A 115,343-nucleotide genomic window follows, 5' to 3' on the forward strand; every position below is an offset into this window, starting at 1 on the left:
AAAGCACGGTCGCTTACCTAAAAGCATTTTTCGTCTTGGTTTTGATTTTCTGCGTCATATCATCTTTGACATCCATCTCAATTCCGAGGCTTTCTTCAACTCCATTAAATTTTTGTCCTGTACTTAGAGCTTTTACCTAAATCGGCGATCGCCTATTCATCCCATAAACAGCGATCGCTTCTCAAATAATCACATCACAGGGCGATCGCTTTAGATGATGTTAAACAATTGCTTGGTTTATGAGGCGATCGCTAAGTTGCTATTTATTTGAAGTAAGATAAGATCTAAAATCATCAAAAATGAAATACGGTATTGAATTTAAGCCTAAAGCAATTAAGGATTTACGGAGTCTCCCCAAACAAATACAGGATAAAATATTAGAAAAGGTTCAGTTAATGGAAAATGATCTAGCTGGCGATGTGAAAAAGCTAACCAATTTTACGCCTGAATATCGATTAAGAGTTGGTAACTATCGCGTACTCTTTGAGATAGAAAATGAAAATATCGTGATTTATCGCGTTAAACCTAGAGATAAAGCCTACCAATAAACTCTATTATGCTTAACTTAAATCCAGAATTGATCACTAAAGATGGTAAACCGATGTTTGCGGTGCTTCCCTATGAGCAGTTTTTGGCAATTAAAGATATGTTAGAAGACTTTCAAGATTTGCAAGACTTGAGATCTGCTAAGCAGGAAGAATACAATCAACCTGCTATCGCTTTAAATGACGTTAAACAAATGCTTGGTTTATGAGATCTTAGCTAAACCGCTATTTGAATAAGTGCAGTAAAGGCGATCGCACCTGAAGTTAGACAACGTATAATTTTAGCAACCAGTTAGGAAATCAAGATGATCGTTGAAACAAGCTATGCACAGACATCTCCAAGTTTGAACGTATTACTTGATCGTGTTGTCAACGATCGCGAGATTATCTATGTCAAAAGTGAGAGTGGTGAAAATGTTGCTCTGATTGCTGCGGATGAATTACAAAGCATTTTAGAAACTATGCATCTCTTGCGATCGCCTAAAAATGCTGAACGATTGCTAAATGCCATTAGCCGTGCCAGAACGCATACAGAAGCTAGTCAAACACCTGATCAGTTACGAAATGAGTTAGGACTATTCAATGAGTAGTTCGCCTGTATCTAGGTCGGCTATTTTCGATCAGGATTTTCGTATAGATTTAACGCATTGGATATCTGTAGATCGCAAAGTTGCTTTAAGAGTAATGGATTTAGTTGATGCAGTCATGCGCGATCCTTTTAGTGGAATTGGGAAGCCCGAACCATTGAAATATCTTGGTTCTGGTATTTGGTCTCGCCGCATTACCCAAGAGCATCGGTTAGTATATCTAGTTGAGAAAGAATGTATTAAGTTTTTACAATGTAGATATCACTATTGAACAGATCGCTTCTCAAATAATCAAATCACAAGGCGCTCGCTATTCGCTAAATGTAAAACCGCGATGATCGCTTTAAATGATGTTAAACAAATGCTTGGTTTATGAGATTTTAGCTAAATCGCTATTTCAATAAATTGCTGTGAAGGCGATCGCTATTATCGCGACAAAAAGGGGCTGTTTCATAAAAATTTGTTTACTTAATGCTGTCAAACAAATTTTTATGACATATGCGACAAACTACTCTTCTTACTCAGTTAATCCTTGCTCTTGCCTTAATTTCTAACCTTAAATTCAGTTTCAATGGCGAATTTTCTGGTAAAAACTTGCCATCAGATAATGGTAATCACCCTAAAAGCTCAGTAAAGCGTTAACTTTTACTTTTCGCAACATTTAACATTTAAGGTTAAATGTTGCGGAGCATTCAGATCAGAATAATATGATTTTTTAATGTAGACAATTTCACTTAGTCTCGCCACTTATATTTATGACTATTTTGCAGGGATAAGATAGTTAAGATAAAACCTAAGTAGTTAACCTAATAGCTGTAAATTTACTCGTTTTTATTTTAGATCCGTGTGTTTATATCGTTCTGAATAGTCTGTTCATCACGAGTTGAAGGTTCTCCCGAAAATTTTAATCTGCCAAAATGCCAACGTCCTATCTTTAAAGCAAATACTTTCGCTTTGATATAACCACTATGAGTAATGATTAAGTCTAAAGCAGTGTTATAAAAAAACTGACTGTCAACATAAACATCCTTTCTATACTCAGCTACCCCTAATTTTTTAAGTATTTCGTTGGCAATATTTTCATCAAACTGAGTCTCTAGTTGTTGAAATAAAGGGGTTAGTTCTTGCTTTAAAATATCACCTTTGACTAATAATTCTTCTCCTGCTTCATTCATCCTCTTGTTGTATTCGTCTATATCTCTTTTTTGTTGGTTTTGTATTGACCTCTCAATTTCTTGACGCTTTTTTTCTTCTTTTTCTTTTTCTTGTTTCCCTGCTGGTGTTTGAGAATACCAAATGAGGAAAACAACCGCCCCCACTAGCGCTAATAGAATTATTTCCATCCACTTTTTTCTATTTTTATAGCCCTAATTCGGGTTGAACATAATCATAAACGTTTTCTCCTAGTGTACTTTTAATGTGATCGCCTGACAGAGACGAATCGCATCTGGATTAATCTCGACCGCCGAAGGCTGCACTAAGAAGCTCGACAAATCCGTAGGCAACAAGTCCTACGCCTATCGCGCCCTTAATCCCGTGACCAGCAGCCTCCAGCTTGCGACCCTTCTTGCTAGCCCTCTCCATCTCGAAGAAGGAGTCAAGGGAAAGCTGAGTGCAGTCACCCATAGAGTCACTGAGTTGACCGCTAAACTCCGTGAGGCTCATGCTTTCGTAGTCGTCTTGTGCGGCGATCGCCTTCTTCTTTTTTCTACCGCGAGTGGAGGACTTCGCCGCCTTCCGTTTCAGATAGCCTTCAAACATCTCATCAATTTCCGCATCAGTCAGCGCCATCTCTATTTCTCCTTGTTTTGTTATGGGAAAGTTTTCAGACCCCTAATCACTAGGAGACTGCGTTGCCATTAGATAAAACTGAATTTCATCTAATTTGTCGGAACTGATGAATGCAATTAAGCTTCGGCGTTAGAAACAATCTAGCCCCCAATTTTTAATTGCTTACAGCTTATATTCAGCAAAATAGCTCAATTATTAAACCTCTTATTTTTTATAAAGTCCAGAGGTATTTTTTTAAGCGATCTGAAATGAGATTTAGGAGGCACTGGTAGTTAAGCGATCGCTTGACTGAAACTCGTACATATTTTGATTCCGATCTGAATCGAGATTGAGGCGATCGCTCTTATTGGCATATAGTATATTTACACTTATTACACTTACTTCAAAAAATCAACCCATCTCAACATCAGCAATCTTTAAAATGTATATGTTGAACGACCTACCAGATTCTGTTTTTGCACCTGAGCCAGACACCCTACCAATACAACGCCTAGAAGCAATGCTAGAAAAAGCATATCCAAAGTTTGTCGGTCTAGACGGTGAAGAAATCATGTTGCCTGACTCTATATATCAAGCCCTTCGGCAAGTTATTCACATGATGGCATCGGGACAAGTTATATCTTTGGTTCCTTATGATTTGCATTTGAGTACCATTCAAGCCTCTGACTTACTCAATATTTCACGCCCTTATTTATATAAATTGTTAGATCAAGGCGATATCCCCTATATCAAGGTAGGTACGCATCGCCGCGTCCAGTTTCAAGACTTAATGCAGTACAAAAAACAAAGAGATGCTCAGCGTCATCAAGCTTTGAGCGAGCTTCCTGAACTTAGTCAAGAGTTAGGATTTTATACACCAGAAGATGACCGCTTAACCGAGGCTATTTCACCAGCGTAATGAGTTTGCAATCATCTCGATTTCCCGTTGTCCTTGACTTCTGTGTGCATTAGTTCAGTTGAAGCCCAAAGCGCCGATCAGTTTTTAATCTATCTAGCATGATTTGTTTCCTCAAGAGATCAGGCAATTTCTCCAGACTCAGGCAAGTTATTTATAACTATAGCCATCTGTATCAGGACAAATCAAAACCCAAATAATGTGGGGCGGCGCTTCGCGCCGCCCCACATTATTTGGGTTTTATGTCCTAACAAGAATGGCTATAGCTATAAAAAAGCCACCCATATCGGTTACAGACTTACTCAATGTTTTACAAACCTCTGAGCCAAACTTTGTGAGTAGGCTTAACTAAAAGCGATCGCCTACAAGGTTATCGAAAAAAATATTTCCTAACACTTTTGCGACAAAGCTTAAATACGCTATAATTACAAACCTATGCCTATAGGTTTTACTAAAAATATTAACGACACAAATAGGCGTAGGATGTAAACCGCACCAAGCTGTAAATAGCTACTGCTCTTACATTTCTGGGAGGAAATCCAGATAAATTCAAAACAGGAACAAGGAAAAATTTAGTTATGATCAATCGGGCCAAAACTGCTACAGCCACCAATGTCGGCTTCACTCATGAAGACTTCGCGAAACTCTTAGATAAGTACGATTATCACTTCAGCCCTGGCGACATTGTTGCGGGTACAGTATTTAGCATTGAGCCTAGGGGCGCACTTATTGACATTGGCGCAAAGACAGCAGCCTATATCCCGATTCAGGAAATGTCGATCAACCGTGTTGATCAACCTGAAGAAGTATTACAAAACAATGAAACCCGTGAGTTTTTCATTCTCGCTGACGAAAACGAAGAAGGTCAGTTAACACTTTCGATTCGTCGCATCGAGTACATGAGGGCATGGGAACGTGTACGCCAGTTGCAAGCAGAAGACGCAACGGTGCGATCACTTATTTTTGCTACCAACCGTGGTGGCGCATTGGTCAGAATTGAAGGACTACGCGGATTTATCCCTGGATCTCATATCAGCACTCGTAAGCCTAAGGAAGAACTAGTTGGCGAAGAGTTGCCACTCAAGTTCTTAGAAGTGGATGAAGATCGCAACCGTCTCGTCCTCAGTCATCGTCGCGCCCTTGTTGAGCGCAAGATGAACAAGCTCGAAGTTGGCGAAGTCGTGATTGGTGTAGTACGTGGTATCAAGCCTTACGGTGCATTTATCGACATCGGTGGTGTCAGTGGCTTGTTGCACATTTCCGAAATCTCCCACGAACATATCGAAACTCCTCACAACGTCTTTAACGTCAATGATGAAGTCAAGGTGATGATCATCGACCTTGATGCAGAGCGCGGTAGAATCTCGCTCTCCACCAAGCAACTTGAAGCAGAACCTGGTGACATGGTCAAAGATCCTCAACTGGTTTACGCTAAGGCTGAAGAGATGGCTGCGAAATATCGTGAACAACTAAATGCACCTCCTGCGGTCATGGAAATTACTGTCGCCGCAGTTGAAGAGGAAGAGTATGAAGTTCCTGATGCAATGGAAGAGCCTGAAATTCCTGAAGAAGAAGTTGTAGCTGAAGCAGTAGAAGAAACTGTAGCTGAAGCTTAGTTTAATATTGTGTGACGCTGCGAAGCAGCGTCACACAATATCTAGTTTCTCCTTTAGATTTGGTAAAAAGTTAATATTTTCTATAAACAAGGTGAGACTATATCCCCTCGTTTTAATTTTTTATATTGACGACTGTAACTTTACAGATTACAGTCATTTCTAGAGAAAAAATAATGATTAAAAACTTCAAAGATAAAACACTACAAAGATTGTTTCGAGAAGATATACCAGCAACTAGCAAACAAGAAGAGAAAATAAAAAATCGACTTGAAACTATAGTAGTTGCATCCAAGATCGAAGATATTAGAATCCCAGGATATGGCTTACATGAACTAAAGGGGGACAGAAAAGGTACTTGGTCAATAAAAATATCAGGCAATTGGCGAATTACATTTAGATTTGAGGATGGCAATGCCTATGACTTAAATTTTGAAGATTATCATTAGGTGTTAATAAACAAGGAAATATTTCATGAATAATCTATTAGAAACAGTAAAAGATCGGAAAAGAAGACCAAATCATCCTGGACAAGTGGTTTTAGATATCTTGGAAGAGCTAGAAATGTCTCAGACTCAATTTGCCAAAATATTGGGAGTGTCTCGCCGAACAGTTAATCAGATCATTCAGGGGCGTAGACCAATTACCGTTGATATGGCAATTAGAATCGGTAAAGCTTTTGGAAATGGGCCTGAGCTTTGGCTGAATCTTCAGCAGAATGTCGATGTTTGGGATGCTTTGCAAAAATATGAAGAGGAATATAACAAAATATTGACATTGCAGAATTATCAAAAAGAATTAACAGTTGCGTAAAAATTTGAAAAAGCGTTTAGATGTCTTATTGGTTGACTTAGAGCTTGCACCATCGCGGGAGCAGGCTCAAAAGTTTATTCGAGCTGGCTGGGTACAGGTTAATCAACAGGTGATTGATAAGGTTGGTACTGAGGTCAAGGATGATGCAGTGATTTTGGTGAAGCAACGATCGCCTTTTGTGTCCCGTGGTGGTGAGAAATTGGCAGGAGCGCTTGCTAAATTTGCGGTGAATTTGGGCGATCGCACTTGTTTTGATGGGGGGATCTCGACGGGTGGATTTACGGACTGTATGCTGAAGCAGGGGGCTGCGAAGGTCTACGGGATTGATGTAGGCTATGGTCAGGTAGCTTGGGAAATTCGCAGTGATCAGCGAGTGGTATTGCGCGAACGGACTAATCTCAGACATCTCACTCCCGAAGATTTGTATGCGCCTGAAGATATTGTTCCTGACTTTGCAGTGTTGGATTTATCGTTTATTTCACTGACCAAAATTTTGCCTTCGTTATGGAATTTATTGCGATCGCCCCGCGAGACATTATTACTAGTCAAGCCCCAATTTGAAGCGGGTAAGGGACAAGTAGGCAAAAATGGGATCGTGCGCGAACCAAAAGTTAGGGCTGAGGCGATCGCTAATGTTTTAACAACTGCTCAAGGTTTAGGTTGGCAATTCCAAGGTTTAATGCCTTCACCAATTCAAGGTCGGACTGGTAATTACGAATATTGGCTATGGCTAAGTGAGCAACCTTCAGAAATCGTTACGCCTAGTTTTGAAGATATTTTGTCAATGGCTCATGGCAATTAAATTTCTTATTATTTCAATCTTATAAATTGCGGCAAAATAACAAAATTAAATCTATATAACCTATAGCTTTCAGCCATGAGAACCTATCAGCCCAGTAATATCGCTCCATCCCAAGGAGTTACGATACTAGCTATTTCTTCTTTAGTTTCAGGTGCAGCGATCGGCGGCGCAACCGCATTTATTAGTAAATTTATTTACTTTATTGTTTTATTTCCAATGGTAATGGGATTTGCATCTGGTGCGGCAATGGGATTTGCCGTCAAAAAAGGTAAAATTCGGAATCCGCTCACTGCTATTAGTTTAGGTGTTTTAGGAGGACTGGTTACCTACGGTTCGCTGATGTACGGACAGTACATTAATTTTCAGCAGGAAACCGAAACAATCATGGAGCGTGAATATAATGTCACCGACAAGAATCAGGCAAAAGAGCAAATCAACAACTTTTTGCAGCAGGAAACTGGTTCTTCAGGATTTGTTGGCTTTTTAAAAATGTCAGCCAAAGAAGGAACAAGTATTAGTCGAGGAAGTAGCAAAGTTAAGCTTAATGATACTTTTACTTATTTACTCTGGTTGATCGAGTTGGGAATTGTTGGTTTCTTAGCGGCTTCTATTCCTTTTAAATCTGCAAATGAACCATTCAACGAAGAAGCTAATGAATGGTATGGAGAGAAACAGTGGGTTGGCAGTGCCACAGCAGAATCTAAGGATGAACTCATGCGTCTCTTAAATATGGATGACATGGCAGGAGCATCTGCTTTGCTATCTAGTCAGACGGATTTACCAACTCCTCGGATAGATGTTTACTCCCAATCCTGTGCTGGTATTCCTTTTAGCGATTCTGTAATTACAGTTAGCTATGTCTCTACCAATGCGAAGAAACAAAATGAATCTAAAGATCTGTTGACAGGATTAGTCTCAGAATCTCAGCGATCGCTTCTTGTTCCTCAAATATCTACAGCAACCTCTGAAACTCCCCCAGAAGCTTAAATTTATTGCTAGACACAAAACGGCTACGCCGTTTTGTGTTCGTCTAGACCGCAGGAATTGGGAAAGTAGCACCTTGCTGATAAGCGTCAAAATGCTGTTTGAAATATTGCCATGATGTCATTTCTTCCCCTTCAGTTTTTTCAGATGGCGCATCTCTAAACAGAGGTAGACGGGTTTCAATTTCTTTTTTGAGAACTTGTGGCAGATCGTTAAAATCTTTAACCTTTTTGCCAGAGGCGCTATAAATCAGGTTTCCCTCACGCTGTCCCATTTTCATCCAAGGTAACCATGGCCCCACACGATTCCATGACATGACTAATTTGGAGACCGTTGTGGTTGTAGGATCTTCGAGATCGGCGATGGGAACAGAAAGTTTAAATAACTCGACGGCATTGTACATCGGGCGATCGCAATATTCGGCAAATTTAGGATCATCGGCAAGAGGATTAGGATACTGAGCAAATAAGTCGAAAATGAAAGTTGCGGTATCGCCCTCTACCTCGGCAGGGATATTATGGCGAAAAGTTCCTTGAATCGGACTATTGGCGACATGTACCACAGATAACATTTCCCCAGTCCAAGGATTTTGCCAATGACGGGTTATCTCCCTAGTTTCAGGATCAAGATATAGAATCACTTCGCGAGAGGTGAAGTCCCATGAGCCATCACCCTTATCTATACATCGCGCCACATTCATGCCAACGAGTTGAAACAACTTACGCTTTGGCTCGTTGGGCATAAAGGAATATAAAAAACCACTCCAAGCCAAAAAAGATGGTGTGCCATCATTGGAACATCTGGTTTTAGCAAACTGCGTAGCCGAAAATTCTTTCGTTTCTGCAAACATTGATTTTCTCGCTATTTTAGGTTTTGATCGCTTATCGCTAGCTTCAGTGTACAAAATTTATGCAAAGTAAAAAATATATAAACAAGCCCAAATTGTTGGGCTGCCCGCGTAGCGGGCAGCCCAACAATTTGGGCTTGTTTTATAACTATGCCGAGCTACTTAGTAAAAGGCAAAATGCTGCTTAATCACATCAAATTTGGTGCATTCCCAGTAGTCGATGTGAGAAACAATTAGTTCACCTGCCGTATCTAAAGTTAGGTCACTCCAGCCCGTTACACTAATTCTTGGTTTCCAAGGTAGTGGTGCATCCCAACTCATTGTCCAACAAGCCTTAACGAGATTATCAGTGCGGGTGATGTCGTGCAGTTCTAGCTTGAGATTTTTAAACCAAAAGGTGATGAAGCCAATCATCTTTTGATATTGCTTGATGCCGCGAAAGTTATAGACAGGATCTTTGAAATAGACATCTTCGCTATAGATGCTATAGGTTTGTGCTTCAGGGAATTTTGCGTAATCTGCCTTAATGATGTCGAGAATATTGGTCATTTTGCGATCGCCTCTGGGGAATCATTGGGGATTCAGGAGAAATCATAGCCCTGACCTTTGATGATAACCTTGAGACTGTTGACTTGTGGAAAATCTTATGTGGGCTAATGCGATCGCCGCTTATTTACATTATTTGAGCTTAGGACTTATTTTTGCGGCTTTATCTACAGAACTATTTACGCTAAAGCAAGACCTAACCAATCGTGATGGATGGCGAATTCTGATTGCCGATACTATTTATGGAATCGCAGGAATTACGGTTTTAGTAACGGGGATTTTAAGATATTTATATTTTGAAAAAGGCGCAGATTACTATTCCCATCAACCAGTTTTCTGGATGAAAATATCTGTATTTATTGCGGTTGGCTTATTGTCGCTATATCCCACAATCTCATTCTTGATGTGGATTAAAAACCTTCGTGCAGAAAAGCCCCCAGAGGTCAGTCCAGAGAAAGTCAAAACCTTAAAAACAATCATTCACGTCGAGCTTGTGGGATTTAGCCTCATTCCTCTCCTCGCTTCCATGATGGCAAGAGGAATTACGTTAGGCTTATAAACAAAGGCGGCGCTTAGCGCCGCCTTTGTTTACGAAAGAGCATTTCTTAACATCGCTAACTTTTCAGGCAAAATGCGATAGTAAATCGAAGTTCCACGTCTTTCTTTGGTAAGTAACCCTGCCCCATAAAGAACCTTGAGATGATGGCTGACGGTTGGCTGCGATATCCCCAAAGTTTCCACCAATTCACAGGCATACACCTCTTTAGTGGGCTGAGCCGCAATTAAACTCAAAATTTGTAGTCGCGCAGGTTCTCCCAATACGCGAAAGATGCTGGCTAATAAAGCTGTGTCCTCTGGTTGCAACCGCCCAGCCATCAGTGGCGGACAACATCTGGTTGCGATCGCAGTGTCCTTGGTTTGAGCCATCATCGGTTGAGAAATTTTCATAGCTTTAATCTTGACATATCCCCATCAAAACCGTCAAAATATCGACAAACACAAATATTGATATAAATCAATACTAATGATTATAGGTTAAATCATGGCAGTGCGAGTTGGTATTAACGGTTTTGGCAGAATTGGCAGATTAGTGCTGCGTGCTGGTTGGGACTTTCCCGAATTAGAATTTGTGCATATTAATGAAATCAAGGGCGGCATTGAAGCTGCCGCGCATTTACTAGAGTTTGACTCGGTGCATGGTCGTTGGTCGCCTGATGTGAGAATAGAAGGCGATCGCATTGCCATCGATGATCAAAAATCAATTCAAAAGCTCAGCTTTAGCGAATATGCCAAACCCGAACTAGTCAACTGGCAAGAACTAGGCGTTGATATCGTATTAGAATGTTCTGGCAAATTTCGCACCCCAGAAACCCTAAATCCCTATTTCACCAAAGACGTAAAGAAAGTCATCGTCGCGGCTCCTGTGAAGGAAGAAGCGCTAAATATCGTGATGGGAATTAACGATCATCTCTACAATTCCACAGAGCATCGGATTCTTACGGCAGCCTCTTGCACCACCAACTGTCTCGCGCCTGTGGTGAAAGTTATCCATGAAGGTTTAGGAATTAAGCATGGTGTGATTACCACGATTCACGATAATACCAACACGCAAACCCTTGTGGATGCACCCCACAAAGATTTGCGCCGCGCTAGAGCTTCGGCTTTGTCCCTAATTCCTACCACTACAGGATCGGCGACTGCCATCACGCTCATCTATCCCGAACTCAAGGGCAAGTTAAATGGATTAGCGGTGCGCGTGCCTTTGCTAAATGCTTCTCTTACGGATTGTGTGTTTGAAGTAGAAAGAGAAACCACAATTGAGGAAGTGAATAGTTTATTGAAAACAGCCGCCGAAGGTGAACTCAAAGGGATTTTAGGCTATGAAGAGCGTCCTTTAGTTTCTATTGATTACAAAGACGATCCGCGATCGTCCATTATTGATGCGCTCTCGACAATGGTTGTGGATGGAACTCAGGTCAAGATTTTGGCTTGGTATGACAACGAGTGGGGCTATTCCTGCCGCATGGCGGAATTGACGAGAAAAGTAGCTGTATCGATTTAAGACCCTCACCCCCCCAGCCCCCTCTCCCGCAGGAGAGGGGGAGCGAAGAATATATATTTCTTTCTTGTTCCCCTCTCCTGCGGGAGAGGGGCTAGGGGTGAGGGCGAAATATCTAAACTTTGAGAAAAATCATGAACTCTTCCACTGCATCCCAAGCAAACTTCAAAAATTATGCGCTTGTCACCCTCACCTATTGGGGGTTCACGATTACCGATGGGGCTTTGCGACTCTTGGTACTTCTCTATTTCAACAATATCGGCTATACACCAATTCAAATTGCTTCCCTATTCCTATTCTATGAAGTCTTTGGAGTTATTACTAACTTTTTAGGCGGCTGGATTGGTTCGCAATTGGGATTGAAAGTTACCCTCTATACAGGAATTGGCTTACAGATTTTCTCGCTGATAATGTTGTCTTTTCTCAATCCAGAATGGGCGCAATGGTTGGCAGTTCTCTATGTAATGATCGCTCAGGCTTTTTCAGGAATTGCTAAAGACTTGACGAAGATGAGTACCAAAAGTGCAATTCGCTTAGTCGTGCCGCAGGATGCTCAATCAGCTTTGTTCAAATGGGTTGCCATTCTTACGGGTTCTAAGAATGCCTTGAAGGGTGTTGGCTTTTTTATTGGCAGTGCTTTATTAGGATTAACAGGCTTTGTCAATTCCCTATGGATTATGGCGGGATGCTTATTTCTGCTCCTGTTCACAGGTTTATTCTTACCCAAAGGCATGGGCAAAATCAAGGCAAAAGTCAAGTTCAAACAACTCTTTTCTAAAAGCCCTGAAATCAATCTTCTATCCGCAGCAAGATTTTTTCTGTTTGGCTCTAGAGATGTTTGGTTTGTGGTGGGATTGCCTGTATTTTTGCGAAGTGTTTTAGGCTGGTCATTCTATCAAGTTGGTGGTTTCTTAGCTTGTTGGGTGATTGGCTATGGACTGATTCAATCCCTTGCACCGACATTGATTAAGCGCTTTGGTTCGGGTCAACCGCCGCGATCGCAAACAGTTCGATTTTGGACAACCGCACTCATTGCCGTTCCTGCACTCATTGCGATCGCCCTACAATTAAATCTCTCGCCTAATCTAGTCATCATCGGCGGCTTACTAATTTTCGGTGTCGTTTTTGCCTTTAACTCATCGGTACATTCCTATCTAGTTCTCGCCTTCACAGACGATGACAAAGTAGCGCTAAATGTTGGCTTCTACTACATGGCAAATTCAGGCGGACGCTTAGCAGGGACGGTGTTATCGGGATTGGTATATCAGTTTGCGGGTTTAGTCGGATGTTTGTGGGTATCGAGTGTTCTTGTTCTTGCCGCTGCCGTGATTACCCGCAAGTTGCCCGATCCTGAACCAAGGAAGGCGATCGCATGGAAATCTGATGGAGAATAGTACAAAAACATAAAATGACTACGCCATTTTGTGTTTTTGTAACGCTTACTGGGTTTGGCTTTTAATCCACAAAAGTGTTGCAACACTTTCGTGAATTGGTATGAGGATGTGCGGCGCTTCGCGCCGCACATCCTTGCCATGATATTTTTAGGACTACCACACGTAACGCCAGTTATGTAACTTCGGCAAACAATTCGGCGATCGGGCGATCGCTTTCTTCTGCTCTAATCACAATCTCCACCAGTTTATTTTTTGCGGTCTCTTCAAATAATGCTTCAACGGTCACTTGAGCAACTTTAGTACGCGGAATACTTCCTTCAAACAGAGTGTCAGCACCAGACATGATTAATCCACCTTGCTTCTCATAATTGAGCAATCCTCCAGGACGAACGATGGTGTAGGTCACGCCGCTATCTTGCAAATATCTCTCTGCTTGCTTCTTCCAAAATAGTACTAGCCAGAATAGATTTAAGGGATGGAACAACTTCGATACACAAAGGGAAGATACGATCGCAAAATGTTTGATGTTTTTTGCCTTTGCTGCATTCACTAAGTTCTTTGTACCGATGTAATCCACTAAATATGGCTCTAATGCATTGAGGCTTGGTTTTGCGCCAGTTGCACAGACCAGCACATCACAATCAGCGATCGCCTCTGCTAAGGTGTCAGCAAAAAGTACATTGCCTTGAACTAATTCCACTTCAGGTGGAAGAATTTTTTTGGCAATTTCTAGGTCACGCACTAAGGCTTTTACGGGAATATTCCGCTTTACTAATTCAGTGACAATATGCCGTCCTGTTTGCCCTGTGGCTCCTGCTACAAATGCTTTCATAGATTATGTTCTCAAAAAAATTTACTAAGCTATAGGCAAGCCCATTTTCCATTGTAATGGCGATCTCTGATCGCTCAACAATACTCACCAATAAAACCAACTATTTTTGGTTTATGGGGATGCCTACTGAAAGTGCAAGCATCTTTGGATGCAGTCTGCGATCGCAATTATTGTCACTTCACTCCTACGGTGAGGAGCGTTACGTTATTATTGGATTATCCAGTGTTAATCGTTTACTGATAGTTGCTCATACAGATCGAGCAGATCGGGTTCGATTAATCAGCGCACGCGAAGCAACTCGATTTGAGCGGAGGTTTTACGAAGATGGATATTAGTAATGAGTTAGAGGATGATTTACGTCCTGAGTATGACTTCAGTAAGATGCAAGGTGGCATTAGGGGAAAGTATGTTGATCGCTATCGAGCAGGAACTAATATGGTGTTGCTTGATCCTGATGTTTTACAAGCTTTCCCTACTAGTGAGTCAGTGAATGAAGCACTTCGACTACTTATGCAAATAGCTCAGAGACAAAAAGCTTAAAAAAGTGATTGCTTATGCAAATTAGGAGTACCAAGCAAATGACACAATCTTTAATTCCCACAAAACTGCCAACATTATATGATTGCGACTTTTTGCTATGGACAGAAGAAACGATCGCGCATTTGCAAACTGGTGACTTTAAGCAATTAGATATTGCCAACTTAATTGAGGAGATCGACTCATTGGGAAAAGCTCAGAAAAATGCATTTAAAGGTCAAATTCGGGCGCTTATCGAACATATTATGAAACGATGCTACGTTAACATGCCGATTGAATATCATGGATGGGAACGGTCAATTCGCAACATTCGCCCCGAAATTGAAGACCTGATGGAAACTTCTCCCAGCTTACAGAATGACTATCAAAAAATTCTCGATCCCGTCTATCAACAATGTCTTAAAAAGCTGCGACCCGAATACAAAAGTACAAATTTCTCTGACACATGGGAATTTACGCGATCGCTTGATGACCTTCTCAATTTAGATTTCTGGGCATAAAAGAGAGAGCGCATAGCGCTCTCTCTTTTATGCTAACTTCTGTAACCAGTGAATTACTAGAGCATTCACAATCTCAGGGCGATCATCGTGGGGGCAATGTCCAGTATTGGGAATGGGAATGACTTGAATATCCTTAGTCTTACTTGCATCTTCATAAACTTTCGCTCCATTAATTGGAGTCCAAGGATCAGCATCACCCCAAAGCACTAGTAGAGGCTTCTCTACCTTAGCCAGTAAATCAGAAGTGCGGGGACCAGCAGGAGCCGTTAAGATCGAGGCAAAAACCTTCTGTGCGCCTTCATCACAGGATGGCTGATAGAGCATATCCACTAACTCATCATCGATCGCTTGATGATTGCGATAAACCTGACGCAGAGAGTTGCGAATATTCCGCTTTTGGCGAACTTGATTGAATACAAATTTGCCTGTGACCTCAGAGCTAACTAACTTCGCAAAAGCACCCATCACTAAGCGCAAGGGTAAATTCAACTCTTCAGGACGATGATTTAAGCCACCTGCGGCATTAAGCAAGACTGCACCGATCGCAATTTCAGGAGCATTAGTTGTGAGCATCAATGCTAGTAATGCACCAATGGAATTACCGATAAATATTGCTGGTTGCTGCACAAATTCTTGATGAAAATCTTTGAGCAGTTCTTCCCAAAGTTCTAGTGAATAATCAAGGGCAGGTTTTGCTGATCCCCCAAATCCTAAGAGGTCGATCGCAAATACTTGATAGCCAGCATCGGCAAAAGCAGGAATATTCTTTTTCCAGTGACCAATCGATGCACCGAAGCCGTGAATTAAGACTAGGGGTGTGCCTGTACCAGTCACAGAATATTGAATTTTATATCCACGCCATGTCCATGTTTGCAAAGGAGATAAAAGGCGATCGCGAGTTTCGGTATTTTCTGTAGTTAGCACTGCGGTGACTCTTGATGAAGAACTATGAGGAGTTTTGGTAATTACGAATTACGAGTTATTAGCGATTTTATGATCATGTATTCTAAATCGTCATCTTGCTTAATGTGGAAATCAACTATTTGGAAGTTGATAAAAGACGAGGGCGGTTTGTCCATATTGGCGGCGATCGCTACAAACTAGATCACCCATCGTATCGGGCAGAGGGCGCAGGCGATCGCATTCGGCAATTACTAGTGCATCATCCGCAAGTAAGGGTGGTAGAGCTTTCAACACAGGTGCGTAGAGATCGCTTTGGTAAGGAGGATCAAAATAAACTAAATCGAAAAATTTTGGTGCTAACTTGGGCAGAATTTTAATTGCATCGCCTTTAATGACTTGAAATTTTTGTTCGGGTTTAGCGAATTTTTGCCAATTTTCACTGACGATGCGACAGGCGATCGCTGACAACTCAATTCCTACAACCTGATTAGCACCTCTCGCTAGTGCCTCTGCTCCCATCGCTCCTGACCCCGCACAGATATCGAGCCAATTTGCATTTTTGATGCGACTTTGCAAAATATTAAAAACGGCAGCTCTGACCTTACTGGGTGTGGGGCGGGTAGATAAACCTGTTGGGGTTTTGATCGGGCGATCGCCCTTAATACGAATAGACATAAAGAAATTCACTCAGTCAAGGCGGCGCATAGCAACACCTTCACTTAAATTAAATGACTCGAAAAAGATAAACCCTCAATTTGGTCAATGGGAACCATCCAAATTTTATTTTGATATGGTCGCCATACGGCACTCATCACATAGTGATTGCGGATAGAGATGATGTGAACGTGAGGAATACCAGAAAATTTTGAACAGGAACGCAAAAAATCTAAAGTTCTAATTAAACGACTATGTAAAAATGTTGCCATTTCATCACTACAGTTTTGGCGTAACATCGGTACAACTTGCGGATCGGTATCTCCCCTGAGTTCGTAAATAATATGCGTTTTGCCCTTGAAATCAATTTTGCGCGATCGCACTTCCCAACCGCACAAAACGCCAAAGCCAATCACAGCCATACCTAGATCGATATGAAAATCACGCATTTGGAATTTCGTGTTGCTACTCATATCTGTGTGGGTGTTATACCCAGTCCAAGCGTGAAATCTCTCCAAATTATCGTCGTTAATATCCACGGCTGAACGATAGGGAGAGCTTACAGCACGGTTAATTTGTGTGGTTTCGGAAGGTGGCTCTGATGTCATACTTGTCCCATGAGTGACAGCATTTATTTGCAAAAACTAGACCGATGCAATTAACAATCTTACTAAAAATGCCTAAAAGCTGAAGCAATATATTAACTAGCAGCTTAACATTCTTTTAAATAAGTTCTTGGTTAAATTAAGGTGCTGCGATTTAATAAAAAACCCTTACAGCTATTACTTCACTTTCATAACTGTACAGACATGTATGCTACCCAAAAGTTCGCTTAGTTACCAACAGTTGCAACCAGATTTTTTGCAGCGCGAATTGTTGCAATATCAGCGTACTTTACTTACCAATATTGGGATCTTAATAGGATTGGTGGTGATTGGGACATTGGGGTATCGCCTGCTCGAAGGATGGAGTTGGTTTGACGCGCTTTACATGACAATCATTACCCTTGCCACGATTGGTTATGGCGAAACCAATCCCCTGCATTTTGAGGGGCGGGTGTTTACGGTTGTGTTAATTATTCTGGGAGTTGCTAGCATTAGCTACATTGCAACTCAGTTTACGGCGGCGATCGCCAATGGTCATATTTACAATATTTTTCAGGCAAGACGACTCCGAAAAATCATGCAAGCCTTAGATAAACATTACATAATCTGCGGATTTGGGCGCACAGGACGACAAGTTACGGTCGAATTTGCGGCAGAGGGAAGTATTTCCTTTGTGGTGATTGATAGCGATCCAGTGATGATTGTACAGGCTGAGCAGGCTGGCTATTTGGCGGTGCAAGGAGATGCAGCCCTCGACCAAACATTGCTTTTTGCGGGAATTGAACGGGCGATTTGCATTGTGGCGGCTTTACCATCGGATGCGGAGAATCTCTATACCGTTTTGTCTGCAAAAACCTTAAACCCTGACATCAGGGCGATCGCTAGAGCGAGTACCGAAGAAGCGATGCAAAAGCTCCGTCGTGGTGGAGCCGATGAAGTCATCTCGCCATATATTACAGGTGGGAAAAGGATGGCGGCTGTGGCTTTGCGACCACAGGTGATGGATTTTGTTGATGGAATTATTGCAGGGGAAAATCGCTCGTTTTATATTGAGGAGTATCGCATTGATGACTCCAGTTATGTGGGAGTTTCTCTTAAAAAAGCAAGTTTGCGATCGCAGACTGGTGTTCTCGTCTTAGCGATTCGTCGCGCTGATGGTCATGTGATTGCGGGGCCCGATGGAAATACTGAAATTTTGCAAGGTGATGTTCTGATTTCTATGGGAACGCCTGAGCAATTGAGAGCGCTCAACCAAATCCTCAGTCCACTGTCCAAAGCTCCCAATGTTTTACGCTTACCACGCATGAAGTGATCTGGTGGCGCGGCGAAGCCGCGCCACCAAAGTTTTTGGTGAGGCTTTGCCGCTCAAAAAATATTAAATCGCGGAACTCTAATAGTGTGAATTTCATTTCTCCATCGCGAATTATTCAAATTAAGATCGCTGATGCGATTAATTTGGTGTTTGGCACTTGGCTTACTCCTAGGGAAATTTCGCTGGAGGTGGGCTATCCCAAATACGAAGCCCACTACACATCAACGATCGCTCTGGCGATCGCCAATCGCTTAAATCTCAGTCCATTACAAATTGCCGAAGCGATCGCGCTAACTTGTTCGCAAAATCCAGAACTCACTTCACAATGGCAAATTCAAGCTTTAGGTAAAGGTTGGCTCAATATTTTTCTAAGTGAGCAATATATCGCTGAAAGTTTATTAGCTTTGGAGCAATGGCAGATTGAGGGAATTACTAATTACGAAGGATTTTGGCAAAAGAGCGATATTTCCATAGATTTTACAAACAAGTCCCTTGATCCAATCGTGCAGTATGCCTATGCTCGTTGTTGTGCGTTAATCAGATTGGCTAAACTTTTTGATGGTGCAGCGAAGCCGCACCATCAAAAATCGGTTCCTTGTTTTACGGTGCAGTCCCTACATTTAGAACCTGCCGAAATTGGTTTGTTGATGCAGAACTTGGCGATCGCCGCTTATTTGGAGAGTGAGAATTCTACAAGCAGTAATAAATCTAGAACTAAATTATCGCGATCGCTTGCTGAGTCTTTTTTGCAGTTTTACGATCATTGTCGAATTTTTGGAGTTAATCGAGAAGTAGCTCTGCGACGATTATTACTAATCAGAATTACGCAAAAATTACTGCTAGCGATCGCCCCACCCGAAATTAATTACGCAATGTACTTGTAACGATAAACGCCGCAGCAAAGCTGCGGCGTTTATCGCAGCATTAACATGGCATCGCCAAAGGAATAAAAACGATATTCCTTTGAGATCGCCTCTTGATAGACCGACATTAACAACTCGCGTCCACCCTCACCCAAAAACGATGACATCATCATTAACAAAGTTGACTTCGGTAAATGAAAATTAGTCACCATCCCATCTAAAACCCGCCACTCATAGCCTGGATAAATCATCAAATTCGTTTTGCCCTTGAAAGCTTGAAAATTTGAGTTCTCTAGCGATCGCGCCACCGTACTACCCACACCAATCACTCTTCCACCCCTTGCTTTGGTTTCCTTAATTTTCGCGACCGTCTCCTCAGACACCTCACACCACTCGTTATGCATCACATGCTGTGTGATGTCTTCGGTCTCTACAGGACGAAATGTACCAATACCCACATGCAAGGTCACAAAGGCTTTATCAACTCCTTGATCCTCTAGTTTTTGAAAAAGTTGCTCTGTAAAATGTAAACCCGCCGTTGGCGCAGCGATCGCCCCAGATATTTCTGCATAGATGGTTTGATAGCGCTCAGGATCGGTGTGGGAATCCGTTACATAGGGCGGTAATGGTAACTTGCCTAACTTTTCAATAATTTTGTCAAGATCAGCCTCTGCAGGAATATGAAACTGCAATTCTCGCGCTCTGGTAGTTGTTTCAATCCCCTCCACAGTCGCTTTGACATTTTCTGCAAATATGATCGTGCTACCAATGGGCAAGCGCTTACCAGGTTTAACCAAAGCTAACCAGCGATTTAGTCCAATCGGCTCCATTAGCAAAATCTCGACAGGAACTCCCGATAGTTTCTGACCATACATTCTTGCAGGAATGACTTTGGTGTTATTAAAAACGAGCAAATCTCCTGCACGTAAGAAATTGGGCAAATCGTAAAAGTGCTGGTGCAGTAAATTGCGATCGCTGTCAATCACCAATAGCCTCGATGAATCCCTTGGTGTGACTGGATCTTGAGCTATGCGATCGCTTGGCAATTCATAGTCGTAGGCGCTTAACGCATAATCAGGCTCAAGTTCAGGCGCAGGCTGTGAAGTCATAGAAAGGTTACATTTTTAGACATAGGTACTACCTAACAATTTGCAGTACTTATGTAAGTGTTTGCCAAAAAGTGACTAAGTTATAAAAAAATATAAGAAATTTTATATACCAATTGCGGAAACAGTGGTATACAGATGGCAGCAGCAACATATGTATCGAACATATGAGGCGATCGCATTTTTAGACTTTAGAAATTGAACGAGGAGCTTATGCAGTACTTAATGACCGATCTTCACCAACGTTTTATTGGTGCATTGCACTATAACAAGCCCCTTGCTGTGGGTGATGTATTTCGTGCGGACAATACTAAGACTTATACCGTTGTCAGTATTAACGATACCCGTAACAAGAGCAAGGATGTCAAATCTGTAACAGTAATTCCTGTGCGCGAAGCTGTGAATGCTCATTAACTTACTAATTAATAAGCAAGTTGATTGGCTTATTAGGTTATTGTCTGGTAATTTTTCGCTTGATAGTCTATTTATATTGCTCACACTATCTAAAAGTATTAGCTAAAAGTACTATTTCAAAACATTGAAAGTAAGAAATAAGTCTAGGGAATTATCAAAAAAAATCTGAGAGAATCATCGAAGCTATTGACAATACATTGATATAACTGAGTATTTCTTTGTTCTCTTCAGATGTCGCCATCATCAATACACAATAAAAAGCAGCACTAAGTGCTGCTTTTTATTGTGATAGTTTTATAACTGCCGTCGATTGTGCCGAAAAGAATGGCGGCGCTAAGCGCCGCCATTCTTTTCGGCACAGTTTTGTAATTAATTTTGCTTAGCTACTTAAGGGTTAAAAAATGACGCTTTGTGCACCGCGTCTAAATCCCAAAGATGAAAAGCAGCGCATTGCGCTGCTTTTCATCTTTGGGGTTTAGATTAAAATCATGCCATGTTTTAAATTATTTAAAGAAGATGCTTCGATGGGGTTACCTCTTAGATCTAAACGTACAAGATTTTTGAGATTAGAGATGGTCGCAGGAAGATTAGTTAATTGGTTGTAAGACAAATCTAATTCTGTAATATCCATAAGATTACCAATCTCAGGTGGCAGATCACTCAGTTGATTATTGCCAAGATATAGCTCGGTTAATCCTGTAAGCTCACCAATTTCTTCGGGCAAAGTTGTAAGATTGTTTTTTCGCAAATCTAACTCAGTCAAGTTTGTAAGATTACTGATTTCTATAGGTAATCTATCGAGCTTATTTTCACTTAAATCAAGCCATGTTAAAAACTTCAGCATTCCAATCTCAGATGGCAAACTTGCTAAAGAATTAGCGTTAACATCAAATCTGGCTAGATTAGATAATTTTCCAATATCTGAAGGCAAAGAGGTAATCCGATTTTCAGCTAAATTTAGCACTGTAAGATTTCTTAGCAGCATCACTGCATCAGGAATTTTGGTCAGTTGATTTGATTCTAGGTGCAGCCAAGTGAGTTTCTGTAAATGTGCGATCGCTTCAGGCAGAGAAGTCAAGTTATTTTCACTGAGATATAACCAAACTAAATGTGTCAATTTACCAATCTCTTCAGGTACTGCTACCATTTGTAGTTCACTTAGATACAGAGATGTCGCTTCTGAAGCTCTGGCAGTCTCAATTTCTTTCAGAATTTCCTGTTCGTTCATAGTCTCGCTTGCATTGTTTGATTATGGGACTCAAGTTGCAAATTGATAATTGTTGTTTGAGCTACTACTCAGAGGGCGATCCCTGCCATCCGACAATTTTGTTTTTGCATGGATTTATGGGTGATTGCTTTGAGTTTAAGCAGGCGATCGCAATTTTGTCTAAACAATTTTACTGTGTTGCGATCGATTTGCTAGGGCATGGTCAGACTAGGATCATAGACTCAAGAATTGATCAAGATAACTACTACACAATACAATCCACCGCCAACTTTGTCATCAAATTTTTGGATTTACTTCATGTGAATCGCTGTTTTTTAGTGGGATACTCTATGGGTGGAAGGTTAGCTTTATATTTAACAATCCACTTTCCGCAATATTTTTGTAGGACAACTCTCGAATCAGCGTCCGCAGGTTTACAAACAGCTCAAGAAAGAGGCGATCGCCTTGATAAGGATCAATTACTCGCCGCCAAGCTAGAAGCTAGTGATTTTCGATTATTTCTTGAAAATTGGTATCAACAGCCTATTTTTGCCACCTTGCGATCGCATCCAAATTTTGCCCAAATGCTAGAGCAACGTTTAAATAATTCGCCTGCCTTATTAGCCAAATCTCTACGCAATCTCAGCACAGGGATGCAACCATCATTATGGGAGAAGCTTCCAAAAAATCAGATTCCGTTGTTGTTACTTGCTGGTGAGTTAGATCCCAAGTTTGTGCAAATAAATCGCCAAATGCAACAGCTATGCAAGTATTCGCAACTAGAGATTATCCCTAGTTGTGGTCACAATATTCACTTTGAGAATTCTGATCTATTTGTTGAGAAGATCAAAGCATTTTGTAGCTATAGCTGTCGCCAGTCTGGTTAGAATACAAACCCAAGAAGCGAGTGGCGGCGGCGCTTTGCGCCGCCGCCACTCGCTTCTTGGGTTGACAACTAATTAAACTAACTTCAGTTCGACGAAAGCGAAAAATGGTAAGAATCGCTTAGCGATTCTTACCATTTTTCGCCATTTGCGGCGTGCTTCGCACGCCGCAAATGGCTATATCGAACTCACGTTAAACTAAAAAGCGGCGCTTCGCGCCGCTTTTTAGTTTAATTACTGATGTTACGTGGAAGGAGTTCTTGCGATCCTCAATATTGAGGGCTGGCACGGGGGCACAGCCCCTACAGGATATGAATTATTCAGGTAGGGGCAATGCCCCCGTGCTTGCCCTATGACGCTAGCAGCAAGAGATTCATCATCTGAGTTCCACGTAACATCAGTTAATTAGAAGCAATATTTCTTAAATCTGGACGAATTGCAGGTGTAAAGAAGAGCGTCTCAAAGGATGCATCTCGATTACCCAAAGTCTCATAAAAGAAAAATGAGAAACCATCAAGATTCATCTCACGCGCAACTCTGACTTGACCTTTAATCTGTCGCATATCGACATTTTGGACTCTTAAGCCTGTCAAAATGCCTACCGCTACAGGAATTTTTTGGCGAATCTCTTGCAGCTCTGGACGAGATAACTCAGTTGTAAAGTTGCCAATGTTATCTCGATATACCTGCACAATTAGTTCATCAATGTAATTTAGATAAACCCAGCTATACCAATCTTGCAAGAATTTCTTATAGGAAAATTCTTTGGGGTTAGGAGATAAAGAAACTAGGCAATTGGGTTTGATCGCCTTAACGGCTCTAGATATTTTCCTCATTAAATTTGTCACATACTTAGCGCGCCATTTCATCCATGAAGGATCGTTAAAATCTTCAGGTGGCAGCCGCCCAAAGTGATCTTTCTTATATAAAGCGATCGTGTAATCGTCGTAGCCAAGCTCTACGGGCATCCCAAAATGATCATCAAGTTGAATGCCATCGACATCATATTTGGTGACGACTTCCACAATTAAATCTGTGAGAAACTTCTGCACTTCAGGACGTGCAGGGTTGAGCCAAGCAAGACGATGTTGATCTTTTTCGCCATGCAAGAAAAGGTGAGAGCCATCTCTGCGCTGGGTGATCCAGTCTGGGTGTTGGCGCATTAGCTCCGAGCTTTCCTCAGTCATTAAGCCATACTCAAACCAAGGAATTACCGCAAAACCCTGTTCATGTCCAAATTTGATGGTTTCCGCAAGCATATCTCGCTCTTGCAAACCTGATATAGGAAAGACATCTACGCCAAACTTATCTTTAGCAACTTTGCTGGGGTAAAGTGTGTATCCACGATTCCAAACTGTGGGATATAAGGTATTAAAGTTTAAACGCTTTAATCTCTTAATTGCTCTTTCAAGACTTTGGGTCGAAAATAAAACCTCACTATCGACATTAGTTAGCCAAATACCGCGCAATTCATTGACATTAGATGGTCTGATCTGCGGTTGAGTAGGTGGGGGAGATTGATCAATCGTGTTGCTAGCAGTAATATTCGCATTACCGTTAGGAGTCTGAGCTACCGCCCAAAAAGGAAAATTGATCATCATTGAGATCGCAAACCCTAGAAAGGTTAAAACTAGGAAACGAAGCCGTGCTTGCCAAGATATAGAATTAATTTTCCCCATAATCACTAATGAGCTAGGTAAGCTCTAACTCCTCACATTTAGGCTGCAAATTTTTTGTCAACTTATTGTATAACAATGTAAAAAACCACAAAAGGGGGAAGATGCTTATTATCCGCCTATTTTTTGTCAGCTTTTTTGCTGAGATCCCAGTAAATCACGATTTATTTCCAGAATGGGGCATAACAAATCGGCAACATTTTTGGGCAGAAGATCTTTGACCACATCTTGCATTACTAGATAGGTGATGTTACAAGCCTCCTGTGCGCCAAAGGCTTGCATGATCGTCTGGAACCAATACAAAAACTGTTGCCGCAAAAGTTCTGGATCGTCTAATAAAACAGTCATGGCAGAATGGCGTAAAACCCTTAAGGTGTCTTGTTTCCACTTGCCTTGCATGTCCTCCCCCTTTGGCAAAAGCAAGTTGGGATAGGACGTTTTTAGTTTGATCAAAACCGTATCGACAATTTCTTTCTCGACAGCTTTAATGCGTCGATAAGCCTCAACCCGTGAGTCAAATGAGGAGATATAGGTATCCATAAATTGCAGCTCTTCGTCGCTAGCATAGCGACCATCTGCATTTGTTCCTAGTTGTTGCAGCTTGCTTAACATAGTTAAACGGCACTCAGTTTAGTATTAATCATTTAAGGGCTTCGTTGTAAAATAAAGAATCGATTTTTGATGGCGTGGCTCCGCCGCGCCATCAAAAATCGGGTTCTTTATTTAATTATTTATAGGTTAGTCACGATTTTCGTGCTAATTCTATAAAATGATTTTATACGGGTCTGAGCCTGAAACTATCCGCCACTTTAAGCATTATCTCTAGCGATCGCCCTTTTTTTGTTACGATCCAGATAAATCGATAAATATATTGATTTATTTATTGCTGCTCACGACACAAATCTATGCGATCGCTCGCCGCCATATCCTGTCATGTTATCTGACAATGACCACATTGAAGGGCTGTTCACCGAAGCTGCCCAAAATTGGGATTTAGATCGGCTTTATGCAGATTTACAAACTGCTAGTGGCAAGGAAATCAAGCCCTTTGAAAAGGCTTGTTTGCGTGGGTTGCTATGTCGTTATCGTCCAGGGCAACTTGCCTTTAAGCTAGCTTGGACTTCGGGGGCGTTGCGGGTGGAGTTAAATAAGGGGCTGTATCGATCGCTTGAGGCGATCGCCGATCAGCCGCTTAATACTTTACGTTGGGAAAAAGTACCCGAATGGTTAGAGGCTAAGGGGTATAAAACTCAACGCCAAAATCTGCATAATCCACATAATCTAGCCGCCGACTCTCAGGTTAACTCAGGGAAAAATTATGCCGATTGGGGCGAGGCTCCGAATATTCAAACTTTTTATGGACGCACGGAAGATCTAGCTAAACTAGAGCAGTGGATTGTGCGCGATCGCTGTCATCTCTTGGCGATTTGTGGAATGGGAGGCATTGGCAAGACGGCTCTAGCCGTGAAACTAGTTGAAAATATGCAATCACAGTTTGATTGCTTTATTTGGCGATCGCTGCGGGGCGCACAGCCGACCTCACAGTTAATTGCCGATCTGTTGCAATTTCTCAATAGTTCACAGCAAACTGGTTGTAGTATTTCTGATTTATTGGAAGTTTTGCGCCAAAAGCGTTGTTTGATTGTGCTAGATGACTTTGAAGCGACACTACAAGATGGGGAATTGGTGGGAGTCTATCGCCAAGGTTGCGAAGCCCATGCAGATTTGTTACAGCGTGTTGGCTCTGAGCGGCATCAAAGCTCGCTGATTTTGATTGGGCGCGAACAACCTAAAGAAGTCTCCATGCATCAAGGGGAAGATCAACCGATTCGCTATTACAAAGTAAATGGATTGCAACGACAAGGAGCCTTTGAATTACTGAGAGCGAGAGGGTTTACAGGTTCCGAAAATGGATTAGAAGCTTTAGTACAGCAATATCGGGGTAATCCGTCGGCTTTGAGAATTGTGGCGGGAACAATTCAGGAATTATTTAACGGCAATGTTTCGGAATTTCTCAAACAGACAGCACTAGCTCTAGGGGATGTGTTACGCACGCTTCTCTATCAACAGTTTGAACGTCTCTCCAAACTAGAAAAGGATGTCCTGTATTGGCTTGCGATTAAGCATCGTCCTGTATCCCTCTCAACCTTGCGTTCAGAGATGAATTTACAAACCTCTGGCTCAGAATTAATTAATGCTTTAGAGTCATTGCGATGGCGATCGCTAATCGAAAAAGTCTCTGAGCAGGGTGAGGTGATGTTCTTGTTAGAGCCTGTAGTCATGAAATATGTGAATCGTCAATTTGTTGATGAAGTAAGCAAAGAAATTACAGCGATCGCATCTCAACAAAATCTCAAATCAATTAATCTATTACAAAGTCATGTACTCGTTGAAGATCATGCTCCTGACTCAATTCGGGCGATGCAGATTCGACTAGTTCTCAAGCCAATTAAAGACAAGTTAAATAAGGCGATCGCCCAAAGCAACATCGAATTGGAATCTCTACGGGAAATTCTCGCGAGTCAGCACCAAGTCCAACCAATTGAAGGCACAAGTTACACCGAAGTTAATCTCGCCCTAATTGGCTTATGGTGGTAAATTAGAAACCATTTAAGAATTACTTTCTGCGGCTAAAGCTCCTAAGAGATCCCCCTCAATCCCCCTTAAAAAGGGGGAAGGATTTAATTCTTCCCCCTTTTTAAGGGGGCTGGGGGGGATCTAGACAATTCTTAAATAGTTTCTTAATCGCAATCCCAAGAACGGCACAACTAATCCTGAACTTAAAATTCTGACATCTAAATTTTATGACTACACCTTCCAACATATTGGCAACTAATCTCAAAGATGCTTATCGCGTTTGCGATGTGGTTCCGCTCCAAGATGTAGAGCTAGAGCGCTATTATGTGGATTTGTCGAAGACGCGCAAAACTGATGCGATCGATAGTATTACGCTGATTTTAGATGATCAAAAGTCTGGAGATTTTGTCACAATTTTATTTACTGGACATAGAGGTAGTGGCAAAAGCACAGAATTAAGACTAATCCAAAAGCGTTGGCAAGATGAATATCAAGTAATTTATGTTGATGCTTCAAACGAAACGGATATTAATGATGCTGAATATACTGATATCTACTTAATTGTGATCAAGTGGGTAGAGTTTGAGCTGCGTAAACAGGGATTGAAGTTTGATGCTGAATTACTATCAAATTTTGAAGAATGGTTTAAAGAAGTAACCAATGAAACAGTGGAATCAGTAGACAAGTCAATTTCTGTAGAAGGAGAAGTAACTTTAAATGCTGAAATTCCTTTTGTGGGAATAGTACCACCATTTTTGGCAAAACTTGTGTTAAAGCTTTTGGGACAAGTTAAGGCTTCACATCAGGGCAAAAAGACAGTTAGGCAAACTCTTTTAAAAGATGTCGAACGCTTAAAAACTGATATCAATTTACTATTGGATGATGGATTAAAAAAATGGCAGAAAAAGTTTCCCAAATGCAAAGACTTTTTGATAATTTTCGATAATTTAGATCGCTGTCCTCCCCCTGTCGCTAATCATTTGTTTTTTGACTATGCCTCACAGCTAAAGGATTTACACTGCTCGATTGTTTACACTGTGCCAATTTCAGCCGTCTATTCACCTAAAGGTGTTAGCGCTGCTTTTCCGAATTACCATATCATTCCCATGATCAATATTTACAATTATGATCCTCTCGATCGCAGTGGGAAAGAGCCTGAGTATAGTGCCAAGGGTTTAGATGCAGTGGCAAGTTTGATTGAGAAGCGGATCGATATTGATGCGATCTTTGAGTCTCGACAATGTTTATTAGAGTTAGCAAAATACAGTGGTGGTCACGTTCGGCAAATGATGCAGATCGTCAGAGGAGCCATCCAAAATGCGAGAACTAGTCGTCGAGATAAGGTAAATGATGAGAATGTGACCTATGCGATTAATCAGCAACAATTCACTATGGAGCGCATGATTCCCAATGAACATTATCCAGTTTTGGTGAAGGTTTATTTGGAGAAAAATGTGCCAAGAGATGAGGTGGGACAGTTGATGTTGTCGAATATTTCAGTTTTGGAATATAACGGATTAGAACGTTGGAATTATCTTAATCCAGTAGTAATTAGAAGTCGTTTGTTTAAAAGAGCGTTGGAAGATTATCTAGCTAAGAATCCATAAATGCCATGACAGAAGCTGATCAACCAGAAGATGAAAACCTATCTAAGTTCCGATCGCTTAATGATGATGCGATTCAGAGTTTGTTGGCGATGTTGGATTTGTCGCAGGGTTTCACGATCGCTTTTGCAGAGTGTAATTTTTGGCAAGATGGGGTGGCGTTGGTGGCGGCGCTAAATGAAGAGATCGCTAGTGATCCTGAGTGGGGGGAGTTACAGCTAGAGTCTTGGGAATTTAATGATCCTGATTTGCGATATTTGTTGGATGAGTTAATCAAGCGTCTAGAAACTTTACCGCGCCAAGAGGAGAAGAAGTTGGTGTTGGTATTGAGTGGTTTAGAAAATGCGATCGGGGTAGTGGGAGACTATCCACCGTTTTTAGTGGATTTAAATTTTGTGCGGGATGCTTATGCACGGTTGGCTCCTCATCCTGTGGTGTTTGTGTTGCCAGACTATGCGATCACCCGTGTAGCCAATTTTGCACCTGACTTTTGGGCTTGGAAATCTGGGGTGTTTAAGTTTAAAACCGCAAAGGAAACTAGGGATTTTGCTGAAGCAAAAACAATTGGCTCAAATCGTATTCTTGGCAATTATCTCAAGCCCGAAAAGAAAGAACGTATTGATCTGTTACATCGATTGCTAATGGAAGCTAATCCTTCTGGCTCTGATTCAGAATCTAACCCCAATGGCTCAAGTCAAATAAATATTTTGAATGAATTAGGTTCTGCTTATTTCAGCTTGAGTGAATATAATCGTGCAATTGAATTTTCTCAGCAAGCATTGACACTCTCCCAAAAGTTAGCAGATCGCAAAGGTGAAGCAGCTTCTCTTTGCAATCTAGGCAATGCATACTATTCACTAGGACAGTACCAGCAAGCAATTCAGTTTCAGCAACAGTTTTTGGAAATCAAAAGAGAAAAAGGCGATCGCAATGGTGAAGCAAATGCTCTTGGCAATCTAGGGCTTGCTTACTATTCACTAGGACAGTACCAGCAAGCAATTCAGTTTCAGCAGCAGTCTTTGGAAATCAAAAGAGAAATAGGCGATCGCAATGGTGAAGCAAATGCTCTTGGCAATCTAGGGCTTGCTTACTATTCACTAGGACAGTACCAGCAAGCAATTCAGTTTCAGCAACAGTCTTTGGAAATCCATAGAGAAATAGGCGATCGCAATGGTGAAGCAAATTCTCTTTGCGGTTTAGGGATTGCTTACTATTCACTAGGACAGTACCAGCAAGCAATTCAGTTTTATCAACAGTCTTTGGAAATCTATAGAGAAATAGGCGATCGCAGTGGTGAAGCAAAGTCTCTTGGCAATCTAGGGATTGCTTACTATTCACTAGGACAGTACCAGCAAGCAATTCAGTTTCAGCAACAGTCTTTGGAAATCACAAAAGAAATTGGCGATCGCAATGGTGAAGCAAATTCTCTCCATAATCTAGGGCTTGCCCTTAAAGAATTAGGTCGCAGAGGTGAGTCCATAGAGGCTTTCAATGCTTCAAGAAAAATATATGAACAATTGGGGCTTTATCATATGATTAAGAACTCAAGTAAATCCTTTGCACCGCTAGAAACTGTCGCCAAAGAACCCAAGCGATTTGAACTGCCAGATCCACCCAAACGCAAGCGCCGCAAAAATCTCTTTCAGACTATTTTTGTTTGGTTGCGACGTATCTGGTCAAAACTGTGGCGATGAAATTAGTAAATAAACGTCAGTTCGACGAAAGCGAAAAATGGTAAGAATCGCTAAGCGATTCTTACCATTTTTCGCCATTTGCGGCGTGCTTTGCACGCCGCAAATGGCTATATCGAACTCACGTTAAATAAAATAGAACTGTAGTGGCAAAGCATTCCCACCACAATCTATAAATTCCCAGATAATCTTCATTTGGGAATGCTTTGCCCAAAACCTTGCTCTTGGTTTAGGTTTGAGCGCAAAGCACTGTAATAACAAAGATACTAGATTCGTGCAAAGTTATACAGAATAAAACTTTGGAGCGTTGTACCGTCAATTTTATAGAACTATACACAAGAGTGACTTTTATGGTAGCAACCAAAGAAGTATCTTTGCCACGCAATTGCACCTTCAGCCCAACTGATTGGCAAGCGCTTGCGCCCTTCTGGTATCCCGTTGCATTCTCCCATGAAATCACAGCCGAGAAACCCTATGGCACACATCTCCTAGACGAGAGATTGGTGATTTACCGAGTTTCCGATGGTTCAATTATCGTTGCCAAAGACCTCTGCCTACATCGTGGAGCTCCGCTAAGTTTGGGTTGGATTGAAAACGATCGCCTTGTTTGCCCCTATCACGGCGTGCAATATGACTGCAATGCCAAATGTGTTTACATTCCCGCCCAGCCTGAAGCCACAATTCCATCAAGACTTAAGTTAAAAACCTATCCAGTGATGGAACGCTATGGGTTAGTTTGGACAAGATTGATCGACAATGGTTCTGTCCCATTTCCTGAATTAGATGAATGGGAAGATCCAGATTACATTCAGGTATTACCTAATTCTGTGGATTTGGATGCAGCCGCAGGGCGGCAGGTAGAAGGCTTCTTAGATGTCAGTCACTTTGCTTTTATCCATGCGAAGTCTTTTGGAGAGATAGATAATCCTGAAGTCCCAGATTATACGATCGAACAAACTCCTCAAGGCTTTCGTGCTGACTATATCAGTACTGTTAGCAACTATGCCCACGGCATGAAGCATCTAGCTCCTCCTGATTTTTTGTGGAGGAGACTATTTGAGTTGTTTATTCCTTTCACCGCCAAGTTGACAGTTTTCTTTCCTCATGGCAAGCTGCATGTTCTCAATGCGGCTTTGCCAATTTCGGCGCGTAAAACGCGATTGTTTGTACCGATTTGTCGTAATTTTGATAAAGATGCTCCCTTACAAGACACCCTCGATTTTAACGATCAGGTATTTTATGAGGATAAGGCGATCGTTGAGGAGCAATGGCCAGAGGATTTACCTATTTGCCTTGCTGACGAGGTACATATTGCAGGCGATAAAAGCTCAATTACTTTTCGTAAGAAGCTAGCCGCAATCGGCTTAGGTAAATCTTTTACTTCATAATTTATAGCAATTGCCGAATAAACGAACCATAAGAAAAAAGATTAAAAGCTTTGCAAAGCAAAGCTTTTAATCTTTTTTCTTGGTTTGGGTTTGAGCGCAAAACTTACGTTGCTATAGTAAGCTAGCGCTTACTATATTTTTCTACCGTTGTGAGTAATTCCTTCTCTCCAAACGGTTTCGTTAAATACTCCGTAGCTCCCACCATCCGAGCCTTGACGCGATCGATAAACCCATCTTTACCCGTTAACATAATAATCGGAACCTTAGCAAACGCGCTTGACTTACGCAGCATTCCACATAGCTCGTATCCATCAATCTCTGGCATTGTGATATCACACAAAATCAGATCGGGATTATGTTGAAAAATCAAGCTTAAAGCCTTAATTGGACTAGATACTGCCATAACTTGAAAGCCATGATTATGCAAAATATACTCAACAGCCCGACAGATAGTCACACTATCATCAATACATAAAATTCTGGGCGATTGTACCTTTACTTGTTGCGGTTCACTCATCGCTAATGGTGTAATCGCAACCTGTCCAATCGCGATCGCATCGTAGATCAACTGTCCAACTTGGCTAATATCCTTTCCTGCATATCGTGACAACTGGCGAATTGTCGTTTTACCATCGATCCAAGCATTTAAAGATGGCAAAGATTCTTGAGTAAGCAATACAGGACATTGATCGATCGACTGTAAAACTGGATAAAATTTCTTCCATGTTTGCAGTTGGCGTAGATATTCAGAACTAAGCTGTGAAAACTTGAATCTAGTTAACTTTGGTGTAAGTGCAGCACTAATTTCAAAAACAAATGTACCTTGATAGAGACCGATAATATCAAAAAGCACCTCTCGAATTGTGCTTTCCAGAATTGTTTTAGCCTGATCAGGACTGAGGATTTTGGATTCTAAAAGCGCCCAAATTTGTCCATACTCTAAAACATTAATCCCCAGTTTCGAGCTAGATAACTGATCGAGCGCATGGTCTAATCCCAACCCATGCAAATAATCGCGTAGACGAGTCAAGTTGCTATCAGTATCGGTAGCATAGATCAACTCTCCATTATCAAAAAATAAAAACCAGAATTTCCCTGTACTGGATTCAATCAACAATTCACCAGTTCGCTGTCCAAACTCGATCAGGTTGATAATGGTATGTACGTCAATTTCTCTGAGCGTGCCTTGCATGGGGTGTTACAAATTTGAGTTTTATCTTGGATGTACAGAGATCTGTTCACATTACCAGAATTTCTTTTAGCCCCTTGATTTTAAGGCTTTTTTACAGCAATTCTCATTATGAAAACGATTTTAGTGTTTCCAGCGCCGAAGGCGCTGGAAACACTAAAATCGTTTTTTTTTGAAAGCCCACCGTCGGGGGGGGGCTTTCAAAAAATCATAAAAAAAGAGCGTTAAACGCTCTTTTTTTCTATAAAGGGGGAATACGGGCAATTACACCACTTTTTAGTGGTTCGGGACGCTCTTTCCAAGCCAACATCCCATCAGGGCGATCGCCATATATTTCGGCACAGGTCAAGATTGCCGATGCAGTGGTCGCCATATTATCCACATCACTGGGTAAATCGCCAAACAAGTAGGAATATTTACCTTCAGATGCGAAGGCTACGGCGCAAGCATGGCTACATGCACTCATACAGGAAACTGCTCGAATTTCAAATTGCGATCGCCTTTCCCAATTTTGGTGCAACTCAGAAAGGGTTTTTAGCAATGTTTCACCACCACTAATACCTACCTTTTTGCCATTTTGCCAAGTACTGGCACAGGTCGTACAAACTAATAGCCTATGGGTCATCCGTACCTCAATGAAAAACAAACCAATGCACAAATATTTTGAAATTCTTACTTGGTAAGAATTTCAAAATATTTGTGCATTGGGGTTTGAGCGCAAAGCAATGTGACCTAACCTTACTATTTGTCGCCACTTGGTGACGAGTTATAGAGAGCATCTAGTCTTGAGCGAGCGTCATCTACATTAATCGATTTGATTACCATTAGTGGCTCATCGATATATTTGCCATCTTTATCCCATAATTCAGGATGAGCATATTGAGGCGATACTCGGCGACTACGATTATCTTGGTAGCTTCGCGAATCATTTTGGGAAAGCGCGATCATGCTGCGAATGAGATTACTAATCGCAAAAATGGAGAGGATCGTAAAAGCGAGTATATAAAGGATCTGTACCATATCTACTTTCCTGAAAAAATATGTAAATTAAGTGAGCTAAGGTTTAAGATGAGAAATCAAGGATCAAAATTAAAGTTTTAAATTACTTGATTACGATAGTAGCGCATCCCCACGGCTTGACACTCCATAAGTAGTTGATGCCAAGGTTTCATTGTTGCCATGTCTACGCCAACTTGATGTCCTGTAACGCGGAATAAAGAGATCGCCACGGCAACTTCTTTGAGAGCATTTTCTACTCGTTCCAGCAAATTTCTTTGTTCCGTCTCCTGCAAAAAATCTATGCGTTCGCTGGAGAGGAGCTTTTGAGAGCGGTCAAACCAATATGTGAAATCTTCTAGTAATGGCTCTAGAAGTTGTCTGAGCATTTCAGGATCAGGACTAGCAGTATTACTCATGGGGCAGATCTCTAGCAGCAAGATTGTTGCTGTATATAGTTTGTTAAAAGCAGTATTTTTATACTGACTATTATAGCATTTTGTTACTTTTCTTAACATTAAACAAATCTTATGACTTTTGAGCCAACCGTTGAAGCTTCGGCGAACTTGATCGCGCTGCAACATTTAATCGAAGTGGTGGCAAAGCTGCGATCGCCTGATGGTGGATGTCCTTGGGATTTGGAGCAAACGCCTAAAAGCTTGATCCCCTATGTGATCGAGGAAGCCTATGAGGTGGTGGATGCAATTCAAAGTGGTGATAGTAAGGCGATCGCCGAAGAGCTAGGTGACCTATTAATGCAAGTGGTTTTACAGTCCCAAATTGCCAGTGAAAATAATCAATTTGCGATCGCTGAAGTTGCCGAAGGCATCGCTCAAAAGTTAATTCGTCGCCATCCCCATGTATTTAGCGATGTCAAAGCTGACAGCATGGATGAAATTCATCAAAACTGGGAAAGGATTAAAGCCGAAGAAAAGGGTGAAGATTTAGCAGAAACTCAAAAACTGAGCTATAAACTCAAACGCTATGCGCGATCGCTACCACCTTTAACGGCTGGCATGAAGATTTCTCAAAAGGCAGCCGCAAATGGTTTTGAATGGGACAATGCCGATGGAGTATGGGCAAAGTTTCATGAAGAGCTAGATGAGCTGCGCCATGCTCTAGAGCATGAGTCTAAGGAAAATCAGCAGGCGGAATTGGGAGATTTATTATTTACGCTGATTAATGTGGCCCGTTGGTATGATCTCGATCCTTCAGAGGCTTTACAGTCTACTAATCGCAAATTTATTCAGCGCCTTGAGATGATTGAAACTTTAAGCGATCGCCCCATTGATAGTTTCACTGCCGAGGAGCTAGACAATCTCTGGAAACTTGCCAAGGAAAAGCTCAAATAAACTAAAGACTCGCAAAGCGAGTCTTTAGTTTATTTATTGATAGGAGCATCTGGAGGCAGAAAACGGGAGTCAGAAATTTCAATCAACTTATCAATTGAGTTTTCAGCTAAAAGTTTACGAGCTTTAGCTAAATATTCTAAATGTGGGCATTTATCCCCAAGGACACAGCCATTGGTGCATTCTTCTTGACAATTAACTTGGCGAGACATGGATTTTAAAGCGGTTTATAAACTAAGCCTCAAGGCTACTACAATCTCAGAACAGTCTCAATGCTGACCGCATAAAAAAAAGGAGAACGCTTAGTTCTCCTTTTTTTTATGCGGTCAGAGAGACTCGAACTCTCACAGCTTTCGCCACCACCACCTCAAGATGGCGTGTCTACCATTCCACCATGACCGCAATTGCTTTTTTAGTGCTTAACTATATTACAGCAGTGGTGCATATTTGCAATACATTTTTGCGCTTTCTAAAGATAAAATCAAAAAACCTGTGGCGCACGCGCAGCGTGCGCCACAGGTTTTGAATCTGGGTTTCATTATGCCTAGCTACTTAACCTGAAATTTTATAAATACCTTCACTGACACTATGGAATCTAAAACTTCAATGACTGAATCATCTCTGCAACATGATCAGAGCGGGAAGCGATCGCCAAAGCGTTGGTTACAGCCAGTAGCGATCGCGGGAATTGCGATCGCGGGTTTTTATGGTTCAGTTTGTGCGGGGTTATGGTTTGGTCAAACACGCATCATCTTTTCGCCAGAAAAAGAAATTACGACCACTCCCGCTAAATTTAATGCCAAGTATGAGGATGTCTTAATTCCAGTCAAAAAGGCTGATGGTACGAGTGAAAATATTCATGGTTGGTGGTTACCCAATGCCAAACAGGAAGAAAAAGCAAATTTAAGCGATCGCCAAGTAATTTTGTATTTGCATGGCAAGGGTAAAAATATTAGTGCTAATGCCAAACATGCCAATCGCTTGATGCGAATGGGGTTCTCAGTATTATTAATTGATTATCGAGGCTATGGCCGCAGTGAAGGCGGATTTCCTAGTGAATCATCGGTTTATACAGATGCTCAGACAGCTTGGGATTATTTAATCCAAAAAGGCTATCAGCCAAGTCAAATAATGATCTATGGACATTCGTTAGGTGGGGCGATCGCGATCGATCTTGGGCTTAAACAACCTAAAGCTATGGGATTGATTATTGATGCTTCGTTTACATCGATGAGTGATATGGCTCAAATCGATCCTAAATATCGAATTTTCCCCATAGATTTATTAATTCATCAGCGCTTTGATTCGATCGCTAAGGTGCGATCGCTTTCTGTACCCGTACTTTATATCCACGGTACTGCGGATGATTTAATTCCTGCGGTCATGTCTCAAAGCTTATATGAGGCAACGCCAACCAGAAAACAAATTGTGCTTATTCCCAATGGTGGACATAACAATAATGCCTCTACCAATGAGCCGCTATATCTGAATTCTATTCGCAGCTTTTTTAAGCTGTAGACGGATTGGTGATGCAAGGCAGCAATTATCATATGAAAACGATTTTGGTGTTTCCAGAGCCTAAGGCTCTGGAAACACCAAAATCGTTTTTTTTGAAAGCCTGCCAACGGCGGACTTTCAAAAAACCGATTTTTATAATGACAATTGATGGGTGCATGGCTTCGCCCTGCACCCATCAATTATTAAGTATTGCTTCAAAAGATTACGCTTCGTATCTAGACACATCTATCGAGATCGCCTGTATGATAAGTTCTATATCGAAAGTTATAGAGAAGACTTGTCTTAATCTAAACAAAACGAAAGATTTGTCTTAAAAAAATTTACATTTAGTTTACATTCACATAATCAAATGAGAGGTAATGCGGTGACTAATAAATCTGTAGCGTTCAAGCAAATTGATGTGCAAGGCGATCTGAGTGAATATGTCGCACATTTACAGTTACACATGGCACTGCAAGCCCGTAACCTCGTCCCAAATTTAAGTGGCGATCGCGCTCAAGACAGCCGCAGCAGGATGCTATCAAGTACTCAAGCCGATTTTGAGAGATTAGCTTCTCGCTTGTAATTTTAAAAAAGGGGAACGCATCGCGTTCCCCTTTTTTTCGCTAGACAAGGGGCTTAAGCCCCTTGTTCTTTAATTTTTTGGCACAATAGAAAAGTATGATCAAGACAAGTCAGCAGCGCTGACTTGTCTTGATGAAAAAAGCTATTTTGAGGTGTCATGCAAGCTGAGACGTTGGATCTGTTGGAATGGAATCGTTTATGTCAGCATTTATCAACATTTACAACGACAAAGCTGGGGGCGATCGCCTCGGCACATTTACCAATACCCGATCGCTATGAAGATACATTAGAGTTACTCACCCAAACTAAAGAAGCCTATGCCCTCGAAGAGCGAAGTGCAGGCGTATCCCTAGATGGGATTCAAAATATTACTGAGGCGGTATTTCGAGCAGAGAAACAGGGGATTTTGTCGGCTGCTGAGCTTTGGGCGATCGCGACAACCTTAGCAGGAGCAAGAAACTTGCGTCGTCAGCTAGACAATGCTGATTACTGCCCAAATTTACAGATACTTGCTAGCGAATTGCGGACTTATCCTGATGTTGAGCAGGAAATATATCGCTGTATTGATGAAGGCGGAAATGTACTGGATCGAGCTTCGGTGAGATTAGGGGAAATTCGCCATGAGTTAACCTCAGTGCGCGATCAGATTATTACCAAGCTGCAAAATATCATGCAGCGTAATGCTAGCTCGCTACAGGAGCAGATTATTACCCAACGTAGCGATCGCTATGTTTTATCGGTAAAGTCGCCACAACGCGATCGCGTTCCGGGAGTAATTCATGATACTTCCAGTACAGGGATGACGCTATTTGTGGAGCCGAACTCGATTGTGCAGTCCAACAATCGCTTGCGGCAATTGCTAAAAATGGAGCAAGCCCAAATCGAGATTATTTTGGCAGAACTGAGTGCCAAGATTACGGCGATCGCGGAAGATTTGCAAAGATTGCTAATTATCGTGACTAAGATCGATCTTGCTGTGGCGCGGGCAAGGTATGGCTATTGGCTAGGAGCGAATCCGCCACATTTTCTGGAGAGTGAGGCGATCGTCTTGCGCCAGTTGCGTCACCCATTACTGGTCTGGCAACAGCAAAACGAGGAAGGTCGCGAAGTTGTGCCAGTTGATGTGTTGATTTCGCCGCAAATCTCCGTAGTTGTGATTACAGGACCCAATACGGGCGGCAAAACTGCAACTTTAAAAACTTTTGGGCTAGCGGCTCTCATGGCAAAGGCGGGAATGTTCATTCCCGCTAAAGAACCTGTAGAAATGCCTTGGTTTGATCTCGTACTTGCCGATATTGGTGATGAGCAATCATTACAGCAAAATCTATCAACCTTTTCGGGACATATTCGCCGCATTGGGAGAATTTTGGACTCACTTTCGCACCAATCTCTAGTACTTCTAGATGAGGTTGGGGCGGGGACTGATCCATCCGAAGGCAGCGCGATCGCTACAGCATTATTAGAATATTTAGGCGAACATACAAGACTTGCGATCGCCACGACGCACTTCGGCGAACTCAAGGCTCTGAAATACCAAAATCCTAAATTTGAAAATGCATCCGTGGAATTTGATGATGCATCCCTTGCGCCCACCTATCGGTTGTTGTGGGGTATCCCTGGGCGTTCTAATGCCCTTGCGATCGCAGGTCGGTTAGGTTTATCACAGGATATTCTCGAAGCTGCTCAAGTGCGTGTCGGCGTTGGCTCTGCGGAAATGAATGACGTGATCGCGGAACTGGAAGCTCAACGCCGTGAACAAACTCAAAAAACTGAAGCCGCCGCGCATTTACTCGCTGAAACTGAACGATTACACAAAGAAATTTTGGATCGTGCCGAACTAATGCGATCGCAGGCAAAAGAACTACGTGAACGTCAAGAAAAAGAGGTAAATGCAGCGATCGCCCAAGCCCAAAAGGAAGTCGGTCGTGTGATCCGCAAATTGCAAAAGGGTGAGCAGCTAGGTGAACAGCTAGTTGCGGATGTCCAACGTACTGAGCAAAGAATTGAGGAATTAACTAAGCGCCATATGCCTATCACTTCTGAGCAAAAAATTGAAGTGCAGTTAAAAATTGGCGATCGCGTTCGCATTCCTAAATTTGGCAAAATTGCTCAAGTATTGACAGTTCCGAATAGTTCAGGTGAATTTTCTGTAAGGTTAGGAACTATGAAGCTAACTGTAAATATCTCAGACACCGAAAAAGTCTAAAGTAAAAGCTGAGCTTTGCGCCGCTTTTAGTTTTTGGGGTTTTAGTTATGTTGCAATTTTTTCAGTTTGAAGCCGATTTCGTCGCCACCTTGCGCTGTATTCCGATGCAAGTACGCTACAAGCTAGACACCTGTGGCATTAAACTCAAACTGCAACATTGGCTAAGTTTTTCCACCATACAGCGCCAAAAACTAATTGATTTACCCTGTACGACTAACAAAGAAATCAAAGAATATAGAGAACATCTGCGATCGCAAGTTTTTCAAAATTTCAACATATATCCTAGTGATTTGCCCATTGAACAAGATCCTGCATGGATGCAAACCAACGTGATTCCCCTCAGCGTTTTGCAGCACGCGCAGGAATTAAACATAGCGATCGCCCCAGCTCAATGGCAAAGCATCACCCCACTGCAACGTTTTGCCCTGATTAAGCTCAGTACATCCGATCACGAAAACAATAATTTCTTACCTGCCTTGCAAGAATTTGGACTTATATAGCTGTTGTCACTTGAACTAGGACAAATAAAAGCGAGTAGCGGCGCGAAGCGCCGCTACTCGCTTTTTGGGTTTTATAACCTAAACTGATAAACGCTATAAATTCACGAAAGCTTGACAACACTTTTGTGAATTAACGTCAGTTCGACGAAAGCGAAAAATGGTAAGAATCGCTAAGCGATTCTTACCATTTTTCGCCATTTGCGGCTTGCAAAGCACGCCGCAAATGGCTATATCGAACTCACGTTGAATTAAAAACAAACCTTTACTCCGTAAAGAAAAAGGAGTGCAAAGCACTCCTTTTTCTTTATGAAAGTTGGCTCAAACGATAGCCAACACCATGAATTGTCTCGATCAAATTGTGAGGCGCAGCAGCACCCTTCAACTTGTTCCGCAGACTCTTGATCGTGGCATTGATCGTATCTTCTCTAGGTGGATCAGTAAGCGACCAAACATGTTCCACAATCGTGATCCGCTTGAGGACTTGACGACCATGATGGAGCAACAACTCTAGGATGTTGTACTCCTTCGGAGTCAAATGCACAGATTGTCCAGCATAGGAAACCTCGTGCATACCAGGATCGAGTTGCAGTTCCCCCCAACGCAAAACTGTGGGTTCTGCAATCTGAGCGCGGCGCGACAAGGCGCGAATACGAGCCATCAACTCAGGTGGATCAATCGGTTTGACGAGATAATCGTCAGCACCAGCATCTAGCCCCTGAACCTTGTCAGAACTCATATCTAGCGCAGTCACCATCAAAATTGGGATGTTATTGCCATGCGCCCGTAAACGACGACATAGGTTAATTCCATCCAGCTTTGGTAGCATGACATCTAGCAAGATCAGGTTATAGTCGTCAGCTTGAGATTTCTCCCAGCCTTCTTCACCGTCCCGCGCAATGTCTACAACACAATGTTGACTAGTTAACACTTCGGCTAACGTGTCAGCCAAATTGGCATCATCTTCTACAAGGAGAATTCTCATTGGATCGATCAAATCACAGTTATTTAAGTTTGATAGGTGCTTAGCTATATGCTAACGGATACCTTTACAGGTTTATGAAGAATATGAACTTTATAAATCTCGTTAACATGATTCACCCCTATCTAATTGAATCATATACGAAAGATCGAATGCTTTTTCATAAATGCAAAAATTTTAAGTATTATTGCGATAAAAAAATCGACAATCACTTTTATTTAATAAATTTTAAATAAAAAAATCACAATATAGCAATCCTAAATGAATCGCAAGAAGCTAAAGCTCATAACAAGGGGCTTTAGCTTCTTGCCTTTCTTACCAAATGATTTAGGATTGCTAAGTAGCTAGGCATAATTAATCACAAAGCAAAACCCGTAAAGTTGCGCCCCCGCAGTGGCGCAACTTTACGGGTTTTGGAGTTTATTTTGCTCAAGTACTCATATAGCGCTTTGCGATGAATAAAATCCAGAGAAATTTTTGAAGACGACGCGAAGCGTCGTCTTCAAAAATTTCTCTGGACTACTGCAACTTTCTATTTGATTTCTGTGACGCTTGGATCGTTGCTGAGTTAAATTGATTCTATAGAGACTCACAAACCCTAAAAAATCTTTGTTAAAAAATGATTGCGAATTTATCTACCTTTAAGACAACAGCATCTCAAGAAATTTTTGCTAAAGCCAAGGAGCTAATGCCCGGCGGTGTAAGCTCTCCCGTTCGAGCCTTTAAATCAGTTGGTGGTGAGCCAATCGTGTTTGATCGCGTAAATGGTGCTTATGCATGGGATATCGATGGCAACAAATACATCGACTATGTTGGTTCATGGGGACCTGCGATCGTCGGACATTCCCATCCAGAAGTCATCGAAGCACTACATAAAGCCCTCGAAAAAGGTACAAGTTTCGGCGCTCCCTGCGTTCTTGAAAACCAACTCGCCGAAATGGTCATCGAAGCTGTACCTAGCGTTGAAATGGTTCGCTTTGTGAACTCTGGTACAGAAGCCTGTATGTCCGTATTGCGCTTGATGAGAGCTTTCACAGGTCGTGACAAAATCATTAAGTTTGAAGGCTGCTATCACGGTCACGCGGATATGTTCTTGGTTAAGGCTGGTTCGGGCGTGGCTACTCTCGGCTTGCCCGATTCCCCTGGTGTGCCAAAATCCACGACAGCGAATACCCTCACTGCTCCCTATAACGACCTTGAAGCAGTCAAAGCCTTATTTGCCGAAAACCCCGATCAAATTTCTGGCGTAATTATTGAACCAGTAGTCGGTAATGCTGGCTGTATTGTGCCTAAAGATGGATTTTTACAAGGCTTAAAAGATCTTTGTCATGCTAATGGAGCTTTGTTAGTATTCGATGAAGTGATGACAGGATTCCGCCTTTCCTACGGTGGCGCACAGGCTCGTTTTGGCGTTACTCCTGACTTGACCACAATGGGTAAGGTCATTGGTGGTGGGTTACCCGTAGGAGCCTATGGTGGGCGCAAAGATATTATGTCGATGGTTGCTCCTGCTGGCCCCATGTATCAGGCTGGAACATTGTCAGGTAATCCTTTGGCGATGACCGCAGGTATTAAAACCATGGAAATCCTCAAGCGGGCAGGCTCCTATGAATACCTTGAGCAAATTACTAAGAAATTAGCCGAAGGTATGTTGGCGATCGCCCATGAAACTGGACATGCTGCTACGGGTAATATTGTTGGTGCAATGTTTGGGATGTTTTTTACTAGCCAACAAGTTTATGACTATGAAGATGCCAAAACTAGCGATACTGCTAAGTTTGCTAAATTCCATCGTGGCATGTTAGAGCATGGCGTTTATCTTGCACCTTCGCAGTTTGAGGCTGGTTTCACATCCCTAGCCCATACTGATGCTGATGTGGAAGTGACATTAGCCGCGACTCGGGCTGTATTGTCGCAAATTGCCGTTTAAAACAATTTTGATGAGATGGGCTTTACTCATCTCATCAAAAAAAGTTCATGTTGTAACAGCTTTCGCAAAAAGTCATTTACAATGTTGGTTAATTATTTCTAGGCTGATTCGCTTAAGCTCATTTCGCAAGTCAATTCAGCTTAGAACATCAAAGCATTGAAATTTCTCCTACACAAATCTGATGCTGACAGAAAACTCAACTGCTAGTACTAAATCTAATAATGGTAATTACAACGGCTCTCCTGCGCCTTTACCAAGAGCCGATTACTACATGAGCTTACACAAAGAGCTAGACCATCTTGAAGAAATGGTGCTGGAAAGTGGCCCTCGCGTGATGGGTCATACCGTCATCGATGAAGAAAAACTATGTCAGCAGATCGATCGCGTGAGATTGTCCGTACCTGAGTCGATCGCTAAAGCTGAAGAGATATTGCTCTACAAACAAGATCTTGTTGCTGAAGCTCAACAATACGCCGAGGATTTGATTAAGTCGGCTGAGCTAAGGGCGAGTCAGCTATTAGAAGAGTCGGCTATAATTCATCAGGCAGAGCAGGAAGCAAGTCAAATTCGTCGTGAACTCCAAGAGGAATGCGAACAGGTGAAATCGCAAACCCTTAATGAAGTTAATCAAATGCGCCGTCAAGCCCAAAAAGATCTGGATTTATTGCATCAACGGGTAACGGGTGAAGTCCAAGATATGCAGCGTGGTGCTGATGAATATAGCGATCGCGTCTTGGGTAATCTGGAATCTCAACTAATCGACATGATTAAAATTGTGCAAAATGGGCGTAAGGAGTTACGACTATAGATAAGCTCTGCTCGATTTTTGATTAAGAAGACCAGATGATGATCGCGGTAGATAAGCAAAATAAATCAGATTCCTTTGAGCAGAAGTTATGGAAAACTAACGAAGCAAGCTAAAATCTACGTCTTAGAGCCAAGATATTTGTGTCATGAGAAAATTTGCCGCGCGATCGCTAATTACCCTTGCAGCTATGACCACCACGATGTTAGCTGTGGCTACAGTAGTGCGATCGCAGCCCAAGCCAAGCGCAACACCAAACGCAACAACATCAGTCGAGATTTCACGACCAGAGAAACCAGCAATTCCTTCAAGCAAAAAAGCTAGTTTCGTAAAAATGTTTGAAGACATCGCGATCGCCCCGAACTTTACGCCGAAAGTGATCGAACTACGGGGGATTAGTGGTGGTGGAGTTGAGACTCAAAAAAAATCTGGACGCAAAGTGACTGAAACAGGTGACTGTATTGGTTTTATTGACGCAGAACCCGATCACAAAATCACCTTAACAAGACCGTTTCGCTCTCTAAAACTACAAGTCAAAAGTTCTGGTGATACAGTCCTGCTAGTACGTGGACCTGGGGGCAGTTGGTGCAGCGATGATGTTAGCGATCGCAACCCAGAGATTGGCGGCGACTGGCTAGAAGGAACCTATGAAGTATGGATTGGCTCCTACGAAGAAAACACCTCGTTTCCTTACTTACTCCAACTTACCGAGCAACCATAAAACAATTATGGGCGGCGCGAAGCGCCGCCCATAATTAAATTGGACAACCCAAAGTTTGACGACTGTCATTTTTGGTGAATGGATGCGTACCGCTAGCGATCGTACAAAGATACAGGCGAGTGCGATCGTCTAGGTTCCGAACACCCGTAAACTCTGTATCGGCACAGGTTCGCAAATTCTTGAAAATTGCACCCCGCAAATTTGTCCCCCGCAGATTAGACCCCTTCATAATTGCGCCTGTAAAATCAGCCTCTATCAAATTTGCACCGCTAAAATTAGTGACACTAAGATTAGCTCGAATAAATTTGCTATTTGAAGAGTTTGACCAAGTTAAGTTAGCCCAGCTTAAGTCTGCATCCGAGAAATTTGCTCCCCTTAGTAAAGCACCTCTCAGGTTTGTCTCAATCAAGTTTGCCCCTGTCAAATTTGACTCGATCAAATTAGCACTACTCAGATCAGCCTTGTTCAAAGTAGATCCACGCAAATCAATACCAATCAAAACAACACTGCGTAGTTGGGCATTGCTGAGATCTATGTTAGAAAAGTTACGTTGTCCCTGTCTATATAGTTCCAACAGTTGCGCGACTTCCAAAGCGGTTACTCCTAACAAAATGATATTGCTTAATTATCTTGAGTTACTGCCAATAAAAATATAGCGATCGCCAGCAACTAGCAAATTTATTTGAAAATTTCGGTCTGGGCTAAAATTTTAGCTTACTTTAAGCTTTCATCTCAAGCCAAAATCATAAAAGCCGCTTATAACAACGTGATAATAACTGAGTTTCTACTCAATGCGATCGCTATTCCCAAAAATTGGTAGTCCTAAAAAGGAAAGGATTTAAACAGGTAAGGATAGGCGGTGCGAAGCGCCGCCTATCCTTACCTGTTTAGCACTACCCCAAAATTAATCCCAAAAATCGACATTAAGCATCGTGTCGATATCGCGACCAAATTGCCATGTATCTGGGAATTGGTAGTCAGGATATTCAATCCTGATCCGCTTTAAGGAAGTTTCAAAGCAATCATCAAACATTTTTAAGAAGTGCCTTTTCAAGCTGGGAGATTGCCGAATCAGCTTATTAATATCTCTACGTTGATCAAATATTGTCAGCAACCAGCCTCTATAGCATTCAGGCATATTTACATAGCATCGTTTAAGAATATGCTCGATTAATCTCTCTAATCTATGCTCAATCTCACGCTTATTACTACCTGACAAGCCCTCTAACTCCTCTATTAAATTTTCGACATCAAGATTGTGAAAGTCACCCGCCTTTAATTGGGCGATCGCCGTCTCTAGCCATAGATCAAGATCGCGATCATACAAAGATAATGATGGTGCAATTGCTTGAGTCATATTGCCTCATTTGATTTTTGGTTATAAATTCTACATGAATAGACTTAAGACAGATTGAGCTACTCCCTTCCCAGTCTACAAGTGATGCGGCGCGAAGCGCCGCATCACTAAGGTCTTAGGCAATACCATCAGGGGCTTTCCTATGGTCTGGAAAACACTATAAGATATAAGCTAAATATAAACTTTAATTACAGCAATTTCCGAGCAAACGAACCAAGAGATTTTTAGAAAGTGTTGCTTTGCAACACTTTCTAAAAATCTCTTGGTTCGAGTCTGAACGCAAAGTGCTGTAAGTTGCCTCATTACTTTTGTCTAAATTTTCAGTAACCCGCTATGAGTACGACCGAGCTTCCCAAACAATATAATCCTCTCGAATCTGAAGCCAAGTGGCAAAAATATTGGGAGGAAAGTGGCGTATTTGTAGCTGACAGCGAAAGCGAAAAAGAATCCTACTGCATCATGATTCCACCGCCCAATGTCACGGGCAGCTTACATATGGGTCATGCTTTTCAAGAAGTATTAATCGATATCCTGATTCGCTATCATCGGATGCGTGGGTTTAATGCCCTGTGGTTGCCGGGAACAGATCATGCCAGCATTGCTGTGCAGACGATTCTCGATAAACAGATTAAAGCTGAAGGTAAAACCAATCAAGAGATTGGACGCGAGCAGTTTTTAGAGAGAGCATGGAAATGGAAAGCGGAATCGGGCGGTACGATTGTTTCGCAGTTGCGGCGCTTAGGTGTATCCGCTGACTGGACTCGTGAACGCTTCACGATGGATGAAGGTTTATCAAATTCGGTAACCGAAGCTTTTGTCAAACTTTACGAGGCTGGTTTGATTTATCGAGGCGAATATCTAGTTAACTGGTGTCCCGAATCGCAATCCGCCGTATCTGATCTGGAAGTTGATAGTAAAGAAGTAAATGGTCATCTTTGGCATTTTCGCTATCCATTAGCCGATCGCTCTGGACATCTAGTGGTTGCGACTACCAGACCAGAGACGATGTTGGGTGATACGGCTGTGGCTGTCAATCCTGAAGACGATCGCTACAAGCATCTAATTGGCAAGACGATCATGTTACCAATCATGAATCGCGAGATTCCGATTATTGGCGATCAATATGTCGATAAAGCCTTTGGTAGTGGTTGCGTTAAGATTACGCCTGCCCATGACCCTAATGACTTTGAGATGGGTAAACGTCATCAGCTTCCACTGATCAATATTCTCAATAAAGATGGCTCGATCAATGAGAATGGCGGCGAGTTCCAAGGACAAGATCGCTTTGTAGCGCGTAAAAACGTCGTAGCAAAGCTAGAACAATTGGGCTTATTGGAAAAAATTGAAGACTATACCCATACTGTTCCCTATTCAGAGCGCGGCAAAGTACCTGTCGAACCATTGCTTTCAATTCAGTGGTTTGTGAATATCAAGCCGCTTTCAGACTTTGCACTAGAACAGTTTGACAAACAAAACTCGCCCACCTTCGTACCCGATCGCTGGGGGAAGGTTTACCGTGATTGGCTAATTCGTCTTAAGGATTGGTGTATTTCCCGTCAACTATGGTGGGGACATCAGATTCCTGCTTGGTATGCACCCGATGGCACAATTTTCGTGGCGAGAACCGAGGCTGAGGCATATACCCAAGCGAAGGTGAAATTTGGTGAAGATATAACTTTAGAACGTGATCCAGATGTACTTGATACATGGTTCTCATCAGGTTTATGGCCATTCTCGACTTTGGGCTGGCCAGAGCAGACACAGGACTTGGAGACTTTTTATCCGACAAGTGTGCTAGTTACGGGGTTTGACATTATTTTCTTCTGGGTCGCACGGATGACGATGATGGCAGGCTATTTTACGGGCAAGATGCCTTTCCACACGGTCTATATTCATGGATTGGTGCGCGATGAAAATAATCAGAAGATGTCTAAATCCAAGAATAATGGCATCGATCCATTAGTTCTCATTAATAAATATGGAACTGATGCGTTGCGCTATTCGCTGGTTAAGGAGGTAACAGGCGCAGGACAAGACATTCGCCTTGATTACAATCGCAAAACTGACGAATCGACAACCGTAGAGACAGCCCGCAACTTTGCCAATAAGCTTTGGAATGCTTCGCGATTTGTGATGATGAACCTCAACTTGGAGTGTGGCTCCGCCACGCTCCAAGTTGAGAATTTAGAACTTGCCGATCGCTGGATTTTGTCGCGTTACTACCAGACGGTTTTGCAAGTGCGTGAACAACTTGATGCCTACAGCATGGGCGAAGCAACCAAAAGCCTGTATGAGTTCTTCTGGGGTGATTTCTGCGATTGGTACATTGAGCTAGTTAAATCCCGTTTACAGGAAACTGCCGACCCTACTTCTCGCGCCACCGTGCAGCAAACCCTTGCCTTTGTCCTCGATGGGCTTTTGCGCTTACTGCATCCATTTATGCCCCATGTCACTGAGGAAATCTGGCAGTTGCTCACCTATGGCACGAGTGAGCCATCGTGCGATCGCCCAGTGCTCGCGATTCAACCCTATCCCGAAGTTGACACCACCCACATTAATGAAGAGTTAGAAGAACAATTCAAGTTAATCATTGGCACAATCCGCACCATTCGCAATCTTCGTGCTGAAGCTGAGATTAAGCCTAGTCTGAAGGTGAAAGTGATTTTACAATCCGACAGCGATCGCGAACGCACCTTACTAGAAGCAGGACAAAGCTATATTCTCGATTTAGCAAGGGTTGAAGATTTGGCAGTTGTGTCAACCGTCGATGAATCGGTGACCGAAGAGGCGATCGCAGGTGTAGTTGGCACGGTACAGGCGATCGTGTCGCTAGTCGGCGTTGTCGATATTGCTCAATTGGTTGCCAAGCTAGAACGCAGTCTCAAGAAGTTGGAAGGGGCGATCGCTTCTAGCCAAGGTCGTTTAAACAATGAAGGCTATGTCAAAAAGGCTCCCCCTGACGTGGTTGCTACCGCCCGCGCAGAACTGGAAGAGTCCTTGAAACAGCAAGAGATTCTCAAAGCACGTCTAGCTCAGTTGCAAAAGAATAGTACTTCCTCCCCAGCTTATAACTGATGTTACGTAGAAAAAAGATCGCCATACTGTTTCTATATCATCTTAAAAGAGGATTTTGAGACCAAATCCCTCCATATTGCTAATAGGGCTTGGTCTCCAAGCCCTATTAGCTTCCACGTAACGTCATTAAGTAATAAAGAAGCACAAAATAGCGTAGCCATTTTGTGCTTCTTTATTAGACTAGTCCTAGGAATCGCGATAAAATGCAGAAAATATTCTTGCAATACTCGGTACGAATTTAAATGACCTATTCTCTGCGAATTGTTGATATGGCTGAGAGCGATCGCCCCCGTGAAAGGCTTCTCAGTCAAGGCGTTCGCAGTTTATCCAATGCAGAATTAATCGCAATTTTGTTAGGGACAGGGCAAGGGGCAGGCAAACTTTCGGCCGTCGGATTAGGACAGCTAATCTTGCAAACCATTGGCAAAGATCGCACCAGTGATCCAGTGGCGGCTCTGCAAACTGTCTCACCACAAGAACTCATGCAAATTGAAGGTGTGGGGCCAGCCAAAGCAACCGCCATCTTAGCGGCGATCGAGCTAGGTAAGAGAGCGCTCTATGCTAAGCCCCCAGATTTGACCGAAGTCACCGATCCATCGGTAGCCGCCGCCGCCCTCAGTCAAGACCTAATGTGGCAACCGCAAGAACGTCTCGCCGTAGTGATGCTCGACAACAAAAATCGGATTATTGCCCAACGCATTATCACCATCGGCACAGCCACAGAAACCCTCGCCCATCCCCGTGATATTTTCCGTGAAGTTCTCAAAAGTGGTGCAGTGCGTTTGATCGTCGCGCATAATCATCCTTCTGGCAATACCAGCCCTAGCCCCGAAGATATTACACTCACTCGTCAGTTGCTTGAAGCGGCAAGAATGCTCAGTATTCCGCTCTTAGATCATTTGATTTTAGGAAATGGAACCTTTTCGAGCATTCGCGAAGTTTCGACATTATGGCAAGAAGTTCCGCAAACAGAATAAAAAAGGAGCGCTTCGCGCTCCTTTTTTATTCTGTTTAACGTCAGTTCGACAAAAGTGGAACGCTGAGATTGGGGCTTGGAGACCAAGCCCCTACATATGTGTAAATGTAGGGGCTTGGTCTCCAAGCCCTCTTTCTAACTTAACGCCAGTTCGATATTGCCATTTGCGGCGTGCGAAGCACGCCGCAAATGGCAATATCGAACTCACGTTCTGTTTAATACCAATTCACGAAAGTGTGACAACACTTTTGTGAATTAAAAACTAAATCCAGTAAAAGTGGCGGCGCTTCGCGCCGCCACTTTTATTTCATACCTTAACGCATCATGCCGCGACGGGCTTGACGTTGTTGTTTCATTTGCTCCAGTTGTTGTTGCTGAGCAGGAGTCAAAACGTTCTTCATTTGAGTCTTGGTATCTTCAGCGATCACCTTCATCTGTTGCTTTTGAGCATCAGTCAAATTGAGAGAATTCCGTACTCCCTTGCGATCGCCAGATTGACGAGCTTGTTCCATAATTGCGCGTTGTTCAGCAGTCAAAACACTTTGGTGACGAGCTTTGGCACTTTCACGAATAGACTTCATTTGAGCCTTTTGGGCTTCAGTCAAGTTCAACTGTTTCCAGCCTTCGCCTTGACGGGGCTTGCGTTTTTCGGAGCTATTTTGAGTGGTATTTTGTGCAGCAACGAGATTTGGAATTGCCACGGCTCCAACGGCTACGGTGACACAAGCGATCGCCAACAAGCTTTTGATATTACGAAACATTTGATTTTCCCCTTTGTGAGAAGGCTTAATTATCTGTACGAGGGTTTTGACAAGCACCACGATCAAAAGGTTCAAAAGTTAAAAAATTAAATTTGGGCTGCGCCCAAATTTAATTTTTTAACTAGCACAACCTCTCAAAATTACGCCAATAATTATGCCAATCCCCACAAAACGAACGATCTGCCAGAATGGTTCACGCAGACTACTCCAAGAAAGTAGACGGCTTTCGAGATTGGCTTCGATTTGTTCAAGTTGCTCGCCTACTTCTTGTAATTGTTTGACTAGCTCTTCTTTATGAGGGGGAGGAGTTGCTCGCCCATTGAGAGAACTAGGCTTACGGCGAATTTTTGAGTTGCTATTATGCTCAGGGCGATCGCCTGAAGTATCTTGAATTTGTGCTCTGATTCCTTCTTGTTGGGTTAGCAGTTCCTGCTGTCTAATCGAGTCACGATGAACCTGTAGAAAACGCTGTTCGATTTCTTCTAAGAGTTCTCTAGTTTCTTTGAGTTGAGCTTCTACATCGCTCCAATCAGAAATTTCTGTCACAGCATCAATCTAATAAGTGGAATTTTATAAGTAGCTAATCATAATTAAGAAACTGTTTAAGAATTACTTTCTACGGTCAAAGCTTCTAAGAGATCCCCCTCAATCCCCCTTATAAAGGGGGAAGAATTTAATTCTCCCCCCTTTATAAGGGGGGCTGGGGGGATCTAGACAGTTTCTAAAACCCAAAGCCAGATCTCGCCCGCCCACTGCACAGGCAGGGCAAGATTTTCGAGTTTAAGGTTACTTGTGCTTAGCAATTTAGCAGGGCGTTGCACTACCATAAGTGAATTTTACAGTGATTGTTGCGATCTATAAAAAATGAGATGCGCCGCATCTCATTTTTTATAAACATATGGGTTTGGTTCGATTAGCGGCAACCCAACCAGCGATCGGGGCAGAAATTTGGAACCAACCTTGCTTTTCGCTCTGCACAGTAATTTGTGTGCCATTGTCTAGCTTGCCCACGATCGCAAAATCCACTCCCGCACCCTGACGCACATTGATCGGTGGCTGAGGATCGGAGACTAAACGTCTAGTGTAGTCACATTGAGGATTTTGCAAATTGTTGACAGCATTTTGAGAGGAGCTATATTGGGGGGTTGTACGACTTTGGAACTCTCGAATATAGGTAACATTTTGCATTTCTATGGGTGTTAGTAGCTCTTCAGGAAACTGATCAGGTGCATAGAGGGGTTTATACCAAGGCTGGCTGCTGAAATATGACTGCAATTCAGGATCTTGAAAACGGCGACCATAACGGGCAAATACTTCATTTCGCATGATATCTATCTCAGGAACACTTTTACCTACCAAATCTTGATCGCTGATCGCCCGTTCTGACAGAAATAAATATGTGGGTGTGGGACTAGGGGAGGCGGCGGTAATCTTTACATCGTTTTTGAGCGAAGGTGATGGGCGGAGAAACACCACTGCACCCATAACGCTAATTGCCGATACAATTCCTAAGGCGATGACCACTAAGCGATTTTTATAAGCAAATTGCAGGCGATCGCTAGGCGAAGCTATGGGCGAAAATTTTGTAGCAACATCATCATTTGGGTTAAAAGCCGATGTTAATTCTGGAAAATTAGTCTGCACAGTCGTAGATAAAAGCGTTGGGGCGATCGGTATTTTTAATTTTTGTACATCGATCAATACAGCTTCGGCAGACTGATAGCGATCGCGAAAGTCATATTTAACTAATTTATCGATGATCCTCGCTAATTCATCACTGACCTGAGCGCGATATTTTAAAGCCGCATGGTCAGGAGAATGTCGCCAAGCTAATTCGCCCGTTTCTAAATCTTCAGATAATAAATTTGGGGCAACTCCCGTCAGTCCTTGGATGGCGATCGCCCCAACTGCATAAAGATCACTACAGGGTCTAGGCTTACCGATCGCCTGCTCATTGGGCATATAACCATCTGTGCCGATGGCAACCGTAGAGCCAACCGCCGAGGCAGCGATCGCCGTTCCCACTTGCTTAACCGCACCAAAATCAATTAAAACTAACCTGCCATCGGTGCGCCGACGCATGAGGTTAGCGGGCTTAATATCGCGATGGATTGCCCCCTGCTGATGGACAAATGTGAGAATCTCCAGTACATCAATTAAAAAGGCGATCGCCTGTGCTTCATTCATTCGCCCCACTGGATAGCCATCAGCAGATCGCTCAATCGAAGTAATTTCATTGCTGAGGTCATAGCCTTCGACCAACTCTTGCACCAAATAAAACTCATGCGCCTCTGCAAAATGAGCTAGCAAACGCGGAATGCGATCGTGACTACCAAGTTTATGTAAAACTCTTGCTTCAGTCTCAAATAAGCGACTAGCAATTTCCCATATAAAATTTTCGTTAGAGGTCGGTTGTAGTCGTTTGACTACACATTTATGATGGTCTGGCAACTGCAAATCTTCTGCTAAAAAGGTCTGCCCAAATCCTCCACCTCCAAGGCTTTGGATGATTTGATATCTGCCACTAATCACTTTGCCAATCATGTGCAGGTAAACCAATTAAAGTAGAAGGGGCGTGACTTGCTCCTCTACTTTATAACTTATAGTGCGATCGCGCTATGCGTAATGCATCAGTTGCTCTCTGAGCCTCGATCGCTACCCGTGATAAGCAAGCATAAATCAGCACTACATAATTTGCCCTTACTGCTGATTCGAGTTGACGACATTGATGTGAAAGCGTCAATGCACCGATGTAGTCACTACTTGAGCGCAAGGTATTCAAAGTTTGTAATAGTCGGGGTTGATCATTCACGGCAAGAGCCTTGTCGATCGCTTGGATGAGTCGAGGTGTATCTTCTAAATAAGAGTCAATCACATTCATTAAGAAATCTTTTGCTTTAAGGTCATTACCCGCGATCTCTAAAATCGTTTCCATAAACTGTGGCTCGATTGCAGGTTCATCATCATCATGATCCCTATCAAATCCTAAAGTTATATCTACATCAATCTGTTGAGTTTCCTGTTGCTCTTCTGGTTGAATAGGCTGTAGTTCAACTGTTTCTGTTTCTGGTTCTGTTAATTGAGACGTGATTGACTCCACAGTTTCCATCGTATCAAATTCGGCTGTTTCTGGTGCGATCACTTCTGATTCTAGATTTTCTCGCTCTAGATTTTCAGATTCAAGGTTTTCTGACCGAGATAGTTGGGAATCTGCAATTTCAGTTTCAGCATTTTCTAGAGCGCTTGGCTCAGGTGTAGTGATTTCTGGTTCACTTACTGCTAACTGACTTGTTTCTACCAGAACGTTATCCGTCACAACCGAAGTTTCCTCTAATTCCGTTTCTGTAGATTCAACTTCTTCGGATTCTGATTCGTTGACTGAAATCACTTTAAGATTATCAGGCACAATTACATAGGAGATATCAGCTTTCTCAAACTTGATTGCTGGTTCAACTGGTGTAATATTCTCAGGAATAACAACCTTCTCAAAATCAATCAGTGGTTCAAATGGGGTAATGTCATCATCTTTCTCGAACTCAATTAACGGTTCCAATGGTGTAATATCAGCAGAGATATCATCTTGATTAGAAGCGATCATTGGTGGAACTGGTGCATCATCCTCATCTTCAACCTCGGATAGATCGGCATTAGAGTCTGGCGCTAAAAAGAGTGGTGGTAAACCGTTTTGAGAAATTAGTTCGTATTCAAAATCTGTATTCTCTTCTGGATTATCATCTATTTCTTCTGATTTATTTTCTTCTAGCTCACTTTCTTCTAGTTCATTTCTTTGATCTTCTATTTGATCACCTAAATTCTGATTGGCTAGCCTGATCTTTAGTTCTAAATTATCAGGTTCTAAATTGTTGTCTATAGAATGATCATTCTGAGCATTTTGAGTCGTACTCTCCGCTATTGCTGCAACTGTTTGCTGTAAATTGTCTAATTCAACCTGTAAAACTTGTAAATCATCGGTTAGCTCTTGAGACTGTTGACGCAAATTAGTTAAGGAAATGGCAATTCCAATTTGAGCCGCAATTAATGACAGAGAAGTACGATCGCTATCTGACCAACTGTGATAAGCGCTACCATGAAAAGCCACCAGAGTTCCCCAGACTTCCTGACCTGCATAGATCTTATTTGCGGCATAGAATGAAATCCCGATCTGTTCGAGTAGCGTCACGATATGAGACGACAAGCTAGAAGTACGAATGCTATCAATGGTTTGAGCAGAATTTTCTGTATTAGTGGACTCGATCATGTGACGAGCCAATGAAAGCTGTCTTTCGGGCATATCAGCCAAAGAGGTTTGCCCTGTGGCGATCGCATCAGTCACAAATTCACCCCGTCCATCAGGGTGACAGTGAAAAATCGCGACCCGATCCACCTGCAATAGTTTTTGAGCGACTTGGGCGGCAATTTGTAAAACTAGTTCTAAGGATGGCGATCGCTGTATGGCATCCGCAAGTTGGGCAAGCGCCTTTTCCCTAGCAATGATATTTCTAAAAATATCCGAGGCTGGAGCATCGGTAGACTGTGCTGAGATCAGCTTTTCATAACGCTCTTCCCAGCTAAGTTGATGGACGCGCTCCTGCTGCACCAAGATGGCTTTGAGGTGTTCATAGGCGGCGCGATCGCGGCATAGGTGGCGGATTTGATCTAAGAGGGTAGAATCCATGGGTAAGAACGACTATCCCCGAATATGTTCTAGCGTTACTCAGATAGGAATTAAAAATTAAAACCCTTACGGGTTTTAAAACACAAAACTGCGTAGCCGTTTTGTGTTTTGATGTAATTCTATCTAGACAATGAATCTTAGCGGACTTGATTTGGCGATCGCATGAGACACAAAGCGTAACTTTGGGCATAACTTTTGTTTTTAGCAAGAGAGTTCGCTATGCGAACTCTCTTGCTAAAAACAAGTTAAGATCGTAATTAAACAATTAAAAACAACAAATATAGCTATAGCCACCTGTATCAGGACAAATCAAAACCCAAATAGTGTGATGCGGTGCTTCGCACCGCATCACACTATTTGGGTTTTATGTCCTAATAAGACTGGCGACAGCTATAGTTTGGGAAAGCCTTGATTTGCCTAGGTTTACCAATTATTTATTTGCAAACTAATGTAAGTTAAAAAATATGGCACGCTATACCCTTGCCCAGAGTCCCGAAGTTGTCTTAACCGTTGCAGGCAAAGATTCGCCAAAAGCTCGTGAGAAGGCGATGGCAGAACTAATGGAACTCATGGACTCAGGCAAACTTGATACCGATCTTGCTGATGGCTTTAGTCCCGACCAATTTATCGAAGTGAGAGAACTTTCCATGTCTGAAGATCGTGAAGATCCCATAACTCAAGCGGTGCAAGTCTTAAACAATCTTGCCACCCTCAAAATCAAAGTCCAAGAACTGCGATCTGATGCGATGCAAGTGCGATCGCAAATTGATATTTTATTTAGCGATGAGATTGTCACTGAGGATCAAATCAATAGTCTTAAGGAAGGTTTTAAAACCCTCAAAAGCTTTGCTCAGCTTAATATGAAATTTCTGGATGCGCGATCGCAAGCCGAGAATGCACGTCAAGTCCTTGATGAAGCCCTTAAGTCCCCTAATGCAGAAGTTAAAGCTCCTATAGAAAGTGTAGCTGTAGAGACTTCTGGGGACATTACCGCTGATCCCGAACCTGTTGCAGTGGACGCTGATGCTGATGAGGAAGAAACTGTAACTGAAATTGAGGATGCGATCGTTGAAGTTCCTGTGAGCAAATCTACCAAAAAGAAATAATGCAAAAAGGCAACGCGAAGCGTTGCCTTTTTGCGTTTTCGGTGAAGTTAAAATTAAATCTATAACAACTACCTACTGCTGGAAATTATGGTTGCTTTACCCGATCGCTTATTGATGACCTACGAAGAATATATCGCTTGGGAATCAACCCAAGAAATGCGCCATGAGTTTTGTGATGGTGAAGTGATCGCCATGGCGGGCGGCACTCGTGACCACAATCGAGTTTCAGTTAATTTTCTTAAAACATTAGATAACGCCCTCACCGATCGTCCCTGCGAAGTCTATATCGCTGATGTCAAAGTACAGGTAAGACCCAAACGCAAATATTTTTATCCAGACGTGGTGGTTACCTGTGATGAACGCGATCGCAATGATGCTCTAGTAATTGCTTTTCCTTGTTTGATTATCGAAGTCCTCTCACCATCAACCGAAGCCTATGATCGTGGATTCAAGTTTTCGCAATACCGCCAGTTTGAGACTTTGCAAGAATATGTATTAGTGCAAGTCGAGCAACCAATGGTGGAAGTATTTCAGCGTAATGAGCAAGGGCAATGGGTGCTTTTTGAATATGGTTTGGACGATCGCCTATTTCTCAAATCCGTAAACGTTGAAATAGCCGTTAGCGATCTATATCAACAAATTCAATTTGAGCAAAAAACAGAATAAAGGGGGCGCTTTGCGCCCCCTTTATTCTTAGGTAACACGAGTGAGAATAATCATGCCAGCCGTGATCCCAATTAAATTAGGCATCCATGCAGCAGCGATCGGTGAGAGAAATTCCACCTGACCGAGAGCGCCACAGATAAATAGCAAGAGATAATAGCCAAAAATAATTAACACGCTCAAGCCAAAACCGATCGCCGCACCAGTGCGCTGAGGACGCATTCCTAGCGATGCACCAACGATCGCAAAGACCACACAGATAAACGGCAGAGCATATTTCTGCTCAAGTCTGACTTCTAGCTTACGGATTTCTTTAGTATTGCCAGATTGCTTGAGCAAATCGATATTACGGCGAATATCAGCAATATTCATTTCTTCAGCACTACGCTGCTCTTGCGCTACGTCAAGGGGAGCGCGAGGCAGTTGCAGATTTTGATCTTCAAAGCGGAGGATACTGCGGTAATTGCCATCTGGCCCCACCAAATAGGTTGTACCTTTGCTAAATCTCCAAACATTTTGCTCAGGAATCCAAACCGCAGACTCGGCAGCAAGAATTTGCTGAAGTTGTCCTTGCGAAAAATCTAAAACCGTTAAGCCACGCATCTCTTTACCATCAAAGCTGCGGGCATAAAAACTCCGCACTAATCCTTGCTTCGATGTGCCATCTTCCTGTGGCACTTCTCCATATTGCTGATAAAAAATATCTTGGCTTTTAAACTGCACATTCTCTTGATTTAGAGCCGCTCGTAGTGTACTGCGTGATTGCCAGTTTGCCGCAGGAACGATCGCCTCATTAAATACATAGGTCAGCCCTGTGACAAATAGGCTTAACACCAACGCAGGTAAAACTAAACGGTAAGCACTTACCCCACAACTGCGTAAAGCCGTTGTCTCACCATCTCCCGACATGCGGCTATAGGAAAGCAATGTTGCTAACAACATCGACATCGGGAATGAGTACACCATGAAGCCGGGGATTTGGTAACCAAAAATCTGAAACGCTGTTAATACGCTTAATCCCGCATCAGTAATTAGGCGAATCAGTTCAAATAGAGAGCCGATCGCTAAAATCACTGAGGAAAATGCACCCACCCCAAACAAGAATGGGGTTAGCATCTGCGTGAATAAATAGCGATCCATGATCGACAATCTCGGTAGCCATCCTAGCGACACGTTTGTAACTTTTTTCCTTGGTTGAGTCGTTTGTAAGGTTGCCATTTCCTTTATCGAGATTACAGGTTTTTGGGTTAATTATTTTTGCAACACCGTAGGTGTTGCAAAAATAATTAAAAATGAAACTTTTCGCCGAGATAATATTTGCGGACATCAGGATCGTCCGCTAATTCTCGACTAGAGCCGTCAGCAAAAACTTCCCCTTCACGCATGATATAAGCGCGATCGGTAATTGTTAAAGTCTCGCGAACATTATGATCCGTAATTAACACGCCCATATTGCGATCGCGTAGGTTGCTGATGATGGCCTGAATTTCACTAACAGCGATGGGATCGATCCCCGCAAAGGGTTCATCTAGCAAGATAAACTTGGGTCCTTCTTGCCCAACCGCCAACGCTCTAGCAATTTCAGTACGCCGACGCTCTCCCCCCGACACTTGAATTCCCATCGTATCAGCAATTTTGGTCAGACGAAACTCTTCTAACAAAGTACGCAGTCGATGAATCTGTAATTTCTTGGGTACGTTGGTTTGCTGCATCACCAATAGCAAATTATCCCGTACCGATAATTGCCTAAAGATGGTAGCTTCTTGGGCTAGATACGCCATGCCCATTCGCGCCCGTTTATGAATTGGTAAACGGGTAATGTCTTGTTGATCGAGCCAGACACTGCCACTGTCGGGCTGAATTAGCCCCGTTGCCATGTAAAACGACGTAGTTTTGCCCGCACCATTTGGCCCCAGCAGTCCAACAATTTCCCCCTGCTTAACGGTGAGGCTCACTTGCTGAACCACCTGCCGACCACTGTAGTTTTTACTAACGTTATCAAGGGAGATTTGCATTACTTAGTTGATAGTTGGTGGTAATTAATAATTAATAATTCGTAATTGATCCTAAGTACCTGTGTAGAATAAATTACCCAAACCCGTAAAGTTGCGCCCCGCAGGGGCGCAACTTTACGGGTTTGGGTTTGTAACTAATTATGCACAGGTACTTACTTATCATCAGGAATAATTTCTTGTGGTTTTGGTTGTAACTTATCAGGAGGAATTATTGAGGTGGGGGGACTGACCTGCTGTTTTTTAAAGGCTGGTTTGATTTGCGTGACAGGTGTTGCTGAAGTTGCAGGCGTACTAGCAACATCACGATCTGGAACTACATAAATAGTTTCGACCTGTTGATTAGCAGGAGGTGACGCGACAAATTTACCTTCACTGACGAGATAGGTGACTGTTTGGGCTTTGATGCTATTGACACCTTCTTGGGTAACAATCACATTGCCTGTTAAAACTACACGCTGCTCCTTAGAAAAATACTGTGCTTGCTCAGCGATCGCATCAATCTGTCGGGCAGGATAAGTCATTCTGACATTGCCAGTTGCGGTAACTACACCTGTGATCGAGTTAGCCTCTTGGACATCAGCTCGGATTGTCAGAGCGGTGTTAGTTTGGGCTTGGGTTGATGGTAGAGAGCTTAAGGCGATCGCCAAAACTGGAATTGCAATTAAAAACAATTTAGTAATTGGGGATTGGTAATTGGGGATTGGGGATTGGTGCTGATTTTTTCCTTTTTCCTTTTTCCCTTTTCCTTGAAATCTGCTTAGTGGTGTCATAGGTTTTGTACCTTTTGTTCATACAAATTTACAATGGCTGCGACCACTTCTTCTATAGTTAGACCATCTGTATTAACTAAAGTTGCATCGACCGCCTGAGTTAGTGGTGCATAGTCGCGGGTGGAGTCTTTGCGATCGCGTTCTTGGATTTCATGCTTAAGGGTAGCGAGGTCGGGGGCAACCTGACCTTGAGCGATCAGATCGGCTTGGCGACGTTTGGCTCTCTCTTCTGCTGAAGCAGTCAAAAAGACTTTAACTTCTGCATCAGGGAATACATGGGTTCCAATGTCTCTCCCTTCCATCACAACTCCCCCTGTCTGACCGATCAGTTGCTGTTGTTTGACCAAAATTTCACGCACGGCGGTTTGGGCGGCGATCGCCGATACGTTTGCAGTGACTTCAGGGGTTCGGATCTCCGAGGTGATATCTTCGCCATTAAGCAAAACTTGCATCGGCTTACCTGCGATCGGGTTGGCAAATAATTGGATTTTTGAATTGGCGGCGATCTCTTTGACTTTGTTTTGCTCGCGTAAATCAATACCTTCGCGTAATACAGCAAGGGTGACACCACGATACATAGCGCCAGTATCTAAAAACAATAAACCTAATTTATTGGCTACCTGTTTGGTAACAGTGGACTTGCCCGCACCTGCGGGACCATCGATCGCAATGATCGGTTTTCTAGGGGTGATAGTATGACTCAGCAAAATATTATCAATCAAACGTGTATTTCCAATTCGAGCCGCGATCGCCAGCATTAACTCTGATTTAGAAGTAATTTGAGTACATGGTTGCAAGGTCTTGGCCTCGACTAACTCAATATACTCTAGATTAATTTCAGGGAGCTTCGCCAAATAATTTTGCGCTGCTTCGATAATTTGGGCAGGATAACAAAGTTCATAGCACAGGAAGAATTGCTGCTGAGCTTGTAGTAGACTTTGATAAATATGGGCTGCTAAAACCCGATCTTTGCCAGATAAGTATTGATTACGGGAACTGTAGGCTAAGCCGCTTGGTTCTCGCACCGTCGGACAGCCAATAATTTCCACAGGCAAGTTTAAATCAACCACTAAGTTCCGAATAATCGCTAGTTGCTGCCCATCTTTGCAACCAAAGTAGGCCCGATCAGGCTGTACGACATTCAATAGCTTGGTCACGATTGTGGCTACACCTTGAAAATGACTAACCCGCGATCGCCCACACAAAATATTAGTCATTTCTGGGGGAGGGATGACTTGGGTGAGTTTGTTTATGGCATTTAGCCCCATCTCTTGCGGATCAGGTGCAAAAATTGCATCAACGCCTGCATTCTCGCAAAGCTGGTGATCAAGTTCTAGAGTACGCGGATATTTAACAAAATCTTCCCCTGCCCCAAATTGCAAAGGATTGATAAAAATGCTCACAACTACGCAAGCATTTTCAGTTCTAGCCCGATCAATTAGGCTCAAATGTCCAATGTGCAAAGCCCCCATAGTTGGCACAAGCCCTATGGATACTTGCCCTAATGACTGGTTAAATTTTTGGTCATTTAAGTAATTACGCAGAGCAGCGATCGTAGTAAATAGCTGTGTCAAGTAAACAACCTCAACGAAATCACTATAAAAAGCATAGCTGTCTCAGGTAGAAGATGACTATGCTTTTTATAACGGATCATCCAAAAAGAGAGTGCAAAGCACCTTCTTTTTTTATTTGACGTGAGTTCGATATAGCCATTAGCGTCGTGCGAAGCACGACGCTAATGGCTATATCGAACTCACGTTTATTTAAGTAGCTCACCATACTTAAACCCTAAAACCAGAAGCTGTCCTGCCCGCTATGCGAGCAGGACAGCTTTCTAGGTTTTTAGGTTACTTATGCCTAGCTACTTAGCTCCAATTCTCATTATAAAAATCGATTTTTTTGAAAGTCTGCCAGAGTCGGGCTTTCAAAAAAAAACTATATTGGTGTTTCCATTGGCGAAGGCGCTGGAAACACCAATATAGTTCTCATAATGAGGATTTCTAGTTATTTAGACAATACTTCAAGTCTGACTGGGGCGACTCCAGAAGAAATTAGCCCAATTACATTAGCGGCGGCTGTGGAAATGTCGATCACACGACCATGGATATAGGGACCACGATCATTAATTCGCACTACCACTGACTGGTTGTTATCCATGTTCACCACCCTTACCAAAGTACCAAAGGGCAAACTAGGATGAGCCGCAGTTAACTCACTAGCCCTAAAGATTTCTCCACTAGCACTGTAGTTTCCGTCAAAGCCTGGCCCGTACCATGAAGCCATGCCAGACATTACGCCCACAATGCGATTGTTTAATGCTGGGGTCGAGGTGGATCTAGCAGCAATTTTAGGTTTTGGAGCATTGACAACCTCAACTACAGGATTAGCACGTCCAAGGAGTCGGCGTAGCAGATTGGCTGACTCTAAAACATCCTGTGTTTGATTTTGCAAAGATCCTGGGAAAACTGCTTGCTGATCAAATTTCAACATGGCGCGATCGCCTAATTTGATCACGTAGTTGCCATTTTTCCAAGCTGGGATAATCTTATTTGCGTCGAGCCCATCACGATTAAGTTGATTAATCAGGGCGGCGGCGGCGGTAGCTCTTTCGACAGGGTTAGCTGAAGTTAGCAGGTTTTCAGAACTATCATCTGCTGATTTGGCAGGGCTATCTGAATTACTAGGTTCTAAGTTAGTAGTACTTGCTGGTAACTTAACTGATTCTGAGTTCTTTTTAGTTTCGCCTTTAGTTTTTAATGAATCTGACGTAGTATTTGCAGTATTTTCTGTAGCTGATTTTGCAGATTCTTCAGATTCAATATAAGTAACTACAGGGATACCACGAACATATACCGTGGCAGCATTTTTGCCGTTTAGTTTGTGGGTATGGATGCGAGCGATCGAGTCATCTTTAGTTCTAGTTAAAGACTGCGATCTCGTTTCTCCAACCTTTAAAGAATTAGAAGAATTAGATAGAGAAGTAGATACATTAGTAGCCTTGACTTCTGTTTGAGCCTGTGCGCTATGGCTAGCAAGACTTGAGACGATAGCAAGAGCTACCACTGAGGTAGAGAGAGTGTAGCTCCAGTTCCAATTAAGCATAGGTAAAGCAGAAAATGAAGTAAACGACTAAATTATTGATAGAGGCTTGTCTGGGAATGACTTGTAAATGAAATCGCCAACAGCAAGTTTCTCAAACTAGTAACAAAACTTTAAATAGTTTCGTTGATGTGATTTAGATTAACATGGTTATTCAAAATGATGATAACTTAGCCGTCAAACCCTTGCTGTGAGAAGATTTGAACTCTTGTATTTTGTTAAAAATCAAAATTTTGCTTCTCTCTCATTAGAATTCTTTATAAAAATGGAACTTTGTACTAAAGAACACAAAAAAAGCTCCGCAAAAGTATATCTTTAGGCGTAGGTAATTTTACTCCCAAATAAGTTTTGTATGCTTAAGGGCTCAACACACAAGAAAATTTCAGTTTTAAAGGTGTTCTGTCTTGAGTTTTGTTCATATGTAAACCTTATGAAGACATACTCTCAGAATGAAAATGTCAAAAATTGCAATAAATAAGTCTTAGGATAGATACAAAAAAGAAATTTATAGAAACTATTTTTAAGTATTTTGATGAATATGTTTGATATAGACTGATTTTAGATTTTTGCGTTTAAAAAAGTCGTTGCTAAAGCAGCATAACTAAGAAGTTAAGCAAAACATTTAAGAACAACACATAAGAATTTCTAATCAATTGACAGAAACTTTTTCACAAGTCTTGAAAAATTCAGAAAATAAACAAAGAAAAGGAGACTACACATTGTGTAGTCTCCTTTTCTTTGTTTATTGTTTTATTGCGCGATCGCATCATTCAGTTTGCCACTGCGAAAGCCTTCTAAATCCAAGGTGATTGAACTAAATCCATATTTACGAAAGGTTTTGGTCAGATCAGCGATCGCTATAAAATTCATAAACTCATGTAGCCGATCGCTAGGCACTTCGATTTTTGCTGTATCACCCATTGAGCGCACACGGATATCGCCTTTCCAGCCGCGATCGCGCAAATATTGCTCGGCATTACCAACGCGCCTTAATTTCTCAATGGTTATTTCTTCACCATAGGGGAACCGTGAGCTTAAGCATGGTTGTGAAGGCTTATCCCACCAAGGCATTCCCAAATATTGCGATAACATGCGTACTTCGAGTTTGCTAATCCCCACTTCGGCAAGGGGCGATCGCACGCCGCGTTCTTTTGCTGCTTGAATTCCTGGGCGATAATCTTGCAAATCATCAGCATTTAAGCCATCAACAACATAGTTATAACCCATGCTTTTAGCCAAGGGCTTAAGTGTGTCGTGCAATTCACTTTTGCAGAAATAACAACGATTAATTGGATTAGAGGTGTAGTTGGGATTATTCATCTCATCGGTTTGGACGATTTGATGCTTAAGACCCATAAATTCTGCTTGTATTTGGGCGGCGGCAAGATCGGCAGGTAATAATGATGGCGAGTTTGCCGTGATCGCTAAGGCACGATCGCCTAAAACATCAAAGGCGACCTTGGCGACAAGGGTGCTATCAATACCACCTGAGTAAGCTACCAGCACTTGCGATGACTCATTAAATATTTGACGTAAGCGATCGAGCTTGTTGGACAAAGTGGCGTTTAACATACAGCTATTAGTGAATGTGCAAGGTTTAGGAAGGAGTATTGCCCATGTGAAAATATATGAAAATCATATAGCGTTTCCCATTTTAACGTGAGTTCGATATAGCCATTTGCGGCGTGCGAAGCACGCCGCAAATGGCGAAAAATGGGAAGAATCGCTTAGCAATTCTTCCCATTTTTCGCTTTCGTCGAACTAACGTCATTTTAGAAAATTCCGTATTATTACCTCGCCAAAGGCGAGGCAATAATACGGAATCACAAAAGTGTTGCTACACTTTCGTGAATTGGTATAAGCCCCAAGAATTGATTGACGGCGCTCCGCGCCGCCAATCAATTCTTGGGGCTTAGGGATTTTCTCGCTTACAGCAATTGCCGAGCAAGCGAGCCACAAGCAGAGACTTAAAAACCTGATTGATTGGCAAAACTGTGGAAATTCACATCTTGCCGTAGGGGCAGTTTTTGCTCAAATTTTTGTTGTGACCCAATCACGGAGTTACTAAACCTGCCCCTAAAAAGATTTGTCAGTCAAGCAGAAACTTAAAAATATTGCTTTGAAACGCTTTTAAGTTTCTGCTCGGTTTGGGTTTGAGCGCAAAGCGCTGTAGATATATTAAGCATTGTAATTGGGATCAAGGTTACCTTCTAAGAGTCCCAGAAATACGCGCATAGATAGCTAGTCAAAGCAGGAATTGGGATTCCTGTTCTCTGTGATTCAGTATTAGAGATTTTGGGCTGCAAAATATTTTGACATTGAGGTAAAAACTTCTGCTTCTCAGGATCTTTAGACTTCAACTGATTAAGCTGATTCACCGTAGCAGAATTAACTGTACTGGCTACTGTCTCAGCCCTTTGTTGGATCTCTACCCATTTGCTAATTTGCACTAGTTCGGGACGATAAGCTTTAATACGTTGTTGAGCATCGCCGTATAACACAGAGTCAGTGGGAATCTCCTCTAACTGCTTTATAGCTTGTTGCCGTTTCTCTTGGGCAGATTTCCACACAGTTGACCTATGCGGAGGATTTTGGGTTAACTTCGCCGCCTCAATTGTGCCATTCTTCGCGGACTCTAGATTTTTATTAGCCGTCTGCTCGATATTGATTTTGCGATCAAATTCAGCTAATTTTGGACGCAGGGTTGCTAGCTCGGACTGAGCATCCCCATATAGCGAAGCAGGGCGATCAGAAATTCCTTCTAGCTGCGAAATGATCGTTTGTAAGCGATTGCGCGTACCAGTGAGAGTTTCTAGCTTCGTAATTTTCTTGGGATTGATATCTTGGTTACTAAAATTCCTTGAATTGGCTAAATATTGTTGCTGATTAGAACGATCCCACACTAGCCAGCCACAAATGCCGACAATGGCGATCGCCACAGCACCAAAAGCCACAGAAAATATTAATGACTTATCCCTTGGATAGGCGGTTTTAATCGGCTCATGTTCTGTCTCGACAGTAGGGATAGGCTTCTTGGCAGTACGTCTGACAGTAGGCGGCGGTGGAGGTAATGGCATTGGTATCGCAGCCACAGTTGGGGAATCAAAGTTAAAGTCTTCATCATGATCTGACCAAGATTCTTTCTGCTCTGAAGGCGATCGCCGTTCCGATTCTTGTCCATTAACTTCAAAAGGATCTTTGTCAAACGATACTAGCTCAAAAGTATTTTGCGGCAGACTATCTAAGTTAAGTGTTTGCAAGTCGAGATTGCCTAAATCAAAATCCTCATTCTTGGTATTGTTGATTTCGTCAGGAGCATGGACATCTTGCACTGCTTTATTAGCAGCTATTTTTAGATCGTTTTCGATACTACTCTTGAAACTCTTTAAATCATCTTGAATTGGCGATTCAAGATTTGCTGTCTGAATCTCTGTCTCATCGCTGTTAAATGGCAGGTTTTCAATTGCGCCAATATCGCCAAATTCTTCTAGTTCTTCAAGATCGAGTTCAATTAATGGCAAAGGTGGCTTAATCTCTGCTGTTTTGTGCCATTCTGGATGCTTGGCTCCAGAAATCCTACCATACACAACTAAACTATCCGCCCCCTCGATTGGTAGCTTATCAATACGGCGTTTCACAATATCATAGAGAGAGGCATAGTCAACATCATCACCATCTGCTCTAGTGATCAGAACATGTAATTGAGATTCTTTGCGGCGGATTTGGGTTTTTACCTTATAGTTTTGAAGGTCTGCCTCTATCGCATTGACAATGCTAGCCTCATCCATCTTGAGATCCTCATCCTTGCGTTTCGATCGCACATATTAAACGAAAAGCCATACAAATATCCAACAATATCCAACCAAATGACTACAAAAAGATGAACTTTTTGCTTCAAATTTACAATATACCCCGACGTTGGTGGACAGAATTTTCATTGCAAACCAAGCTAATGGCTTTGATTACGCTATTAGTTTCTTTGCTAATGAGTGCTGTCACCTTTTGGGCTGTTAACGATATTCAGACCGATGCTCGCCTCAATGATACGCGCTTTGGCAAAGATTTGGGGTTATTGCTGGCTGCTAATGTCGCCCCTTTAGTTGCAAAAAATGATCTTCAGGAAGTAACTCGCCTATCTAAAGAATTTTATGATAGTAGCTCTAGCATTCGCTACATTCTCTATGCTGATCCTGATGGCGAGATTTTTTACGGGATTCCGTTTAACTCTAATGAAGTTAAAAATTCATTAAGTATTAGACGCAGAATTCAATTGCCTGAAGATCCTATGATGCGCCCCGATCGCCCTTTGGTCAGGCAGCATATTACGCCACAGGGTGAAGTTACGGACATATTTGTAAATTTGCAGCATGAAGGCAAATCGTTAGGGATCATTGCGATCGGCATTAATCCTAATCCCACGGCAGTAGCCTCTTCGAGTTTGACGTTAGATGTGACTACGGCTGTATTTGTATCGATTTGGGCGATGGTAATTTTGGGGGCAGCATCCAACTCGGTGACGATTACGCGACCACTTCGGGAATTGGTGGCTGGGGTACAAAATATTGCTAGTGGCAACTTTAAGCAACGTATCGACTTGCCCTTTGGTGGTGAATTGGGGGAATTAATTCGCAGCTTTAATGACATGGCGCAACGACTCAAAAAGTATGAAGAGCAGAATATTGAGGAATTGACCGCCGAAAAAGCCAAGCTAGAAACTCTAGTATCGACGATCGCTGATGGAGCATTGTTACTCGACTCCGACATGCGGATCGTGCTAGCCAATCCTGCGGCGATCAAGATTATGGGCTGGGATCAAGAGCCTGTGAAGGGAGACTGGAAGTGCAAAAGTATTTTGAATATTTTGCCTGAGCGACTCAGTGCTGATTTAGGGCGATCGCTGATGCAAATTGCCACAGGCGATCGGGAGGGCGGCGAATTTCGGATTATGGCTTCAGGCGATAAGGGTGATTCAGTGCTAGCCCATGCCTTTCGGATTTGGATTACTAGTGTCTTAAGTTCTAGTAATGCCATTAAGGGGATTGCGATTACGATTCAGGACATCACCCGTGAGGTGGAGCTAAATGCTGCTCAAAGTCGATTTATCAGCAATGTTAGTCATGAGTTACGCACGCCTTTATTTAATATCAAGTCCTTTATCGAGACTTTGCACGAGTATGGTGATGAACTAAGCGAAGATCAGAAAAAAGAATTTCTCGGTACGGCAAATAACGAAACCGATCGCCTCACCCGTCTAGTTAATGATGTGCTGGATCTATCTCGATTAGAGTCAGGTCGTCAATATCATTTCTCGGCGATCGATTTATCAGAGACCGTGGAGCAAACGGTCAGAACGTATAAACTCAATGCTTCATCTAAAGGTATTGAGCTGATTCATGAAATTGAGCCAGATTTGGAGAGAATCTGGGGCAATTACGATTTGATTTTGCAAGTGTTATCTAACTTAGTTGGCAATGCTCTCAAATTTACGGATATGGGCGGCAAAGTCACGATTCGGATTTATCCTTGGCAAGATCAAACCACCACTCAGCCCCATCGCACCGTCAACTATATCCGTGTCGAGGTGGAGGATACAGGACATGGTATTCCTGCCGAAGATTGCGATCGCGTGTTTGATCGTTTTTATCGGGTCGAGGATAAAGTGCATACTCTCGAAGGTACTGGTTTAGGTTTATCGATCGTCCGTAACATTATCGAAAAACATCACAGTGCGATTCATATCAAGAGTGAGGTTGGTGTGGGTACGACTTTCTGGTTTGACTTAAGCGTGTATCAAGATCGCTGTGAGTTACCAGTTATGGGCGCGATCGCTGCTCCTGTTCAGGCGATGACGGTTTAGGAATTGTGACTAAATGTTGTTTTAGGAGATTAAGTTGATGATTGCTCAACCACAGTTAATTCAAGAAGATCATCAAATCATCATGTCTGCCGACGAGTATCTTGTTTGGGAAAGGCAGCAAGAAGAAAAATATGAATATGAAAACGGGAAAATCATTGCGATGACAGGCGGCACAATCCCTCATAGCCAAATTCCTCTTAATTTAGGAGCATTGCTGCTTGCTCATTTGCGTGGAAAAGGATGCAAGATCTCGATCAGCGATGCTAAAGTTCTTGTTAGATCTCGGAAATATTATTATCCTGATGTGGTTGTGTCCTGTGACGATCGTGATCGCTTCTCCCGTGATTTTTTGCAATATCCTGTGCTGATTGCGGAAGTTTTATCTCCTACCACCGAAGCACGCGATCGCGGTATTAAGCAGCAAAGTTATATGGCGATCGATACGCTGCAAGCCTATATCCTGATCGACTCAGAGCGTCCTAGTGTCGAAGTTTATCAAAGACATAGCGATCGTGCTTGGGAATATCAGTCTATAGCGATCGAGGAGACAACTTTTGAGCAAGATGATCCTCTTATTCATATAACTAGCATCGATCTCCAATTCCCTTTATCTGCCCTCTACGAAAATGTTGATTTTCTTGATAGCTCGCAACTGTAGAGTAGATATATTGTTCGTTAATCAAAATTGCGATCGCTGCTCCTGTTCAGGCGATGACGGTCTAGTAATGTCGCTGTTGCCACAGCGATTATCTCTGGGTTAGAGCATTAGATCATGAAGTAATTCAAAGGTTACTCAGGAGTGAGATCATGGAAGAGTCAGTAGTTTATCAAGAAATTTTGCGCGAAGGTTTAGCTAAAGGCAAAGCTGAGGGTTTAGCTAAAGGCAAAGCTGAAGGTTTAGCTAAAGGCAAGGTTGAAGCAACTAACCAAATTGCTATAAATATGTTGCATTCTAATATGTCTCCAGATTTAGTGGCTCAGTTAACTGGGCTAACCCTAAAACAAATCCAAAAACTACAAAAAATTTCTACAAAGCAACCTCGGACAAAAAAATCACTTTAGCTTCAACTGCTGAGATATTTTTAGTTCCCGATTTTCTCCGTTGGCGAATTGCTAATAGCTCTTGCTGACACTACTTTTTGACTATTTTTCCTGCATCTGGATCTGGCAAAAGGTCTTTTAAGGATTCGATGACGGTTTCACGAATCACAGCTTTTAGTTCTTCAATTGTGAGATCTTTAACTTGCATGGTAGTTATTACACAATTAGGGTTATTATCTGATTATAATCTAATACCTATGCATCTCAACGGTATTAGCATAGATACCTATAAATGAGTGTTTCTCCACAAATCGAATGAATAAGAGAAGAATTAGAGTGAGTCCCAACTATTTGCTAGAACCAATAAGTGGAGAAGTTTTCTTTTTTGATAAGGTTCTAGACAAAGAGGTACTTAAGTTTAATTGTCAAGATAAAAAAGGATCTAGATTAATTTTTGAAGATCGGATGCAGGGATGGTTTTTCGACCCAGCTCTTAACCTTGTTGATGATATCAATTCGTCAGTTGTAGCTGTTCACATTGTAACACCTCTAATTGAAGCTTTAAGGTGCTACATATTAGGTAAAAAACCTATTGCAAGAGAATCTAGTACCTTCTTTAAAGAGCAAGCTGACGAAATCTTTCCATTATTACAAAATAATGAAGTTGCTCGAAATCTTTTGTATAAAGGTGTCCGATGTGGTTTTGCTCATCAAGGTTTTCTCAAAGATGATGACGATGCTTACAATATATTGATTTTATCAGAAGTGTCAGATAAACCAATTATATTTGATGGTCAAGTAATGACTATTCATGCTCGCAAGTATGTTGAAAAAATAAATGAGGCTTATCAAAGTTACTTCAATACTCTAGATAGAGACGCTGACAAGTTGAACAAGTTTTATGATATGTGGAAACATCAATGGAGAATGAAAAGAAGGCATTTGATTGAAATTTCTGGCACATAAACTTAATAGACAATATTGGAAACTGACTTATATGGATAAAGATATTATTCTCACTATTATATTCTTAACCATTTTTTTTGCTGTGATTGGAGGCATAATGTTAAGACTTAGTCTTAGTCCATCTAATTTTTTTATTGGGCTTCTATTTGTTTGCTTTATTTTGACTTTACTAAATCATCGATAAGTTCGCTAAACTTAGTTGAAGCCTCTCTACAAATTACTTAGGATTGCAATATAAAAACAGCAATTACAAACTCACAATTGTTAGTTTGTAACAGTAAAACTTAGCAATACTTTCTTTGAGATACAAATAGAAGAGGAACAGAGGAACTTTAGCAATCGGAATGAGATTTACAAAAAATCCCAAGCTAGGCTCTAGCTAATAAAAAGTAAATATACGGAGGATTTAAGATGGATGCGATGACAACAGAGCAAGCAAGTCATGACTTAGATGGTTTGATCGATCGCGTGATTGATAACGTGCAACCAACAATTATTTGTAATGACAAAGGCAACAAAGCTATTTTAATTTCGCTAGACGAATTTTCATCATGGCAAGAAACTTTGTATTTATTATCAAATCCTGTTAATGCCAAGCGTCTTCTTGGCTCAATTCAATCAGCTAAATCTGGCAAAGTTGCTGAGAGAGAACTAATCGCAGAATGAAGCTCATATTTACTTCGGCTGACAGTATAGTTATTGTGGGTTGTCGATTTCATTACAAAGACTAGACCTTTTCGGGGGTATCGTTTATTAAAGACTCAACTCATCAGATTATTGTCAACTGCTAACTATCGAAATCTATGTCGATCGCCCCAATACTTAAAGCTGAAAACATCTCGAAATCCTTTGGCGGCATTCATGCCGTAAGCAATGCCCGCATTGAAGTACCCGCAGGAAGCATTACAGGATTAATTGGTCCCAATGGGGCAGGAAAAACCACATTTTTTGGATTGTTATCTAACTTTCTGAAGCCCGATCGCGGCACAGTACAGTTTGACGGAATGCCAATTCAAGGCAAACCACCCCATGCGATCGCCAAACTTGGCATGATTCGCACCTTTCAAGTACCGCGAGTCCTGTCGCGATTATCAGTGCTAGAAAATATGTTGCTAGCCGCACAGAATCAAGTGGGCGAAAAGTTTTGGAATACTTGGTTTCAGGGTCAAAAAATTGCAGTGCAAGAACGGGAAAATCGCGAGAAAGCGAGACATATTCTTGAATCAGTCGGCTTAATCAGGATGGCGGATGACTATGCGGGAAGTCTGTCGGGTGGTCAGCGTAAGTTATTAGAAATTGCCCGCGCCTTAATGACTGACCCCAAATTAATCTTGCTCGATGAACCTGCGGCGGGGGTCAATCCTGCTTTGATAGAAGAGATTTGTAGCCTGATCCACAAGTTAAATCAAGAAGGCTTGAGCTTTTTGATTATCGAACACAATATGGATGTGATTATGTCCCTATGCGATCGCGTCTGGGTCTTAGCCGAAGGTCACAATCTCGCTGATGGCTCACCCGCAGAAATTCAAAGCGATCCTAAAGTTTTAGAAGCATATTTAGGCTCATAGCTTTTACTGATAAACATCTCTACGATGACCAATTTTTAAGACCAAAATCAGTAGTTGATTATCCTGAATGCGGTAAATGATGCGATAGTCACCAACTCGAATTCGGTAAAGGTCATCCTCTCCTGATAGTTTGACCACGCCATCGGGACGAGGCGAATCGACTAAAGCGTCAATTTTTGATTTTATGCGTTGTTGTTCTTGAGGAGATAAAGCCTTTAACTGCTTAGCGGCTGGCTTAGCAAATTCGATGTAATAAGTCATACACCGATTTCCACTTTTAACTCTTCCCAAGAAATAGTGCCTTCAGTCTCAATAGTTGCTAAGGCAGCATTAGCATCTGCGATATCTTCATAGTCTTCAAGCTGTTGATTTTTGAGTGCGTGCAGAAAATCAATAACTTTTACAATTAGAGCATCAGGCACTTCACTTAACTCTTCAATTAATCGCTCTTTGAGAGTCATAGCTTACCTCACCAAAATTACATCTAGGCGCTAATTCTAGCATTCATGAATTTAAAATCCTTGTCTCAATCTTTTAATGTGTTGCTATTAGTGCCTACTGGCATTAATGCGGCGATCGGTGGTTATGCTGGAGATGCTTTGCCAGTGGCGAGAGCGATCGCATCAGTTGCTGATAACTTAATTACGCATCCCAATGTCTTAAACGGCGCGAGTTTATATTGGTCGATGCCCAATGTTTTATACACCGAAGGCTATGCCCTCGATCGCATGGCAAAAGGTGACTGGGGATTGCGTCCTGTAAGAGCTAATCGTATTGGCGTAATTCTCGATCGCGGTATGGAATCAGATTTAGAATTGCGTCATCGTCAAGCAATATCAGCAGCACAGGCTACTTTGGGTTTAAATATTACTGATGTACTAGTTACCGATCGCGATCTGGGTGTAGAACTGCGATCGGGAGATTCGGGTGCAACATGGGGAACGATCGCTAATCTCGATAGTTTACTGAGAGCCGCCGAGAAGTTAATTAAAGTTTCTCAAGTAGAAGCGATCGCCGTTGTCGCCAGATTTCCCGATGACCCTGACAGTGAAGCCTTACAAAACTATCGCCAAGGTAAAGGTGTTGATGCGCTCGCAGGAGCCGAAGCAGTCATCAGTCATGCGATCGTGCGTGAGTTTGCCATACCCTGTGCCCATGCACCAGCTTTACAACCTTTGCCCCTCGATCCAAGTGTGTCGCCTCGTGCTGCCGCCGAGGAGTTGGGCTATACCTTTTTACCCTGTGTGCTAGTCGGGCTAAGTCGTGCGCCAAGGATTATGACATCGCCTAATTTATTTAATGCTGATGATATTACGGCGGATCGGATTGATGCGATCGTTACTCCCTACAGTGCTTGCGGTGGTGCGGGTCTACTAGCTCTAAATCCACTTCCCCATGTGCAAATTATCTTTGTTAAAGAGAATCAAACAGGGCTAAATGTTACACCTGAAATGTTGAGTTTAAGAGGGATTCAAGTTGAGAATTATTGGGAAGCGATCGGGGTTTTAATCGCAATGAAGGCAGGAATTAATCCTCGTAGCTTACGGAACTACCCATTCTCATCAAACGACTCGCTTAACTTCTCAAATTCATAAACCCCTATAGTCTAGCTTTTACTTTCCTATATAGCGCTTATCAGTCTAGTGAAGTACGGGTTTGTTTCCCCGCCGAAGGCGGGGAAACAAACCTATCTATCTCTTGCGTTGCTATACAAATCAATATACTTTAACGTCAGTTCGACGAAAGCGAAAAATGGTAAGAATCGCTTAGCGATTCTTACCATTTTTCGCCATTTGCGGCGTGCTTTGCACGCCGCAAATGGCTATATCGAACTCACGTTACTACTCTGACGGGCGTTTCAGTTTGGTATAACGGTCGTGTTGAGCGGACTCAGATCACCATCGAACCTGACGACGAAGATTCATGATTCTGGCAGATGACACACTGCTTCAATGTTGTTGCCCTCTATGTCAATGACGAATGCACCGTAATAATGTGGATGGTAATGGGGGCGCAAACCTGGTGCACCATAATCTTTGCCCCCAGCAGCAATAGCAGCGTGATAAAACGCATCAACTTGCTCACGGTTCTCTGCCCTCCAGCAAAGATGACAGCTAGTCGTAGCAGAAGCACCTCCATAGGGTGAGGAACCGTCCACGAACCATACATCAACCTTTTTGCCATCTGGCTCCGTGGCATCTGGATGGGCAAAACCTAGGATATTCATTCCGTCGTAACTACCCTCAAGACTAAGGCTGTAGCCCAATGGAGCCAAGGTCGCGCTGTAAAATGCTTTAGTACAAGCTATATCACTCACACGAAAGGTCATATGATCGAGCATTAGATTTTTCCAAAAAAGAGTGGTTTAATCGTACAACAATCATACAGCCTTTTAGGGAACTCCAAGGAAAAAATGTTCCTTATAAACCCAAAAATATTTCGGCGGGCTACGCCCGCCGAAATACTTTTGGGTTTTATTAAATTTTTGTTCCTTAGCACCTACGGCGCTAAAAACACCAAAATGGGTTTTGATCTCTGTAACATTAATACATAGAGAAACTCCGTCAAGGCAAGATATGAATTACGATGCGATCGCGATCGGTGCAGGACTATCGGGCTGTAGTGCCGCTATCCAACTAGCAAAGCTGGGCTATCGCGTCCTACTGCTAGAGCAGAGCCACTATCCGATGCATAAACTTTGTGGCGAGTTTCTTTCCGTTGAAGTAACTGAATCCTTTGAGCATCTAGGCATAATGGAACAGGTTCGCAAAGTTGGTGCTCAACCGATTCATCGGGCTTACTTGACTACCTCTGGTGGTGCATCATTTCGGAGCAAGCTTCCAAGTACTGCTATGGGCTTGAGCCGCTATCAATTAGATTTAATGCTATTTCAAAGAGCGCAAGCGGTGAACGTAACTTGCATTGATAATACTAAAGTTACGGGCGTGACAGGTAATCTCGCAGAAGGATTTACCGTGAATACTACTAAAGGAGAATTCTCTGGAAGATTAGTATTGGGAGCATTTGGTAAACGTTCTTCCCTCGATCGCACTCTGAATCGCGCATTTATCCAAAAGCGATCGCCTTGGGTTGCCTATAAAGGACATTTCACAGGTGTGGATATTGCTGACGTGATCGAGCTGCATAGTTTTCCTAATGGCTATTGTGGACTATCGCAAATCGAAACAGGGGAAATTAATGTTTGTTGGATTGCCCATGAACGGGTGATGAAAGAACCAACGCATCCAGAGTTAGATATTCCTGAATCCTTAGCCAAAAATCCTGTGCTCGCCGATCGCTTCCACAATATGCAAAGAGTTTCGCCATCGCTGCAAGGTTTAAGCCAGATTAGTTTTGCATTGAAAGAGAATTTCTATAACGACATCTGCATGATTGGCGATACGGCGGGAATGATCACGCCGCTTTGTGGCGATGGCATGGCGATGGCGTTGCGATCTGCCGAAATAGCAGTTCCCCTAGTTAGTCAGTTTCTGGAACATCAAATCACGGCGATCGCCTTTAAACAACAATATGCGATCGCATGGCGTAAAGAATTCCAAACCCGCTTGCAACTAGGGCGGATTATGCATAATTGCTTTGTTCAGCCACCACTGGCGAATGTGGGCGTGAGCCTATGTCAAATTGCTCCCGCTCTGGGAAATTGGATTATCGGCGCAACTCGCGGCAAACCCAATCCTCTAGTCAGTAATGACTTTGCCAGTAATGCGCTCTCCTAAGGCAATGCCGACACCTGCAATTAGAAAAGCGATCGCGGTTAACACGATCACATTGGCTGTTGAGAGCATGTCCTCCGCAGGTTTAGGAACTAGATAACCAAAAATTGCGATCGCCCCCGATAGACCTCCAAAAAATGTGCCAACGGTCAAACCACTCAGAGATTTAGGAACCATTGTGAGGGCAAAAGCAATCATGCCATTGTTCACGGCACTGAGGCAGGTGAGCATCAATAGAATGCTGATAATGGCGGCGATCGCGCCATAGCCAAATGATAGAAATGCTAAACCTGCGGCAATTCCACCCAAGCTAACGATCATGAAGCGCTTGTTATCAATTAGCTTCGAGATTCTACCTGTCAATAGAGCTACTAAACCTTGACCAATAAATGCCGCCCCCATTAACACCTCAAAAGATAAACCCGTAAACCCTGTAATATCAGCTCTGATCGTGCGTGGTAACACACACCCCATCAGTAAGCGGATGCCTAAACCGATCGCTGCTCCAACCAGCAAGACGATTGCTAAGTTGCTCCAGCATTCTCGAATGGGTAGTGGTTCGTTTTTTTCTAATTCGGGATTGAGATTTTTGGGAATGTAGATCATCGCACTTCGCAAGCTTGCCACACTGGCAAGTAACACAATCGAGGCGATCGTAAAAGTCACGGGTGCGCCCAGCCCTACAATAAATTTCGTCGCTAAGGGTCTGATCGAACCAACAAAACCACCGACTAGGGTTAACACACTGCCTGCAAGCGGTAATTTGGTTGCCCCCGCAAAGATTCCCAGCAGACACATAACTGGACTGCGAAAAGTCGCCATGACGATCGCCCAGAGAATCGCTATGCTGATCAAAAGTACGCGCGTAATTTCACTTGATCCCCCAAAGATCACAAGGCAGGGTAATCCGATAAATAAAGCTGTTGAAGCGATCGCTGCGGCAACAATGAAAGGCATTCGGGTGCTATACCAACGCTGCCAGCGATCGGACAGACCACCAAATAATGGCTCAACGATTACGCCGATCGCGCTTTCGATGACCAGTATCAGTGCTGTTAATTGTTGTGCTTGACTGGTGGGATAGCCAAAAACCTGCTCGATAAACTTTGGCAAATAAATACCGTAGGCAATCCAAGTTAAAGACATGGCTCCCTGAACTGAGGCTAAACCCCATACTTGGAGCCAACGCACTTGACTTGATGCTTGATCTGATGGTGGGGCGATCGCCATAAAGCTCTCCTCATTTTGTAGCAATTTTAATTAAAGAGAGTCGCATTGCGACTCTCTTTAATTAAAATTCTTGAGGATATGGCACAGCAACATCCTCAAGAATTTTGTGTTTAATTACATCGCAAAGCGATGCAATTAAAATGGGATTAATAACTTAATGCACCAAATTTCTAGCCCCCCCTCTAACTCCCCCTTTCAAGGGGGAGAACTTAGACCTTCCCTTGGAAAGGAAGAACTTAGACTTCCCCCCTTTCAAGGCTACCGTGAACACACAAGTCATCAGCTATAGCGTGAGTTACTAATGATCCCCCTCAATCCCCCTTAAAAAGGGGGAAGAAGAAAATTCTCCCCCCTTTTTAAGGGGGGCTGGGGGGGATCTAAAACCTCAAACGTAGACAGAGAGACTTGTGTGTACACGGTAGCTTCCAAGGGGGGACTGAGGGGGGGGGTAAAAACTGACGTAGTGTCAATTACATGAACGCTATTAAAATTGGGTGCAACCTTGCATCGAGATCCTGCCATCGGGCATCGTTGCACGACAGAGATTCGCTTGACTCAAATCTACATTAGTTACATTCGCATTGGTGAGGTCAGCACGATACAAATCTGCACCTCTGAGATTTGCGCCTGTCAAATCTGCGCCATAGAGGCTCGCATTCCGCAAAGAGGCATTAGTAAGATTTGCGCCATTGAGCTTAGCGTAGACCAATTCAATATCAATCAAATTGGCATTTTGCAAATTAGCTTCAGTTAAATCAGCATATTTCCAGCGACTATTCCGCGCATTTGTCCCAGACAAATTTGTTTGGATCAAATCGCTATGAATCAAGAAAGTATTTCGCAAATCCGAGTTGCTGAGATCCGCACCACGAAAATCAGCATAGTACATGGTGCTAAAAGCCAAAGTTGCACCAGAGAGCATACTTTTTCGTAGATCTGCAACGTCAAGGAATGATTCGCGCAAATTAGCTCCATTTGCCGCAATACCGCTCAGTTCGCAGCGCTGACAAGTGCGATGTTCTAAAAGAGCTTGAAAATGTTCATTATTTTGAGCTTGTACACTCGATGCGAGTCCAATAGTCATAACGCTAGTCACAAGAGCGCTAGCGATCGCAGTCACGGTGTGAGTAAAGGCTGTAGACTTCATAAAAAAGTACCATTATTTAGCAATCCCTCTTTAATTGTTATCATACGCTCCCTCTTCACAACACCGCAAAATGTAACAAACCATAAAAGTAACAAATGGTGAGTTCTTATCGCGCTTTAACGCCCAAAGCCATAAAGTTGCGACCCGCAGGGTCGCAACTTTATGGCTTTGGGTAATTTATATATCGGCGCTGGTGTGATGATTTTGTATACTTGTAGTATTTGTTAATGTTTTGTTATGGATCGTACTGAATGTTCGAGCAGTTTCTAGAGACGAATGATTTTTCTTTTCGACCAGAAGTCATTCCCATTTTGGGGGTACTAATTCTGCTAGAGGCAATTCTGTCGGCGGATAATGCGATCGCTCTAGCCGCGATCGTGCGGAGTTTGCCAGATCCTAAGCAAGAAGAATGGGCGCTACGCTATGGGTTGATCGGGGCTTTTGTGTTGCGGGTCGTGTTGATCTTTACGGCGACATGGGTAATTAAATATTGGCAATTTGAACTAGCTGGTGCTGTATATTTACTCTGGCTTTCGGGCAAATTCTTCTTAGAAAAAGCCCAAGAAGGGCATGACGCAAAACATCCAGTGCGGATGGCTGATAAATTATGGCAAGTTGTGGCTTTGGTGTCGCTGACAGACTTGGCTTTTTCGCTAGATAGTGTGACGGCGGCTGTGGCTGTGGCAGAAGAGACTTGGCTCGTACTTATTGGTGGTGTAGCGGGGATCATCACCTTACGTTTCTTAGCAGGATTATTTATCAAGTGGTTAGAAGAATTTACCCACCTTGAGTCCGCAGGTTACCTAATCGTGTTGCTGGTAGGTTTGCGCCTATTTATCAAAGTATTTTCTGATAGTCTAGTGCCGCCTGAATGGTTGATGCTGACTTGTATTGGACTAATTTTTCTCTGGGGATTTTCTAAGCGTGAGCCAATAGATGAGCTTGAATCGATCGCTGAGCAGCCCAAATAATTTATTAAGAGGAGCGCGAAGCGCTCCTCTCTTTTGTCTACAATAATTAATTTGTCGAGAGAAGCGCTTCGCGCTCCTCTCTTTTGTCTACAATAATCAAGACGGAAAAAGGAAAAATAGCCAGATGTTTGAATATCCTGAAGACCTTAAATACACTAACTCCCACGAATACATTCGGCTGGAGAATGACACAGCCTTAGTGGGTATTACTGCTTTTGCGATCGATCAGCTAGGTGATATTGTGTTTCTCGATCTTCCTGAAGTGGGGACAAGGGTAGAAAAAGGTCAAACCTTCGGCACAATCGAATCTGTCAAGGCTGTAGAAGATATCTATTCACCTGTAACAGGCACAGTGATGGAAGCAAATACGGGCTTAGTGGATGAGCCTGAAAATATTGGCAATGATCCCTATGGTACATCTTGGTTACTTAAGGTAAACCTCGAAGATGTAAGCGAACTAGATGGCACGATGTCCGCCAGTGAATATCGCAGTAAGGTAGAAGGTCAATAAAAAAGGCTGCACGAAGTGCAGCCTTTTTTTAAGCTTGAAATTTTAAGCTTGAAAATAAGCAGTTACACCAAAAATCAAAAAGAGAACGCCACCGATTCCTGTAATTACACGCTCAGATATGCGTCCTGCCACCATACGACCACCAATCACAGCAATCACCGTACAAATGCCATGACCTAAGATTGCCCCCAAGGTCACAAAAACTGGATCGTTCGCAGCAGCCAAAGCGATCGTGCTAATTTGGGTGCGATCACCCCATTCTGCCAAGAACGTCATCACAAAAGCCTGTATCCAAATGCCAATCTGTGGATAACGCGCTAACATTTTGCCGAATAGGGGAATCGCAATTTGATGATCTTGCTCTCTAACTGTTTCTTCTGCTTCTTTGACAACTTCCTCGGTTGCGTTGGGTGACATGCGGATGGCATCGATAATTAGCTTCACCCCAAAAATCAAGAATAAGGCGATCGCGCCATAATGCGTGTAAGTCTTTGGCAATAAAGATACGGCTTGACCTAACAGAACCGAGAGTACTGTCATCAATGCTAGTGCTGATAACACTGATGAAAATACGGTGCGGTGGTCATAGCGCATCGATAAGATCACAGCGATAAAAAAAGTTTTATCCCCTAATTCCGAAATAGTAATCAGCAATAAACTTGCTGTAAAAGCTTGTAACAATCTCTTAATTCTCTCGATAGTTAATACCAATTCACAAAAGTGTTGTCACACTTTCGTAAATTAAAAACTGGTTTTCAAGTTAAGAAATGGCGTAGCCATTTCTTAACTTGGCATGACTTCGATTATAAGTCTTTTCGAGAGATTTCTTACGCATTTGCTAATAGATAGAAAGCAATGAAACTACCTTGGCATAAGCATTTCACATAATGAACCAATAATGAATTGATCGTGAATCAATAATGAATTGTCATAATTAGAATTAAGAGAGAAATGCAGCACTTTGTGCTGCATTTCTCTCTTAATTCTAATTATCTTTTAATCTTGGTGGTAACTCGATTGTAAAAGTGGAACCTTGATTAACTACACTTTCTACAGAAATTGTGCCACCCATTAGCAAAACAAGCTGCTCTGTAATCGCTAAACCTAGACCCGTTCCTCCATGCTTACGGGTAGAAGATTGATCGACTTGACGGAATTGCTCAAAAATTGTGCGTTGAAACTCGGGCTCAATCCCAATGCCTGTATCGCGAACAGAGATCAGAATATTTGATATTGCGAAAGGAGAAATCGGTAATTCCTCACTAGATGGATTAATTGTCAAAGTAATAACCTCAGATATAGGCTTATCTATCATTGAATCTAGTGTTTCCGAAGCATATTTCAACTCGACACAAACTTCGCCATTATCGGTGAATTTAATTGCATTAGAAACTAAGTTAGTAATAACTTGCTTAATCCGAATCGAGTCATGATAAATGGCACAAGTACCAATATGATTTTCAAACACAAAATTGAGAGATTTGATATTGGCTAGTGGCTGTAGACTCTCGCAGGTGTGATGAATGAGTTCATCAAGATTAAATATTTCTGGATGAGCTTCCATTTTTCCTGCTTCAATTTTCGATAGGTCGAGAATATCGTTAATCAAGTCCAGTAGATTTTTGCCATTACGAAGAATGCGCTCTACCATATCAATTTGGCTGGTAGAAAGAGCCTCACGACGCTGACGTAATAACACTTGTGAAAAGCCAATAATTGCATTCATGGGTGTTCGTAGTTCATGGCTCATATTCGCAAGGAACTGACTCTTGAGTTGGGTAGCCTCTAGTAACTGAGCATTTTGAGCTTCGATTTGATTGATTAATTGGGCATTGCCGATCGCGATCGCTGCTTGAACTCCAAAGGAAGCCAATAGATTTAAATCTTCGCGAGAACTAGCTCTCTCTAAATGAAAATGTCCGATCGCTAATACGCCCAAACGCCCAGAGCGACTAGATTCAATCGGTACACATAAAGCACTTTTAACGGGTAGATCCTCAATTAGATGTGATTCCCCTGCTTTGATTTCAATGGGAATACCTTCTTTAAATACCTGTGCAATTAGATTTTGAGCATTCAAGTCAAAGGATTCTTGCAGAGGCAAATCATCGGGTAACCCCTTTGCTGCTGATAGAGTTAGTCGATTCTCCTTGGGATTGAAAAGGGCAATCACACAAATCTCCGCCCACATAATCGCGTCGCAAGTCGCCTCTACGACTGATTCTAAAAGAACATCAAGATCTTGTAACTGTTGATTAATTAAGTTGGTGAGCCGTTGCAAAATGCTCATTCGCTTTTGCTGCTCAATCATGATCTTGTTGGTTTCCTGCATCACCTTATCGCGATAGCGCTGCTCGGTCACATCGCGCAAAATCATCACACTGCCTATTAGCTCTGACTCCGTGCCAACAAGCGGTGCAGCCTTCGTACTAAGAATGATTTCATTGCCTTCAGGGGGACGCAACACCACTTGATCTTCCACCACTTCGCCTGTGGACATGGCGCGAAATACGACGAGATTCGCTAAATCGACGGGTTCACCATCTTGATGTCTGATGTCAAATTGTTTGACGATTTCTTCCATCGATTTGGCAATTACTGGTGATGCAGGTACACCATCATTCACCGCATTGAAACTCAGAATTTTGCGCCCTGCGGAGTTGATTTTGAGAATGCGTCCCGCAGGATCGCTGAGTAGTACACCATCCGCAAGCTGCTCGAATACCGTAGTTAGTTCTTCACGCTGACGGGCGATCGTATCAATACTCTGGGCATTGCTAATCGCTGTGGCAAGACGACGACCAATTGATTGGAGAATATTCCGACCGCGATCGGACAGAGGTGTAAGACTGCCTAAAAATAGAACGCCCACAAGGCTGCTTCTGAGCATCAGGGGATAGGCGGAAAGACTTTGAGGAAGTAAATCACCAACGGGAGTTCGATAAACCAGCGTTTGCCCCTTCAGTCGATCGCCTTCCCAAATAATTGCTTCTTGCAGTTGTCCTGCCTGACCGATGATTCCTTCGCCCAGAGAAATTTCTGTCATCGCTTGACTAGTTTTATAGCCCCATTCCGCCGCTAATAATAGATATCCCTCAGGACGTGAGGTTGAAGTTTCCCAAAGGTAAATGCTTCCAAGTTGTGCGCCCGTAAGTTTACAAATTTCCTCTAAACTCGCTTTAATCAATTTGTATTGATCGGTAGTATTTACTAGTACGCGATCGAGGGATTGCAGCGCAAATTGGATATCACGGGCTTCTAAGGTAGCCGTTTTAATTTCTAGATGCGCCGCCATCCGATTAAAAACCTTGGCAAATTCTCCAATTTCATCAGCGCGATTTAACTGCGATCGCGCGGACAAGTTGCCTGTTGATAGTTCTTCGGCTGTTTCTGCTAGCTCTGATAATGGTGGTTGAATACTGCGAATAATGGAAATGGCAACAAATAGCCCTGAACCTAAACCCGCAGAGAAAATCACGATCGCTAGCCATGTGGTGAAGGCTTCCAATTCGGGTGTGCCTTGCTGGATATGCAATAGCAGGATTAATGTAGCTGTGGCTAGCAGGGAGGTGCTAGTGGTTAGCCCAAAAATTAAGCGATTGACTAAACTTTCTCGGCGGGGCAGGTTGGCATTGGTCATGGGAATTTAGTTAGGCGATCTAGTTTGATTTTAGTACTTTTACAAAGTCTAGGGTTTTAAAATCACAAAATGACTTAGCCATTTTGTGATTTTAGAACCCTCACTAGGTTTGGTTTTTAATTCATAAAAGTGTTGTCACACTTTCGTGAATTGGTATAAGGATCTTTTAGTTGTTGATCTGGTGATATTTGCTGATTTTGGCGGCTAAACTCCAACTGCGGTAAAATTAGCTTAGTTATTATCTTGTAAATGCAGCATGACCGCGATCGCCCCTATCTCTTATATTCCCTCAGCACAAACACAGGCTATTGATTGGCAAGCGATCGCCCATGATTTGATTGCCATCGTCGGCGATCGCTACGTGGTGCGTACTCGCGAAGAATTACTCGCCTATGAGTGCGATGGACTCACTAGTTATAAGCAACAACCTGCGATCGTCGTGCTGCCCCTGACCACTGAGGAAGTATCGGCAGTCGTGAAAGTATGCGCGAGTTACAAAGTTGCTTTTGTGGCTCGCGGATCGGGGACAGGCTTATCGGGTGGCGCTTTGCCATTGCCTGACTCAGTACTAATCGTCACAGCCCGCATGAAAAAAATTCTCGAAGTTGATTTTGAGAATCAGCGCGTTGTCGTCCAACCTGGAGTAATTAATAACTGGGTGACCCAAGCCGTAAGCGGTGCAGGCTTCTACTACGCCCCCGATCCTTCGAGTCAAATCATCTGCTCTATCGGTGGCAATGTCGCTGAAAACTCAGGGGGTGTGCATTGTCTCAAATATGGAGTCACTACAAACCACGTTCTCGGAGCCAAGATTGTTCTGCCCGATGGCTCGATCAAAGATATTGGCAGCAAAATCCCTGAAAGTCCAGGTTACGATCTCACTGGTATTTTTGTCGGTTCTGAAGGAACCCTTGGCATTGCCACTGAAGTAACTCTCAAGATTCTTAAATCGGCTGAATCGATCCAAGTCCTCTTAGCCGATTTCACTACCATGGAAGCCGCAGGATCAACGGTTTCCGATGTCATCAGTGCTGGTATTATTCCGGGGGGAATGGAAATCATGGATAACATGAGTATTAATGCGGTCGAGGATACAGTAGCTACAAATTGTTATCCGCGTGATGCGGCTTCGATTTTGCTGATTGAAATAGATGGATTAGAAATAGAAGTTGCTGAAAGTGCTAAACGAGTTGAAGCAATTTGTTATAAAAATGGGGCGCGAAATGTGACCACTGCAACCGATCCCGAACAACGTCTCAGGTTATGGAAAGGAAGAAAGGCAGCTTTTGCGGCAATGGGTCGCCTTAGCCCTGATTACTATGTGCAGGATGGAGTGATTCCGCGTACTAAGCTTACCTATGTGTTGCAGGAGATTGAGAAACTGAGTGAGAAGTATGGCTACCATGTTGCCAATGTCTTCCATGCTGGGGATGGCAATCTGCATCCATTGATTCTATATAACAATGCGGAAACTGGCGCTCTAGAAACGGTGGAGGAACTAGGCGGTGAAATCCTTAAGCTCTGTGTGCGTGTTGGTGGTAGCATTTCTGGTGAGCATGGTATTGGTGCGGATAAGAAGTGCTATATGCCTGAGATGTTTAGCGAAACTGATTTAGAAACGATGCGATGGATTCGCGATGTTTTTGATCCCCAAGGAATTGCGAATCCAACCAAGATTTTGCCGACTCCACGTACTTGTGGTGAAGGAGCAAAGCCTAGTCATAGCGATGCTAAGTTTAAGTTAGTAGAGAGATTTTAGAGCGATTTTACATTTTGACAATTAGGCTTTTGGCGATCGCTTTGTTTTTGTTGATTTCGTGGGCTTAGGTTGTTTTGCGGAAGGTTTTTGTAGCTTTGGGACTTGTTTGGGTAAATTGGGCGACGAGTTCTAGGAAAATATTGGAACGCAACGTGTTTCCAAAACCCAAGAAGTGAGGGGCGGCACAAAGCGCCGCCCCTCACTTCTTGGGTTTTATGGTAATTTTCAGGGTATAAAAATAATGAAATGGATAATGAAATATTTTCGAGATATCAAACTCAACAAATTGATTTTATGGTGCTATTTAATTTGGTATTTAGTAATCATCATTTTTTATTTTGACCCGACACCTAAAATATGGATAAATGCCATAGGAATCAGTGTAGTAATTGGCACTGCTCTGATATTAAGCGTCTCTGCTAGCAATAGCAAAGTAGATTATTGGCAAACATTTCGACTGTATTTAATGCCATTCTGTGTGTCTAGCTTTTCGTCATTGATTAAAGATAAAGGATTTATGGTAATTATTTCCCCCAAGCCACAGGAAACAATATTAGCGATCTTAAGCTGTGGTATTTTCTTGTCGATTGTTGGAGGGATTAAATTCGCTCATAGAGCGATTAGCCCAAAAAACAGCTAACTTGTAAGCTAAGCTCGTAAAACATATTGCTTTCCAGTTTTAATCCATGACCAATAATGCACAAATCCCTGTTGTTGTCTCTGGGGCAACAGGCAAAATGGGGCGCGAAATAATCAAAGCGATCGCCCAAGCACCAGACATGTCCCTAGTTGGAGCGATCGGTCGCAAACACATCGGCGAAGATATCGGTGAAGTGATTGGTATTGGTGAATTAGAGATACCTGTGACTGACAATCTCGAAGTCGTGCTTGCCCAAGCCTCTCAAGAGTCGCAATTACCCGTAATGGTTGATGTCACACATCCCAGCATTATTTATGACAATATTCGCTCAGCGATCGCCTATGGTGTGCGTCCCGTTGTCGGCACAACAGGTTTAAGCGAACAACAAATTGCCGACCTTGCCATTTTCGCAGACAAGGCAAGTACAGGCTGTATCATTGCCCCAAATTTTTCCGTCGGGGTGATTTTGATGCAACAGGCGGCGATCGCTGCTGCTAAATATTTCCAGCATGTGGAAATTATCGAATTGCACCACAATCAAAAAGCTGATGCGCCTAGTGGCACTGCTATCAAAACCGCCCAAATGCTCTCAGAGCTAGGTCAATCCTTTAATCCTGCTCTTGTTGATGAAAAAGAACATCTCACTGGCGCAAGGGGCGCGACCTATGGCGAGAACATTCGCATTCACAGTGTGCGTGTACCAGGGCTAGTTGCGCGTCAAGAAGTGATTTTTGGGGCGATGGGTGAAACTCTCAAAATTGAACATAATGCTAGCGATCGCACTTGTTACATGGCAGGTATGTTGCTCTGTGTCCGCAAAGTACTTGCGCTCAAGTCCCTTATTTACGGCTTAGAAAAATTACTATAAAGTTCTCGTGTATATCGCGCAATTGAACAACAAAAAAGCACTTGCAATGCAAGTGCTTTTTTGTTGTTCAAGAATACCCCCAGGGGAATTCGAATCCCCGTCGCATCCGTGAAAGGGATGTGTCCTAGGCCTCTAGACGATGGGGGCGTGTTCTTGACCTTTATTAAGATACATACATGACTGAACCTTTGTCAACACTTAAAGCAAACTTTTTTGCTATATAGCTGTTGCCAAGTGTATGAGGACATAAAACCCAAGAAGAGAATGGCGGCGCTTCGCGCCGCCATTCTCTTCTTGGGTTTTGATTTTGTCCTAACACAATCGACGGTAGCTACATAGCACAAATCCAGAACTTTGTGGATTTGTGCTATAGCTTGGGGCGAATACCATAGTTGCGATAGCGCCAATAATCTTGCAGGATTTGAGCATGGTCGAAACATAACTGGCTAGGTATTTCCCAAGCCGTAAAACAACCAACAGACTTAGCATCATCATCAGCCTTTGGTTCGCCCACTGCCTCAGCCATATACACCGCACTAATCGTATGGAGACGCTCATCTCGACTAGGATCTGAATAAAGCCCTAGCAAGTCGATTAACTCCACCTGTAGCCCTGTTTCTTCCTGAGCCTCTCGCCTCGCGGCATCTTCGAGACGTTCGCCATAATCAACAAATCCACCCACGATCGCCCAGCCGTGAGGTGGATTCAGCCGCTCAATTAGGACAATCGGTTGATGGGGGCGATCGCGCAGGGCAATAATAATATCAACCGTGGGAACAGGATTTCGATAAGTCACTGGATTGGTAAAGTTGTTGTAAGTAAAGAAAAACCCGTTTGTTGATGGTGCGGCGAAGCCGCACCATCAACAAACAGTTCCTTATTTTACGGTGAAGTCTTAATGAGTTAGAAAGTTCAACATTATTGTGAACTATAAGGTGTAAGACAGCGCCTTTCGTGGTCTAGAGGGTAATTACAGCTACAAAATATGGCATGACACTAAGTTATGATCCAATTTCATAATCCGAGAGCTATAGGCATTACTCGGCAGGAGAGTATTTCTTTGATTCCAATCAGCATAGAAATTGTAGAAGGTAATCCGAATCTTGCCTCTCTCTTGGGTTGGCATTTGCAGCAGATTGGCTATTCGGTATTTCAGGCAGTAAGTTGTCAGCAAGCAAAGCTGGTATTTCAAAAACAGCAGCCGAGCTTGGTCATCTTAAGTACCGATCTGCCTGATGGGGATGGTATCGAGTTATGTCGTTGGCTTCATAAGCAAAGAAGTTCCTTAATATTCGTGATTTCATCACGCACCAATGAATCTGACATTGTGGAAGGTTTAAAGGCGGGTGCGGATGACTATTTGACTAAGCCTTTCGGGATGCAGGAATTTCTAGCAAGAGTGGAAGCCTTGACCCGCAGATTACGCACATCTGCGCCCCCCGCTTGCTTAGACTACGGTGTACTGAAGATCGATCTGGTACAACGACAAGTAAGGCTCAAAGGCAATGCGATCGACTTAACGCCTCAAGAATTTAGTTTGTTGTATGTACTCGCGCAATCTGAAGGATTAGCCCTTAGTCGTGCTGAACTTCTGCAACGGGCTTGGCCAGATGAGATTAATAATCCTCGGACTGTGGATACCCATGTTTTATCGTTACGCAAAAAACTAGAGGTTGATCCACAACAGCCCAATCTAATCCAAACAGTCCGCAATATTGGCTATCGATTTAATCCTGAAGCGTTAATGCGATCGCCTTTACGTCCAAATTCTCAAAATTTAAATAACTCCAATAGCGATCGCCCCCCACAATTTACGGCTCCGCCCAGTCGGTCGTTTGCTAAATATTAGGGCAATAAATAAAAGCGGCGCAAAGCGCCGCCTTTATTTATTTGATTATTGCTATTGGTCAGCAATTAATAAAAAGCGAATATGTTCCATATTTTGCTCAGCACGGAGAGCCTGTACCTGCTCTGCTAACTTGGTGCTAGCGATAATTACATCAGGTTGAGATGCGATCGCACTGGCGCGTAAATCATCGTGAGGAGAGATTTTAGATGGTAAGAAACCTTGATTTTGCAACATTTCTATCAATAGCTCGATCGAGCCAAAGTTATCTTCAACCACGAGAATCTTTTTGCCCGTAGAAGCTTTACTAGATAAAAGAATATCTACCTCACGCAACAATATCGCCATATCTAGGGGTTTCGTCACATAACTATCAATACCTAGATGGCGACCCTTGTTTTTGTCATCTAATACAGAAACAATGATAATCGGAATATCTAATGTCGCAGGATCAGATTTGAGGATCGCGGCTACATCGTAGCCACTAATACCCTCCATCACAATATCAAGGGTAATCAGATCAGGGCGACTTTCTCGTACTTTGGCGATCGCATCTTGTCCACTTCCTGCTTCGCGCACAACATATCCTTTGGCTTCCAATTCCTGTCTGAGGAGATTACGGATGCTAGGATCATCATCAATAACAAGAATATTTTTGGGATGATCAATTGCACTTGGGCTGTCAGTTGGAGGTTGACCATCAGACACAACTCTTTTCTTGAGTTGCTCAATGAGAATATCAAAATTAATAGAAGGAAGTTGTTCGGCTCCTGTACTAATCGGCAAAGTGAAAGAGAATGTACTACCTTTGCCAACTTCACTTTCTACCCAAATTTTGCCGCCGTGATGGGCGACGATTTCCTTGGAAATTGGTAGTCCTAGACCTGTTCCTTGAGGCTTATCCGTCAGCGTATCGCCAACTTGCTTAAACTTCTCAAATACTTTCGGCTGATCGGATTCTGAAATGCCTACGCCTTGATCGACAACACTGACCACAATAAATTGATTGTCTTGTCTAACTCGGCAGGTGATACAGCCTTGCTCAGTAAACTTCACAGCATTAGAAATGAGATTAATTACAACTTGGATCAGGCGATCCTTATCTCCATAGACATCTGGCAAATCCACTTCAATTTCCCGTACTGGGGCTAATCCCTTCTGTTCAAAAAGGGCTGAAGTTGCCGAAAAAGCCCGATCAATTACTTCCGTAATTGCCATTGGTTGCATATTCCATTGCATTTTACCAGCTTCGATTTTGGCAACATCTAGAACTTCGTTAATTAGCTTGGTGAGACGCGTTCCCTCAGATACAATAATCTCAATATTTTCACTGACTTGACGCACACTTCGATTCACTTTCTTGTCATCGGTCTGGATTAGAGGAAATATGGACTCTTCCAGCTTTTTCTGAATCAATTTAGCAAATCCCAGTACCGAAGTAAGAGGTGTTCGTAACTCATGGGATACTGTGGAAATGAAGTCTGTCTTCATCCGATCTACTTCTTTCTCGGCAGTAATATCGCGAATGAGAATTACCGTACCTAAATAATTTGTTCCCAAAGGAGTTTGTTCTGAGCTATGTTCTTCGCCAAAAATCGAAGTGGCAACTGCTTTACCAATACGTCGGTCAGGTAAAGAGAACTCATCACTAAAGACTTGTTTGGGATTTTCTCTCGTATTTGTCACTAGATTAGTGATTTCTTCCGCTTTAAATATTTCTTTATAACTTGCAGCCTTAGAAATAGCTTTACTGCTGATCCCGATCATGCCTGCAAGCGCTGGGTTAAATTGGGTAATTTGATCTTCACTATTAACTACCACCAATCCATCTACCATGTTGTCAATGATCGCTTTGATCTCGCTGGTGCGCTGCTCGACTTTCTGCTCTAGGGTCCGACTGTAATCAGCTAATTGTTCTCCAGAAGCCTTAAGTTGAGATGTCATTTGATTAAACGCGATCGCCAAAATCCCAATTTCATCTTCAGTTAATACAGGCGCTTGGGAATTAAGATTACCTCCAGAGACTTGGTTGGCGGCATCGGCGATCGCTAAAATTGGTTGAGAAATTCTTCTCGCAATCAAGTAAACAGCCGTCAATAAGATGCCTGCGGAGCTTAATCCAATCAGCAAAATATCACGAGCTAGGCGATCGGCTGGCTCAAAGGCTTCTGATTGTGAGATTTCTGCAAGTAAGGCCAGATTAAGGTTGTCAATCCAAATAAAACTACCCAGTACAGGAACAGTTTTATAGTTTTTATACAATCCTTCCCCATCTTTTCCTAATGCGGCGGCGGCAATACCTTCACTTGTGATATCTTTGGTAAGTTGCTGATTATCTGCTCCTGCCCCTGAAATCAGAACATTTCTAGCGGTCAGTCTCCCTACTAAATAGGTTTCACCACTCGCACCTAGTCCAGTACGTTCGCGAATGATATCATCCACCCCTTGCAAATCTAGATCAACGGCGACGACACCAATGCGATCTCCTAATTTATTAATTAAGGGCGCAGCAAAAGTCATCGCCGCCTTGCCTGAAATTGGCGATATATAGAAGTTAGGAACAATAACGCGGGATTGGTCGCGAGTAAAGTAAGTAGTGGTATTGCCGAGAGGCTGATATTTTCCTTCTTTTTGTTTGTCGGTGGAAACAATTGTAATCCCATTATTTGTTAGGATCGAAATCTGACGAATATTTGGTTTGACTGAGGATACATCCGCCATAAACTTTTGGAGAGATTCCACAGCCGCTTTAAACTCTGGAGATTCGCGATCTTTCGTAAAAGTGATTTCAGAATTAACGATCAGGTCTGGTAACTGCGTCATCAAAATTACATCACGCCGTTGATTATCAACCCATTGATTTACTTGAGCTTCCTTTAACGATGTGGCTACTGCGAGTCTATCAATTACTGATTTCCTCAGAGCATCACGACTGCGCGTATTTGCACTTACAGCAACGACTAAAACTGTGACAATCGACAGAACTGAAAAATATGCCACAAGTTGCAGCAGCAAGCGTTTCTTAAATTGGTTGATCATCTTCTATACTCACTTTACTAACGATTCAGAAGGGGATGATAAGCGGAGCGAAGCACCACTTAATCATTCAGATCATTTCCACTGGGTGAAAATATTCTTAATTTGGGCGATCGCTTCATTGGCGGCTTGCTCAGGCGTATTCGCACCTGTCGCTACAGATTTGATGGTTTTCCCCCATATTTGCTTTGCGCCTACTTCTGAATAAGCAGGATTCTGCGATGTATAGAAAGATTTTGTATTCTGAAATTGCTTAGTTGCTGCCAAAATATGGGGGTCTTTGGAATCTTTATAATAGGGATCTTCCAATAATTTGGGCATGGTCGGAAAATACCTTCCTCCTGCACCCTTCAAATAGGTGAGTAAATTATCAGGTTGGATAATGTGGGACAACAAATTTTTGGCAAGATCTTGCCTTGCTTTTTCCTTAGCAATATCATCCTTGTTGTCTCCAACGTTAGCACCAGCAAATATAACTGCTTGCTTCACGGCAACTAAATAGTTGAGAGGTTTGCCATCGGGTGCAAGTGACCATTCTGTTGTTACTAATTTTTTGTTGTAGACCTCCTGATCGAACTGCTGAGAAGCAGGAATAGACAAACCTGGGTTGGTAGTCATGAATGAATTGCGACTTAGAAATACTTGATTATTGTCAGCATCTGTCCATTGCACAGCCGTGGGCGGAACATGTTTACTCTTGTAAAATCCCGCATATTTTGTTAATGCGTCGATAATGCCTTGGCGATTTTTGGGATTATCAACTTGCAATTGTCCATTGTCATCCAGTAACTCAACCCCATAAGCAGTGAGAAACTGCTCAAACATGAAGATCACATCCGTACCTTCCGCAGACATGGGTAGCCCAATCCCATAGAGATCTTTTTTACCTTTGTTGTTAGCGCGGTCTTGGGCTGTTTGCCAGAACTTCCAAAATCCATCCCAATCCTTAGGAATACTAGTGTCATTCATTCCGACATCAGCAAGGAGGTCGCGCCAATAATGTAAGCCAGCCGCTAATTGGGCGATCGGTACTGCATAGTAAGCAGGCTTAGGGTTGGCACTATTCTTATAGGCAACAGCTTTAAGGGCGATCGGGCTAAATAAGTCTTTAACAGGTTCGACAACATCGGAAACATCTACTAATTTATTTTGCCATGCCAATTTTGGATAGAGGGCAAACTCGGCGGTATTACTAAATAAGATATCGGGCGGATTTCCGTTTTCAAGGGCATTTTCAGCATCACGGTTGATCGAGCCATCATTATAAAAAGTGATCTCTACCTTTGTATTATTCTTTTTTTCCCACTCCGCCACAATTTGTGAAAGAGCCTCTGTCTCAGCAGGATAGAAACTTTGAATCCACCAAACCCGAAATTTAGAACTTTTTTCGGGAGTTCGATAGTTTAAAACTGTGGAATCACTACAGGCTGCCAAACCCAAACCTGCTAGAGACAGAGATAATCGATTAAACTGACGACGAAGCATAGGTTTTTAAGATAAAAATCAAGCAAAACTGGAAATCTCAGAATTCAACATAAACATCGTAAAGCAATGTTTATGTTGAATTTTATATGACTAGTTCAACAAGGTCTGGGAGAACTATTGTCCCTATAGGAAAGGGAGCAGTTTTAGGATATTGCATCACCCTGCCTATAAATTTTACACCCGCAGCGATCGCACCTTCATAATCAGCGATCGCATCGCCAACCATCAATACGCGATCAGGCGCGAAATCATATTTCGACAAAATCCTTTGAATAATATCTCCTTTTTGGTCTGGAGAACCATGCACAGACACAAAATAATGGCTCATATTCCGACGTGACACAATCCTTTTTAACTCTTGATCGGGAGTTCCTGACGCTACAAATAGCGGGATAGATTGATAAGTATTTTCTAAAAAATCATAGGCTCCTGACACATAAACTGCATCTACTACTGCATCTTCGACATATTGCGAAAATAGATTTCCCAGTCTCAGTTCCTCTTCTTGGGTTAAAGTTTTACCCAGCAAAACTTCGTGATAATACCGAAACTTGTCAAACCTTGACACGCCTCCATGAAGTAGATGATAGGCTTTCACCTGCTCGACAATGCGATCGCCATATTCTGCGTATAAAGCACCAAAAGCTTGAGTTTTGACATCTACTGACTCCACAAGGACTCCATCAAAATCAAATACGATCGCTTCATATTTTTTAGGGATGCTTTTAGTCATGATTTCGGTCATGGTATTTTGAATCACTTGGCTAAACCTAGATTTACGAGGCTGTCAAACAGATTTTGAGAAGCTTCTTGTTCCATCTGAGTTCTCGCTTCTTTGGCGTAGGAACCCATATGAGGAGTCAAGACAACTTGAGGAAGAGAGAGTAGCTTGCCAGAATATGGTTCTTCTTCAAAAACATCAAGGGCGGCTCCCGCTAAATGACCTGACACCAAAGCCTCGTATAAAGCTTCCTCATCAACTAACCCTCCCCTAGATGCATTCACAAAAATACTGCCAGAAGGCATTTTTTGAATAAAATCGCGATTCACTAAATGATGGTTTTCGGCACTGTAGGGAATATGCAAGGTGACAACGGTTGCTCTCTCAAGAAGTTCATCTAACGATGGCAAACACATAGTATCCGCAAATAGAGAATTGCAAAAAATATCATAAGCGATTGTCTGCGCCCCAAAAGCTCCTAAAAGCTGCCCCACTCGCTTCCCAACCCTTCCGTACCCCACAATCCCTACAACTTGAGCCGCTAATAGTTTACCCATAAGAGGTTTCCAAATCCCTTGTCTCAAGCTCTGATCAGCCTCTGAAGTGCGTCTCAAAGTTGAAAGAATCAAACTCACTGTTAACTCAGCCACTGCAATCACAGGAGCGGTAGGGGTAATGTGAACTGGAATCCCCAATTCTTCAGCCGCCACGAGATCTACACTATCGGTTCCAATTCCACACCGTGAAATTACCTTTAGAGATTTTGTTGATTTTAGAACATTACGAGTCAGCGGTTCAACACCTGCGATCATGCCAACAATAGCGTCATCACTCAGTAGCTCTAAAACCTCTGTTTCCTTGAGCTTTCTACCATAGGGATTTAAAACAATTTCAAAGCCTTGGGCTTGTAAACTTTGCAATACCTGATTGCTTTTTACATCAAAAGACGAAGTACTGATTAGTAGTTTAGGCATGTTTTTATTGCTTTCTAGATTGGTCTTATCAATTCTGTCAAGAATTTTCCAGTAAGTCTACATAACTATGGCTGATATATTCAACTATTTTTCACGCAAAGATTAGATTAAACTAATGATTTTTGTTTATGGATTACATAAAAATATACCTAAAATTAAATTTTATATAGCTGAAGCCAAAGGTGGATTTTATGAAAATAGCCATAACCAAATGGGTATGGTGAACAATAAAAGAACTACTCCAAAAGCTAAGGTGGTAACCGTTAGATCGCGATCAAGATTATAGGCTTGGGCAATTACAAGGGTCGAGAAAGCTGGGGGCATGGCCATTTGTAAAACCATTGCCATCCGAGGTTCTCCCGTTACCCCAAAAAACATTAGCCCTGTACCAACCACTAATGGGGTAAATAGCATCTTAATGGATAGGCAAGTTAAGGCTCTTTTGACGTTGCGGAGAGTCTTTAATTGACTTAGCTGCATCCCAATCATCACAAGGGACAAAGTTACTGTTGTCCAAGCGATCGTACTCATCCCCGATGTAACTACTGTAGGTAAAGGGATAAATCGCATTCCCACCCCAATTGGTAAGCTCCATAAAGCGGGTGTCTTTGCCATTGACACAAATGGATTTGGTGTCTTTTGACCGCCAGACATGCTGCCATAGCGACTAGCCAGAGCGATCCCCACCGAATAAGCCGCGATCGTGGAGCCAATCAGATCATAAAACAGTGACCAAGCAAAATATTGTGGTCCCACCAGAGCCAGACTGACGGGATATCCCATAAAAGCAGTATTTCCCAAAGTCATCGCAAGTAAGAAACTCCCCTGTGTTGCCCCTGACCACGAAGTTTCATGCTCTATGGTTGCATCCATACTAGGACTTGTTTCCACATTCTTTTCTCTAGAAGTAATCCCCCTTGATAACTTACTAAATCTTTCGTCACTTACACCAAGATCGATCCAAATCCAAGCTAGTCCTGCACCGACTAAAATTGCTACCCAAGCTGTAGTTGGAGCAATCACGATCCATCCCGATAGATCCGCTTGACGCAGAAAAGAAATAATACTGATCGGAACACCCACAAACAGTAAAGCCTTACCGAGATAAGTAGTAAAGATTTTGGGGAGGAGCTTTCCTAAGACATAGCCTAAGAGAGTCCATCCAATTAATCTCACGTAGAGCATGACGAGAGGGTTTTCTAACGTGAACATAAAATTTCAACCATAAGAAATAAATTAAAGGGCTATTTTAGATTTTAGAGAATTGGTGGGGCGGCAAAGCCGCCCCACCAATTTTGGTTTTATAACTGTCCCCCGTTTACATCAACGATCGCACCTGTCATGTAACTAGATAGCTGCGAAGCTAGAAATAGAATGACATTGACCTGTTCTTCCATTGAGGCAATTCTACCTAGGGGAATGGAGTCGATCAATTTTTGTTCTGCTTCAGGTGGTAAAGTTGCGGCTAGCATTGGTGTGTAGGTTTGACTGGGACAAACCACATTGACATTAATTTGAAAAGGGGCTAGCTCGTAAGCAAGCTGTCTTGTAAAGCCAATTACTCCTGCTTTTGAGGTAACGTAATGAATTCCTGACAATTTACTGCGAAAATGCCCCGCGATCGAGGAAACATTGATGATTTTGCCGCTTTGTTGTTGCTTCATGATTGGCACTACATGTTTGCAACAGAGAAACTGACTCGTGAGATTTGTTGCCATAACGTTGTTCCAATCTTCGAGGGAAATATCCTCAATCTTGGCAACTTGGTTAATTGCAGCATTATTAATCAAGATATCAATCTGTCCATAGGTCTGAAAGACTGTGGCGATCGCTTGTTTAACTTGATCTTCATCAGAAACATCACAGGGAATCGACAATGCTGATTTACCCGTTGCATTTAGTTCTGAAGCGATCGCCTCTGCACCACTACGCGAGATAAACACAGTATGCGCTCCGTAAAGCGCGATCGCTTCAGCCACTGCCAGACCGATGCCACTACTTGCCCCAGTAATAATAGCCACTTTCCCCTTAAAATCGTGGGGAAATTCATGGGGTTTAGTCATAAGCTGAATTAACTAATTTTTTAAATGTTTTTTGAGTAATGAATTGCTGCGCTTAGCGCAGCAATTCATTACTCAAAAACATGATCTTCCACAAAAATATGATTTACATCAGGTTTGCCGATCGCCAAACGGATTGAAGGTTTATCACCAACAACGCGAATATTATGGATTACCTTGCGCGGCACAAAAATGATGTCATCCTTGGTAGCATGGTAAGCTCCATGTCCATCCACATCCCACTCTAACTCGCCTTCCATGATTACCCACCACTCATCTTCGTTGGCATGATAGTGAGTACGATTACTTTCACCAGGTTTTTGACAAATCATAACCGCACTCATCATGTCGGTATAAATGAGACGTACCGACCAAGATGGTTCACCCATCTCTTTTTTGATGTCTTCTAAACGATTAAAAATACGGTTGATGCTGTCATGGGTATTCGCTTTGGCAACACCATCATCTTTCATTACCGTAGCAAGGTCGCGGTCTTGTTTGGCGATCGTGGTCATAGCTGAATTACTCCATTTAACTTTCATGAAAATTATCATAATAAATATAAAGGCACGCTTAGCGTGCCTTTATATTTATTAGAACGAGAACGTTGTGCGAATTACACCAACAGTTGCAGTTGGGTTAGTACTCACACCTTCAGGATTAAACACCCAGAAAACTCCAGGGGTGATGCTGATATTCCTGCTGAGACGATAACGATAGAACAGTTCTAAATGATAGGGAGTCGAATTAACTGCTCCCAAATTTGCCAAGCCACCAACTGATGAGCGGTTAATCGGCTGTCCAAATAGAACACTTCCCATACTACCTTCGCTAAATAAATCATTGAAGGTTAAACCTGCGATCCAACTGGTGAAGGTGGTTGAAGCGGAAGTGTTAACGGCATCAGCAAAAATCACGGTTCCCCAAGTATGGAAAGAGATTTTTGGGGTGATTTTCCAAGCTAAGTTGCCTGCGATCGAGTTAGCTCTAGTTGAACCAGCTACAGCATTAATCCCATCAGTAGTAATAGATTCTGAGTTAGTTAGCCCAGTTCCCAAAGAACTTCTGCCATTACCTGCAAACTGATGGTAAGTATTTGCGTAGGTGACGGAAGCATCTAGATTTTCAGCAGGTTTGAACAAAAGCTGAACTAGAGCAATGGTTGATCCACCAAACAAACCACCCTGTCCACCAGGTGCAGGCGAAGCTGTGTTGGATGCACCGTAACCTGCTTGAATCTTAAATTGGTCGGAAACTTTCCAATCAAAGGCAAATAGAGAAGATGTGCCAGCAATACGCATCAGGGGATCAAAGCGACCGAACCGAGAAATTGAACCTTGACCATTACTAGCTACAGGTGAAAGTACGGTGAAGAACTCATCTGGGAAGCTGATGGGAGCAACATAAAGAGTTAACTTGTCAGAGACAGGAAACTTGTAATCAAGAAGGTTTAATACAAATGAGTTGTCTGTAGTGGAAGACCCAGGACCAATTCTGGCAGTGTTAGTTCCTAGCAAGTTGGCGAGACTATTTCCGCCGCCAGTGCCTGCGAGGTTGTTACCTGCTTCCAAGCGAGTTCGGAGTGAGTCTTTACCTGTAAAGCTGGTATTGAGGACAAGGCGAGTACGATTGCCTAAAGTGACATTGGATCTGGCATCCGCAGGTCCACCGCTACCTGCGGTTAGTGAGAAGATTGCTTCGCCAGTGAGTTTTGTCGTGGTGGAAAACTGTTGTGCTTCTAGCTTGGCAGTTTTGGCATCAAGGGCATCAACACGACCACGTAAAGTAGCAAGCTCTGCGGCAAACTCTTCCTGTAGCTTTTGTAGGGTAGCTAAGTCTTCTTTGCTAACTTTGTCAGCTAAGCCAGCCGAGATGATTTCATTGATTTTGTCAAGACAAGCATTCAGCCCTGCGGCAAATTCGTAACGGCTAGTAGCTTGTTTGCCACGATAAGTACTATCTGGGTAGCCTGCAATACATCCGTAGCGCTCAACCAGAGATTGCAATGCGGTGAAAGCCCAGTCGGTTGGTCTTACATCACTAAGCTGAGATACAGATGTAACATTTTGCGCTTGAGTGGTTAAAGGGTCTAGTGGTATAGCTTTATAACTGTCAGTCTTGATAGGCGATGTCGGTGTTTCTGCATGTGCAAGATGCGGTGACATAGACAAAGCTGTTAAAAAAGACAAGCACGCTACAGTACGAGCAGAAGAACTTTTTACCTTAAACATCCTAAAGATTATCCTCTTGGTACACCTATATATAAGGTTAAACTTCTTAGCCTTGGATGTCAAAGGCATATTTGGCTGATATTTTAAAGCAGATAAATAATGATGGCGAGCAATGCACCCTCACAAATCTATCTGCTTAAGCTGGCTAATGTGGTCTTGAGTGTCAATTGATTAAGAGTATTTAGCTCTTGTTGAGGGTGACTGAGTAGACGCGATCGCATCTCATCACACAAACCCTGAACATTAGTAAAATCTGCACCTGCGATACTTTCAAATCTCTCAAAATCAGCATCAGTGAGATCGGCGGCACGGAGATCAACTCCCGCCAAATTTGCCCCATTTAATCGAGCTTTGCGTAAATAAGCGCCAGTCAAAACGGCTTTGCGTAAATCCGCTTGCACTAATCGCGCTCCCGCCAAATTTGCACCCGTCAGATCGGCTCCACCCAGATAAGCACCGATCAAATTTGCATTTTGTAAATCTGCATCTTTGAGATTAGCTGTATTTAGTGGCGCACCATTCAGACTTGCATTTGGTCCGATCGCCCCTGAAGTCTTGTAGGCGAAATTTTCAGGAAAAATAGTTTGACTGTTATACCTTGCCCCTTGCAATTTAGCATCGGTCAAATTTGCCCCGCTTAAATCAGCACCACTGAAATCAACTCGATACAGATAAGCACCTTGAAGATTAGCTCTTTTTAGTATGGCTTGACGGAGATTTGAACTACGGAGATCAGCCTTACAGAGATTAGCTTCACTTAAATTTGTCAAACTTAAATTCGCCCTAATTAGGATTGCCTCTTGGAGGTCGGCTTTTTGCAAATCACATTCACTTAAGTTAATCTGATATAAGTCTTCTCTGGTTAATGTAATCCCAGCTTTGATCGCAGCTACAACTTGTTGGGCGCTTTTTGACATAACTATATGATTTGATTGAAACTATTGCGATGTAATTGCGTTGCGGGCACTTTTTACCCACAAAAAAAATTACAAAAAATTACTTTGCAACACTACCAAATTTTTGGTGTCACTTTGTTGAGTTAGGTGGCGCGAATTGCTGCCTAACCTAATAAAGCGATCATAGGCTTCTTTCCAGTTTTAAGCAAAAATCTGGGTTTAGCGATCGCACTTTACGGTAACTTTCCTTAAGTAAGTAATCCTAAATAATTTTCACAAAGTGTTGTTAAGTGTTATGCAATTTAATAAAGAAACAGATTTTTGATGGTGCGGTTTCGCAGAACCATCAAAAATCTGTTTCTTTACTTTACGGAGAAGCCCTAAGCAACATTTTGTGAAAATTATTTGTTTTGAGATAAGGAGTTTTCACAGTGCTTGTTCCGCCGATGACAATGATGGACTTTTTCAAAAAAAGTGAAGGAGTTTGGTTTATTCATCGCACCGTACATCATTTTGATAGTGTCGCCGATGAATCTGGGGAATCGAAAATCCATGTCAATTTTGTTGCTAAGAACGATACCAGAGTCCAAACAATCTGCACATCGCAAGGTGTTGATTTGGCGATCGCCTCCTGTGGTGCAAGTTTTATGTGGCAACCCCATGAAGAGGGCGGGGCGGAGCCAAATCCTGACCATGCCGCAGTTTTAGTGGATGTACCAGACGATCAAACAGGGCGATCGGGCAAATTATTACGAAATCAAGGATATGTCGAAAAAATACCTGTGGTTAGCCGCTATTGGTTTGGTAACGATGGTATTTTGACTATTGATACAGAATATGACAATAATCAGGGGCAAGAACGCTGTTGGTTTATCACCGATGATTTTCGCGTGCGGGCGAGTACTGTACTTATGAATAATGGCGTTTATTTGATGACTTACTGCTCTGAGCGCCGATGTGTGGGTGATGCAGATTTAGAGATGATGGTGCAGCGTAATAAAATGTTGTAAAGACAGAGAGAAGCGCTATCTTGACAAAATTAGTGGGATTTTATGCTCGAAAATCATCTTCAACAATGGCTACAATTAGCACGACAAGAAGCCATTAGGGGAAAGCTGCCAAGTTATATTCCTTTGCTGGCTAAGGCTGATCCAGCTTTGATCGCGATCGCGATTCAGCAGGTACAAGGCGATCTCATCATGGCTGGTGACAGCGCCACAACTTTTTCGTTGATGAGCATAATCAAGCCATTTTTGTTACTTTATTTGCTGGAAAATCTTGGTAGAGATGCAGTTTTTCAGATAGTTGACTATCAACCGAGTAACGATCCGTTTAATGCAATTCCTGATGACAAGCCCAAAAATCCGATGATTAATAGTGGTGCGATCGCACTTTCTTCACTATTAAGCTCCTGTGATACTTTACAAAATTGGCTCAATCAACGCTCTGGAGCAAATCTGGTGATCGATTTAGCCATGTTAGATTCTGTGCGATCAGTGCCTAATCGACGGAACTTAGCGATCGCCGATCAACTTCAATATTTGGGAATAATTGCGAATCCTAGTCAAGCCCTTACAGTTTATGAAGAAATTTGTTGTTTGCGCGGTAATGTTCAAGATCTGGCGCAAATAGGCACTTTATTAGTTAGTGCTGAGCGATCGCCACATATCCCCATAGTTTTAGAAATCATGTCTCAATGTGGCATGTATGAGTCATCAGCAGACTTTGCCAAAGATCTGGGATTACCTTCAAAGTCCAGTATTAGTGGGGCTTTGTTATCAATTATTGTTGATAAAGCGGCGATCGCCTGCTATAGCCCTGCTCTTGATGACTTTGGAAATTCCGTTGCGGGAGTATTTCTAGTTCGACAGGTTAAAAGTTATAGTCAATCTTAAATTTAGTAGTGCGTGGCTTCGCTGCACAATACTGAATTATAAATAGCCCTAAATATTCGCTAAAAAATTGAATTTTTCGATAGTTATTTGCGATCGTGTATATACAGCTACCTTTATCCGATAAAATTAAAAACGCTAAAAAGTTTTTGGTAGTAAGCAGAGAATAAGTAAATGAGTACCTTTGAGCAAGTTCAAGAAATCGTTGCATCCCAATTAGGCGTTGATAAAGCCGAAGTTAAGCCTGAAGCTAGCTTTGCGAACGACCTTGGCGCTGACTCTCTCGATACTGTCGAATTGGTTATGGCCTTAGAAGAAAAATTCGGCGTTGAAATCCCCGACGAAGACGCAGAAAAAATTGCCACCGTGCAGAACGCCGTTGATTACATTGACAGCAAGCAAGCTGCCTAGTGAAATATGAGGGTTGCTTGGCAACTCTCATATTTCGTAAACTCTATCCAAATCATTACGAAATGCAAAACCCTCAGCCCCTCTCTCGCGTCGTTGTCACTGGACTAGGTGCAATCACACCGATCGGTAACACGGTCGAAGAATACTGGCAAGGTCTAGTTGATGGCAAAAACGGGATTACCGAAATTACGCGCTTTGATACTACCGATCATGAATGTCGAGTTGGTGGTGAAGTAAAAGATTTTGATCCTCTTGCTTATGTCCCAGCCAAAGAAGCGCGACGTATGGATCGCTTTGCTCAATTTGGTGTGAGTGCCAGTATCCAAGCTTTGCGCGATGCAAATCTAGAAATAACGCCTCTTAATGCTCCTCAGATTGGGGTTTTGCTAGGTACTGGCATTGGCGGATTACAAGTACTCGAAGATCAGCATGAAATTATCCGCACCAAAGGACCTAGTCGTTGCAGTCCATTTATGATTCCGATGATGATCGGTAATATGGCCGCAGGTTTGACGGCAATTCATACGGGCGCACAGGGACCAAATTCCTGCACGGTGACTGCTTGTGCGGCGGGTTCCAATGCGATCGGCGATGCATTTCGTTTAGTACAGAGTGGATTTGCCCAAGCAATGATCTGTGGTGGTACTGAAGCGGCGATTACACCACTCGGCTTTGCAGGTTTTGCCTCAGCAAGAGCCATGTCTCGTCGCAATGACGATCCTGCCCATGCTTCCCGTCCCTTTGATAAAGATCGCGATGGCTTTGTGATGGGCGAAGGCGCAGGAATTTTGATTATTGAAAATCTCGAACATGCTCTAGCGCGTGGAGCAAAAATCTATGCCGAAATCGTGGGCTATGGTTGTACCTGCGATGCCTACCACATGACCTCACCTTCTCCCAATGGTGAAGGTGCAGTCAGAGCTATGTCCCTAGCTCTTAAGGATGGTGATATTGAACCTGAGATGGTGGACTATATCAATGCCCACGGTACAAGTACCTCGGCAAATGATAGTACTGAAACGAAAGCCATCAAGAAAGTTTTGGGCGATCATGCCTATAAGGTTGCCGTTAGTTCCACTAAGTCGATGACGGGGCATTTGCTGGGCGGCTCTGGTGGCATTGAGGCTGTAGCAACAGTTTTGGCAGTGAAAAATGATATTGCACCGCCAACGATGAACCTAGAAAATCCTGATCCTGATTGCGATTTAGACTATGTGCCTAACAAGTCTCGTCCGATGACGATTAATGTGGCGACTTCTAACTCCTTTGGATTTGGTGGTCATAATGTCACTCTAGTGTTCAAAAAATATCAATAGGCTCAATATAGCGAGCGTCAGTCTTGTTAAAAAGTGAGGGGCGGCGCTTCGCGCCGCCCCTCACTTTTTAACTAAAAAAGCTGCCGTGCTTTGCACGGCAGCTTTTTTGTTTTTTATTATGCATCAATAAATAGATCGGAACCTTCTTGAGTGACGGTAAAACTTTTCACATCAGTAGAAGTTTTGCCCATCGCGATCATTTTCTTGGCAACATTAGGTAAAGGAATCCCGACAAAAGATTCTACCCATTCAGTATTCTTGCCAGTACAAACTTCAAACTTGGAACCGTGGAAAGGACAAGTAATTACACCATTTTCAAACTTGCCTTTGGCTAGGGGTAGTCCAAAGTGAGGGCATTTATTTGCGATCGCGCAATATTTATCACCAACTTTTGCAACGATGACAGATTGTCCATTGGCGCTAGTTTTCAGAACTTTATCAGAACTGACATCAGTAGCGGAGGCAATTTTGACTTTAGCCATTTGTTTTATTAATTAATGAATTTAGTAATGTAAGACACCAAAAAACTATATCACAAGGCACATTTACCCTAACAGAGAATGGCAACGCAAAGCGCTGCCATTCTCTGTTAGGGCTTAACGCAGTGGCACAAAGTCATAGCCAACGCCTGAGCGATCGCCTTTACTCACTTTTACTAAAATCGAAGGATTTGCCCGATCGCCTGATGGCTGAAAGGAAATTTTTCCTGCGGCTCCTTCGAGTTCAAAGGTATTACTAGATAGAGTTTGTTGTAGTCCTGCACGGGTAGCATTTTGGCGAAGTCCGCCTGCGATCGCCAATGTCGCATCGTAACTAGTCGCACTGCGCCAATTTACATCGCCGCCCCACAGTTTTACCGCATTATCCGCAAAGGGATTATTAGCTAAAAACTCAGGATGCCAAGGTACAGTTAGCACCATGTCGGCGATCGCCCCTTGTCCGAGTTGCAAAGTTTTAAAAGTATACAAAGTTCCGTCACCTAGCAATAACAGGCGATTTCTGGCAATAACGGCAATTTCGATCCCCTTTTCGATCTTTTCGACACCCGGAGATAGTAACAATGCATCGACGCGATCGCTCAACATCTCCTCAATGACCTTATCGGCATTAAAGTTGGGATTCGATAAATCACAATTTACACGGCTGATTTTTGAGCCATCCGAAAATACAGCGGCAGTAAATTCTTCTTGCAGGGACTGACTAGCCTTTGCAGAAGCATTAAAGCAAATACCAATATTTTTCTTGTTTTGCTGTTTAACAACATATTGAGATAGCGCATTGGCTTGAAACCTCACACTTGGCACTGACCGAAAAATATGGCTTCCTGCCCCTGAAAGCTCTTTAGCTGTGCTAGTCGATGACATCATAACTAGTCCTCCAGCTTGATAGGTTGGGACAGTGGCGATGGAAACCTCACTGGAGTTATGTCCGATCACGGCAAGAATACTTTGATCTTGGACTAACGCTTGGGCAACTTTTGTGCCAATGTCGATTTTATTGTCGTCATTAACGATCACAATTTTTAAGGGTATGCCATTAATACCGCCCTGACTGTTTATCTCAATTTGCGCTTGGGCAACACCACGCAAAATCTCTTTAGCCACATTGAGATTGCCACCAATCGGCACACTTACCGCGATTGTCAAGGATTTTTGATCGCCAATTTTGGCGTTATTTAGATAAATAACTGCTTCAGGATCGCTACGCTGTTTACTGAGCGAGGCTTCCCATTTGGTAATTGCGGTGGCGTAATCTTTTTTGGCGATCGCGGCGATCGCCTGTTCCTTGTCTGAATTAATTTCAGATGTTATCAGTATTTTTTCGCCTTCACTTTTGCGTGATGCTAAGTCGAAGTTCGTATTGCTAGCTGTGGTATTGCTATCAATAGCGATCGGGGTTTGGTTTTTCGTAAAGAATAAAATACCAGCAGCAGCCAGTCCACCACAGATAGCCAAGGTTAGCCCTAACACCAATACTTCTTTCTTGTTGTTTGCCATATTTCTCACAGGAAGTTAAAAAGGATATTTTCCCTGATTTCTGTGCAAATATGTAAGCTCAAAAATAGGGGAGGCGTTTAGCACCTCCCCTATTTTTGAGCTTATATAGCAATGTAAGTTTTGCTTAGGACATAAAACCAAAAAGATGAGTGGCGGCGCGAAGCGCCGCCACTCATCTTTTTGGTTTTGTCAGAAAATGCTAGAAAAAAAGACCAGACTTTTTCTGTTCCAAGAACTTGCTTGTTAATGTCTTGATTGATGTCATCAAATATCAGCATTTTTATCGTTAAAAACAAGTTTGAGGCTGATAGAGAAAATGCCAGAATTCCTGAGAACCTTGCTAATAAATGTTTTTGAGGCTTTCATCTATACAATTACCTTACATAACCAGTTTAAATAAACTGTGCTAACTTAGCTGTGTCAATCAGAACAACATACAAAATATTTTGTTTTCTACGTTGTTATCTGTATTGATTTTTGGATTAATCTCTAATATTTTCTAGCGAGTCTAACGGATGGGTGTTGGGCAATTGTAAATTGATTAAGAAATTCTAATCATTGAATTGGGAAATTAGTTGGCAAAGGTATTTGTAAATGTGTTGAGTACAAACTATTTGTTTGTTTGCCTGATCAAGCCTATTTATGTCTAATTAGATGGAGATTTAATTAGAAAGTTCCCAATTTAATATCAAGATTTAGAATCAGAATATTATAAAAAACATTTTGACTCGCTAATTTTTGCAGAGATTATCTAAATACAAATAATTAGTGAAATGTGAGGAAAACCATGACTATTGAAGACGCACTCAATATCGTAGATTCTGTTTTGGGAAATAAGAGCCTCAGTACAATTCAAGAGGCAATTTTTCGTCAAACTTGGGAGGGTAAGACCTATTCAGAAATTGCTGAAAAAGCTGGTTATGATGCGGCTTATATTCGTGATGTTGGTTATAAACTATGGCAATTACTGTCAGAAGCTTTTGGCGATCGCGTAACTAAAAATAATTTACAAGTGGTTTTGCGTCGTTATAGCAATCGTGCATTAACTACTAATCCGAATATTAGTAACACTTACCAATCTGCAATCAATTCGCAAATGGTTAGCGCAACTACATCACCTGTGAATTTGCCGATGGCTACAGAGTCATTTAGTCAAGAGATTAGTAATGGTGCTTCTAAGCTTTTGCAACTTCTAGCAAGGGTTTTGACCGAGCCGATTGGCGATCGCCCGATTAATCATCATTGGCAGCAAATCCATGACTCAAATACCGATTCTTCTTTGAAATTAACGATTACCGTAAATCTCAGTATGGCTGATTAAATTAAAAGCCCGCGCTATGCGCGGGCTTTTAATTTAATCGATGGCTTTGCTGGCAATATCCTTGCGGTAATACATCCCGTCGTAAGCAACAAACTCAATGGCGCTATAAACATTGGTGATAGCATTACGAATGTCATCACCCAAAGCCGTTACCCCAAGCACGCGACCGCCATTGGTCACGATGGCATTGTTCTTGAGTTTCGTTCCTGATTGAAACACAAATGCACCTAAGTCTTCAGCTTTACCGATACCCGTAATAAACTGCCCCGTCTCTACTTTATCTGGATAACCACCTGCGGCCATCACCACACATACGGATGACTGCTTTTTCCATCGAATAGGCGGGAAGTTAGCGAGGTTACCTTCGACGCAAGCCATGAGCAAATCATCCAGATTTGTATCCAGTAATGGTAAGACTGCTTGGGTCTCAGGATCGCCCAAACGACAGTTAAACTCCACAACTTTTGGCTCGCCTTCGGGAGTAATCATTAACCCCGCATAGAGACAACCTCGATAATCAATGCCTCTAGCATTTAAAGCGGCGATCGCAGGTTCTAAAACTTGAGTCTGCACTTTTGCCATCAACTCAGGCGTAGCGATCGGCGCGGGTGCATAGGCTCCCATCCCGCCTGTGTTTGGTCCTGTATCACCATCACCGAGACGTTTGTGATCTTGGGCAGGACTGAGGGGGCGAATGGTTTTACCATCGGTGACCGCAAGGACAGATACTTCTTGCCCTGTCATAAATTCTTCGATGACTACGGTTTCTCCTGCGGAGCCGAACTGTCCTGCAAAAATGCGATCGAGCGCTTCAGTGGCTTCTTCGATAGTCATCGCTACGGTGACACCTTTACCGCTAGCTAGACCATCAGCCTTAATCACAATGGGTGCGCCTTGTTGCTGCACATAGGCTTGAGCCGCATCGAGACTCTGAAAAGTAGCACTGGCAGCAGTAGGAATATTCGCTTCTTGCATGAGCGTCTTTGCCCAAGACTTGCTAGATTCAATCTTTGCCCCCTCTTGAGTTGGACCAAAAATCAATGCTTCGGCTGCTTGAAAATAATCAACAATGCCAAGTGCTAGGGGCAGTTCGGGCCCAACAATCGTAAAACCAACACCTTGCACTTGGGCAAACCTTAAAATTCCCTCAAAATCATCAATGCTAAGGGAAACGTTCTGGCAATTGGACATGGTTGCCGTACCGCCATTTCCGGGGATGCAAAAGACGCGATCTATATTGGGAGATTGCAGAAGTTTCCAAGCTAAGGCGTGTTCTCTGCCGCCACTGCCAACTACGAGGACTTTCAAATTACACCTTTAATACTCACACTAGTTTTGCTTTCTGCTTTACCGCACTTTACGATTTGAGCAAATCCCAATAAAAGTTTGAGCAGCTTTACTAAGGGTTCAAAGAACCCGATTTTTTTGTGGCGCAGCGAAGCCGCGCCACAAAAAAATCGGTTCTTTATTTTACTGTATGCCCCTAAGCAAAGCTTTTAAAACATTATTTAGCATTTAGTCAATGGCAAATTGCGATGTAGAAAGCTCTGATTGGTCAGATTGTGGGAAATCATGTACCGATTTGACCAGTATTTAGATGTCCCAAAACTCTAATTTATCAGGAAGCTATTATACCTTGAGGAGTAGAACCTAGGGAAATTTCGTCGCCAAAGCTGACTTTTTTGGTAAATTGAAAGGCTCCTGCGATCGAACCCCACACCCGCTCATTGGTTACTATGTCATATCCACGATCAAGGCTGCTATAGGTATTTTCAGTCACTTCAAACTCAATCGAGAGGTAAGTATCAACACCCTTGCGATTAATGCAACATTTTTTCCCAGATTCGACAGCGCCTTTAAAAGTATGCCGATCGGCGCGATACACCCATTGCGTACAGCCTTCTAATTTGACGATCGCATTAATATCCAGCACCTTCAGCCGATCTTGATCGCGACTAGCACCAAAGAATTTTTCGGCTTCTGTGAGGCGATAGTTGATCATTTCAATGCGATCGTTTTGAAAGATCAGGTGTAAGACGGCTGTGCGATAGGGATGATGTAGCTCATAGTCGTAAGCTTGTTCGAGAAATAGCCATACGCCTTCCTCCGTAATTGGGTTGGGCAAGGGACGAATACCAACGCGGATATGGGCAAAAAATGGGGGGTTGTCGATCGCTTGTTCCCAATTACTATGATCGCCTGCTAGCCATTGAGCAAGGATATATACATCGTTGGGATGGGTAAGTACTGTCATAGATTATTAAATTAAGATAATTAAACGAATTAAATATTAAGTAAAAGAGATGTGAATAGAGCTTAGGGTTCTGCAATTTATTAAGGAACCGATTTTTGATGGCGCGGCGAAGCCGCGCCATCAAAAATCGGTTCCTTATTTTACGGTGAAGCCCTTAGAGCAAGCACAATCAAAATAATTGATCCTGCTAATGATCCTAAAAGTGAGCCTTTGACACGAGTTAACTCTGGCATCTTTATGTTGTGAGGTGGCTTTGCCGCTTCACAACATATTGGCTCTTAGCGATCGCAATTATATATGACCTACTCTGTGGGAATCCCTAAGTCTATGAAAACACAACAATTCTCAGACAAGGACAATTTTAAACTTGAGCAAACCGCTCCTTCTGTCGAAAAAGCAAAGCCCAAACTCACGCCCGAATTGCTTAAACAATTACATAGCCTCGATCAACATCCGCATCGTTTGCCCATTTTCATTGCGTTGTATATGGTGTCGGCATTGGCTGCCTATGAGTTAGTACAGGCGATCGCGACACCTTGGGTATATCTCCTCTGTTTTCCCTTGTATCTTTTGGCAGCAGCTTCTTTGCATGGTATTAGCCTGTTTACCCATGAGGGAGTGCATGGTGTACTTAGTCGCAATCTGCAATGGAATCGGTGGCTCAGTATTCTTTGTGCTTTACCCGTTGGGCAAAATTTTTCCGCTTATAAAGTCTTACATCTCAAGCATCATCAACACTTAGGTGTAGAGGGAGATCCCGATCATTACAAAAACTATACAAAATGGAACTGGTTAACCTTTTTGATGCATTGGGGAAGATTGATAATTGGTTATCCTGTCTATATTGTCGCGATTCCGATTCTTGGCTTTTGGCAGGGAAATCATAGCGATCGCCTATGGATTGCGATCGAAGTGGGCTTGTTGGGCTTACTCGTTACGGCAGTCATACTGTCACCGCTACCTCCAGCTTTGCTAATTCATGGTTGGCTAATTCCGATGCTGTGGATTAACACGATGGTGAATATTCGCGGCATGAGTCAGCACACACTGCTCGAACATGAAGCTGATTTAGTTCGCGGAACCCGCACGATTTTGACAGTTCCCTTAGTGAGATTCTTTATGTGTAATGAGAACTATCATCTAGAACATCATCTCTATCCAGCCGTGCCTTGGTATCATTTACCACGCCTACATCAAGAGTTGAAGTCAGATCTGCTCCAACAGGGCGCACCTTATATTCCTTCCTATTTTTCTTTTGTCCAAGATTTTGTCGCGGCAAGCTTACAGCGTCGGCAGGTCGGTTCTGTTGTGATTAATTGATGTTACGTAGAACTCAGATGGTGAATCTCTTGCTAGTAGAGAAGCAGGGCAACCACGGGGGGATTGCCCCTACCCCAAAATTCAAAGATTTCCGTAGGGGCTGTGCCCCCGTGCCAGCCCCCAACCTATGCTATTGCAGGAATTCCTTCCATGTAACGTCAGTGATTAATTAAGTAGAGAGAGAAAAAGATGCAAACTTTAATTAGAAAGCCGATCGCTAATCCTAGAATTCGGCACTATCCTGAACTGTCTATAGCAGAGTTGAGCAAATTACCATCTTTGCAGTCAGTAGTTTCACATGTAGCGGCAGTCTATGACTTTAATTACCATCCCTATATCCTTTGGATGGAAGATCCTCTGACCGATCGCGAGGCTTTTCGGCAAAGTCAAGTTCCCTTTCGATTTGCGGTGGAGTCATTCTCTCAGCCATTGGCGGCGGTATTAGCTAGGACAGCAACCCTAGAATCTCGCTTGCCTCTGCTTGCAAATATTACTGAAGAACATGGTCATGGCGATCGTTGGCGATCGCATAAATATACGTTTCAGCAGTATCTTCGCGCCTTGGGCGCAACCGATCGCGAACTAGAGGCTCCCTGCACAATGCCAGTATTAGCCTTTAACCAATCGATTTTGACCTATTGCTTGATGCAGTCGGGTGAATCAGGCGCGGCGATGCTTGGCATGATCGAGTATCTCTATGTCGGGATTAGCACAGCGATCGCTAGGACTTTGCAGCAACGTGGTTGGACGGCTGTTGGCAGTCAGTCCCACTATGCAGTGCATGAGAAACTAGATACCGAACATGCCAGAGACTTGCTGCACTTAGCAGAAATGGGTTGGATTAATCCCTGTTCTCGTGAGCAAGTTGTCCAAGGATTAGCACTGGGTGCTCACTATTTTTGGAGTTTGTATCGTGATTTGTAACTTGAAGGCTAGCCCCGTCTCAGAAATTGCATTCTCACAAGTACGCGAAGATCCTTGCATTGAGTTACGGGTAGTCCAAGAACTAGCCAAGCATCAGCGACCACTGAGAATTCTTTTAGTGGCTTCAGGTGGTTGTACTGCCCTCAGTTTATTGACTAGCCCTGCGATCGCCAAAATCGAAGCCATAGATCTCAATCCCGCCCAACTGCATCTTGTGGAATTGCGCCGACAAGCCCTATTGCATCTGTCTATAGCTGAACAATTACGATTGATTGGCGCAGATCAAGTTGCTAGCGATCGAGATCGCCTTAGCATCTATGCCAACTTACGCACCTATTTACCGCAACCCACCCAAGCATTTTGGGATGCTAGACAGGAGCAAATCGCCTTTGGGGTCAATCGAGTCGGACGATTTGAGCAGCTATTTCGCGAACTTGCTGCAAAATTTGCTCAGCTTGGGATTGCTCCTTTAAAAGAACCCTTAACTGTGATTCAGCATCCGCAATGGCGCAATCTGTTTGAGCAGGTATTTGAACGTGAGAGGCTTGTCCAAACTTTTGGGGAAGCGGCGGTTAACTATTCAATGGATCGCAGTTTTGGCGAACATTTTGCCGATGTATTTGCCCAAGCATTACAGCGCTTTCATCCCAATGAGAATTATTTTTTGACCCAAGTCTGGGGCGATCGCTACACCGATGATCTTGGAGGCGAAGGATTGCCTCTCTATCTCCAAGACTCTGCTCAGAAGGATATTCGTGCTTTAGGTGTAGAGAGATTGCAATTACATCAGGGTGCTTTTGTCGATCGCCTTCAGCAACTTGCCGAAGTGGAAAAATTCGATTTGATTCAGTTTTCTAATATTTCCGACTGGATGCCTTTGAGCGATCTCCATCAAATGCTGACGGATGCGATCGCTTGCTTGAAATCAGGAGGAGCAATCATTGGGCGGCGACTCAATGGTGATCATCATTTAGCCGCAATTATGGCGAAACATATAGCTGTTGATCACCATCTTAGTCAGGAATTATTAGCAAGCGATCGCTCATTTTTCTATCGTGAAGTCGTGGTAGGTTTTCGGTCATGAAATTTCATCGGATTGAATTTGCCGAGCGTTCTATATTTCAAGTCGGCATTGAGGCGATTGAACAGACTGCGTTTTATCCATTAGGAAATGATTCTTTTCAAATTGATCATGGTGATAACTACTTTGCCTTCTTTGATCGCCTTGGCGATGTCAGTTATTTTGTTGCCTTAGATGGTGAGAGGGTTGCCGCAGTTGGCGCAGGTATCCTTCGAGAAGTGCCTGATTGTCAAGGAGAACCATTGCGTTTAGCTTGGTATTTATGCGATTTAAAAGTACATCCAGACTATCAAAGACAACATCTTTCGATGAGGCTCCTGCATTATGCTTTACAGTCCTGTGTGAGTAAATGCGATCGCGGCTATACGATTTCGATGAACGCCAGCGATGGCAAGCCCAATCGGTTGGTGCGTATTTATGAGAAGTTTAACCTTTTGCGATTCCGATGCTCATCAATATTAGGAATCTACAGCGTAGATGCGGAAGTAATGCGATCGCTGGAACCGATACTCATGAAATATCGTGGCAAGATTTCCTATTTATCTCTACAAGGAATTAAGGACTTAAAACTCCAAAGTAATGGGAAAATGCTGCCATTGCTGCATGTGCAGTGGGGCGAAAACATGCCCATAGGGATTGAAACTCCACTAGCTGGATATAGTCATATGTTTTGTGTGCCTAATGGTGATGAATTAGCGATCGCGCTTCAGTCAAAAGGGATTTCCCCCAAGGCGACAGCTAGTTTGGTCAGTCATGGGATGGATCAAAGTGATTGGCGATTTATCTTAACTAGCGATATTTAACAGCACAAACATTAGCAATCTAAAGTATTTTCTAGTTCCCAAGGACTAATGCGAGTACTGAAATCATTCCATTCGCGTTGCTTTAACTTTATATAGGATTGCACAAACTCTGAGCCTAAAGACTCTGGCAAAATCGTATTTGCTTGCAAACATCGCAGCGCATCTAAAAGATTAGCTGGCAACTGCTTCACCGTGCCAAAGGGAAGCGGATCGGTGTAGGAATTATTGTCATAGCGTTGACCTGCTTCGCGTTGGTGTTTGATGCCATCGAGACCACTGGCGATGAGGGCAGCAGGGAGGAGATAGGGATTAGCGGCTCCATCGGCGAGACGGAACTCAAAGCGACCTGCTTCGGGAATGCGGATCATGTGGGTGCGATTGTTGCCTGTGTAGCTGATTGTGTTGGGTGACCATGTTGCGCCAGAGTTAGTGACGGGGGCATTAATCCGCTTGTAGGAATTGACGGTGGGATTGGTGAAGGCACAGACGGATTCGGCGGAATGCAATACGCCACCGATAAATTGATAGGCTAAGCTCGATAAACCGAGTTCTCCTTTTGCGTCGTCAAAGAGATTCGTATTTCCCTCTAAATCCCAAATGGAGAGATGGGTATGACAGCCGTTGCCCGTTAGATGTGGGAATGGTTTGGGCATGAAGGTGGCGCGGAAACCGTACTTTTCAGCGATCGCCTTAACCATATATTTAAAAAAGGCATGGCGATCGGCTGTGACCAAAGCATCGGCATAAGTCCAGTTCATCTCAAATTGACCATTCGCATCTTCATGATCGTTCTGATAGGCTCCCCAACCCATCTCTAACATGGCATCGCAGATTTCGGCAATGATATCGAAGCGGCGCATCAGGGCTTGTTGATCGTAACAGGGCTTGCTAGCGCGATCGCTTAAATCAGAAATATCCGTACCATCAGCAGAGAGTAGGAAATATTCGCATTCCACACCAGTTTTGACGCGATAACCGAGGGCTTCGGCTTGACTGAGGGCTTGCTTGAGAACATAACGCGGGGCTTGTTTGACAGGTTCGCCATTCATGTAGAGATCGGCGGGCATCCAGCCAATTTCGGGTTGCCAAGGTAAGGGGAAAAGACTATGGCGATCGGGAATAGCGAAGATATCGGGATCGGCGGGTGTCATGTCAAGCCATGTGGCAAATCCTGCAAATCCTGCGCCATTGGCTTCCATCGAGTCGATCGCTGCGGTTGGCACTAATTTAGCGCGTTGCACGCCAAAGAGGTCAGTGAAGGAAATGAGAAAGTAGCGAATCCCTTTTTCTTGAGCAATTTCCGATAGAGCCTTAGTCATAATCCCGTAATCACAATGTTTATCTCTCAGCAAACGGGATTATCGCTCAAATTAAAAAGCAGTCTAGTATCAATCTTGTCAATATTCACCAAGTCTTTGCTACAAAACTCTGATCGTTGACGATCGCCACCGTATCTCCTGAAGGTTTAATCAGAAATAGCCCTTCCTGTGTGGCATATTCATCAGCTCGCTCATCCACCTTAATGCCAGCGATCGCGCCGTAGAGTTTATAACTTTGATATTTAGGAAGAGCCTGTTTAAAACGATCTAAAGTGATTAAAAATCGCTTCACATCACGAACTTCTAAATGAGACTTTACCTCAATCGCCACCACTTCATTAGTATTTTCGGCTAGAACATCAATTTCAATAGAACCCTTTTCATCCTGAGCTTCTACTCGCAAGGCTGTAAAATGCACTTCAATCCCCTTCTCGCGAAACATCCGCACTGCCGCAGGTCTAACTAAGTTTTCAACAAACTCACCCCAACGACTCGTAATCCCACCGACTTGCTTATTGGTCTGCGCGACAATTTTTTTGAGTTCAGCCATTTCTTGCTCAGAGGTCTTTCTATATTCCTGCAAAGACTGCTCAAACTCTCGTTGTTGTTCTTTGCGTTGACGTTCACTTTCACGAAACAAC

The 115,343-nt window shown here is 42.7% G+C and carries 114 protein-coding genes and 2 tRNA genes (1 of these 116 running past the window's edge); 59 read left to right on the plus strand and 57 right to left on the minus strand.

Translation table 11 applies throughout. The features are described from left to right. Positions 1-299: 299 nt before the first annotated feature. The 4 genes from VB775_RS02285 to VB775_RS02300 all read left to right on the plus strand — a co-directional run bounded on the left by VB775_RS02285 (position 300) and on the right by VB775_RS02300 (position 1,403). Entirely contained in the window at positions 300-548 is a 249-nt protein-coding gene (locus VB775_RS02285; protein WP_281006910.1) for a type II toxin-antitoxin system RelE family toxin, read from the plus strand. Positions 549-556: 8 nt separating this feature from the next. Then, complete coding sequence (locus tag VB775_RS02290; RefSeq protein WP_281006911.1) at positions 557-754, plus strand: hypothetical protein; 198 nt, start codon at positions 557-559, stop codon at positions 752-754. A 96-nt stretch (positions 755-850) separates the two neighbouring features. Continuing rightward, entirely contained in the window at positions 851-1,135 is a 285-nt protein-coding gene (locus VB775_RS02295) for a type II toxin-antitoxin system Phd/YefM family antitoxin (protein ID WP_281006912.1), read from the plus strand. Next, complete coding sequence (locus VB775_RS02300) at positions 1,128-1,403, plus strand: Txe/YoeB family addiction module toxin (RefSeq protein WP_281006913.1); 276 nt, start codon at positions 1,128-1,130, stop codon at positions 1,401-1,403. Before VB775_RS02295 ends, VB775_RS02300 begins: the two co-directional genes overlap by 8 nt. A gap of 565 nt (positions 1,404-1,968) precedes the next feature. Here VB775_RS02300 and VB775_RS02305 read toward each other — a convergent pair. Continuing rightward, positions 1,969-2,475 (minus strand): hypothetical protein, encoded by a 507-nt coding sequence (locus VB775_RS02305; RefSeq protein WP_281006914.1) that lies wholly within the window; start codon positions 2,473-2,475, stop codon positions 1,969-1,971. A 109-nt stretch (positions 2,476-2,584) separates the two neighbouring features. After that, complete coding sequence (locus VB775_RS02310) at positions 2,585-2,923, minus strand: hypothetical protein (protein ID WP_281006915.1); 339 nt, start codon at positions 2,921-2,923, stop codon at positions 2,585-2,587. A 427-nt stretch (positions 2,924-3,350) separates the two neighbouring features. On the opposite strand from VB775_RS02310, the gene VB775_RS02315 reads away from it, so the two are divergent. The 6 genes from VB775_RS02315 to VB775_RS02340 all read left to right on the plus strand — a co-directional run bounded on the left by VB775_RS02315 (position 3,351) and on the right by VB775_RS02340 (position 8,033). Further along, positions 3,351-3,821, plus strand: coding sequence for a helix-turn-helix domain-containing protein (locus VB775_RS02315; protein ID WP_281006916.1), 471 nt, complete (start codon positions 3,351-3,353; stop codon positions 3,819-3,821). Between the two features lie 575 nt (positions 3,822-4,396). Then, positions 4,397-5,434, plus strand: a complete 1,038-nt coding sequence (locus tag VB775_RS02320; protein ID WP_281006917.1) for a 30S ribosomal protein S1 — start codon at positions 4,397-4,399, stop codon at positions 5,432-5,434. 125 nt (positions 5,435-5,559) lie between these two features. Next, a complete protein-coding gene (locus VB775_RS02325; RefSeq protein ID WP_281006918.1) occupies positions 5,560-5,880 on the plus strand; it encodes a type II toxin-antitoxin system RelE/ParE family toxin in 321 nt (106 codons plus the stop codon). Positions 5,881-5,905: 25 nt separating this feature from the next. Continuing rightward, positions 5,906-6,244 carry a HigA family addiction module antitoxin gene (locus VB775_RS02330; RefSeq protein WP_281006919.1) on the plus strand — a complete coding sequence of 113 codons (339 nt, stop codon included), beginning with the start codon at positions 5,906-5,908 and terminating at the stop codon, positions 6,242-6,244. Between the two features lie 4 nt (positions 6,245-6,248). Beyond that, positions 6,249-7,046 (plus strand): TlyA family RNA methyltransferase, encoded by a 798-nt coding sequence (locus VB775_RS02335; RefSeq protein WP_281006920.1) that lies wholly within the window; start codon positions 6,249-6,251, stop codon positions 7,044-7,046. A 75-nt stretch (positions 7,047-7,121) separates the two neighbouring features. Beyond that, positions 7,122-8,033: a hypothetical protein gene (locus tag VB775_RS02340; protein WP_281006921.1), complete on the plus strand. Its 912-nt coding sequence runs from the start codon at positions 7,122-7,124 to the stop codon at positions 8,031-8,033. Positions 8,034-8,076: 43 nt separating this feature from the next. On the opposite strand, the gene VB775_RS02345 is transcribed toward VB775_RS02340, so the two are convergent. Together VB775_RS02345 and VB775_RS02350 are read right to left on the minus strand one after the other, a co-directional pair. Next, positions 8,077-8,880 carry a DUF1838 domain-containing protein gene (locus tag VB775_RS02345; RefSeq protein ID WP_281006922.1) on the minus strand — a complete coding sequence of 268 codons (804 nt, stop codon included), beginning with the start codon at positions 8,878-8,880 and terminating at the stop codon, positions 8,077-8,079. Between the two features lie 159 nt (positions 8,881-9,039). After that, entirely contained in the window at positions 9,040-9,426 is a 387-nt protein-coding gene (locus tag VB775_RS02350) for a DUF2358 domain-containing protein (RefSeq protein ID WP_281006923.1), read from the minus strand. 97 nt (positions 9,427-9,523) lie between these two features. Between VB775_RS02350 and VB775_RS02355 the strand changes: the two genes are divergently transcribed. Beyond that, on the plus strand, positions 9,524-9,982 hold the full coding sequence (locus tag VB775_RS02355) for a DUF2214 family protein (RefSeq protein WP_407073004.1): 459 nt from the start codon (positions 9,524-9,526) through the stop codon (positions 9,980-9,982). A gap of 29 nt (positions 9,983-10,011) precedes the next feature. On the opposite strand, the gene VB775_RS02360 is transcribed toward VB775_RS02355, so the two are convergent. Then, on the minus strand, positions 10,012-10,371 hold the full coding sequence (locus tag VB775_RS02360) for an ArsR/SmtB family transcription factor (RefSeq protein ID WP_281006925.1): 360 nt from the start codon (positions 10,369-10,371) through the stop codon (positions 10,012-10,014). 94 nt (positions 10,372-10,465) lie between these two features. Here VB775_RS02360 and VB775_RS02365 point away from each other — a divergent pair, with 94 nt between their 5' ends. Together VB775_RS02365 and arsJ are read left to right on the plus strand one after the other, a co-directional pair. Beyond that, positions 10,466-11,485 (plus strand): ArsJ-associated glyceraldehyde-3-phosphate dehydrogenase, encoded by a 1,020-nt coding sequence (locus VB775_RS02365; RefSeq protein ID WP_281006926.1) that lies wholly within the window; start codon positions 10,466-10,468, stop codon positions 11,483-11,485. A gap of 131 nt (positions 11,486-11,616) precedes the next feature. Then, a complete protein-coding gene (gene arsJ, locus VB775_RS02370; RefSeq protein WP_281006927.1) occupies positions 11,617-12,876 on the plus strand; it encodes an organoarsenical effux MFS transporter ArsJ in 1,260 nt (419 codons plus the stop codon). A gap of 172 nt (positions 12,877-13,048) precedes the next feature. Here arsJ and VB775_RS02375 read toward each other — a convergent pair whose 3' ends face one another. After that, positions 13,049-13,708, minus strand: coding sequence for an SDR family oxidoreductase (locus tag VB775_RS02375; RefSeq protein WP_281006928.1), 660 nt, complete (start codon positions 13,706-13,708; stop codon positions 13,049-13,051). A 119-nt stretch (positions 13,709-13,827) separates the two neighbouring features. On the opposite strand from VB775_RS02375, the gene VB775_RS02380 reads away from it, so the two are divergent. The 3 genes from VB775_RS02380 to VB775_RS02390 are packed head-to-tail and all read left to right on the plus strand — an operon-like array spanning position 13,828 to position 14,745. Next, positions 13,828-14,043 carry a BrnT family toxin gene (locus tag VB775_RS02380; protein WP_323216623.1) on the plus strand — a complete coding sequence of 72 codons (216 nt, stop codon included), beginning with the start codon at positions 13,828-13,830 and terminating at the stop codon, positions 14,041-14,043. Further along, positions 14,033-14,248, plus strand: coding sequence for a hypothetical protein (locus tag VB775_RS02385; RefSeq protein ID WP_281006930.1), 216 nt, complete (start codon positions 14,033-14,035; stop codon positions 14,246-14,248). Before VB775_RS02380 ends, VB775_RS02385 begins: the two co-directional genes overlap by 11 nt. A 38-nt stretch (positions 14,249-14,286) precedes the next feature. Then, entirely contained in the window at positions 14,287-14,745 is a 459-nt protein-coding gene (locus VB775_RS02390; protein ID WP_281006931.1) for a DUF29 domain-containing protein, read from the plus strand. A 27-nt stretch (positions 14,746-14,772) separates the two neighbouring features. Here VB775_RS02390 and VB775_RS02395 read toward each other — a convergent pair whose 3' ends face one another. The 3 genes from VB775_RS02395 to VB775_RS02405 all read right to left on the minus strand — a co-directional run bounded on the left by VB775_RS02395 (position 14,773) and on the right by VB775_RS02405 (position 16,910). Next, complete coding sequence (locus VB775_RS02395; protein ID WP_281006932.1) at positions 14,773-15,669, minus strand: alpha/beta fold hydrolase; 897 nt, start codon at positions 15,667-15,669, stop codon at positions 14,773-14,775. Between the two features lie 111 nt (positions 15,670-15,780). Then, positions 15,781-16,323, minus strand: coding sequence for a 16S rRNA (guanine(966)-N(2))-methyltransferase RsmD (gene rsmD, locus VB775_RS02400; RefSeq protein WP_281006933.1), 543 nt, complete (start codon positions 16,321-16,323; stop codon positions 15,781-15,783). A gap of 44 nt (positions 16,324-16,367) precedes the next feature. Beyond that, the gene (locus VB775_RS02405; protein ID WP_281006934.1) at positions 16,368-16,910 is read right to left on the minus strand and encodes a hypothetical protein; all 543 of its coding nucleotides are present in this window, start codon (positions 16,908-16,910) and stop codon (positions 16,368-16,370) included. Between the two features lie 205 nt (positions 16,911-17,115). Here VB775_RS02405 and VB775_RS02410 point away from each other — a divergent pair, with 205 nt between their 5' ends. Beyond that, on the plus strand, positions 17,116-18,219 hold the full coding sequence (locus VB775_RS02410; RefSeq protein ID WP_281006935.1) for a potassium channel family protein: 1,104 nt from the start codon (positions 17,116-17,118) through the stop codon (positions 18,217-18,219). Positions 18,220-18,305: 86 nt separating this feature from the next. Beyond that, positions 18,306-19,103: a DALR anticodon-binding domain-containing protein gene (locus tag VB775_RS02415; RefSeq protein WP_281006936.1), complete on the plus strand. Its 798-nt coding sequence runs from the start codon at positions 18,306-18,308 to the stop codon at positions 19,101-19,103. 29 nt (positions 19,104-19,132) lie between these two features. Here VB775_RS02415 and queA read toward each other — a convergent pair whose 3' ends face one another. Beyond that, the gene (queA, locus tag VB775_RS02420; protein ID WP_281006937.1) at positions 19,133-20,191 is read right to left on the minus strand and encodes a tRNA preQ1(34) S-adenosylmethionine ribosyltransferase-isomerase QueA; all 1,059 of its coding nucleotides are present in this window, start codon (positions 20,189-20,191) and stop codon (positions 19,133-19,135) included. 210 nt (positions 20,192-20,401) lie between these two features. Here queA and VB775_RS02425 point away from each other — a divergent pair, with 210 nt between their 5' ends. Beyond that, complete coding sequence (locus VB775_RS02425; RefSeq protein WP_281006938.1) at positions 20,402-20,602, plus strand: hypothetical protein; 201 nt, start codon at positions 20,402-20,404, stop codon at positions 20,600-20,602. A 475-nt stretch (positions 20,603-21,077) separates the two neighbouring features. Here VB775_RS02425 and VB775_RS02430 read toward each other — a convergent pair whose 3' ends face one another. Continuing rightward, positions 21,078-21,830 carry a leucine-rich repeat domain-containing protein gene (locus tag VB775_RS02430; RefSeq protein WP_281006939.1) on the minus strand — a complete coding sequence of 251 codons (753 nt, stop codon included), beginning with the start codon at positions 21,828-21,830 and terminating at the stop codon, positions 21,078-21,080. Between the two features lie 56 nt (positions 21,831-21,886). On the opposite strand from VB775_RS02430, the gene menH reads away from it, so the two are divergent. Continuing rightward, the gene (gene menH / locus VB775_RS02435) at positions 21,887-22,696 is read left to right on the plus strand and encodes a 2-succinyl-6-hydroxy-2,4-cyclohexadiene-1-carboxylate synthase (protein WP_281006940.1); all 810 of its coding nucleotides are present in this window, start codon (positions 21,887-21,889) and stop codon (positions 22,694-22,696) included. 398 nt (positions 22,697-23,094) lie between these two features. On the opposite strand, the gene VB775_RS02440 is transcribed toward menH, so the two are convergent. Together VB775_RS02440 and VB775_RS02445 are read right to left on the minus strand one after the other, a co-directional pair. Next, complete coding sequence (locus VB775_RS02440) at positions 23,095-24,294, minus strand: glycoside hydrolase family 10 protein (RefSeq protein ID WP_281006941.1); 1,200 nt, start codon at positions 24,292-24,294, stop codon at positions 23,095-23,097. 204 nt (positions 24,295-24,498) lie between these two features. After that, on the minus strand, positions 24,499-24,981 hold the full coding sequence (locus VB775_RS02445) for a phycobilisome protein (protein WP_281006942.1): 483 nt from the start codon (positions 24,979-24,981) through the stop codon (positions 24,499-24,501). Between the two features lie 321 nt (positions 24,982-25,302). Here VB775_RS02445 and VB775_RS02450 point away from each other — a divergent pair, with 321 nt between their 5' ends. The 4 genes from VB775_RS02450 to VB775_RS02465 all read left to right on the plus strand — a co-directional run bounded on the left by VB775_RS02450 (position 25,303) and on the right by VB775_RS02465 (position 31,629). Continuing rightward, the gene (locus VB775_RS02450) at positions 25,303-26,967 is read left to right on the plus strand and encodes an NB-ARC domain-containing protein (RefSeq protein WP_281006943.1); all 1,665 of its coding nucleotides are present in this window, start codon (positions 25,303-25,305) and stop codon (positions 26,965-26,967) included. 206 nt (positions 26,968-27,173) lie between these two features. After that, a complete protein-coding gene (locus VB775_RS02455; RefSeq protein ID WP_281006944.1) occupies positions 27,174-28,553 on the plus strand; it encodes a P-loop NTPase fold protein in 1,380 nt (459 codons plus the stop codon). A 5-nt stretch (positions 28,554-28,558) separates the two neighbouring features. Next, a complete protein-coding gene (locus VB775_RS02460; protein WP_281006945.1) occupies positions 28,559-30,244 on the plus strand; it encodes a tetratricopeptide repeat protein in 1,686 nt (561 codons plus the stop codon). A 347-nt stretch (positions 30,245-30,591) separates the two neighbouring features. Then, positions 30,592-31,629, plus strand: coding sequence for an aromatic ring-hydroxylating oxygenase subunit alpha (locus VB775_RS02465; protein WP_281006946.1), 1,038 nt, complete (start codon positions 30,592-30,594; stop codon positions 31,627-31,629). Between the two features lie 121 nt (positions 31,630-31,750). Here VB775_RS02465 and VB775_RS02470 read toward each other — a convergent pair whose 3' ends face one another. The 4 genes from VB775_RS02470 to VB775_RS02485 form a co-directional block, all read right to left on the minus strand. Continuing rightward, entirely contained in the window at positions 31,751-32,821 is a 1,071-nt protein-coding gene (locus tag VB775_RS02470) for a response regulator (protein WP_281006947.1), read from the minus strand. A 238-nt stretch (positions 32,822-33,059) separates the two neighbouring features. After that, a complete protein-coding gene (locus VB775_RS02475; RefSeq protein ID WP_281006948.1) occupies positions 33,060-33,443 on the minus strand; it encodes a DUF1636 domain-containing protein in 384 nt (127 codons plus the stop codon). 116 nt (positions 33,444-33,559) lie between these two features. Beyond that, a complete protein-coding gene (locus tag VB775_RS02480; RefSeq protein ID WP_190580749.1) occupies positions 33,560-33,838 on the minus strand; it encodes a DUF2973 domain-containing protein in 279 nt (92 codons plus the stop codon). Positions 33,839-33,915: 77 nt separating this feature from the next. Beyond that, positions 33,916-34,233, minus strand: a complete 318-nt coding sequence (locus VB775_RS02485; protein WP_281006949.1) for a DUF2605 domain-containing protein — start codon at positions 34,231-34,233, stop codon at positions 33,916-33,918. 111 nt (positions 34,234-34,344) lie between these two features. On the opposite strand from VB775_RS02485, the gene mazG reads away from it, so the two are divergent. Then, a complete protein-coding gene (gene mazG / locus VB775_RS02490; RefSeq protein ID WP_281006950.1) occupies positions 34,345-35,166 on the plus strand; it encodes a nucleoside triphosphate pyrophosphohydrolase in 822 nt (273 codons plus the stop codon). A gap of 29 nt (positions 35,167-35,195) precedes the next feature. Here the strand turns inward: mazG and VB775_RS02495 are convergent, their stop codons facing one another. Then, entirely contained in the window at positions 35,196-35,375 is a 180-nt protein-coding gene (locus tag VB775_RS02495) for a hypothetical protein (protein WP_281006951.1), read from the minus strand. 109 nt (positions 35,376-35,484) lie between these two features. Beyond that, positions 35,485-35,565, minus strand: a tRNA-Leu gene (locus VB775_RS02500). A gap of 186 nt (positions 35,566-35,751) precedes the next feature. Here VB775_RS02500 and VB775_RS02505 point away from each other — a divergent pair. The 4 genes from VB775_RS02505 (at position 35,752) to VB775_RS02520 (ending at position 39,951) form a co-directional block, all read left to right on the plus strand. Next, positions 35,752-36,681, plus strand: a complete 930-nt coding sequence (locus tag VB775_RS02505) for an alpha/beta hydrolase (protein ID WP_323216624.1) — start codon at positions 35,752-35,754, stop codon at positions 36,679-36,681. Positions 36,682-37,030: 349 nt separating this feature from the next. Continuing rightward, a complete protein-coding gene (locus tag VB775_RS02510; RefSeq protein ID WP_094536312.1) occupies positions 37,031-37,246 on the plus strand; it encodes a hypothetical protein in 216 nt (71 codons plus the stop codon). 156 nt (positions 37,247-37,402) lie between these two features. Then, positions 37,403-39,451: an endonuclease MutS2 gene (locus tag VB775_RS02515; protein ID WP_281006953.1), complete on the plus strand. Its 2,049-nt coding sequence runs from the start codon at positions 37,403-37,405 to the stop codon at positions 39,449-39,451. A 47-nt stretch (positions 39,452-39,498) separates the two neighbouring features. Continuing rightward, the gene (locus VB775_RS02520) at positions 39,499-39,951 is read left to right on the plus strand and encodes a nitrate reductase associated protein (RefSeq protein ID WP_281006954.1); all 453 of its coding nucleotides are present in this window, start codon (positions 39,499-39,501) and stop codon (positions 39,949-39,951) included. 304 nt (positions 39,952-40,255) lie between these two features. On the opposite strand, the gene VB775_RS02525 is transcribed toward VB775_RS02520, so the two are convergent. Continuing rightward, entirely contained in the window at positions 40,256-40,933 is a 678-nt protein-coding gene (locus tag VB775_RS02525; RefSeq protein WP_142655597.1) for a response regulator transcription factor, read from the minus strand. Positions 40,934-41,549: 616 nt separating this feature from the next. Here VB775_RS02525 and hemL point away from each other — a divergent pair. The 3 genes from hemL to VB775_RS02540 all read left to right on the plus strand — a co-directional run bounded on the left by hemL (position 41,550) and on the right by VB775_RS02540 (position 44,386). Continuing rightward, complete coding sequence (gene hemL / locus VB775_RS02530) at positions 41,550-42,860, plus strand: glutamate-1-semialdehyde 2,1-aminomutase (protein ID WP_281006955.1); 1,311 nt, start codon at positions 41,550-41,552, stop codon at positions 42,858-42,860. A 181-nt stretch (positions 42,861-43,041) separates the two neighbouring features. Then, positions 43,042-43,668: a hypothetical protein gene (locus tag VB775_RS02535; protein ID WP_281006956.1), complete on the plus strand. Its 627-nt coding sequence runs from the start codon at positions 43,042-43,044 to the stop codon at positions 43,666-43,668. 145 nt (positions 43,669-43,813) lie between these two features. Then, positions 43,814-44,386, plus strand: coding sequence for a hypothetical protein (locus VB775_RS02540; protein WP_281006957.1), 573 nt, complete (start codon positions 43,814-43,816; stop codon positions 44,384-44,386). Positions 44,387-44,420: 34 nt separating this feature from the next. On the opposite strand, the gene VB775_RS02545 is transcribed toward VB775_RS02540, so the two are convergent. Further along, complete coding sequence (locus VB775_RS02545) at positions 44,421-44,978, minus strand: pentapeptide repeat-containing protein (RefSeq protein WP_281006958.1); 558 nt, start codon at positions 44,976-44,978, stop codon at positions 44,421-44,423. Positions 44,979-45,290: 312 nt separating this feature from the next. Next, complete coding sequence (locus VB775_RS02550) at positions 45,291-45,743, minus strand: DUF29 domain-containing protein (protein WP_281006959.1); 453 nt, start codon at positions 45,741-45,743, stop codon at positions 45,291-45,293. A 333-nt stretch (positions 45,744-46,076) separates the two neighbouring features. Here VB775_RS02550 and VB775_RS02555 point away from each other — a divergent pair, with 333 nt between their 5' ends. Both VB775_RS02555 and radC read left to right on the plus strand, forming a co-directional pair. Beyond that, positions 46,077-48,818, plus strand: coding sequence for a valine--tRNA ligase (locus VB775_RS02555; protein ID WP_281006960.1), 2,742 nt, complete (start codon positions 46,077-46,079; stop codon positions 48,816-48,818). A gap of 242 nt (positions 48,819-49,060) precedes the next feature. Next, positions 49,061-49,795, plus strand: coding sequence for a RadC family protein (radC, locus tag VB775_RS02560; protein WP_281006961.1), 735 nt, complete (start codon positions 49,061-49,063; stop codon positions 49,793-49,795). 313 nt (positions 49,796-50,108) lie between these two features. Here radC and VB775_RS02565 read toward each other — a convergent pair whose 3' ends face one another. From VB775_RS02565 to VB775_RS02580, 4 genes are all read right to left on the minus strand, one after another. After that, positions 50,109-50,555 carry a Spy/CpxP family protein refolding chaperone gene (locus VB775_RS02565; RefSeq protein WP_281006962.1) on the minus strand — a complete coding sequence of 149 codons (447 nt, stop codon included), beginning with the start codon at positions 50,553-50,555 and terminating at the stop codon, positions 50,109-50,111. Positions 50,556-50,672: 117 nt separating this feature from the next. Continuing rightward, positions 50,673-51,101: a hypothetical protein gene (locus tag VB775_RS02570; protein WP_281006963.1), complete on the minus strand. Its 429-nt coding sequence runs from the start codon at positions 51,099-51,101 to the stop codon at positions 50,673-50,675. A gap of 342 nt (positions 51,102-51,443) precedes the next feature. After that, the gene (locus VB775_RS02575; protein ID WP_281006964.1) at positions 51,444-53,099 is read right to left on the minus strand and encodes a protein kinase domain-containing protein; all 1,656 of its coding nucleotides are present in this window, start codon (positions 53,097-53,099) and stop codon (positions 51,444-51,446) included. A gap of 49 nt (positions 53,100-53,148) precedes the next feature. Then, the gene (locus tag VB775_RS02580) at positions 53,149-55,230 is read right to left on the minus strand and encodes a GAF domain-containing protein (protein WP_281006965.1); all 2,082 of its coding nucleotides are present in this window, start codon (positions 55,228-55,230) and stop codon (positions 53,149-53,151) included. A 464-nt stretch (positions 55,231-55,694) separates the two neighbouring features. Between VB775_RS02580 and VB775_RS02585 the strand changes: the two genes are divergently transcribed. After that, entirely contained in the window at positions 55,695-56,336 is a 642-nt protein-coding gene (locus tag VB775_RS02585; protein WP_281006966.1) for a hypothetical protein, read from the plus strand. An 87-nt stretch (positions 56,337-56,423) separates the two neighbouring features. Next, positions 56,424-57,002 carry a Uma2 family endonuclease gene (locus VB775_RS02590; RefSeq protein WP_281006967.1) on the plus strand — a complete coding sequence of 193 codons (579 nt, stop codon included), beginning with the start codon at positions 56,424-56,426 and terminating at the stop codon, positions 57,000-57,002. A gap of 27 nt (positions 57,003-57,029) precedes the next feature. Here the strand turns inward: VB775_RS02590 and VB775_RS02595 are convergent, their stop codons facing one another. From VB775_RS02595 to VB775_RS02625, 7 genes are all read right to left on the minus strand, one after another. After that, entirely contained in the window at positions 57,030-58,217 is a 1,188-nt protein-coding gene (locus tag VB775_RS02595; RefSeq protein ID WP_281006968.1) for an LptF/LptG family permease, read from the minus strand. A gap of 68 nt (positions 58,218-58,285) precedes the next feature. Next, a complete protein-coding gene (lptB, locus tag VB775_RS02600) occupies positions 58,286-59,014 on the minus strand; it encodes an LPS export ABC transporter ATP-binding protein (protein ID WP_281006969.1) in 729 nt (242 codons plus the stop codon). 152 nt (positions 59,015-59,166) lie between these two features. Beyond that, the gene (locus VB775_RS02605) at positions 59,167-59,784 is read right to left on the minus strand and encodes an LptA/OstA family protein (RefSeq protein ID WP_281006970.1); all 618 of its coding nucleotides are present in this window, start codon (positions 59,782-59,784) and stop codon (positions 59,167-59,169) included. Further along, positions 59,781-61,358 carry a bifunctional pantoate--beta-alanine ligase/(d)CMP kinase gene (locus tag VB775_RS02610; protein WP_281006971.1) on the minus strand — a complete coding sequence of 526 codons (1,578 nt, stop codon included), beginning with the start codon at positions 61,356-61,358 and terminating at the stop codon, positions 59,781-59,783. The genes VB775_RS02605 and VB775_RS02610 overlap by 4 nt, the downstream gene beginning before the upstream one ends. Positions 61,359-61,788: 430 nt before the next feature. Further along, positions 61,789-62,886, minus strand: a complete 1,098-nt coding sequence (locus VB775_RS02615; RefSeq protein WP_281006972.1) for a septal ring lytic transglycosylase RlpA family protein — start codon at positions 62,884-62,886, stop codon at positions 61,789-61,791. A gap of 747 nt (positions 62,887-63,633) precedes the next feature. Next, on the minus strand, positions 63,634-64,455 hold the full coding sequence (gene larE, locus VB775_RS02620; RefSeq protein ID WP_281006973.1) for an ATP-dependent sacrificial sulfur transferase LarE: 822 nt from the start codon (positions 64,453-64,455) through the stop codon (positions 63,634-63,636). Between the two features lie 638 nt (positions 64,456-65,093). Then, on the minus strand, positions 65,094-66,671 hold the full coding sequence (locus tag VB775_RS02625; RefSeq protein WP_281006975.1) for a hypothetical protein: 1,578 nt from the start codon (positions 66,669-66,671) through the stop codon (positions 65,094-65,096). Between the two features lie 92 nt (positions 66,672-66,763). Here VB775_RS02625 and nblS point away from each other — a divergent pair, with 92 nt between their 5' ends. From nblS to VB775_RS02655, 6 genes are all read left to right on the plus strand, one after another. Continuing rightward, positions 66,764-68,740 carry a two-component system sensor histidine kinase NblS gene (gene nblS / locus VB775_RS02630; RefSeq protein ID WP_281006976.1) on the plus strand — a complete coding sequence of 659 codons (1,977 nt, stop codon included), beginning with the start codon at positions 66,764-66,766 and terminating at the stop codon, positions 68,738-68,740. 37 nt (positions 68,741-68,777) lie between these two features. Continuing rightward, positions 68,778-69,398: a Uma2 family endonuclease gene (locus VB775_RS02635; protein WP_281006977.1), complete on the plus strand. Its 621-nt coding sequence runs from the start codon at positions 68,778-68,780 to the stop codon at positions 69,396-69,398. Between the two features lie 149 nt (positions 69,399-69,547). Further along, positions 69,548-69,802, plus strand: a complete 255-nt coding sequence (locus VB775_RS02640; protein WP_281006978.1) for a hypothetical protein — start codon at positions 69,548-69,550, stop codon at positions 69,800-69,802. 315 nt (positions 69,803-70,117) lie between these two features. Then, entirely contained in the window at positions 70,118-70,747 is a 630-nt protein-coding gene (locus VB775_RS02645) for a hypothetical protein (protein ID WP_281006979.1), read from the plus strand. 411 nt (positions 70,748-71,158) lie between these two features. Beyond that, the gene (locus tag VB775_RS02650) at positions 71,159-71,413 is read left to right on the plus strand and encodes a type II toxin-antitoxin system Phd/YefM family antitoxin (protein WP_281006980.1); all 255 of its coding nucleotides are present in this window, start codon (positions 71,159-71,161) and stop codon (positions 71,411-71,413) included. Positions 71,414-71,550: 137 nt separating this feature from the next. Next, positions 71,551-72,315: an ABC transporter ATP-binding protein gene (locus VB775_RS02655; RefSeq protein ID WP_281006981.1), complete on the plus strand. Its 765-nt coding sequence runs from the start codon at positions 71,551-71,553 to the stop codon at positions 72,313-72,315. 3 nt (positions 72,316-72,318) lie between these two features. Here VB775_RS02655 and VB775_RS02660 read toward each other — a convergent pair whose 3' ends face one another. Continuing rightward, a complete protein-coding gene (locus VB775_RS02660; RefSeq protein WP_281006982.1) occupies positions 72,319-72,576 on the minus strand; it encodes a type II toxin-antitoxin system RelE family toxin in 258 nt (85 codons plus the stop codon). Beyond that, a complete protein-coding gene (locus VB775_RS02665) occupies positions 72,573-72,776 on the minus strand; it encodes a hypothetical protein (protein WP_281006983.1) in 204 nt (67 codons plus the stop codon). The genes VB775_RS02660 and VB775_RS02665 overlap by 4 nt, the downstream gene beginning before the upstream one ends. Positions 72,777-72,836: 60 nt before the next feature. On the opposite strand from VB775_RS02665, the gene VB775_RS02670 reads away from it, so the two are divergent. Beyond that, positions 72,837-73,910, plus strand: coding sequence for a DUF3326 domain-containing protein (locus tag VB775_RS02670; RefSeq protein ID WP_323216626.1), 1,074 nt, complete (start codon positions 72,837-72,839; stop codon positions 73,908-73,910). 326 nt (positions 73,911-74,236) lie between these two features. Here the strand turns inward: VB775_RS02670 and VB775_RS02675 are convergent, their stop codons facing one another. Then, positions 74,237-74,656, minus strand: a complete 420-nt coding sequence (locus tag VB775_RS02675; protein ID WP_407072940.1) for a VOC family protein — start codon at positions 74,654-74,656, stop codon at positions 74,237-74,239. Between the two features lie 187 nt (positions 74,657-74,843). On the opposite strand from VB775_RS02675, the gene VB775_RS02680 reads away from it, so the two are divergent. Beyond that, positions 74,844-76,052 carry an NAD(P)/FAD-dependent oxidoreductase gene (locus tag VB775_RS02680; RefSeq protein WP_323216627.1) on the plus strand — a complete coding sequence of 403 codons (1,209 nt, stop codon included), beginning with the start codon at positions 74,844-74,846 and terminating at the stop codon, positions 76,050-76,052. On the opposite strand, the gene VB775_RS02685 is transcribed toward VB775_RS02680, so the two are convergent. Further along, a complete protein-coding gene (locus VB775_RS02685) occupies positions 76,014-77,279 on the minus strand; it encodes an MFS transporter (RefSeq protein WP_281006987.1) in 1,266 nt (421 codons plus the stop codon). The two genes, VB775_RS02680 and VB775_RS02685, sit on opposite strands and share 39 nt — an antisense overlap. A gap of 484 nt (positions 77,280-77,763) precedes the next feature. Further along, positions 77,764-78,426 carry a pentapeptide repeat-containing protein gene (locus tag VB775_RS02690; protein ID WP_281006988.1) on the minus strand — a complete coding sequence of 221 codons (663 nt, stop codon included), beginning with the start codon at positions 78,424-78,426 and terminating at the stop codon, positions 77,764-77,766. A 251-nt stretch (positions 78,427-78,677) separates the two neighbouring features. Here VB775_RS02690 and VB775_RS02695 point away from each other — a divergent pair, with 251 nt between their 5' ends. After that, complete coding sequence (locus VB775_RS02695; RefSeq protein ID WP_281006989.1) at positions 78,678-79,397, plus strand: TerC family protein; 720 nt, start codon at positions 78,678-78,680, stop codon at positions 79,395-79,397. Between the two features lie 124 nt (positions 79,398-79,521). Continuing rightward, the gene (gene gcvH, locus VB775_RS02700; protein WP_281006990.1) at positions 79,522-79,908 is read left to right on the plus strand and encodes a glycine cleavage system protein GcvH; all 387 of its coding nucleotides are present in this window, start codon (positions 79,522-79,524) and stop codon (positions 79,906-79,908) included. 42 nt (positions 79,909-79,950) lie between these two features. Here gcvH and VB775_RS02705 read toward each other — a convergent pair whose 3' ends face one another. Further along, on the minus strand, positions 79,951-80,589 hold the full coding sequence (locus VB775_RS02705) for a TMEM165/GDT1 family protein (protein ID WP_281006991.1): 639 nt from the start codon (positions 80,587-80,589) through the stop codon (positions 79,951-79,953). 304 nt (positions 80,590-80,893) lie between these two features. Then, the gene (locus VB775_RS02710) at positions 80,894-83,548 is read right to left on the minus strand and encodes an ATP-binding protein (RefSeq protein ID WP_281006992.1); all 2,655 of its coding nucleotides are present in this window, start codon (positions 83,546-83,548) and stop codon (positions 80,894-80,896) included. 256 nt (positions 83,549-83,804) lie between these two features. Here VB775_RS02710 and glcD point away from each other — a divergent pair, with 256 nt between their 5' ends. The 3 genes from glcD (at position 83,805) to dapB (ending at position 86,815) form a co-directional block, all read left to right on the plus strand. Further along, positions 83,805-85,307 carry a glycolate oxidase subunit GlcD gene (glcD, locus tag VB775_RS02715; RefSeq protein WP_281006993.1) on the plus strand — a complete coding sequence of 501 codons (1,503 nt, stop codon included), beginning with the start codon at positions 83,805-83,807 and terminating at the stop codon, positions 85,305-85,307. Between the two features lie 253 nt (positions 85,308-85,560). Continuing rightward, a complete protein-coding gene (locus tag VB775_RS02720; RefSeq protein ID WP_323216628.1) occupies positions 85,561-85,947 on the plus strand; it encodes a hypothetical protein in 387 nt (128 codons plus the stop codon). Between the two features lie 46 nt (positions 85,948-85,993). Then, complete coding sequence (gene dapB, locus VB775_RS02725) at positions 85,994-86,815, plus strand: 4-hydroxy-tetrahydrodipicolinate reductase (RefSeq protein WP_281006995.1); 822 nt, start codon at positions 85,994-85,996, stop codon at positions 86,813-86,815. Positions 86,816-86,889: 74 nt separating this feature from the next. Here the strand turns inward: dapB and VB775_RS02730 are convergent. Then, positions 86,890-86,962: transfer RNA gene (locus VB775_RS02730), tRNA-Glu, on the minus strand. Between the two features lie 220 nt (positions 86,963-87,182). Beyond that, positions 87,183-87,611 (minus strand): NUDIX hydrolase, encoded by a 429-nt coding sequence (locus VB775_RS02735; RefSeq protein ID WP_281006996.1) that lies wholly within the window; start codon positions 87,609-87,611, stop codon positions 87,183-87,185. 207 nt (positions 87,612-87,818) lie between these two features. Between VB775_RS02735 and VB775_RS02740 the strand changes: the two genes are divergently transcribed. Then, on the plus strand, positions 87,819-88,664 hold the full coding sequence (locus VB775_RS02740) for a response regulator transcription factor (RefSeq protein WP_281006997.1): 846 nt from the start codon (positions 87,819-87,821) through the stop codon (positions 88,662-88,664). A gap of 51 nt (positions 88,665-88,715) precedes the next feature. On the opposite strand, the gene VB775_RS02745 is transcribed toward VB775_RS02740, so the two are convergent. The 9 genes from VB775_RS02745 to VB775_RS02785 form a co-directional block, all read right to left on the minus strand. After that, complete coding sequence (locus VB775_RS02745; protein ID WP_281006998.1) at positions 88,716-91,700, minus strand: ATP-binding protein; 2,985 nt, start codon at positions 91,698-91,700, stop codon at positions 88,716-88,718. A gap of 72 nt (positions 91,701-91,772) precedes the next feature. Beyond that, a complete protein-coding gene (locus VB775_RS02750) occupies positions 91,773-93,182 on the minus strand; it encodes an ABC transporter substrate-binding protein (protein ID WP_281006999.1) in 1,410 nt (469 codons plus the stop codon). A gap of 82 nt (positions 93,183-93,264) precedes the next feature. Next, a complete protein-coding gene (locus tag VB775_RS02755) occupies positions 93,265-93,915 on the minus strand; it encodes an HAD family hydrolase (RefSeq protein WP_281007000.1) in 651 nt (216 codons plus the stop codon). 23 nt (positions 93,916-93,938) lie between these two features. Further along, positions 93,939-94,877: a phosphoglycerate dehydrogenase gene (locus VB775_RS02760; protein WP_281007001.1), complete on the minus strand. Its 939-nt coding sequence runs from the start codon at positions 94,875-94,877 to the stop codon at positions 93,939-93,941. Positions 94,878-95,066: 189 nt separating this feature from the next. Further along, positions 95,067-96,089 (minus strand): AEC family transporter, encoded by a 1,023-nt coding sequence (locus VB775_RS02765; RefSeq protein ID WP_281007002.1) that lies wholly within the window; start codon positions 96,087-96,089, stop codon positions 95,067-95,069. A gap of 89 nt (positions 96,090-96,178) precedes the next feature. Beyond that, the gene (locus tag VB775_RS02770; protein ID WP_281007003.1) at positions 96,179-96,940 is read right to left on the minus strand and encodes an SDR family NAD(P)-dependent oxidoreductase; all 762 of its coding nucleotides are present in this window, start codon (positions 96,938-96,940) and stop codon (positions 96,179-96,181) included. 68 nt (positions 96,941-97,008) lie between these two features. Continuing rightward, on the minus strand, positions 97,009-97,479 hold the full coding sequence (locus VB775_RS02775; RefSeq protein WP_281007004.1) for a cupin domain-containing protein: 471 nt from the start codon (positions 97,477-97,479) through the stop codon (positions 97,009-97,011). A 51-nt stretch (positions 97,480-97,530) separates the two neighbouring features. Beyond that, a complete protein-coding gene (locus VB775_RS02780) occupies positions 97,531-99,102 on the minus strand; it encodes an iron uptake porin (protein WP_281007005.1) in 1,572 nt (523 codons plus the stop codon). A 194-nt stretch (positions 99,103-99,296) separates the two neighbouring features. Then, the gene (locus VB775_RS02785; protein ID WP_281007006.1) at positions 99,297-100,085 is read right to left on the minus strand and encodes a pentapeptide repeat-containing protein; all 789 of its coding nucleotides are present in this window, start codon (positions 100,083-100,085) and stop codon (positions 99,297-99,299) included. A 425-nt stretch (positions 100,086-100,510) separates the two neighbouring features. On the opposite strand from VB775_RS02785, the gene VB775_RS02790 reads away from it, so the two are divergent. The 4 genes from VB775_RS02790 (at position 100,511) to fabF (ending at position 103,683) form a co-directional block, all read left to right on the plus strand. Continuing rightward, positions 100,511-101,074, plus strand: a complete 564-nt coding sequence (locus VB775_RS02790) for a phycobiliprotein lyase (protein WP_407073005.1) — start codon at positions 100,511-100,513, stop codon at positions 101,072-101,074. 42 nt (positions 101,075-101,116) lie between these two features. Further along, on the plus strand, positions 101,117-101,959 hold the full coding sequence (locus VB775_RS02795) for a glutaminase (RefSeq protein WP_281007008.1): 843 nt from the start codon (positions 101,117-101,119) through the stop codon (positions 101,957-101,959). A gap of 171 nt (positions 101,960-102,130) precedes the next feature. After that, positions 102,131-102,367 (plus strand): acyl carrier protein, encoded by a 237-nt coding sequence (gene acpP / locus VB775_RS02800; protein WP_094536188.1) that lies wholly within the window; start codon positions 102,131-102,133, stop codon positions 102,365-102,367. Between the two features lie 62 nt (positions 102,368-102,429). Further along, positions 102,430-103,683 carry a beta-ketoacyl-ACP synthase II gene (gene fabF, locus VB775_RS02805; protein ID WP_281007009.1) on the plus strand — a complete coding sequence of 418 codons (1,254 nt, stop codon included), beginning with the start codon at positions 102,430-102,432 and terminating at the stop codon, positions 103,681-103,683. Positions 103,684-103,799: 116 nt separating this feature from the next. Here the strand turns inward: fabF and VB775_RS02810 are convergent, their stop codons facing one another. After that, positions 103,800-104,165 (minus strand): Rieske (2Fe-2S) protein, encoded by a 366-nt coding sequence (locus VB775_RS02810; protein WP_094536189.1) that lies wholly within the window; start codon positions 104,163-104,165, stop codon positions 103,800-103,802. Between the two features lie 114 nt (positions 104,166-104,279). Continuing rightward, positions 104,280-105,680, minus strand: a complete 1,401-nt coding sequence (locus VB775_RS02815) for an ABC transporter substrate-binding protein (RefSeq protein ID WP_281007010.1) — start codon at positions 105,678-105,680, stop codon at positions 104,280-104,282. A gap of 787 nt (positions 105,681-106,467) precedes the next feature. Between VB775_RS02815 and VB775_RS02820 the strand changes: the two genes are divergently transcribed. Further along, positions 106,468-107,001, plus strand: coding sequence for a hypothetical protein (locus VB775_RS02820; RefSeq protein WP_281007011.1), 534 nt, complete (start codon positions 106,468-106,470; stop codon positions 106,999-107,001). 33 nt (positions 107,002-107,034) lie between these two features. Here VB775_RS02820 and purD read toward each other — a convergent pair whose 3' ends face one another. Continuing rightward, on the minus strand, positions 107,035-108,309 hold the full coding sequence (gene purD, locus VB775_RS02825) for a phosphoribosylamine--glycine ligase (protein ID WP_281007012.1): 1,275 nt from the start codon (positions 108,307-108,309) through the stop codon (positions 107,035-107,037). Between the two features lie 310 nt (positions 108,310-108,619). Further along, positions 108,620-109,255 (minus strand): chromophore lyase CpcT/CpeT, encoded by a 636-nt coding sequence (locus tag VB775_RS02830; RefSeq protein ID WP_281007013.1) that lies wholly within the window; start codon positions 109,253-109,255, stop codon positions 108,620-108,622. Positions 109,256-109,582: 327 nt separating this feature from the next. On the opposite strand from VB775_RS02830, the gene VB775_RS02835 reads away from it, so the two are divergent. The 4 genes from VB775_RS02835 to VB775_RS02850 all read left to right on the plus strand — a co-directional run bounded on the left by VB775_RS02835 (position 109,583) and on the right by VB775_RS02850 (position 113,383). Then, positions 109,583-110,575, plus strand: a complete 993-nt coding sequence (locus VB775_RS02835; RefSeq protein WP_281007014.1) for a fatty acid desaturase family protein — start codon at positions 109,583-109,585, stop codon at positions 110,573-110,575. Positions 110,576-110,764: 189 nt separating this feature from the next. After that, entirely contained in the window at positions 110,765-111,499 is a 735-nt protein-coding gene (locus VB775_RS02840; protein WP_281007015.1) for an iron-containing redox enzyme family protein, read from the plus strand. Further along, positions 111,489-112,583, plus strand: a complete 1,095-nt coding sequence (locus VB775_RS02845) for a DUF3419 family protein (protein WP_281007016.1) — start codon at positions 111,489-111,491, stop codon at positions 112,581-112,583. Before VB775_RS02840 ends, VB775_RS02845 begins: the two co-directional genes overlap by 11 nt. Then, complete coding sequence (locus VB775_RS02850) at positions 112,580-113,383, plus strand: GNAT family N-acetyltransferase (RefSeq protein WP_281007017.1); 804 nt, start codon at positions 112,580-112,582, stop codon at positions 113,381-113,383. The genes VB775_RS02845 and VB775_RS02850 overlap by 4 nt, the downstream gene beginning before the upstream one ends. An 11-nt stretch (positions 113,384-113,394) precedes the next feature. Here VB775_RS02850 and glnT read toward each other — a convergent pair whose 3' ends face one another. Both glnT and VB775_RS02860 read right to left on the minus strand, forming a co-directional pair. Next, positions 113,395-114,702, minus strand: coding sequence for a type III glutamate--ammonia ligase (glnT, locus tag VB775_RS02855; RefSeq protein ID WP_281007018.1), 1,308 nt, complete (start codon positions 114,700-114,702; stop codon positions 113,395-113,397). 85 nt (positions 114,703-114,787) lie between these two features. Then, positions 114,788-115,343: the 3' portion of a DUF3782 domain-containing protein gene (locus VB775_RS02860; protein ID WP_103669371.1), read on the minus strand. Its footprint extends 38 nt past the window's final position; 556 of the gene's 594 nt are visible here — the last part of the coding sequence; its start codon lies beyond the right edge, outside the window; its stop codon occupies positions 114,788-114,790.

It is taken from the genome of Pseudanabaena sp. CCNP1317, from assembly GCF_034931345.1.
Taxonomy (GTDB): Bacteria; Cyanobacteriota; Cyanobacteriia; order Pseudanabaenales; family Pseudanabaenaceae; genus Pseudanabaena; species Pseudanabaena galeata.

Excerpts from the sequence above, each read along its gene's own strand:
- VB775_RS02285 (WP_281006910.1), top strand. The coding sequence starts at position 300 with ATGAAATACGGTATTGAATTTAAGCCTAAAGCAATTAAGGATTTACGG.
- VB775_RS02290 (WP_281006911.1), top strand. The coding sequence starts at position 557 with ATGCTTAACTTAAATCCAGAATTGATCACTAAAGATGGTAAACCGATG.
- VB775_RS02295 (WP_281006912.1), top strand. The coding sequence starts at position 851 with ATGATCGTTGAAACAAGCTATGCACAGACATCTCCAAGTTTGAACGTA.
- VB775_RS02300 (WP_281006913.1), top strand. The coding sequence starts at position 1,128 with ATGAGTAGTTCGCCTGTATCTAGGTCGGCTATTTTCGATCAGGATTTT.
- VB775_RS02305 (WP_281006914.1), bottom strand. The coding sequence starts at position 2,475 with ATGGAAATAATTCTATTAGCGCTAGTGGGGGCGGTTGTTTTCCTCATT.
- VB775_RS02310 (WP_281006915.1), bottom strand. The coding sequence starts at position 2,923 with ATGGCGCTGACTGATGCGGAAATTGATGAGATGTTTGAAGGCTATCTG.
- VB775_RS02315 (WP_281006916.1), top strand. The coding sequence starts at position 3,351 with ATGTTGAACGACCTACCAGATTCTGTTTTTGCACCTGAGCCAGACACC.
- VB775_RS02320 (WP_281006917.1), top strand. The coding sequence starts at position 4,397 with ATGATCAATCGGGCCAAAACTGCTACAGCCACCAATGTCGGCTTCACT.
- VB775_RS02330 (WP_281006919.1), top strand. The coding sequence starts at position 5,906 with ATGAATAATCTATTAGAAACAGTAAAAGATCGGAAAAGAAGACCAAAT.
- VB775_RS02340 (WP_281006921.1), top strand. The coding sequence starts at position 7,122 with ATGAGAACCTATCAGCCCAGTAATATCGCTCCATCCCAAGGAGTTACG.
- VB775_RS02345 (WP_281006922.1), bottom strand. The coding sequence starts at position 8,880 with ATGTTTGCAGAAACGAAAGAATTTTCGGCTACGCAGTTTGCTAAAACC.
- VB775_RS02350 (WP_281006923.1), bottom strand. The coding sequence starts at position 9,426 with ATGACCAATATTCTCGACATCATTAAGGCAGATTACGCAAAATTCCCT.
- VB775_RS02355 (WP_407073004.1), top strand. The coding sequence starts at position 9,524 with ATGTGGGCTAATGCGATCGCCGCTTATTTACATTATTTGAGCTTAGGA.
- VB775_RS02360 (WP_281006925.1), bottom strand. The coding sequence starts at position 10,371 with ATGAAAATTTCTCAACCGATGATGGCTCAAACCAAGGACACTGCGATC.
- VB775_RS02365 (WP_281006926.1), top strand. The coding sequence starts at position 10,466 with ATGGCAGTGCGAGTTGGTATTAACGGTTTTGGCAGAATTGGCAGATTA.
- arsJ (WP_281006927.1), top strand. The coding sequence starts at position 11,617 with ATGAACTCTTCCACTGCATCCCAAGCAAACTTCAAAAATTATGCGCTT.
- VB775_RS02375 (WP_281006928.1), bottom strand. The coding sequence starts at position 13,708 with ATGAAAGCATTTGTAGCAGGAGCCACAGGGCAAACAGGACGGCATATT.
- VB775_RS02380 (WP_323216623.1), top strand. The coding sequence starts at position 13,828 with ATGCCTACTGAAAGTGCAAGCATCTTTGGATGCAGTCTGCGATCGCAA.
- VB775_RS02385 (WP_281006930.1), top strand. The coding sequence starts at position 14,033 with ATGGATATTAGTAATGAGTTAGAGGATGATTTACGTCCTGAGTATGAC.
- VB775_RS02390 (WP_281006931.1), top strand. The coding sequence starts at position 14,287 with ATGACACAATCTTTAATTCCCACAAAACTGCCAACATTATATGATTGC.
- rsmD (WP_281006933.1), bottom strand. The coding sequence starts at position 16,323 with ATGTCTATTCGTATTAAGGGCGATCGCCCGATCAAAACCCCAACAGGT.
- VB775_RS02405 (WP_281006934.1), bottom strand. The coding sequence starts at position 16,910 with ATGACATCAGAGCCACCTTCCGAAACCACACAAATTAACCGTGCTGTA.
- VB775_RS02410 (WP_281006935.1), top strand. The coding sequence starts at position 17,116 with ATGCTACCCAAAAGTTCGCTTAGTTACCAACAGTTGCAACCAGATTTT.
- queA (WP_281006937.1), bottom strand. The coding sequence starts at position 20,191 with ATGACTTCACAGCCTGCGCCTGAACTTGAGCCTGATTATGCGTTAAGC.
- VB775_RS02425 (WP_281006938.1), top strand. The coding sequence starts at position 20,402 with ATGCAGTACTTAATGACCGATCTTCACCAACGTTTTATTGGTGCATTG.
- VB775_RS02430 (WP_281006939.1), bottom strand. The coding sequence starts at position 21,830 with ATGAACGAACAGGAAATTCTGAAAGAAATTGAGACTGCCAGAGCTTCA.
- VB775_RS02440 (WP_281006941.1), bottom strand. The coding sequence starts at position 24,294 with ATGATGATCAATTTTCCTTTTTGGGCGGTAGCTCAGACTCCTAACGGT.
- VB775_RS02445 (WP_281006942.1), bottom strand. The coding sequence starts at position 24,981 with ATGTTAAGCAAGCTGCAACAACTAGGAACAAATGCAGATGGTCGCTAT.
- VB775_RS02450 (WP_281006943.1), top strand. The coding sequence starts at position 25,303 with ATGTTATCTGACAATGACCACATTGAAGGGCTGTTCACCGAAGCTGCC.
- VB775_RS02455 (WP_281006944.1), top strand. The coding sequence starts at position 27,174 with ATGACTACACCTTCCAACATATTGGCAACTAATCTCAAAGATGCTTAT.
- VB775_RS02460 (WP_281006945.1), top strand. The coding sequence starts at position 28,559 with ATGACAGAAGCTGATCAACCAGAAGATGAAAACCTATCTAAGTTCCGA.
- VB775_RS02465 (WP_281006946.1), top strand. The coding sequence starts at position 30,592 with ATGGTAGCAACCAAAGAAGTATCTTTGCCACGCAATTGCACCTTCAGC.
- VB775_RS02470 (WP_281006947.1), bottom strand. The coding sequence starts at position 32,821 with ATGCAAGGCACGCTCAGAGAAATTGACGTACATACCATTATCAACCTG.
- VB775_RS02475 (WP_281006948.1), bottom strand. The coding sequence starts at position 33,443 with ATGACCCATAGGCTATTAGTTTGTACGACCTGTGCCAGTACTTGGCAA.
- VB775_RS02480 (WP_190580749.1), bottom strand. The coding sequence starts at position 33,838 with ATGGTACAGATCCTTTATATACTCGCTTTTACGATCCTCTCCATTTTT.
- VB775_RS02485 (WP_281006949.1), bottom strand. The coding sequence starts at position 34,233 with ATGAGTAATACTGCTAGTCCTGATCCTGAAATGCTCAGACAACTTCTA.
- mazG (WP_281006950.1), top strand. The coding sequence starts at position 34,345 with ATGACTTTTGAGCCAACCGTTGAAGCTTCGGCGAACTTGATCGCGCTG.
- VB775_RS02495 (WP_281006951.1), bottom strand. The coding sequence starts at position 35,375 with ATGTCTCGCCAAGTTAATTGTCAAGAAGAATGCACCAATGGCTGTGTC.
- VB775_RS02505 (WP_323216624.1), top strand. The coding sequence starts at position 35,752 with ATGGAATCTAAAACTTCAATGACTGAATCATCTCTGCAACATGATCAG.
- VB775_RS02510 (WP_094536312.1), top strand. The coding sequence starts at position 37,031 with ATGAGAGGTAATGCGGTGACTAATAAATCTGTAGCGTTCAAGCAAATT.
- VB775_RS02515 (WP_281006953.1), top strand. The coding sequence starts at position 37,403 with ATGCAAGCTGAGACGTTGGATCTGTTGGAATGGAATCGTTTATGTCAG.
- VB775_RS02520 (WP_281006954.1), top strand. The coding sequence starts at position 39,499 with ATGTTGCAATTTTTTCAGTTTGAAGCCGATTTCGTCGCCACCTTGCGC.
- VB775_RS02525 (WP_142655597.1), bottom strand. The coding sequence starts at position 40,933 with ATGAGAATTCTCCTTGTAGAAGATGATGCCAATTTGGCTGACACGTTA.
- hemL (WP_281006955.1), top strand. The coding sequence starts at position 41,550 with ATGATTGCGAATTTATCTACCTTTAAGACAACAGCATCTCAAGAAATT.
- VB775_RS02535 (WP_281006956.1), top strand. The coding sequence starts at position 43,042 with ATGCTGACAGAAAACTCAACTGCTAGTACTAAATCTAATAATGGTAAT.
- VB775_RS02540 (WP_281006957.1), top strand. The coding sequence starts at position 43,814 with ATGAGAAAATTTGCCGCGCGATCGCTAATTACCCTTGCAGCTATGACC.
- VB775_RS02550 (WP_281006959.1), bottom strand. The coding sequence starts at position 45,743 with ATGACTCAAGCAATTGCACCATCATTATCTTTGTATGATCGCGATCTT.
- VB775_RS02555 (WP_281006960.1), top strand. The coding sequence starts at position 46,077 with ATGAGTACGACCGAGCTTCCCAAACAATATAATCCTCTCGAATCTGAA.
- radC (WP_281006961.1), top strand. The coding sequence starts at position 49,061 with ATGACCTATTCTCTGCGAATTGTTGATATGGCTGAGAGCGATCGCCCC.
- VB775_RS02565 (WP_281006962.1), bottom strand. The coding sequence starts at position 50,555 with ATGTTTCGTAATATCAAAAGCTTGTTGGCGATCGCTTGTGTCACCGTA.
- VB775_RS02575 (WP_281006964.1), bottom strand. The coding sequence starts at position 53,099 with ATGATTGGCAAAGTGATTAGTGGCAGATATCAAATCATCCAAAGCCTT.
- VB775_RS02580 (WP_281006965.1), bottom strand. The coding sequence starts at position 55,230 with ATGGATTCTACCCTCTTAGATCAAATCCGCCACCTATGCCGCGATCGC.
- VB775_RS02585 (WP_281006966.1), top strand. The coding sequence starts at position 55,695 with ATGGCACGCTATACCCTTGCCCAGAGTCCCGAAGTTGTCTTAACCGTT.
- VB775_RS02590 (WP_281006967.1), top strand. The coding sequence starts at position 56,424 with ATGGTTGCTTTACCCGATCGCTTATTGATGACCTACGAAGAATATATC.
- VB775_RS02595 (WP_281006968.1), bottom strand. The coding sequence starts at position 58,217 with ATGGCAACCTTACAAACGACTCAACCAAGGAAAAAAGTTACAAACGTG.
- lptB (WP_281006969.1), bottom strand. The coding sequence starts at position 59,014 with ATGCAAATCTCCCTTGATAACGTTAGTAAAAACTACAGTGGTCGGCAG.
- VB775_RS02605 (WP_281006970.1), bottom strand. The coding sequence starts at position 59,784 with ATGACACCACTAAGCAGATTTCAAGGAAAAGGGAAAAAGGAAAAAGGA.
- VB775_RS02615 (WP_281006972.1), bottom strand. The coding sequence starts at position 62,886 with ATGCTTAATTGGAACTGGAGCTACACTCTCTCTACCTCAGTGGTAGCT.
- larE (WP_281006973.1), bottom strand. The coding sequence starts at position 64,455 with ATGTTAAACGCCACTTTGTCCAACAAGCTCGATCGCTTACGTCAAATA.
- VB775_RS02625 (WP_281006975.1), bottom strand. The coding sequence starts at position 66,671 with ATGGATGAGGCTAGCATTGTCAATGCGATAGAGGCAGACCTTCAAAAC.
- nblS (WP_281006976.1), top strand. The coding sequence starts at position 66,764 with ATGAACTTTTTGCTTCAAATTTACAATATACCCCGACGTTGGTGGACA.
- VB775_RS02635 (WP_281006977.1), top strand. The coding sequence starts at position 68,778 with ATGATTGCTCAACCACAGTTAATTCAAGAAGATCATCAAATCATCATG.
- VB775_RS02640 (WP_281006978.1), top strand. The coding sequence starts at position 69,548 with ATGGAAGAGTCAGTAGTTTATCAAGAAATTTTGCGCGAAGGTTTAGCT.
- VB775_RS02650 (WP_281006980.1), top strand. The coding sequence starts at position 71,159 with ATGGATGCGATGACAACAGAGCAAGCAAGTCATGACTTAGATGGTTTG.
- VB775_RS02655 (WP_281006981.1), top strand. The coding sequence starts at position 71,551 with ATGTCGATCGCCCCAATACTTAAAGCTGAAAACATCTCGAAATCCTTT.
- VB775_RS02660 (WP_281006982.1), bottom strand. The coding sequence starts at position 72,576 with ATGACTTATTACATCGAATTTGCTAAGCCAGCCGCTAAGCAGTTAAAG.
- VB775_RS02665 (WP_281006983.1), bottom strand. The coding sequence starts at position 72,776 with ATGACTCTCAAAGAGCGATTAATTGAAGAGTTAAGTGAAGTGCCTGAT.
- VB775_RS02675 (WP_407072940.1), bottom strand. The coding sequence starts at position 74,656 with ATGCTCGATCATATGACCTTTCGTGTGAGTGATATAGCTTGTACTAAA.
- VB775_RS02685 (WP_281006987.1), bottom strand. The coding sequence starts at position 77,279 with ATGGCGATCGCCCCACCATCAGATCAAGCATCAAGTCAAGTGCGTTGG.
- VB775_RS02690 (WP_281006988.1), bottom strand. The coding sequence starts at position 78,426 with ATGAAGTCTACAGCCTTTACTCACACCGTGACTGCGATCGCTAGCGCT.
- VB775_RS02695 (WP_281006989.1), top strand. The coding sequence starts at position 78,678 with ATGTTCGAGCAGTTTCTAGAGACGAATGATTTTTCTTTTCGACCAGAA.
- gcvH (WP_281006990.1), top strand. The coding sequence starts at position 79,522 with ATGTTTGAATATCCTGAAGACCTTAAATACACTAACTCCCACGAATAC.
- VB775_RS02710 (WP_281006992.1), bottom strand. The coding sequence starts at position 83,548 with ATGACCAATGCCAACCTGCCCCGCCGAGAAAGTTTAGTCAATCGCTTA.
- glcD (WP_281006993.1), top strand. The coding sequence starts at position 83,805 with ATGACCGCGATCGCCCCTATCTCTTATATTCCCTCAGCACAAACACAG.
- VB775_RS02720 (WP_323216628.1), top strand. The coding sequence starts at position 85,561 with ATGAAATATTTTCGAGATATCAAACTCAACAAATTGATTTTATGGTGC.
- dapB (WP_281006995.1), top strand. The coding sequence starts at position 85,994 with ATGACCAATAATGCACAAATCCCTGTTGTTGTCTCTGGGGCAACAGGC.
- VB775_RS02740 (WP_281006997.1), top strand. The coding sequence starts at position 87,819 with ATGATCCAATTTCATAATCCGAGAGCTATAGGCATTACTCGGCAGGAG.
- VB775_RS02745 (WP_281006998.1), bottom strand. The coding sequence starts at position 91,700 with ATGATCAACCAATTTAAGAAACGCTTGCTGCTGCAACTTGTGGCATAT.
- VB775_RS02750 (WP_281006999.1), bottom strand. The coding sequence starts at position 93,182 with ATGCTTCGTCGTCAGTTTAATCGATTATCTCTGTCTCTAGCAGGTTTG.
- VB775_RS02755 (WP_281007000.1), bottom strand. The coding sequence starts at position 93,915 with ATGACTAAAAGCATCCCTAAAAAATATGAAGCGATCGTATTTGATTTT.
- VB775_RS02760 (WP_281007001.1), bottom strand. The coding sequence starts at position 94,877 with ATGCCTAAACTACTAATCAGTACTTCGTCTTTTGATGTAAAAAGCAAT.
- VB775_RS02765 (WP_281007002.1), bottom strand. The coding sequence starts at position 96,089 with ATGTTCACGTTAGAAAACCCTCTCGTCATGCTCTACGTGAGATTAATT.
- VB775_RS02770 (WP_281007003.1), bottom strand. The coding sequence starts at position 96,940 with ATGACTAAACCCCATGAATTTCCCCACGATTTTAAGGGGAAAGTGGCT.
- VB775_RS02775 (WP_281007004.1), bottom strand. The coding sequence starts at position 97,479 with ATGAAAGTTAAATGGAGTAATTCAGCTATGACCACGATCGCCAAACAA.
- VB775_RS02780 (WP_281007005.1), bottom strand. The coding sequence starts at position 99,102 with ATGTCACCGCATCTTGCACATGCAGAAACACCGACATCGCCTATCAAG.
- VB775_RS02785 (WP_281007006.1), bottom strand. The coding sequence starts at position 100,085 with ATGTCAAAAAGCGCCCAACAAGTTGTAGCTGCGATCAAAGCTGGGATT.
- VB775_RS02790 (WP_407073005.1), top strand. The coding sequence starts at position 100,511 with ATGACAATGATGGACTTTTTCAAAAAAAGTGAAGGAGTTTGGTTTATT.
- VB775_RS02795 (WP_281007008.1), top strand. The coding sequence starts at position 101,117 with ATGCTCGAAAATCATCTTCAACAATGGCTACAATTAGCACGACAAGAA.
- acpP (WP_094536188.1), top strand. The coding sequence starts at position 102,131 with ATGAGTACCTTTGAGCAAGTTCAAGAAATCGTTGCATCCCAATTAGGC.
- fabF (WP_281007009.1), top strand. The coding sequence starts at position 102,430 with ATGCAAAACCCTCAGCCCCTCTCTCGCGTCGTTGTCACTGGACTAGGT.
- VB775_RS02810 (WP_094536189.1), bottom strand. The coding sequence starts at position 104,165 with ATGGCTAAAGTCAAAATTGCCTCCGCTACTGATGTCAGTTCTGATAAA.
- VB775_RS02815 (WP_281007010.1), bottom strand. The coding sequence starts at position 105,680 with ATGGCAAACAACAAGAAAGAAGTATTGGTGTTAGGGCTAACCTTGGCT.
- VB775_RS02820 (WP_281007011.1), top strand. The coding sequence starts at position 106,468 with ATGACTATTGAAGACGCACTCAATATCGTAGATTCTGTTTTGGGAAAT.
- VB775_RS02830 (WP_281007013.1), bottom strand. The coding sequence starts at position 109,255 with ATGACAGTACTTACCCATCCCAACGATGTATATATCCTTGCTCAATGG.
- VB775_RS02835 (WP_281007014.1), top strand. The coding sequence starts at position 109,583 with ATGAAAACACAACAATTCTCAGACAAGGACAATTTTAAACTTGAGCAA.
- VB775_RS02840 (WP_281007015.1), top strand. The coding sequence starts at position 110,765 with ATGCAAACTTTAATTAGAAAGCCGATCGCTAATCCTAGAATTCGGCAC.
- VB775_RS02850 (WP_281007017.1), top strand. The coding sequence starts at position 112,580 with ATGAAATTTCATCGGATTGAATTTGCCGAGCGTTCTATATTTCAAGTC.
- glnT (WP_281007018.1), bottom strand. The coding sequence starts at position 114,702 with ATGACTAAGGCTCTATCGGAAATTGCTCAAGAAAAAGGGATTCGCTAC.